The sequence below is a fragment of the Belnapia sp. F-4-1 genome, from assembly GCF_000802185.1.
Lineage (GTDB): Bacteria > Pseudomonadota > Alphaproteobacteria > Acetobacterales > Acetobacteraceae > Belnapia.
This window is the reverse complement of sequence record NZ_KN676113.1, coordinates 163,708-276,052: the sequence shown is the minus strand read 5'-3', so window position 1 is coordinate 276,052 and position 112,345 is coordinate 163,708. Positions and strand designations below refer to the sequence as shown.

The following is a 112,345-nucleotide window of genomic DNA, read 5'->3' as shown; positions in this document are numbered from 1 at the left end:
GTCCTCGACGAGGAGGACGTTCCGCCGGCTCATCACGGCTGTTTCGGCCACGAGGCTGGGCTGTATGGGCGGGATCGCCGGCGTAGCCTCCGCGTGCGGCAGGTAGAGCGTAAAGATCGAGCCCTCACCAACCCGGCTCTCGACGTGCAACTCGCCACCCGACTGCTTGGCGAAGCCGTAGACCTGTGACAGACCCAGCCCCGTGCCTTTGCCGACTTCCTTGGTGGTGAAGAACGGCTCGAAGATCCTGCTGAGCATATCGGGCGCGATCCCGGTTCCGGTATCGGATACTGAAATCGCAACGAAGGCGCCCGGCGTGCCGGCATGCCCGCGAGTAGGCGGCACCGCGGGGGCGAGCCAAGTCCGGATGGTCAAGCGCCCTTCGCCCGCCATCGCATCGCGTGCGTTGACGGCCAGATTCACCAGCGCCGTCTCGAACTGGTTGCGGTCCGCTTCGACCGCGCAGCCTTCGCACTCAGTGACTGCCTCGATCCTGACGCGAGCTCCCACAAGTGGGCGGATGAGCTCCGTGACAGCCTGAACCTGATCGTTGACGACGAACACCTCCGGCTTGAGCGGCTGGCGGCGCGCAAAGGCAAGAAGTTGGCGCGTGAGCTTGGTTGCCCGGTCGGCGGTATCGGCGATGGCTTCGACATAGCGGCGCCGTCGTTCCTCCGACAGGTCGGAGCGCCGCAGCAATCCCGCCGAAGAGCGGATCACAGTCAGCAGATTGTTGAAGTCGTGCGCCACGCCACCGGTGAGCTGGCCCACGGCTTCGAGCTTCTGACTCTGCCGCAGGGCATCCCCCTGGAGGCGGATCTGCTCGGCCCGGCGGGAGACCTCGACCTCAAGATGCTCGTTCAACCGCCGCAGCTCCCGCTCGGACTGCCGCCGCTCCGTCACGTCCAGCATGGCCCCGATCATCCGCAGCGGCTTGCCGCCCTGCCCACGCACCATGAATCCTCGATCGAGCACGTCGGCGTAGCTGCCATCGGCGCGCCGGAAACGGTACTCGTCGGACCAGCGGTCGCCCGCGCCGTCGATCACGGCGTGGACGGACTGGGAAACCCGTTCCCGGTCCTCGGGGTGGATCTGCGCGAGCCACCACCCGCTGGGGGAAACCACACTGTCGAGCCGATGGCCAAAGGTCTCCTGCAGCGCCTCGTTCCATTCGACCCGGTCCCGCCGCAGGTCCCAGTCCCAGATGGCGTCATTCGTCGCCCGGACGACAAGGTGGTAGCGCTCCTCGATGGCGTGCCGCGCCTCCTCGGCCCGGCGCTGGTCCGTGATGTCGACATTCATGCCGACCCACTCCCGTATGCTCCCATTGGGTTCGCGGACCGGCACGGCGCGGACGGTGGTCAGTCGCCATTCTCCGTCCGAACGGCGCAGCCGGAACTCGGTATCGAACGTCGTGCCTGCCGCGACGGTGCTGACCCACCCGTCGGTCGCGCGGGAACGGTCGTCGGGGTGGACGGCGTTCGCCCAGCCGGTGCCCAGCCATTGCTCGAGTGTCTGGCCTGTGAAGGCGCGCCAGCTCGGGGAGTCCTCCCGCACGAGGCCCTCGGCGTCGGTGGTCCAGACCGCGGCAGCGGTGGCGGCTACCAGTGCCCGGAAGCGCTCCTCACCTGCCCGCAACGCCGCCTCGGCCGCCTTCCAGTCGGTGACATCGAGCACGAACTCGACCACCTCTTCGCCGATGCGCCGCGGCGCGAACACGCCCCACCAGCGCGAGCCATCCTTGCGGTAGTACTGCTTCTCGTAAGGCACGGCCTCGCCAAGCGTGGTCACCTGCTCGACCGCCTTCCACGAGGCGGCATGGAACTCCGGCGGGGTCAGCTCCTGCCAGGTCTTGTCGATTGCTTCCTCGTGATTGAAGCCAGTCATGCGCAGGAAGGCGTCGTTCACCTCCGTCAGCCCGAAGCTCCCGCTCCAGAACAGCACGCCGACCGTGCTGATGCCGAGGGCAGCCCGCAGCCGTGACTCGCTGAGGCGTAGGGCCTCGCGCGAGCGCTCACGCTCGGTCACGTCGCGGGAAGAGGCAACCAGCAGTTCCGGCCTCCCATCCGCACCCGGTACGGCGGTGATCTGCACGTCCCACCATTTCGGGGTGCCCCTGACGGTCGGGCAGAAGCCCCCGAAGCGGCCGACCCGCCCGGCTACGGCCTCGACCAGGGCCGCCTTGACCTTCGCCCGCTCCTCCTCCGGCCAGATGGAAACCCAATCCTGGCCATTCACGGCACCCAGGTCGGTGAACCCCATCGCACGCAGGCCGGGGGCGTTCATGAAGGTCACGCGCCCATCAAGCGTCAGGAGCTTGAGGCAGTCGGCGCTGTTCTCGGCAATGCCGCGCAGCACGGCCTCGCTCGCCCGGAGCCGCTCCCCGGCCCGGTGCTGGTCCGTGCGGTCACGGACGATCTTCACGTAGCCGATGTGCTCGCCCGTCTCGTCGTCCTTGAGCGGGGCCAAGGCACCGGATCCCCAGAAGCAGCTGCCGTTGCTGCGCATGTGCCAGCGCTCATCTTCGGCCCGCCCGCAGCGCCGGGCAGTTTCCATTTCGATTTCGAAAGCGCCCTCCACCCTATTCTCGGGCGTGAAGATCATGCTGGCATTCTGGCCGACGGCGGCGTCCTCCGACCAACCCATCACCCGCTCGGCGGCGCTGTTCCAGCTGGTGATCGTCCCCTCAGGGCAGATCGTGAGGACGGCGAAGTCGGCTGAGCAGGCCAGGACGAGCTCAGCCAGGCGGCCCGGGTTCGGCAGCCGGTGGCGGGCGAAGTCAACCTTACGGCTGTTCATCGGCATGGCTCGGAACGACGGCGACGGGGCGAGGGGCGGATGGCTCGGGCGGCAGCGCCTCGGCACGCTCCAGCAGGCGCAGACCGGCGCGGACGACCTCGCTGGAACTCTGGTAACGGCCTGAGGCAACGAGGTGCTCGACCAAGCGGCACAATTCGGCCGTCAGGGCGACATGGAGACTGTGGCGGGCCGGCATCGCTACTGAGTAGCCGGGTGTGACTGCGGTGTCACCCAGCTTTCGCAATACGAACGACCTAGTCGGACGGCGATCGCAGCATAGCTGCTGGTGGAAGCTCGCCTGTTGTCCCAGGCAGGCGGGCGACGCGCTGCCCGATGGGGTGATGCGCATTGCGCGCTGCTGTCATGGTGACTTGGTTCTGGAAGGCAAGGGCGTAGCGGTGCAGCAGACCCGCAGCGCCGCATTCTTCTTCATGGCGACGCGAAACGACGCCGCGCCGATCCGCAGCGCTGCTTCCTTCCTGCTCCACACTGGCCTCGACCAGCGAGCGGTCGTTGCCGAAGACATGCGACAGGCCAACCAGCCCCTCTGATCAAACTCCCTCGTCGGCGCGAAACCTGACAATCCGACCGCTGGGCGAAGGCGCGGACAAGCCGCACCTTCTGTTGTTCAGGCGAAGATGACATCATTGCCGATCGAAAACTGCGCCAGCGACACTCTTTCCAAGAACACATGGTCGCCGCTGGTGCCGTAGGTCACATCGGTACCCGAGATGCCGGAATAGGTTGCCGTCTTGGCTGCCACCGTGCTGCTGGCGATGCTCCGAAATACCAAATCATCGACTCCAGGAACGAAATCCTTAATCCGGTCGAAGCCGTCGAGTCGCGAGAACACGAAGTCATCCGAACCCCCGCCACCCGTCATCGTGTCGTTGCCGCGCCAACCGGTGATCGTATCGTCACCGCCAGCACCCGCGAGCGTGTTGTTGGAGGTGGTGCCCGTGACGGTCCGGCCCATCACGTCGTTGTTGAGGATCGTTCCCCGGCCTTCGGCATCGGTTAGCGTCGCGCCGCTTGCCTGGGTCAAGCGAAGAAACACCGTCTCGTTGGCCTCATAGGCAGTGTCGTTGGTTGTCTGCACCACGACCGTCTTGCTGGTCTGACCGGCCGAGAAAGTCAGGGTGTTGGCGGCCGCCTTATAATCAGAGGTGCTGAGCGCGGTGCCATTCGCCGTGGCGTACTTCACCGTGATTGGCACAGTGGTCGCCGTGCTGAGTGACACCGTAAAGTTAAGGATGCCGCCTTCGTTCACACTGACATCAGACACCCGCATGCCCGGCACTACGACCGGGGTCGTGGTGACATTGGTGATAGTGCCAGTCCCGGAGGCGTCAAACAAGGTCGCGCCACTCGGGTTTGAAAGGTTAAAGGTCAGCGTCTCACTGGGTTCGGCCAAGCTGTCTTGCGCGGTTTGCACCTCTACTGTCTTGCTGGTCTCGCCCGGCGCGAATGTGAGGCCACTGTTGGCCGCTGTGAAATCCGTAGCGGAGGCCGTACCGGCCGCCGTGCTGTAGTTCACCGTCACCGTGCTGGTGGTGGGTTTGTCCAATGACACGGTGAAGGTCATCTTGGAGCCTTCGGGCGCGCTAGCATCCGAGACCGTTATGCCCGGCACAACAACCGGGACAGGATCATCATTGGTGATGGTGCCGGTGGCCGTAGCCGTGAGCAGCGTAGCCGTATTGCTGGGGTTCGACAGGGTAAGGGTCAGCGTCTCGTCAATTTCGAAGGCCGTATCCCCCGTGGTGCGGACAAGGATGGTCTTGCTGGTTTCCGTCGGCGAAAAGGTCAGCGTGTTATCGACGGCCGTGTAGTCCGATCCATCCGCCGTACCATTCGATGTGCTGTAATTCACCGTCACCGGTCCCGCCGGCACGTCGTCCAGGCTAACGATAAAGCTGAGATCCCCGCCTTCGGTAACGACGGCATCGCTGACGCTCATTTTGGGCGGCGGCAATGCAGCATAGCTCATCTCGTAGACGTAGAGGACGTTGGTGGAGCCGTTTTGCTGTTGCCATGCCCAGTCTGGCTGCATGCCAGCACCAAATGCTGAATTCTCACCACCATGTGCAAAGTCTTTCGGCACATGCTCCGTAGTCGTGTAGATCCAGTTTTTGTCGATATACAGGCTGATGTGGTCGTCGGTCCACTCCATGGAATACTCGTGAATATCGCTCATCTTGTAGGTATTGGCCGGATAGCGATAGACCGTGTATCCGTCGCCCCCGCTGGACGACTTGAAGTGAATTGTTGAATAGCCATCCGTATCGCCGGTCGAGGCTTTCTCAAAGATGTCGAGTTCCGGACCGGGCCATTTGTTGCTGGCGGGCCATAAGCAGGCGAAGGGACCGGGCCCCTCGCTGGGATCGGTTTTTGCGGTGATGGTGTAAAGGCCGTAGCCGTTGCCCGCACTTGCCCCTTCGGGCCGGACCATCATGCCAGCAGCTTGCCAATCGTTGGGGCCTTTAACATTGGTCACCTCCGGCGTGACATCGGTGCTGGTCAGGATGGCAATGCCATCGGCCACTTTCACATCACCCCAAACCTCGGTCATCTTACCAAAGCCGGTATCGAAACTTTCGGTCCACACTGGCTTGTAGGCCGTTGGGTCGAGCGGATTGGTGCTCTCGCCCACCGCGAGCGCCATCATTTTTAGACCGGAATCAGTGGAGTGCTTAATCAGGCCCTTGCCTGCATTGTCCCGCGCAAGAGCGGCGACGCGGTGCTGGGTGGGGAAGCTTGCCTGCGCCATACAAGGCTCCTGATTAATGTTGAGTATAAAACGGTTTCACCCCCCTATCCGTGTCGTGTTGCATCGCGCGAGTCAATTAATCTCTATTTTTGAGCAATCGAATCCCCAACAAGCTTGGATGTTGTGTCTTTGTATTGAGAGCCAATGGTAGAATTTGGCGGACTTGGTTGATTTAACCGGTAGGGGTGCCCGGCCGTGCTTCTGTGCCCAACAAATTATAGTTTGGTAACGCAAGGAAGCGACAGCTCCTTGATGGCTCCGCGGCATAGTTGTGCGGAAGCGCGGCGCCGACGCCGTCAAGGGCGTATAGCCACCGTTGCGGTAGGCGTGAACGCTGATGGCTGACGCGAGGTTCTGGGCCTGATGGTCGGCAGTTCGGAGGCGGAGCCATTCTGGTTCGACTTCCTCCGCGCCCCGACCTGCGCGGTATGAAGATCGTCGTCTTCGACACCCAACAGGGCTCGAAGGCGGCGGTGACGAAGGTGCTGCGCGTCACCTACCAGCGGTGCCGTGTCTACTTCGCCCGCACTGCTTCGGCCCGTGCTGGCAAAGGCCCAGCGCCGTATCGTCTCGGTTTGGGTCGGCACGGCTCATGCAGATGCCGAAAGCGCAAAGCGGCAGTGGTGCACCGTCGCCGACCGGCCCCGCCCGAGGGGCCCGAAGCTCGCCTCGCTGATGGATAGTGTTGAGGAGGACGTGCTCGCCTACATGACCTTCCCACCGCGCATCGGGCGAAGTTACACTCGACAAACTCCATCGAGCGACTGAACGGCGAGATCAAGCGCAGGACGAATGTAGTCGCATACTCCCAAACGAGGCCGCCGCGGTTCGATTCATCGGCTTTGCGGCAGTGCCGCAAGTCTCCTCGCACAGTCGAACGAGTGGTCCATCCAACGCTCCCGCTACGCGACCCTGGAGGCCGTCGCCGCAGTCAGCGATACTGGCTAGGTCAGGCTCTCGGCCGTGCCAACCTGACTCAGCGGCCTGACCCGCCAGGAGCCACGCTCCTATACCATCACCTGAAACACGACCTGCCGCCCACTCCGGGTTGATTGCCGAACACCGGAAGCTCCTTGTATTCAAGGCTTTGAATGGGAGGTAATGCGATGAACTTACCAACTCGGTGGCTGCCAGCCATCGTTTTCCTCTGCTTTTCTTTTCCCGCTGCGGCTTGGACACCGGACGGTCCGGTGCGTATTGTGGTCGGCTCGGCGGCTGGGGGACCGACAGACTCTCTTGCCCGACTGTTTGTAGAAACAGCGCGCTCTAGGCTGCCGCAGCCGGTCGTTGTCGAGAACCTCACAGGCGCAGGGGGCAATATCGCCGCCTCTGCCGTCACGCGAGCGCGCCCGGATGGCCGGACCTTCCTGCTGGGCTATGCAGCGCTTGTCATCAACAATCTTCGTGGCGACCCACCGGGGGCGGTCGATCCGGTACGAAGTCTGGTGCCGGTGGCCCGTCTTGCAACCTCCCCGGCTGTTGTCCTGACGCGCGCCAGTTCCGGCATCATGGACTTTGCGACATTGGCCGCTCGCCTGCGCACGAATGATGCTTCTTCGTCCTGGGCGCCGCCACTGCCTGGAACGGCGATGCATGTCGTCGGCGAGCAATTCCTCGCGCGGCTTGGTGGCCAGGCCGAGATGGTCCCCTATCGTGGCAGCTCTGCCTTGCTGCCGGATTTCTTGGCGGGCCGCTTAACTTTCGTCTGCGACAACCCCACCGTACACCTTTCCTATCTGCAAGATGGCTCCACTCGTGCTCTGGCCGTCGCAGCCGCTCAGCGCTCAGCCTTGCTGCCTGAGGTGCCGACGCTCGCCGAGTTGGGCTTGGCTGGCATTGATTTCACATCATGGTTGGGTGTGCTGGCTCCGCTCGGTACTGATCCGGCCGCCATCGCCGCCATTGCGGACATCGCAAAGGCGTCCGTCAGCGGACCCGAGGCTGCGTCGCGGCTGGCGGCAATAGGCCTCGAACCTGCGCCTACAGGGAGTGCAGAGTTCCGGACCCTCATCGAGCGCGACCTCGCAGGTTGGAAGCCTGCAGTCGCGGCCGTACAAGGGCAGATGCAGCAGTGACGATAGACCTACTCGGCGGCCGAACCGCTTCCGAAGGTCCAAGCTGATCGGCGGAGCGGGCCATGATGCGTACCCTGCCAACCGATCCTGCCTGCTCAGACGACGTTCTGGGCCTTCAATTCGGCTAGTTCGGCCTCCGTGAGGCCAAGCTCATCACAGAACACTTCGATGTTGTGTTCGCCGACCGAAGGCCCGCTGTATCGTACCTCGCCCGGTGTCGCGGAGAAGCGTGGCACTACCGCCTGCATGGCCAGGGATCCGAGATCGGAGTCCGGTACATCGATGATCGCCTGGCGTGCCTGCATATGTGGATCGGCAAAGATGTCGGCCGTATTCTGGACAGGGGCGAAGGCAACGCCGTGCTTCTCCAGCATGTCAGCCAGTGGCTCGTAGTCCAGCGCGCTGATGGCCTGGCCGACCACGGCATCCAGCGCGGCACGGTTCCGAACGCGGTCGGGGTTGGTGAGGAAGCGCGGGTCGGCCGGCAACAGCGGTTGGCCAATGGCTTGGCAAAGTCGCTCGAACACCGCTTGGGTACTGGCGGGAATCGTAACCCACCGACCGTCTTTCGCGCGGTACACGTTGCTCGGACCGCTATACTGGCTATTGTTGCCATTGCGTTCGCGCACCACACCGAGTTGTTGATATTCGACCGGCAGGAAATCGAGCACGCGCCACATGGCCTCGAGCATCGATAGGTCAATCTCCTGCGCCGGCAGGTCCGGATTGGCGTCACGATGGCGGAGCGCAGCAAGGATGCCGAGTGCACCGAACAGCCCGCCTACGGCATCCGCGATGGGGAAGCCAGCGTGCAGCGGTGGCCGGTCCGGATCGCCAGTGATGTTCAACAGGCCGGACATGGCTTCGAAGACCCGGGCGAAGCCAGGGCGGTCTTTGTAAGGTCCGGTTTGGCCGAAGCCCGTGACGCGAAGCACCACACAGCGCGGCGCCAACTCCCGCATGCGATCGATAGGCATTCCCCACTTGTCCAAGGTGCCGGGGCGAAAATTCTCCACCAGCACGTCGTAGCGGGGTAGCAGTTGTTCGAAGAGAGCCTTGCCGGCAGGCTTGCGCAGGTCGAGGCTGATGCCGCGCTTGTTGCGGTTGGTCACCTTCCACCACAAGGGAATCCCATCCTTGTGCGGTGCCAATGCCCGCAGACCGTCACCGGCGCCAGGCAGCTCCACCTTCAGCACCTCGGCACCGAGATCCGCGAGCAGCGTTGAGGACCAAGGTCCAGCGATGATGGTCGAGATGTCCAGGATACGAATTCCGGCGAGCGGCCCACTCATTCGACTTGGATCCCATTGCGGCGCACCACTTCGGCCCAACGCACGACCTCAGTTCGAACAAAGCGGGCGAAGGTCCGTTGGTTGCGGCCCACCACGTCGCCGCTTTGGCGTTCGACCTGAGCTTTCACGTCAGGGCGGTGGAGCGCCGCGCGAGCCTCGTACGCCAGGCGCGCGACGATAGCCGGCGGCGTGTGGGCGGGCAGGAAAAGCCCATTCCAACCCACAGCACCAAAATCGGGGAAGCCTCTCTCGGCCGCGATGACATCCTGCAGGGCAGATGCCGCGCCGCGATAGAGCACATGCAGCAGCCCCACATCCGCCATGCGGCGAAACAACTCCCCCGCGACGTGGATCGCGCTGCCGCTGCCCCCCGAGCCGCAGGCATGGCGGCCGGGTTCGCGCCTGAGCAGGGGGACCAAGCCGCGAAGATCCTCGGCCGGCAGGCAGGAGTCGACTAGCAGCACCAGCGGCACTTCGCCGATGAAGGCGACGCTGCGGAAGTCGCGCAGCAGATCATAGGGCAGCGTGTCGTGCAGCGCCGGGTTCACCGCATGCGCGAGGGTCGCCACCAGCCGCGTGCCGCCATCCGGCGCCGCCTTAGCGGCGTGCTCCATGCCGAGGATCGAGCCGACGCCTGTGCGGTGCTCCACGGCCACCGGCTGCGCCGGAAGCCTGCCCGCCTGCTCCGCCACGACCTGCGCGACGACATCAGTCCCGCCGCCGGCGGCAAAAGGCACGATCAGGCGGATGGGGCGCTGCGGCAGGTCCTGCGCCAGCGCGGGCAGGGCGGGGAAGGCGGCGGGGCCGGCACGGCAGAGGCGGCGTGCTGAGCGGATCCCTACGGGTTCCATTCGGGCTCCAGCACCATGTGGCGGATCAGCCCCCCGCTGGTGCTGGCACGAGCCGGCTGAATGCCGACAGCTTAAGGGCGTGACGTGGTTCATACAACGGTAGCTGCCGCGGCTTGTGCCGCTGGAAGGGTCCGCCCATGATCAGCACAAGACAGAGGGACGCATGCTGGCAGGGCCGACCGAGCGCGTATGGGTCTCGGTCGTACCGCCGCTCGCGGATGACCGCCAGAGGCGTGGCTTGCGCCGGCCGCCGCGGCGCGGGCGGCATGTCGCCTGGGATCATCCGGCCAGCCTTTGCACAGTCAAGGGAGACGAGGATATGGCGATACTGGCACCCGTTGAGGCCGCGCGCGATAGCCGCCGCGCCATTGTCTCCAACGGCGTGGCGGCGCACCTGACGACCTTTATCGGGGCGAACCGCTACAACCCTTCGGCGGCCTCGGCCGAGCCGCCGGGGCCCGAGGCGGTCTATCCGGTGGCCTTCCTGGTGGAGCAGCCGGCGGGCTCGGTCGTGGCGTCCCACTTCCATGAGGCCAACCAGTTCCAGATCGTGGTCGCAGGCCACGGAACGCTCGGCAGCCACCCGGTGGAGCCGGTCGCGGTGCATTACAGCAACGCCTTCAGCGCCTATGGTCCCATCACCGCGGGTCCCGCTGGATTGCAATACTTCACCCTGCGCAATGGCTACGACCGCGGCGCCCGTTATCTGCCGGCCGCGCGGGAGGAGATGCGCGGCGTGAAGCGGCGTTTCCGCGATGCCTTCGCCGGGCCGGTTGCGCCCGACGCGGCCGTACCGGAGGAAGGGACCTCGACGGTGCTGATCCCCGAAGCGGCTGACGGCATGGGGGCTTGGCGCCTTCGCCTGCCGCCGGGGGCACCGCTGGAAGGCCTCGACCCTGCCAGCGGCGACGGCCAGTTCTGGGTGGTGACGGCGGGCAGCTTGCATGCATCGGCCGGTGAGATCCTGCCGCCGCTGTCCTGCATCTTCGTTGCCCCAGATGAGCCGTCCTTCGCCGCGGCCGCCGGCGAGACCGGGCTGGAGGTCGTGATGGTGCAATTTCCGTGCGGCCGCGACCACGTCGTAGCGAAGAGGTGAGGCGGCCAACCCATCGTGCATCGTTCTTTGTTGGATGCCGCAACCCGGGCAACTATGCCCTTGCCATGATGCGAAGGGGCGGACCGAAAGGTGTTGGATAAAACGCGCTCTGCACTATCCAACTACAACATTAAACTGATGAAACATTTTACTCTGGCGTGATTCCTGCCTTGCGCATTAACATCTCGTTCTGCGCCAAGTCGCGGCGGATGCGCGTACGCATTGCCTCCTGGCCCAAGGGCAGCGGCAACAGGCCGAACTCTTCAGCGAGGCGCTGTGCCGCAGGGCGGCCGACAGCGCCGGCTACTGCTTGCTCCAGCGCTGCGGAGAGCGGTGGCGACAGATTGGCCGGACCGGCCAAGCCCCACCAGGCGCTGACGAGGAACCCCGGCAGCCCGAGTTCGCCTGTTGTGGGCACCTGCGGCATTGCCGCCAACTGTTCATCGTGCGGCGCAGCGAGAGCGCGCAAGCGCCCCTCCAGCACATGCGCCCGGGCCGGGGCAAAGGTCGTGAACATCATGTCCACCCGGCCGGCCAGGATCTCGGTCAGCGCCGGCACCGGGCCGCCGAACGGCACGTGCAGCATCTCGGTCCCGGTCCGCTCGTTCATCTCGAGCATCAGCAGATGCGCGGTCGAGCCGAGGCCCCAGGTGCCGTAGGAGAGCTTTCCCGGCTCGCGCTTCGCCGCTTCGATCACTTGCTCAAAGCTGCCCCAGCGCGGGTGAGCCACGAGCAGGTAGGCGGAAGCGTATAGCAGGCTGATATGGGTAAAGTCCGCCAGCGGGTCGTAGCCCAGGTTTCGGTAGGCGAAGGGTGCCTGGGTAAAGCCAGAGTTGCTGCCGACCAGCAGCGTCGCCCCATCTGGCCGCGCTCGGGCAACGTAGCGGACGCCCACCGTTGTCGAAGCGCCCGGCTTATGATCCATCACGAAGCTGCCGCCAAAGCTCTCGCCGAAGCCATCCTGCAAGATGCGGGCTATTACATCCGTGCCGCCGCCCGGGGTGAAAGGGATTACCAAGCTGACGCTGCGACTGTTCGGCCAGCCCTCTGGGCCCTTGCCCTGAGCCTTGGCCAGGAAGGGCATGGCAAGGACGGCCGCCGTGCCAAGAAGCTTCCGGCGAGAGGCGTAGGAGCGGGTCACCACAGACTCGCCTTAAGACGTGGCATGGGCGCTGCGCGAAGCAGAAAAGCTGTCATCCGGACTTCCACCCCTGAGTATCCTGGCGCTCGCTACGAACGCAGATCCTGTTTTCGTTGCCGCGGAGATTAGGCACATTGCGCGGCAGGTGAAGCCAGAATCACGCCTGCACGTCCCGGCTTACGCAGGTGGCTTGCTACACGGCCCTCGTAAACCGGACATTCGGCGAGGCCAGCTCGGTCATTCCATCTATCCCGGGACCTGCAAGGCTGATGGCAAAGGCCAAAAGCCGGTCGGAAAACATGGGAGGAATCAAAAGTCGCCGGCCCTTAGCTCTCGATACGAAGGAATTCGCCGCTCAAGCAGAAGCCTTCTGCGCCATCGCCAAGTCCACCTCCACGGTTTACTGCGCCAGAACAGCATCTTCCTCGATCCGCCGAGGCTTACCTCGTAGGACCGCACCAACAACTGGACCTGGATCACCTGCTGCCGTGATTTGGACGCCGGTGGCGGGAGCAGCGGCTCCAGCGCTGCCCACTCGGCGTCGGAGAGGTCCGTTGGATATCGATGCTGACAGGGGTTCCACATGGCTGCCTCGACCCATAAAGGTGAGACAAAGCAACGCGTTGGACCGCAATCAGCCTTTTCACACAGTCACTTAGGCATGCGGCTTGAGGAAAGCCTGAAGTTCCGGCCGGGCGACATCGAGACAGTTGACGGCGTGATCGTGGTCACCGTGGGCAAACCCCGAACGTCCGCCTAAAAACTGAATTTAGCCGCCAGCGCATTCCGTTTCACCCTATCTTGGTTCGGCTTGGGTTCTTAGAGCGGTTTCCTACCTGGGTGAATTGCTTGTGCTCCACGGGCTGTACACTGGTGATTCAGTTGTTCCTCGGCATGAGGGGCGATGGGCATGTGCAAGGCGCTGTTGATCGACTTGCGGGAACGCGTGTGGTGGTGGCGATCGCGGCGGAATCGTCCTGCCGTGCGGCGGCCGTCCGCTTCGGAGTGAGCGCGGCCAGTGCGATCCGCTGGGCGGCGCAGGCGCGGGAGACAGGTTCGGTTGCGCCAGGGCCGCTCGGCGGGCGAGCATCGCCTCTGGCCCCACGTCCAGCTCTCTTCGACCATGCCGGGACGCAGGTTCTGGATAAGGATGTCGGCATCCAACGTTAGCCGCACGCGGAGGAATGCAGGTCCAGCGTCACCCCGTACTTGCCGCGGTTGTAGGCTTGGAAGCTGAGGCCGGTCTCGCCGACATAGGGTGGCTCCACAACCGGGCATCGTCGCCGCCCTCCGGCTTCTCGACCTTGATCACCTCAACACTGAGATCGGTCGGAATGATGCCGGTCAACGGCGCCGCTTGACCGATTTCGACCAACTGGGGCACGCCGAGCGGCGTCGTGCTCATGGCTCAAACCCCCGTCAAAGCAACGAGGCGGTCCGCCGGGATGCCCGCCTCGGCCGCAGCAGAGCAAAGCTCCGCCCAGGTTGCATCGGGCACCGGGATCCCGCCACGCTGGCGCTCGGCCTTCGTGATCCGCTCCTTCTCCCCGGCGACCAGCACCGGCGGCCCACCGGGCGGCGAGGCGGCCTTCACATGCGCAACCATGGCCGCGGTCTCCGCTCGAAAGGCCTCGATGTCGCCGAAGCGGGCTGGGTCGAGCACCAGGGCGAGCATGCCGTTGACGATGCCGCGGTCCTTTGCCGTCGCGGGCTGGTTGGTGCCGCCGCCAGTGAGCGCGCCGGCCAGGATCTCGCACATCAGGGCGAGCCCTGATCCCTTGTGCAGGCCGAAGGGCAGCAGCGCGCCGCGCGGGCCCTCTCCGTACATCACGCCCGGGTCGGTGGTCGGGCGGCCGGCATGGTCGACGAGGCTGCCCTCCGGCACCGGGCTGCCGGTGGCATGGGCCACGCGGACCTTGCCGATGGCGAGCGCGCTGGTGGCGAAGTCCAGAATCAGCGGATACCCGCCCGGCGCCACCGGCGCCACCGGCGGCACCGCGATGCAGATCGGGTTGGTGCCGAAGCGCGCCTCGATGCCGCCGAAGGGCGCCACCACCGGCGGGCCGGAGACGGCGTTGACGAAATGGATCGACAGCATCCCAGCCGCCACGGCCTGGTCGCCATAGGCGCCGATGCGGCCGAGATGATGCACGTTGCGGAGCGCCAGCAGCCCGAGGCCGGTGTCGCGCGCGGAGGCGATGGCGAGCTCCATGGCTTGGCGCCCGACGACCTGGCCGAAGCCCATGCCGCCATCCGCCACGATGATCGCGCCGGTCCGCTGCACCACCTGGACCGCGGCGTTGGGCATCAGCTTGCCGGCCAGCACGTTCAGCACGTAGCGCGGCGCCAGCTGCACGCCATGGCTGTCATGGCCTTGCAGGTTCGCCTCCAGCAGATCTGCGGCGACGATCCCGGCGCTGGTCGGGTCGGTTCCCGCCGCCTCCAGCATATGGGCAATGGCGGCCTGCAGCCTTTCCGCCTGGATCAGCATGGATGACGTTTCCCCGTTGCTTGCCTGCGACGGTAGGCAGGCGGGGGAGGCAGGGTCAACGCCGCGCCGGTCAGCCGGCCCGCAGGTTGACCGCCCGGATGACGTCGAGCCAGAGGGCGCGGTCCGCGGCGAGGCGGCGGGTGATGGCCGCGCGATCCTCGAAGCGCGGCGTCAGCCCGCCCTTGGCCATCTGGCCGACGACCGCGAGATCCGCCATGGCCCGGCGCACCGCAGCCTCCAGGCGGTCCACGAGCTCGGGCGCCATCGCCTTCTGCCCGCAGAGCGCGAACCAGCCGACCACGCTGAAATCCGGAATGATGCGCGACAGCGGCGGCACATCCGGGAAGAGCGGAAAGGGCTCCTCGTCCGAGATCGCCAACAGGCGGAGCCCGCCATCCTGCACCTGGCGTGTGACATCGGCCATGTTGGTGATCATGAAGTCGGTGCGCCCGCCGAGGATGTCGACGATGGCCGGGCTGGCGCCGCGATAGGGAACATGGACCATCTCGAGCCCGGTCTTCTGCTTCAGCAGCTCGCCCTGCAGGTGCTGGGCGGAGCCGACGCCGGCCGAGGCGAAGCTGACCTGCCCGGGCCTCGCCCGCGCCGCTTCCAGCACGTCGTGGACGCTCCGGTAGGGGCCGTTGGCGGCCACGACGAAGCCGTAGGAGGAAAGCGCGACATTGGCGATCGGCAGCAGCTCGGCGCCCGGGTCGATGGGCAGGTTCGCGCCGATGAGCTGTGGCGTGATGGACATGGTGCTCATCGGGCAGACGAACATCGTCGACCCGTCCGGCGCGCTGCGCGCCGTCTCCTGGGCGGCCACGATGCCGTTCACGCCGGTGCGGTTCTCGACCACGGCGCGCACACCGAGGATTGGGCCCAGCGCCTCCGCCAGCACGCGCGTGGCGAAGTCGGAGGAGCCGCCGGCCGAGGCGCCGCTCAGGATCCGTATCGTGCGTTCCTGCGCCGTCGCGGAACAGGCCATGAAACCGGACAGCAGCGCGGCGGCGAGGGCGAGGCGGCGGCGTGGCATGGCGCGGTACTCCCGGTGTGGCGCGACCTGCTCCCTGCCGGGCAGGGCGGCGCTGCGTGGCGGAGGGGCTTCGCTTGTCCTTCGCCATGAGGCTTGGATGCGGCGTACGGCACGTCAAGCCGGGACTGCGACGCCGCCGTCATCTCGCGGTGCAGCACGCCCTATGCGGCGCTGGCGACGGACAGGCCGCGCACCTTGTGCTGCTCGATGAGCCGGGCGACGAGGCCGGACGCCTTCGCCTCCTCGACGAAGTCCTGCAGGAAGGCTGCCCCGGCGGCATTACCGCGTGCCGTGCCGATGGCTTGCTGCACGGCGGTGAAGCCGCCGGACAGGATGCGAGAGCCCGGGAGGGCTTCGGCATCTGCCAGCAGGCGCGGGCGCAGTCCGGCCAGGACCTCCAGGCCGTCGTCGACAAAGATCCGGCAAGCCCTGTCGAGGCTGTCGGAGCGGACCAAGGTTGCGTGGCGGATGTTGCGATCCAGCCAGAGGTCGTAGACCGCCCTGGCCGTGACGGCAATCCGTACGCCGGGACGATCGACCTCGGCCAGCGACGTGATCGCCGAGTTCGGCGGCACCAGGTAGGTCGCCTCGATCTCCGCATAGGCCGCGGTGAAGGCAATCTTCTCGGCGCGCTGCGGCTCGGCGCCGATCAGCCCGATATCCCAGGCGCCGCTGCCTGCCGCATCCGCGAGTTCGCCCGGCTTGGGGTAGGGCACGTACCGGATGGGCAGGCCGAGCCGCTCCGCGATGGCGCGCGCCATGCCGGGCGCCACGCCTTCCGGATCGCCCGAGGCGCTGCGCCCGGTGACGAGCAGGAAATTGCCCATGTTGATTCCGGCACGCAGGATTCCGGTGGGTGCGAGCTGCGACAGGACGTCCGGCGACATGGGTGTTCTCCGTTGTGTGACGGTCGAGCCCCGGCGGGCGTGGCGGCATCGGGCGTGGCTTCGCCCGGCGGTGCCGCCAGGACGCGGCGCGGCGGCCGCTGGACCCGATGCTGGCTGCACTGCCAAGCTGCGGTCAACGCGGTGCAGCCAAGCCTACATGACGCCGCGAGGGGAGATCCGATGAAATTCGCCCTGCATTTCGGCAACAACACCTTCCCGGACGGCGCCGGGGCCGCGCGACTGGCCCGCTTGGCCGAGGCAGCCGGCTTCGATTCCGTCTTCGCGGTAGACCACGTGGCCCTGCCGGAACGCTATGAGAGCACCTATCCCTATGCCCCGGGCGGGCGGCTGCCGGGCACCCAGTTCACCGCCATGCCGGACCCGCTGATCTGGATGGCCTTCGCCGCGGCGGCAACGACCCGGCTGCGCCTGATGACCGGCGTCATCATCCTGCCCCTGCGCAACCCGCTGGTGCTGGCGAAGCAGGTTGCAACCCTTGACCACATGAGCGGCGGGCGGATCGAACTCGGCATCGGCGTCGGGTGGCTGCGGGAGGAATTCGATGCGCTCGGCGTTCCCTTTGCGGAGCGCGGGCGGCGGGCCGACGAGTATGTCGGCGCGATGCGCGCCCTCTGGCGCGAGGACGGCGCTAGCTTCGCGGGTCGCTTCGTCTCCTTCGAAGGTGTGACCTGCGACCCGAAGCCGCTGGCGCGGACCGTGCCGATCATCGTCGGCGGCCACTCCGAAGCGGCGGCGCGACGGGCCGGACGGCTGGGCGACGGCTTCTTTCCCTCAATCGGGGCGCAGGTCGACACCATGCCCTTGCTCGAGGTCGTGCGCCGCAGCGCAGAGGCGGCGGGGCGCGACCCAGGCGCGATCGAGATTCTCGCTGGCTGTCCCGATGCGCTGCCTGGTTCCGGGCAGGATCCTTTGGAGGCGGTGGCGGAGCGGCAGCGGCAGTGCGTTGGTCGGCTCGTTCTCCCGCTCGGCGCCTTCCTGCCTGACCTGGAAGACAGCCTGCCGCGCTTTGGGGAGAAGGTCATAGACGCCTTTGCGAAATGAGACGGACGTTGTGCCGGCAAATCAGGCCGCCGAGCTGAGCGGCTCACGCGGGAGGGCCGGTTCGGTGAACTTCCTAGGCAGCCAAAGGCCAAGCTGCGGCAACTCCGTCTCTACGCCGCCGGCGGAGCGGCAAGAGCCTGCCAGCGCCTCTTAGGCACAAATTGGGTCCGTCGCTGCGCCGAACCGCCCTGGCCACTCCAGCGTGACCTCGCCGGCGATCCTGTGGCGCGTTGAAAGTAAGGTACTCGCGGAAGGCGCCTGGCGGCCTCCCGGCTTCGCTACGAGCCAGCCAGCGAGCGAGCCATGGTGCTGAGAGCCTCCTGCTGCTTTTCGTCTTTGATCAATGCGAAATTGCGCATGAGGTCCAACAGCATGCGTTGGCGTGGCGCTACGTCTTCAACAGCGCATTCCTCGGCAAGGCCTTGAAAAAACCAAGCGGCATCGATAGCAAGTGCTTGCGCCACATCAAATAGGCGACCAGCCGAAATGCGGTTCAAGCCTCGCTCGTACTTGTGTAACTGTTGATAGGTGACACCGACACTACGGGCCAGCTCCTGTTGCGACAGCCCCATCATCATCCGTCTGACGCGGATCAAGGCACCGATATGTTCGTCGGCCATGATGGCACGTTGGCCTTGAGGCTCATGTTGCCGGACGGTCTGGCTCATATGCAGCTCCTCGTTGTGTGTATACCATCTCACTCAACCATAAGGTGTATGGAAATACACCATATCGCGAGAAACATGATTCGGAACCGCATAGTCTCGGAAGGGACGATAGATCAGGGACGTTTCTGCAAGGCGCAGCCAGCGCTTGGTGCCTAGGGCACTCGGCTCCACCTTTTGCTGTCCTGCATGGGACAGGGACTGTTGCTGATCGTCCTTGCCTTGATGGCCATGCACCTTGCAGTGTGACCGCGAGGAGGTGGCGCTGGAGCTGTGGAACGCGTCGGAGTTCGTCCCGACCACCTACGTGATCACCGCTGTCTGAGCCCTGGCCGTCGCGGTCATGATTGCTGCTGCGTGGCCCTGCTCACCCGGTCCGGCATGCCACTGCGCTTAGGTTTTGCTGCGATCATCTTGGCGCTCGTAGGAGCCTTCAAGTTCACCGGGTGGTACCCAGACCGGGCCAAGGCGCGGACTGCCACGTAGGTCCGCTTCGCGCCTTGGTGGTCACTTGTCAGCCCGCTGGCCTCGCTATGAGCCTGCAAGCAAGCGGGCCATGCTGCTGAGGGCTTCTTGCTGCTTTTCGTCTTTGATGGAGGCGAAGTTGCGCATCAGCTCCATTTGCATGCGCTGTCGTGGCGGTAGCTCTTCAACGACATTGTCCGCACCCAAGCCGTCGAAGAACCACGCGGGTTCCGTGGCAAGCGCCTGCGCTACGCTGAACAAGCGGCCGGCGGAAATGCGGTTCTGCCCTCGCTCGTACTTGTGCGCTTGCTGATAGGTTATGCCGATGATGCGGGCCAGCTGCTGCTGGGACAGCCCCATGGCAAGCCGCCGCTCGCGGATCCTTTGGCCAACATGCTTGTCAACCATAGTTGCGCGCTGGCTTTGCGGTTCGTCCTGGTCAGTTGTTCGGCTCATGAGGAGACAGTCGTCCGGGTTGAAGGAAACCGACCTAACGTGTCATGCGGTGATAGTCGTTGCATTGTTCCGCGAGAATAATCTCATTACGTGGATGTGATGCTGGATGGTGCGCGCGCCATTTGAGGCAGATCGGGTGCTGGATCGCCGCGGCTTAGAGCGGTTTCCTGCCTGACTGAGTCGCTTGTGATCCCAAGGGCTGCACGGCGATGATTCAGTTGCTTCTTGGCATGAGGGGGCAATGGGCATGTCCAAGGCGCTGTCGGTCGACTTGCGGGAACGCGTGGCGGCGATCGCGGCGGGGTCGTCCTGCTGTGCGGCGGCGCTTCGCTTTGGGGTGAGCGCGGCCAGCGTGGTCCGATGGGCGACACTGGTGCGGGAGGTGGGTTCGGTCGCGCCAGGACCGCTTGCTGTGGCGCTTCCTCGACCGACGGCGGATGACGCGTAAAAAAAGACCGCTCACGCCGCGGAGCAGGGCCGCCCCGACATCCTGAGGCGGCGCTGGGCCTGGTTCGAAGCCCAGCCTGACCTCGACCCGGACCGGCTGGTGTTCATTGATGAGACCTGGGCCTCAACCAACATGACCCGCACCCACGGCCGGGCGCCCCGGGGCGAGCGGCTGCGGGCCGCCATCCCGCACGGCCATTGGCTGACCGGCGACGCGGAAGACCCGTATGTCGGCCGCCACTTCCTTCTTCGGGATGAACTCACTTCGGGATGAACTCACTGTCGAACGGCGTGCGCTTCTGCTCGCTGTGCTTGTCGCACCCAAGCCTTCACCACAAATTTCAGGCTGCTCAAGTGCTTGTTGATCGTTTTTTTGCTGAGCCGCTCGACTGGTCGCAAACACAAAGCGTCCGACGCCCCTTTGCCGTGCCACTTCGGCAATGCCAACGCTTGATCGCGGAAGGAGGCGACGTCCGTCCAACGCATCTCGCCGAGGCGCAGGTCGCCGACGAGTTCCTGGAACAGCCGGGCGGCGAGGTCCGTGTCGCGGAGCGTTTTGGCGCCAGCTTTCACCCGCAGCCGCCGCTTCTTTGCCACTTCGACCTCCTCGGATAGCAACGGCGAAGGCGGCTTGGTCGGAGGTGGAGGCGCGACCGCCTCAGGCACTGGAGCCTCGGGCACAAGACAACCGCCGGCGCCAACGGGGTAGGATCGGGCAGTGAATCCAGCGCGACGGCTTGCTGGGGCGGCTCGAGGTAGACGCCGCGCTCGCGCTGGGCATCCTCGCGGTGGGCCTCGGCCAAACCTCGAAGGGCAGCCCGCGCAGCCAATGGATGCCGCCCAGGTGGCAGGGTGACGCCGAGCCTGCTGAGGGTCGCCTCAACCACCGAACCAAGGACATCGAGGTCGTTCATGCGCAGGGCCATATCCAGCCGAGCAGCCCGGCCGTCGGCGGCCTGGGCGCGCGCCTCGGAGGCGGCGAGTGGTGACGCCCAATGCCGTGCCGGCGGCACCGTCTTGAGCGCCTGCCGCAGGTCAGCGGCGAGGTCGGCCGGCAGGTTGGAGCCGAGCGTGTCTGGCTCGTCGGCGAAGGCGCTGAGGCGCGTCGCTAGGACCGGGTCGAGCGGCGGGCCCGGCTGCCAGCGAGTCAGCGTGCCGGACTGGTCAGGCTCACGGGCGCCGCGTCGCGCCTCCAGCTCGGTCAGGGCGGCACGGTGGAACTCGGTGGCAAAGGCCGCAGCGGTGAGGGTGGAGGTCAGATCGGCCATTCGGGCAAGTCTCTCGAAGGTGGCGTCCAGCTGGAGCGCCCGGGCCAGGGCGGTCCGGCGGTCCTCGGCCCGCAATGATATCCGGATCTCGGCCTGCCTTATTTTCACCTTGGTGTCTCGCCCGACGCCCGGCAAACGGCGGCGCCAGTACCAAGTCCGCCCGCGGAGCAAAAGGTGGGCAGAGCGGTGACGTGGGATGGGGGCCGATGGCCGCACCGGCAGGACTGCCGGCATGCTGGATGGCTCAGATGTGTCACACCGCGGTGTCACAGGCGCGCAATCCCGTCGCTCGGGTGGCGAGCGCCCCGCCTGAGTCTCTGGCGGCAATGGGATCTACAAGCGGATTGGCTGGGGGACCTGGATTCGAACCAAGACTGCCCGAGTCAGAGTCGGGAGTTCTACCGTTAAACTATCCCCCAACGCCCCCGCCGATCGGCGGGGTAGGTCGGCCTGCGAAGCGTCACCACCTCGCAGGGCGCCGCACCTACCATTTCCCTTGGCGGCCTGCAACCCGCCCCTGAAGGAAAGCGCTTGCCCCCGGGGCCGCATCCCCGGATCATGCCCTTCGGGGAGGTGCGGAGCAGCCCATCCCGGGGAACCCCTTGGCCCAAGACGATGCCGGATGACGTACAACACCTTCGGCTGACAGAGCCCCCGCTTCCCAACCCGGCCTTGCCGGAGCGGCCGGCCCAGCTTCATGGCCGCTTCCCCGTCTCGCCCGCCCCGGCCTATGCCGCCCTCGACCTCGGCACCAACAATTGCCGCTTGCTGATCGGCTCGCCCACTGCCAGCGGCTTCCGCGTGGTGGACAGCTTCAGCCGCATCGTCCGGCTGGGCGAGGGGTTGGCCAGTACCGGGGAGCTTGCCGAACCGGCTATGGACCGCGCCGTGGCCGCGCTCGCCGCCTGTGCCGACAAGCTGTCCCGCCGGCCGATTCGTCAGTTCCAGGCCGTTGCCACGGAGGCCTGCCGCCGCGCCGGCAACGGCGCCGCTTTCCTCGCCCGCGTCGAGGCGGAGACGGGCCTCCGTCCCCGCATCATCTCGGCGCGGGAGGAGGCGGAACTGGCGATGGAATCCTGCGCCCCGCTGCTGGAGGAGACGGACCGCCGTGCCCTGCTCTTCGATATCGGCGGCGGCAGCACCGAGATCGCCTGGATCCGCGTGCCGCCCCGCGGCAGCCGCCCGGCCGGCGCGCCGACGGCAGAGCTGATCGGCTACATCTCCCTGCCTCTCGGCGTTGTGACCCTGGCCGAGCGTGCCGGCGCCTCCTGCTTCACCGAGGAGGGCTTCCATGCCGTCGTCGAGGAGGTGGCGACGCATCTCCTCGCCTTCGACCGCGTCCATTGCATCGGCCAGGAAATCAGAGCCGGCGGCGTCCGGCTGATCGGTACCAGCGGCACGGTGACGACGCTGGCCGGCGTGGCACTCGCCCTGCCGCGCTACCGTCGCCCGCTCGTCGATGGCCGGACGCTCGACATGGGCATGGCCGACCAGGCGCTCGGCGACCTCTTCGCCCTCGGCCGGGCCGGGCTCGCGGCGCATCCCTGCGTCGGGCCGGACCGGGTGGATTTTGTCCTGCCGGGCTGCGCGGTCTATGCTGCGATCCGCCATGTCTGGCCGCTGCCGGCGCTCACCGTCGCCGATCGCGGCCTCCGCGAGGGGATGCTGCTGAGGATGATGCGTGCAGATCGCTGGCCCGGTGCGCGGGCCGCCACGAGCCGGCGGGCCGTGACCTGAAGGGCGCGCCGCCCGGCGGGCGGGGGCTCACCACCCGGCTGAAGACCGCCAAGAAGCGCAAGATCGGCAGCCAGCGCTGGCTCGAGCGGCAGTTGAACGATCCCTATGTGCGGGCCGCGCAGCAGCAGGGCCTGCGCTCGCGCGCCGCTTTCAAACTGATCGAGCTGGACGAGCGGTTCCACCTGCTGAAGCCCGGCATGCGCGTGGTGGATCTCGGCGCCGCGCCGGGCGGCTGGACCCAGGTGGCGGCACAGAAGGGCGGCGCCCGCATCGTCGCCCTCGACCTGTTGCCGATGGACCCGCTGCATGGCGTCATCATGCTCCAGGGCGACTTCCAGGACGAGGCGGTGGAGCAGGCCGTGCTTGCCGCCCTCGACGGCCCGGCCGACCTCGTCCTCTCCGACATGGCCCCCAACACCACCGGCCATAACGCGACCGACCACCTCCGCATCATCGCCCTCGCGGAGCTGGCGCTCGACTTCGCGCTGAAGGTGCTGGCCCCGGGCGGCAGCTTCGTCGCCAAGGTGTTCCAGGGCGGGACGGAGAAGGGGTTGCTCGACCAGCTCAAGCGGCATTTCGCCAGCGTGAAGCACGGCAAGCCTCCCGCCAGCCGGAAGGACAGCGCGGAGCTCTACGTCGTGGCGACGGGCTTCCGGCCCGGCTGACCCTTCCCTCGGCCCGCCCGCGCACCGATATGCCGGGGTGGAGGACATCGCCCATGCCACCCAGCCTGCCTGCCGCCGAGGCGGCGCTCGATCCCTGGCCCTCCCTGCTGGCGGAGGCAGCGCAGACGGCTGCCGCGGAGCCGCTGCTCGGCGCCCTGCTCCATGCCATGCTGCTCAGCCGGGGCAGCTTCGCCGAGGCATTGGGGGCGGTGCTGGCGGAGCGGCTGGCCGATCCCTTCCTCGGCGCCGACCGGCTCGCTGGCTTGGCCGGGGAGGCGCTGGCGGCCGAGCCGGGCATCGCCGAGGCCGCTCGGGCCGACCTCCGCGCCATCGGCACGCGGGACCCGGCGGCGGCGACCGGCCTGCTCGGACCCTTCCTCTACTACAAGGGCTTCCATGCGCTTGAGGCGCACCGCATCGCCCATTGGCTCTGGGCCGGAGGGCGGGTGGCACTGGCCGGCTTTCTGCAGGCCCGCATCGCCCGGGTGCTCGCCATCGACATCCATCCCGCCGCCCGCTTCGGCCATGGCGTCTTCATCGACCACGGCACCGGCGTCGTCGTCGGCGAGACAGCGGTGGTCGGCAACGACGTCTCGATCCTCCAGGGCGTGACCCTCGGCGGCACCGGTAAGGAGACGGGCGACCGCCACCCCAAGGTGCGGGACGGGGTGCTGCTCGGCGCCGGGGCCAAGGTGCTCGGCAATGTCGTCATCGGCCGCGGCGCCAAGGTCGGCGCCGGCAGCGTGGTGCTGCGGGACGTGCCGCCTTGTGCCACCGTCGCCGGCGTCCCCGCCCGCATCGTCGGCTGGTGCGGGGAGGCGGTGCCGGCGCTCGCCATGAACCATGCCCTTCCGGCCGGGGAGGACACCCCCTGAAACGCGGGGCGGATATCACCGCCCTGCAATGCTCGCAGCCGCACCGATGCTGGACGCGGCCGCTGCCCTGGGGGTAAAGGGGGCCGCCAAGGTAGCGGATCGCCCGCCCCCGCGACGAATCTCGCGCGAAAGGTCCCCCTATGGCCCCCGAGTCCCTTCCCGATGCCGGCCCTGCCCGCAGCCAGCCGCGCTCCCCGATCACCATCGCCGAGGCCTATGCCTTCGATGACGTGCTGCTGGTCCCCGCCTACTCGACCGTCCTGCCGCACCAGACCGATACCCGCACCCGACTGACGCGGGAGATCGCCCTCAACATCCCGCTCGTCGCCGCGGCGATGGACACCGTGACCGAGGCGCCGATGGCCATTGCCATGGCCCAGGCGGGGGGCATCGGCGTCATCCACAAAAACATGACCGCCGAGGAACAGGCCGCCCAGGTCCGGCGGGTGAAGAAATTCGAGAGCGGCATGGTGGTGAATCCGGTGACCATCCATCCCGACCAGACGCTCGCCGATGTCCGCGCGCTGCAGGAGCAGTACCGCATCAGCGGCATCCCGGTGGTGGAGCGTGGCAAGAGTGGCGAACCGGGGGGCCGCCTGGTCGGCATCATCACCAACCGCGACGTCCGCTTCGCAACCGACCCAGGCACCCGCGTCTATGAGCTGATGACGCGGGACAACCTGGTGATCGCCAACGGCGACATCTCGCCCGAGCAGGCGCGCGCCTTGCTGCACCGCCACCGCATCGAGAAACTGCTGGTGGTGGACGAGGCCGGGCGCTGCGTCGGCCTCATCACCGTCAAGGACATGGACAAGGCCCAGGCCAACCCGAACGCGGTGAAGGACGCGCTCGGCCGGCTCCGCACCGCGGCCGCGACGGGCGTCGGCGAGGACGGCTTCCGCCGTGTCGAGGCGCTGATCGCCGCCGAGGTCGATGTGGTGGTGGTCGACACCGCCCATGGCCATTCGGGCGGCGTGCTGGCCGCCATCGAGCGCATCAAGCGCCTCTCCAACACCGTCCAGGTCGTCGCCGGCAATGTCGCCACGCCGGAGGGCGTCGAGGCGCTTATCCAGGCCGGCGCCGATGCGGTGAAGATCGGCATCGGTCCGGGCTCCATCTGCACGACGCGCGTCGTCGCCGGCGTCGGCGTGCCGCAGCTTACCGCGGTGATGGAATGCGCCGCTGCAGCGAAGGAGCGGGGCATTCCGGCCATCGCCGATGGCGGCATCCGCACCTCGGGCGACATCGCCAAGGCCGTCGCCGCCGGCGCCGATTGCGTGATGATGGGCAGCCTCTTCGCCGGCACCGACGAGGCGCCGGGCGAGGTCTTCCTCTACCAGGGCCGTTCCTACAAATCCTATCGCGGCATGGGCTCGATCGGGGCGATGGCGCGCGGCTCGGCCGACCGCTACTTCCAGCAGGATGTGCAGGACAGCCTGAAGCTCGTCCCCGAGGGCGTCGAGGGGCGCGTCGGCTACAAGGGGCCGGTCGGCACGGTGATCCACCAGCTGGTCGGCGGCCTCAAGGCCGCCATGGGCTACACCGGCAATGCCACCGTCGCCGAGATGCAGTCCAACGCCCGCTTCCGCCGCATCACCGGCGCGGGGCTGCGCGAAAGCCACGTCCATGACGTGGCGATCACGCGCGAGGCGCCGAACTACCGCCTCGAGGGCTGAGCCCAGCGCCGCTCAGGGCTGCATGTGGCTGCCGCCGCTGACCGTCATGTTCTCGCCGCTGATGTAGACCGCGCCTTTGGACAGCAGGAAGCAGATCAGCGGCGCCACCTCCGCCGGCTGCGCCACGCGGCCGAGCGGGATGCGCGACAGGGTCTGCTCGCGGAAGCGGTCGCTGCGGATCACCTCCGTCATCGGCGTCTCCACCGTGCCGAAGCCGACCGAGTTGCAGCGCACCCCGTAGCGCGCCCATTCCCGCGCCGCCGTCATCGTCATGCCGAACAGCCCGGCCTTGGCGGCGGAGTAATTGACCTGCCCGATGCTGCCCCGCTTCCCAGCGGTGGAGGAGATGTTGACGATGGCGCCCGTGGTGCCGCTCGGCTCCGGCATCGCTTCCCGTGCGCGGTTGCACATGTGCCGGCCGACCGCCTGCAGCATGAGGTAGCAGCCGGTCAGGTTCACGTCGATCACCGCCTGCCACTGCTGGAAGGTCATCTTTTCGATCATGGCCGGGCGGGTGATGCCGGCATTGTTGACCAGCCCATGCACCGCCCCGAACCGCGCCGCCGCCTGGGCGACGCAATCCTCGCCGAAGCCTTCCTCGGCGACATTGCCCTGCACGGCAAGCGTCCGGTCCGCCGGCAGCGCCGCCGCCGTCGCCGCCAGCGTCTCGGCATTCCGCTCCACCAGCACGGCATTGCCGCCGAGATCGAGCACCAACTCGCTGATGGCCCGGCCGATGCCCTGGCCGGCGCCGGTGACGATGACCGTACGCCCGGTAAGCTCCATCGGGTTGCGCATGTGTGTTTCCTCCCATTCCCGTCCGGGCAGTCTGCGCGGCGTGGCGGCTGGAGGCCAGAGGGGCTAGGGTCCTCCGCCTCATGACCCCTGCCGCACGCCTTGCCGCCGCCATCGACCTGCTCGATGCGCTGGAGGCCCAGCCCCGCCGCCCGGCCGATGCCACGGCCAATGATTTCTTTCGCGCCCGGCGCTATATCGGCGGCGGCGACCGCCGCGCGATCAACGAGCTGGCCTGGAGCGTCGTCCGCCAGCGCCTCCGCCTCGACTGGTGGCTCGCCCGCATCCGCTGCCGGCCGACCGCCCGCATGCTGGTCGCGGCGGAGCTGCTGCTGGACCAGGGGCTCGACCTGCCGCAGGTCCTCGCCTCCTTCCCTGGCGGGCAATACGCCGCCGAGCCGCTGTCCACCCTGGAGGAGCGGCTGCTCCGGCAGCTCGATGCCAGCCGCGGCGGCATCGAGGGCCTGGTCCATCCGGAGATGCCGGAGGCCATCCGCCTCGACCTGCCGGAATGGGTGCTGCCCGGCTTCCGTGCCCGCTTTGGCGATCGGCTGGTGGAGGAAGCGGCGGCGATGGAGGAGGAGGCGCCGCTCGACCTCCGCGCCAACCTGCTGAAGACGACGCGCGAGGAGGCCGCCGCGGCGCTCGCCGCCGAGGGCATCGAGACCCGGCCGACTCCGTTCTCCCCCTGGGGCCTCCGCCTGCCGCAGCGGCGCCCCGTCACCCAGACCCGTGCCTTCACCGAGGGGCTGGTGGAGGTGCAGGACGAGGGCAGCCAGCTCATCGCCCTGCTGACCGATGCCCGGCCGGGGATGCGCGTCGTCGACCTTTGCGCCGGCGCCGCCGGCAAGACCCTGGCGCTGGCAGGCGCCATGCGGAACCGTGGCCGCATCACCGCCTGCGACGTGTCCGCCCCGCGGCTCGAGGGGGCGGTGAAGCGCCTCCGGCGTGCCGGCGCCGACAATGTGGAACGCCACCTGCTCGCGCCTGGTGACCGCTGGGCCAAGCGGCGTGCCGGCCAATTCGACCGCGTCCTGGTTGATGCGCCTTGTACCGGGACCGGCACATGGCGGCGCAACCCGGACGCACGCTTGCGTACAAACCAAAATGATCTCGCAGAATTGTGTACGAAGCAGGCCGAAATTCTCGCCGGTGCTGCAGATCTGGTGCGGCCCGGTGGGCGTCTGGTCTACGCTACGTGTTCGCTGCTGCCCGATGAGGATGAGGCGCAGATAGAAGCCTTCCTCGGCCGTCACCCCGATTTCGCTCCTTTCCCCCTGGCCGAGGCCTGGGCCGAGGCGGGCGGCATCGGGGCACCGCCGGCCGAAGGCCCCTATCTCGTAACCTCCCCCGCACGGCACGGCACCGACGGCTTCTTCGCCGCGGTCCTGCAACGCCAGCCCGAGGGGTAGCCGACAGGGGGTCGGCTTCGGGCCTTTCCGGGGGGAGGAAAGCGCGCCCCATGATCTGCATTCGCCGCGCCCGGCCTGCCGACGCCGCCGCCATCGGCGCCGTCCACGTCGCTACCTGGCGCACCACCTATGCGGGGGTGCTGCCGGAGGGCTATCTCGCCAGCCTGTCCACGCTCCGCCACGCTGCCGGCTACGAGGCCGCGATCGGCGACCGCCGGCATGGCCATGCCGTCTTCGTCGCCGTTGCCAAGGGTGCCGATGCCCCTGCCGGCCAGGAGGCGGCGGAGGGTGGCACCATCATCGGCTTCGTCTCCGGCGGCCGCTCGCGCCGGCCGCAGATCGGCGAGGGCGAGATCGAGACGCTTTACCTGCTCGACGACTACCGCGACCGCGGCGTCGGCCGGCGGCTGGTGCGCGCCATGGCGGCGCATCTGGCGGCGATCGGCTGCCGCTCCGCCATGCTTTGGGTGCTGAAGGACAACCCGACGCGCTGGTTCTACGGACGCCTCGGCGGGCGGCTGGTGGCCCGCGAGGCGATCCGATTCGCTGGCCAGGGACTGGAGCAGCTCGCCTTCACCTGGGACCCGATCGAGGCCCTGCTGCTGGCGACGGCGCCTGCGCCGGAAGTGTAACCTCCGCTTGCTCTTCCCGGCGCCTTGTGCTGTGAGGCGCCATGAACGAGCCTCTCGCCGCCGCGGCCCGGCACGACCGCATCCTCATCCTCGATTTCGGCAGCCAGGTGACGCAGCTCATCGCGCGCCGCCTGCGCGAGGCCGGGGTCTATTGCGAGATCTGGCCCTTCACCGCCGACGAGGCCCGCATCCGAGAGTTCAACCCGCGCGGTATCATCCTCTCCGGCGGCCCGGCCAGCGTGACCGAGGGCGAGAGCCCGCGCGCCCCGCAGGCGGTCTTCGAGATGGGCCTTCCCGTGATGGGTATCTGCTACGGTCAGCAGGCCATGGCGCATCAGCTCGGTGGCCAGGTCGAGAGCGGCCATCATCGCGAGTTCGGCCGCGCCTTCATCGAGGTGACGGCGGAATGCGCCATCACCCAGGGGCTCTGGGCCAAAGGCTCGCGCGAGCAGGTCTGGATGAGCCATGGCGACCGCATCACCCGCCTGCCCGAGGGCTTCCGCGTCGTCGCCGCCAGCGAGGGCGCGCCCTTCGCGCTGATCGCCGACGACCGCCGCCATTTCTACGGTACGATGTTCCACCCGGAGGTGGTCCATACGCCCCATGGCGCCGCGCTGCTGAAGAATTTCACCAACCTCGTTTGCGGCTGCCACGGCGACTGGACCATGGGCGCCTTCCGCGCCGAGGCGATCGAGCGCATCCGCGCCCAGGTGGGGCAGGGGAGGGTGATCTGCGGCCTGTCCGGCGGCGTCGATTCCAGCGTCGCAGCGGTGTTGCTGCACGAGGCGATCGGCGACCAACTCACCTGCATCTATGTCGATCACGGGCTGATGCGCGCCGGCGAGTCGGAGCAGGTGGTGAGCACCTTCCGCGACCGCTTCAACATCAAGCTGGTCCACCGCGACGCCTCCGACCTGTTCCTCGCCCAGCTCGCCGGCGTGACGGACCCAGAGGGGAAGCGGAAGATCATCGGCCGGCTCTTCATCGAGGTCTTCGAGGAAGAGCAGCAGAAGATCGGCGGCGCCGACTTCCTCGCCCAGGGCACGCTCTACCCGGACGTGATCGAGAGCGTCTCGGCGACCGGCGGCCCCTCCGTCACCATCAAGAGCCACCACAATGTCGGCGGCCTGCCGGCCCATATGCGCATGAAGCTGGTCGAGCCGCTGCGCGAACTCTTCAAGGACGAGGTCCGGGCCCTTGGCCGCGAGCTCGGCATGCCGGAGGCGATCATCGGCCGCCACCCCTTCCCGGGGCCGGGGTTGGCCATCCGCATCCCCGGCGAGGTGACGCGGGAGCGCGCCGACATCCTCCGCCAGGCCGATACCATCTTCCTCGAGGAAATCCGCCTCGCCGGCCTTTACGACGCCATCTGGCAGGCCTTCACCGTGCTGCTGCCGGTGAAGAGCGTCGGCGTGATGGGCGACGGCCGCACCTATGAGAGCGTCTGCGCACTCCGCGCCGTCACCAGCACGGATGGGATGACGGCGGATGTTTATCCCTTCGACATGGGATTCCTTACTCGCGTCGCCAGCCGCATCGTCAACGAGGTGCGAGGCATCAACCGGGTGACCTACGACATCACCTCGAAGCCGCCGGGCACAATCGAGTGGGAGTAGGGGAAGGATCTGGCGGAGAGGGTGACCGTCGAACCGCCGTCTCTGGGTGATCCACCTGGTGTCAAAAGCCCCTCTATTTAAGGGAAAATCTCACGAGTCGCATAGGTCGCCGTCCCCGGTCGTTCCACCTTGTGCCCGGACAGTCCACAAGGTATTTGTGGTCCAGATTGTGGACGGACGGTGATGGCCAAGCTGACGGCGACGGCGGTCAAGGCGCTGGTGGCGAAGGGCAAGCCCGGCGCGCATGCCGATGGCGGCAACCTCTATCTCCGCACGGTGAGCCCGGGTTCGGCCAAGTGGACCCTTCGGTACATGCTGGCCGGCAAGGCCCGCGAGATGGGCCTCGGCGCCTTCGATCCCGACGGCAAGGCCGGGGTGACCTTGGCCCAAGCCCGGGTGAAGGCAGAGGAGGTCCGCGCAGTCCTGCGGCAGGGGCTGGATCCGCTTGAGGAGCGGAAGGCCGCGGCCGAAGCTGAGCGGCAGGCCAAGGCAGTGGCCGAGGCCGCTACCCGCACCTTCCGGGACGTGGCTGAGATGCACGTCGGCGCTCATGAGGCGGGCTGGCGGAACGAGAAGCATCGGGCGCAGTGGCGGTCGACCCTCAAGGCCTACGCCTTTCCCGTGATGGGCGACGTGCCGGTGGCCGCGATCGGGACGGACCACGTCCTGCGCGCGTTGCAGCCGATCTGGACCGACAAGCCGGAGACGGCCGCCAGGGTGCGCGGCCGCATCGAGGCGGTGCTGTCCTACGCCACGGCCCGGAGTTGGCGCCAGGGCGAGAACCCGGCCCGGTGGCGCGGCCATCTCGATCACCTGCTGCCGCGGCGCTCCAAGGTGGCGACGGTTGAGAATCATGCCGCGCTGCCCTGGCAGCAGATGGCCACCTTCATGGCCGTACTGAGAGCCACCAGCGCGACGGCAGCCCGGGCGTTGGAGTTTGCGATCCTGACCGCCTGCCGCAGCGGCGAGGTGCTCGGCACCCGGTGGTCCGAGATCGACCTGGAGGCTGCGGTCTGGATTGTGCCGGCTAATCGGATGAAGGCCGGCCGGGAGCACCGCGTGCCGCTCTCCTCCGCCACATTGGCCGTCCTCGACCAAATGGCACCGCTGCGGCCGGCCAAGGGTGATGCTTACGTCTTCCCTGGCCAGGTGAAGGGCAAGCCGCTGTCCAACATGGCGATGCTCATGCTGCTGCGTCGGATGAACCCCGATGTAGAGGGCGAGCTGCCGCACTGGCGAGATGGGCGAAGCGGATCCGCGATCACGGCGCATGGCTTCCGCAGCAGCTTTCGCGACTGGTGCGAGGAGGCGACCAGCACGCCACACGCGGTGTCAGAGGCGGCGCTGGCTCACACAATCGGCGACAAGGTCGAGGCGGCTTACCGACGAGGCGATTTGTTTCAGAAGCGGGCGGCGCTCATGCAGGAATGGGCGGACTTCTGCGGAGCAACTCCGGCAGGTACTCTGCAGACTGAGCCAACAAAGAAACGCTCCCAAGCGCATTATGGGATGTCCGATGTCGATGCGGAGCTCGCCGAAGGGCCAAAGCGGCCTGCAGGGCGTCCTCGCATTGATCGATCGGATTTTGGGCATGGGGTTTCGACCATGCCCGACGAATGGACCGTTGCGGCTTGTCTTGAGGCCGAGTGGAAAGCTAAAGGGAAGTGGGGCCGCGGCTCCCTCGGAGACCTGGCTCGGCATCTGAGTGACGACAGGAATGGTGGCAAAGCCGCGTCGGCGATTACAAAGATGCGAGCTGATCCGCGGTACGCACCCTTTGTGCAACGGCAACTTTCAGACTTGAGGCGGCTGGAGAGGCAACAGGCTGAGCGCCCAATCAAGCGCGATCCCAAGCTAAGGTTGAGCTTAGAAGCCGCGTACGTCGCAGCCACTAAAAAGTTTGGGATGCCGGAATACTAAACCTGGCTTTCGGTGAAGTTAGACCTATTCCAGCGCAGGCGTTTGTGTCGCTAATCAGTATGTCCAGGCGCTGCCGGGCATAAGTGGGGATCTTCCCACCCGCCTCTCGCAGCGACCGAGAGGACGCGATGACCACAACCTCACCCATCTCGCTTCCGCCGCTCGCCGTACCCCTCCCACACGCGCCGGCGGTCACTGGCCTGAGCCGCAGCACGATCTACCGCGAAGCGGCCCGGGGCAACATCCGCCTCATCAAGGCCGGCCGCTCAACCCTGGTCGACATGGCCAGTATGCGCGCCTTCCTGGCCAGCCTGCCCACCGCCTCGATCCGCGCGCCGCAGCAGGCCGCCTGAAACGCAAAACCCGCCCGGCGGACCGGACGGGCTGCGGAAACTATGACGCGGACACTGACACCTGTGGACATAGCAGGCCGAGCCTCAGATTTCCAGCCCGCCGCGCCTCCAGCAGGAGCCGCGACACCATGACCATCAGCCCCCTCGATGCCCTCCGCCTTCAGCGCGGGGTAGAACACCTCCATAACCTCGGCCCACGCGCCACGGCCGAACTTATGACCGAGCTGACCAACCGCATCGGCGGCATGCCGGCCCTCCTGCGCTTGCTGGAGGAGTACCAGAACCGCCTCTCCCCCAAGCTCCTCCGCTCGGCCGGAGGGGACCGCTTCCCGCGCCGCCCGCTGCACGAGGTACGGGCATGAGCGGGCACGATCAGTCCCGCGACCGCGGCGGCCCGATGCTGACGGCGGCCAAGCTGTGGCGCCGCACCAGCGGCAAGGGGTCGGAGTATTTCGCCGGCCGCCTGGGCGGCGTGAAGGTGCTGGTGATGGAGAACCGGGATCGGCAGGGCGACGACGACGCTACGCATGTCCTGCTCTTCGCCGAGGCCCGCCCGCGAGATGGAGGCGCCCGGTGAAGCGCGGCCCCGACATGCCGGAGATCGCGGCGCTGCTCGGCCAGCGCATGAGCGAGCTGGCGACCGAGCTCACCGGCGCTAGGCCGACGACCCAGGGCCGGCAGGAATGGCGGTTCCGCAGCAAGGGCTCGCTTGCGGTGGTCACCGGCGGCCCCGATCGCGGATCCTGGTTCGACCACGAGGCCGGCTGCGGTGGGGATGCCTTGGCGCTGGTTGCTCACCTCCGCCATGTGCCCATGCTGAGCGCCTGGCGCTGGGCGTTGGGCTGGCTCGGCCTTGGCGAAGGAGCAGCAGCCCCGGCGACGTCGTGGCCGCGCCTCGTGGCGACGGCAGAAGCCATGCCCGAGGCCACCCAGCCCGCCACCCTCGACATGGCGCAGCGGCTGTGGTGTGAGGCGGTGGCAGCCGATGCGCCTGGGTCGCTGGCGCCGGCCTATCTCGCCGCCCGCGGGGTGGCACTCGAGGCCGGCGCCCCGCTGCGCTTCCACCCGCATTGCCCGCGGGGCGCCGAGCGGTGGCCGGCCATGCTCGCACTCATGACCGACCCAGCGACTGGCGAGGCCTGCGGGGTACATCGGACCTTCCTCGCCCGGGATGGCAGCGGCAAGGCACCGGGCGCGCTCCCGGCGAAGATGATGGCGGGCCGCGCCGGCGTGGTGCGGCTGGTGCCAGACGAGGAAGTGACGGGCGGCCTCGGCCTCGCCGAGGGCATCGAGACGGCGCTGAGCGTCATGCAGGGCTTCAGCTGGCGCCCAGTCTGGGCCGCGACCTCGGCCGGCATGATCCGCACGCTGCCGGTGCTGCCGGGCATCGACGCTTTGACCATCTTCGCGGACGCGGACGGCGCTGGGATAACTGCGGCGGCCGGCTGCGCTGCTCGATGGATGGAGGCCGGGGCCGAGGCTCGCATCGTCGCCGCACCCGCCGGCCAGGACTTCAACGACGCGCTCAGGGAGCGGGCAGCGTGATGCATGGCCGAGCGTCCCCCGAGGAGATGCTGCGCGCCGCCGGCGCCACCATCACCGAGCCCCAAACTGCCGAGAGCGAGCCGCCGGAATACTCTGATGACGCGGTGGCCCTGGCCTTCTCCAGTCGCCACGCCGGCGACCTGCTCTTTGTCCCCGAATGGGGGTATTGGGTGCGCTGGGATGGCGCCCGCTGGGCGCGCGATACCACCCTGGCCGTATTTGACCTCGTCCGGGTTGTCTGCCGCGAGCAGGCAGCACAGGCCGAAGCGAACACCAAGGGCGGTGCCGGCTGGATCTCGAAGATCGCCAGCGGGCAGAAGGTGGCCGCGGTCGAACGGCTGGCCCGTGCCGACCGGCGCCATGCCCGCGCTGCAGACTTGTTCGACGCAGATCCGTGGGAGTTCAACACCCCGGACGGGGTGGTCAACCTCCGGACAGGCAAGATGCGGCGGCAGCGCACATCCGACCTGTTCACGAAGGTCGCGTATGTGGCGCCAGGCGGCGACTGCCCGCGCTGGCAGGCCTTCCTTTTCGAGATCATGCAGGGTGACGCCGAGGCGGTGGCTTATCTGCAGCGTTGGGCCGGCTACTTGCTCACCGGCCTGACCCGGGAACATGGCTTCCTCTTCGCCTTCGGGCCGGGCGGGAACGGCAAATCGGTGCTGGTGAACACCCTAGCCGCGGTCCTCGGCGATTACGCCACCACCTCGCCCATGGAGACCTTCATGGTCTCGAGCACCGATCGGCACCCCACCGACCTTGCCGCTCTCCGCGGCGCACGGCTGGTGGTGGCGTCCGAAACTGAAGCTGGGCGAGCCCTCGCCGAGAGCCGGATCAAGGCCCTCACTGGTGGCGACAAGATCGCGGCCCGGTTCATGCGCGGCGACTTCTTCGAGTACGCGCCGGTGTTCAAGCTAGTCATGGTCGGCAACCACCGCCCGTCCATCCGCAGCCCGGACGACGCCATGCGCCGGCGGCTGCACCTCTTGCCCATCACCTTCAAGCCGCCGCAGCCCGACCATGACTTGCAAGAGCGGCTGAGGGCCGAACTGCCCGGCATCCTTGCCTGGGCGATCGAGGGCTGCCTCGCCTGGCAACGGGAGGGTCTGGGCAAGCCGCGGGTGGTGGCGGACGCGACAGCGGAATACTTCGCCGAGCAGGACATGCTCGCGCAATGGCTGGCAGAGCGGTGCGAGGCCGTTCCGCGCAATGAGGCGCCCTCCGCTGCCCTCTACCGCGACTGGCGGGCTTGGGCAGAGGGAAGGGGCGAGGTGGCCGGCACCAACAAGGCCTTCTCAGCGGTGCTGGAGCGCTACCACGCGAAGAAAAGGACCGCGGCGGGGATGGTGTTCGTCGGCCTGCGGCTTCGTCCGTCCGATACGGGGGTCTTCTGATGCGTGTCGATGGATCTGATGCAGGGTTGTGGAGGGTTCTACATTTCAGCCGTTATTATGCGCGCGCACGCTCGCGCGATAATAAGACGCTTGAAAAGGGAGACCCACCACAACCTTGCATTTTTGGAGAACTGGATCAGCAGGGAACGACCGGGAATTTTAAGCGACCGGGCGGTTTCCCATCTCCGGAGCGGGGCCAGCTTGAGGCCCTTTTCGCGATGGCGGTGACTGCTGCACCCACCGCGGCCATTGCGCTGGCGATGTGATCGCCGGGGCATGTGTGCGCATTTGAACCCCATTCACCAGTTCGCGCTGAAGGGCCGCAGCTGTGACCACCGAGCCTGAAACAACAAACCCGAAACAAGGGAGACATCGGTTCGAGCCGGGGCAGTCGGGCAACCCCTCCGGCCGTCCGCGCGGCGCCCGCCACAAGGCGCTGATCGCCCTCGACGCCATCGGCGCCGAGGGGGCCGAGGCTGTGCTCCGCAAGGTCGTGGAGGATGCCAAGGGCGGCGACATGCGCGCGGCTGAGATCCTGCTGCGGCGGGTGTGGCCGGAGCGGAAGGGGCGCCTGGTGGAGTTCGCCCTGCCGCTGGTTGTCTCGGCCGCCGACACGGTGAAGGCTGCCGCCGCCATCGTCAGCGCCGTAGCCGGCGGCGAGCTCACCCCCGACGAAGCCCAGGCCGTCGCCAGCGTGGTCGAGATCCAGCGCCGCGCGATCGACACGGCCGAGCTGGCGGAGCGGATTGCCGCGCTTGAGGCGAGGGCCGGGCAATGACGGTGGTACGGCTGAGCGAGCGCCTGACACGGCTGGAGCGCCGTGGAGCGGGCTGGAAGGCCTATGAGGGCGTGCCGGTCGAGCAGTGGCCGGACGTGGCGCTATGGAGCCTCCTTGGTCTGCCGGAGAGCACCAGCGATGCCGAACTGCAGCGCATCGCCAACGCGCCCCCCCCGGCGGAGGCCCGGCCATGAGCGGCACCATTCATCGCCGCGTCGCCGTGCTCGAGCGCCAAGCGTGCAGTACCAGCTCGACGGTCTACGTCTTTCAGATGCCCGGCGAGGATACGGAAGCGGCGATCACGCGATGCCTTGGCCCGGCCGGCGCACCGCCTGGCGCCGCGGTGGTGGTCTTCACTTGGCTGCCGACGCAGCCGGCACCGGAGCGGGGGACGATTCAATGAGGCTGGGGGCAAGGGTGGCGGCGATGGAGGAGCGCATGGGCATGGGCAAGCAGCCCAAGATCTTCGTCTACCGAGGCCTTGATGAGACTGAGGAGGAGGCGTTTGCCCGGCATTTCGAAGGCAAGGGACCGCCGCCTGGAGCAGAGCTGATCATCTTCTCCCTCGGGCCGATGCTACCCCGCGAACCGGCAGAAGGGGCGAAGTGATGGCACGCAGCATCCAAAGCCGCATGGCAGCCCTTGAGCAGCGGGCGTAGCAAGGCCTGCCGCGCTGGGAGACGGTGCTGGTGGATGAGGCGGCCGGCGAGACACGCGAAGCGGCCATAGCGCGGCACTGCGGCGGCGCTGCTCCGCAAGAGGCCCGCCTGATCGTCGTCACGATCGGAGAGGTGGAGTGATGGAGCGAGGCCTGCACTGCCGCGTGGCGCGCTTGGAAGCCACCCGCAGCGGCCGTGGCGCCCTGCACGTCCTGCTGCATCCGCAGCTCGCCGGTGCTGACCTCGAGCGCTGGCGGATTAAGGCCATGGCCGGCCTACCGCTGGCGGCAACCGTGATCGTGGTTCCGAGGCGGGAGAAGGTGCAGTTGTAGGACGAGGCGGACGATGATCATTCACCATCGATCTGCTTCAGCGCGGTCCCTTCAAATGGACTGCAGCAACGTGGCTCAGGCCTTAGCACTAGCCGCCCCTGGCACCGGAGGAATGTTGAGTGAGGCCTCGGACCAGCCGTCAACGACGGGCTGATCGAGATTGAGAATCTGGTAAATCCCCTTCTCTGTTAGCCAAGAGATGACCTTTTCCACAGCGTCAGCGGGTGATGCTGAAAAGATGGGAGAGAGCCTATTCGTATCGGGGACATCTATTGCCCTGCCCATAAGTTCAGTGCGGTTCATGCGGATTTCGCCCGTCTCTGGCACGCGACGAATGTAGAGAATTGAGGAACCCTGGCTCTGCGTAGTCGGGTTCAGCCGCGAGATGACCATGCGCGCTACCAATGGATAATCAACGGGCATCTACCCTACTCCTCGAGGCATCTTATCAATCAGCGAGCGGCGCCGCGGTTCCAATGCCTGTGCTGTGGACATCGAGTAGGCACCCCTCCCTCACACGTCGATATAAGCACCCCTCGCCAGCGCTTGGCCTCTCCCAAACTCCCACAATACAAATGTTTTCAGTGACTTAAGATGGACTTTCGCTTATGATGCAGCATCACTTAGGGACGCTGCATCGGTACCATTGGACAGCCCATCCGAGCACTTGAACGACGCGCTGACCGCTACCTCCGACGCTGCCTATGCCTGCGGCTTCCGGGTGCTGAAGGGCTGCTGCTTCGGGCTAACCGATGAGGCGCATGTCGCCGTCCTGCTCGGCTTCATGGCGGCAGCTGCGGCGCTCAACCACCCGATGTCGCGGGTATGGGCCGGCTATTGGCGGAGAAAGGTGCAAGGACGGTCCATCTCGTAACAACCGCTTGACGGGTTTTCGCTTCGGGTCTCTATGCCTTCCCCCCCTACTCGAACTTGGTCCACTATGGCATTCCAGTGTCAAATCTGTCCGGCTCCGTATGAATTTGACCGAGTGGATGAGCCTGATGGTTCACATACCCTCTCATTTTTGATCGGGCACGACGATGCGACGGAGATGATATATTTTGTCAACGTCACCTTGTCGCCTTTCGATGTAGATGCGCTCGAATTCAGTTTCGCTATCGTTGAAGCCGACACCGTCACACTGCGCACGCGGCTCTTTACGAGCGGAAAGCATACCCGCGGGATCTTCTCTAGCGAGGAACGCTACCTCATCCTACAGGTTGTTTTGGCCGCGACGGTGGAACTTCTTGATTGGAAGCGGCCCCAGAAGGTGTACCGCTGCACGAGTGATCGTGACCCGCCTCATAAAGCTCTCAAGAAGCACTATCTCTTGGCTTGGGCGTTCCAATCTGCTGGCTACTCTCTAACCGAAGCGGACCCTTGGTACGGTCAACGCATCTGGTGGGCGGAGAGGATCAACACCCTTTTCCAACCTCCGGAAGACTGTTAGTGTCAACGCTCGTGGGGAACAAAGCGATGGATCGGGACAAGCAGATCGCGCTGATGCGACAGGCGGCAGAGCGACATACGGTGACTGCGAAAGCGGTTGCGAACTCTGCAAAGTTCAAGGCCTTGATTTCGAAGTACGCCGACGAAGCAAAACCCAAGCAAATAAAGCGTGCTTAGTAAGCTGGCATTGACGAAGCCCCGGTCATTCCGGGGCTTTTTCTTTTAGTGGCGCCGAACTGGTGTGGTTGCTCAGCTGATTTGACAGGTGCCTTGGACGCTGTTGCGGAAATCAGGATGACGGCGCACTGATCCCGCGAGTTGCTTCGATCAGGTAAGCGCGACGGTGTCGGGCATGGCGAGGCGGTTGCAGGTGTTGAGGATGGCGCAGCGGATCTGCACCTCGGCAACCTGATGGGCAGGGTCGCGGGTGGCGAGCCGCTCGCCGAGGCGCTTGAAGCGTGACATGGCTGTCTCGGCCAGGCTGCGTCGGTGATATGGACTTCCCCGGCTTGTGTGGACACCGGGTTGGGGGTGATCAGGCTGCGGTGAGCTTCATCTGCTCTGGGGTGATATAGCCAAGGGCTGAATAAAGGCGCTGACGGTTGTACCAGACCTCCATGAAGGCGAACACGTCGCGGCGCGCTTCTGAATGGGTGGCGTACTCGGCATTGTCGACGAGTTCGGCCTTGAGAGTTTTGAAGAAGCTCTCCATCGGCGCATTGTCGAGAGGATCGCCTTTCCGGCTCATGGAGGCGCGGGCGCCGATGCCGGCCAACGCCGCTCGATAGGCAGATGCCGCATATTGCGATCCGCGGTCCGAATGCGCGATCAGGCCCGGAGCCGGTCGCTGGCGCGCAATGGCCATGTGGAGTGCAGCGAGCGTCAACTCGCCGCGCATGTGGTCGGCCATGGCCCAGCCGACGACCCTACGGCTGAAGAGATCAAGCACCGCGGCAAGGTAGAGCCAGCCCTCTCCGGTTCGGATGTATGGCAGATCGGCCAGCCATACCCGGTTGGGCGCCAGTGCGGTGAACCGCCGTTCCAGCAGGTTAGGGGCAATCGGGAGGGCGTGCCGACTATCGGTGGTGCGCGGCTTGCCACGCCGGGACTGGCGCGCGGCCATGCCGTGCTGGTGCATGAGGCGGGCCACCCGATGCCGCCCGGCTCGGAGGCCCTCGGCGCGGAGTGCGGCATGCACGCGCGGACTGCCGTAGCGGCCGCGGCTGGCCTCGTGGACGCGGCGGATCTCGCCGAGCAACTCGCGGTCGGCGGTGGTCCTGCCGCTCTCCGGTCGCTCACGCCAAGCGTGGTAGCCGGCCGGGGAGACCTCCAGCACCTTGCACAGGACCCGGACGGGGAAGGTTTGGCGGTGTTCGTCGATGAAGCGGAACCTCATTTCGCAGGTCCCGAGAAGATGCCGATGGCTTTTTTTAAAATGTCGCGCTCCATCTGCACCCGCTCGAGTTCACGGCGCAGGCGGCGGATCTCAGCCTGGTCGGCCGTTATCGCAGGCATCGCCGCCGCATGACCATTGCCGGTCGACGCAGCAGGACGCGATGACTGCACGCCCGATGGCCGTAGCTTGCGCCGCCAGGTCCGTAGGACTGACTGCTCAATGCCGAGTTCCTGCGAAAGCTGCGACAATGGCCGATCGCTGCTCTCCAGCAGCGCCACCGTCTCCGCCTTGAACTCGTCCGTGAAGTTCCGCCTCGTCTTGCTGGACATCAGAACACCTCGCTCCTCTCGAGCTTAGCAGCGGTGTCCACCATCTGCGGGGAGGTCCACTGGGCTGATCGAGCTAGACGTGGACGAACGGGCATTGAGCGGGTAATCCCCATTCATGCCGATTTCGTTCAACCAGCCGACGCTCATCGGGCTCGAATTTCGCTACCTCGCCGAAACGCTGGAGCGTGCGCACCTTTCGGGCAACGGCGAGTTTACGAAGCGCTGCCAACACCTGCTTGAGCAACAGCTTGGAGCGCACCGCGTCCTGTTGACGCATTCGGCCACGGGTGCGCTCGAGATGGCCGCGATCCTAGCGGGTATCGGGCCGGGCGACGAAGTTATCATGCCGTCATTCACCTTCTGCAGCACCGCAAATGCGATCGTGCTGCGGGGCGGCGTGCCGGTATTCGCCGAGATTCGCCCCGATACGCTCAATATCGACGAGACGGCGATTGAGACCGCGATCACCCCGCGCACCCGCGCGATCTGCGTGGTCCATTATGCCGGGGTGGGGTGCCAGATGGACACGGTGCTTGAAATCGCAAACCGTCACGGCCTGGTCGTAATCGAGGATGCGGCCCAGGCGCTGCACGCCGATTTCAAAGATCGGCCTCTGGGTACCTTCGGCGCCCTATCCGCCTTTTCCTTCCATGAGACGAAGAACATCATCTCCGGCGAAGGCGGCGCGCTCGTCATCAATGACCTGGACCTGGCAGAACGCGCCGAGATCATCTGGGAAAAGGGGACCAATCGCGCCCAGTTCCAGCGGGGAGAAGTGGCCCGCTACACCTGGGTGGATATCGGCTCCTCCTTCCTGCCCAGTGAGCTCACGGCAGCGTTTCTCTTCGCTCAGCTTGAGGCCGGTGCTTCGGTGACGCGGAACCGCTTGGACGCCTGGCAGCGCTATCATGCCGCGCTGCGGCCGCTGGAGATCGCGGACCGCCTGCGCCGCCCCGTCGTGCCGCAGGGCTGTGCGCATAACGGCCACATCTACTACGTGCTGGCGCCGGACGGCGCGCAGCGCGATGCTGCGCTCAGGGCCATGGCGGCACGCGGCGTGAATGCCGTCATGCACTACGTGCCGCTGCACTCCTCCCCCGCGGGCCTGCGGTACGGCCGCGCCGCCGGCCCCCTGCCGATCACCGAAGATCTCGCTTCCCGCCTGATCCGCCTCCCCCTGCATGCGGGCCTTATGCCGGAGCATCAGGAAGCCGTCGTGGCCGCATTGGAACACGTGCTCGCATGACCCTGGCGCGGACTGTCGTCGTCACCCAGTCCAACTATCTGCCCTGGCGCGGCTGGTTCGACATGGTGCGGCAGAGCGACGTGCTGGTGCTGCTTGACACGGTGCAATTCACCCGACGCGACTGGCGCAACCGCAATCGTATCAAGACCGCGCAGGGCCCGGCATGGCTGACCATCCCGGTCGTCATCCAGGGCCGCTTCAAGCAGGCCGTCGACGAAACCCACATCTCCGCGCCATGGGCTGAGACGCATCTGCGAGGCATCGCCCTGTCGTATGCGCGGGCCCGGAAGTTCTCCGACGTCTTCCCCTGGCTGGAGGCACAGATCCGGGCCGTCGCCGACGAGCCCCTCCTGACCTGCGTGAACGAGGCGCTGATCCGCGGCTTCTGCGAGCGCCTCGGCATCGACGTCCTCGTCACGCGCGACAGCGATCTGCTGCCGCGCGACACGCTGCTCGCCCTCGATCCATCGGAAAGGCTGGCCGCGCTGGCCGAGGCCGCGGGCGGTACCCGCTACATTTCCGGGCCGATGGCCCAGGCGTATCTGGAGCCTGAACCCTTCGCACGTCGCGGGATCGAGGTGGCCTGGATGGATTATTCGGGCTACCCGGAATACCCGCAGCTCTGGGGTGACTTCGAGCCGGCGGTCTCCATCGTGGACCTGATGCTGAACACGGGTGCCGAGGCGTCGCAGTATCTCGGAAAATCGGGATGAAGCTTTCGATCATCGCCACCTTGTATCGGTCCGCCCGCGACCTCGCGGAATTCCACCGGCGAGCGATGCGGGCCGCAGAGGCGCTGACGTCGGATATCGAGATGATCCTCGTCGACGACGGATCGCCCGACGACAGCCTGGACATCGCCCTGCGGCTCCAGCGCGACGACCCCCGGATCGTCGTCGCCGAGCTCGCGCGCAACTTCGGTCACCACCGGGCCATGATGACGGGCCTGGCCTACGCGACGGGCGACCTCGTGCTCCTGATCGACAGCGATCTCGAGGAGCCGCCGGAGCTTCTCGCCATCTTTCACGAACGGCTCGTCGCCGGGAACTGGGACGTCGTCTACGGCGTGCAGGCGGACCGCCGCGGCGGCTTCATCCAGCGCGTCACCGGCGAGGCCTTCTTCAAGATGACCGAGCTCCTGAGCGATCACCCGCTTCCCCGCAACGTCATCACAGCGCGCCTGATGCGGCGGGCCTATGTTGACGCCCTGGTGGCGCACCGGGACCGCAGCTTTCTCATCGCCCATCTGTGGAGCATCGCCGGCTTCCGGCAAACCGCGATGGAAGTCACGAAGCTTTCGCTCTCGCCCACCACCTACTCGCTCTGCCGCCGGGTCGAGATGGGCATACAGCACGTCACCACGACTTCGACGAAGATCCTGTACCTGATCTTCTACGCCGGGTCGGGAATCTCGGGCGTGGCGCTGGCGTTGATGCTGTTCTTTCTCATTCGCTATCTCCGCCAGGGAGTGGGCGTCGGCGGATGGACCTCCCTGTTCCTGTCGCTATGGTTCTTCGGCGGGGTGATCATCCAGATTCTCGGCATCCTCGGCCTCTACATCGCCAATATCTACCAGGAGGTGAAAGAGCGCCCCTATACCCACCTCCGTCGACTGCATGGCGGCGGGCAAGGGGGCGAAGGATGACCAACGCCTCGATCCTGCAGGAGGTCGGCCGGTACTATGCGGCCCGCCTTGCCGAGCACGGCGCGGCGCCCCGCGGCGTGGACTGGAACGGAGAGGAGTCCCAGCGGCTCCGTCATGCGCAGTTCCTGCGCCTCGTCGGCGGCGACGGGGCCGCGAGCATCCTCGACCTCGGCTGCGGCTATGGTGACTTCCTGAGCTTCCTGCGCTCCAACGGGCATGAAGGCGTCTATCACGGCTGGGATATCGCGCCGGAGATGATCGAGGCCGCCCGTCGCCTGCATGGCGAGGGGCCGGACCGCCAATGGCACGTGGGCGCGGTGCCCGATAAATCCGCGGATTTTGCGATCGCGTCGGGCATCCTGAATGTGAAGGGCGAAGTCGGCACCGACGAGTGGTCGTCCTATGTCGAGCAGGTGCTGGACGTGCTGGCTGCCGCGGGCCGCAAGGGGTTCGGCTTCAACACCCTGTCCCTGGTGTCGGATCCGGAGAAGCGCCGGCCGAACCTGCACTACATCAGCCCCGTCGCAATGCTCGATCACTGCATTCACCGCTATGGCCGCCACGTCGCGATCCTGCAGGATTACGGGTTGTGGGAGTTCACCGTGATCGTCCGGCACGGTTGACGTAGCTCAATCCTGCTCCAGCACCGCGATGCCGAAGCCCGCATCGCCGTAGCGGCCGGAATTATACAGCATCCAGCGCGCACCCTCGGCCTCGAAGACCGTGGGATAAGACATCGACAGGCGCTCCCAGCCGCCCTCTCCGAGGGCCATGCCGGCCGCTTCATCCTGACGCTTCCAATCCAGGCCGTCGGAGGAGAGGGCGGTGCCGATGCGATACGACCAATCGTCGCCGCGGAAAGAATAGAAGGCGCGCCAGCCGCCATCGGCCTCCCGGATGGGGCAGAAGCGGGCGATCGCCACCTCTCCGGGATGGGCGAAGGTCAACACGCTGCGCGGCGTCAACTCCCACCTCAACCCGTCGCGGGAGGTGGCGTGCCGGATATCGTAGCGCGGCTGCAGAGTGCCGTTCACCTCGCTCCAGGCGTGGCCCGACTGGTACCACATGCGCCAGCCCCCCGTGCTGTCCGCCATGACCGCGGGGTCGGCCACGAAGTGGGGTTCCTCCAGGCAGCGGTCGATGATCGGGCCGGCGCTGACCCGTTCGAAGGGAAGATCGGGATTTCCAAGAGGGCGGACGGCCAGCCCGATGGCCGCATGAAAGCTGACCGTGCGGCTGAGGGTCCATCCTTGATAATAGAGGCGCTCCTCGGACCCGGTTTCGACGATCCATGCGCCCATGGCGCCGCAATCGTCGAAGCAGCCGGGCGGGCCTGGCTGCAGAAGCGGCACGGTGGAATGGCGCAGCACGCGAGTCGGGTCGTACAGGTCGATATCCACCCAGGAGAAATTGGAACGGTTCTGCCGGTCACGCGGGCTGAAATGCACGCGCCACAGCGAACCGCCCAATGGGCGCGGAATGGGGACGATGGCATGGCTATGCAGCCAGGCGCTCTGTCCGGCGGCGGCGAAGACATGGCCGAGCTTGCGCCAGCGCAGGCTCATATGCCGCGCAGCCGGCTGGACGGGATGCGCGCGCGCTCCGTCGCCGTCCCCATGTAGACGCCTTCCGGCTCGGCGTCAGCGAGCAGCAGCGCCCCCGCCCCCACGACGCAGCGCGGGCCCAAAGTGATGTGGTCGCGCAGGGTGGCATTGACGCCGATGAAGCAGCCTTCGCCGATGCGGACCCCACCTGAAATCACCACGTGCGAGGCGACGAACACGTCGTCCTCGATGACGGAATGGTGGCCGATGTGATTGCCACTCCAGAGCGTGACGTTGCGGCCGATCCGCGCGTAGGGCTGGATCGTATTGTCCTCGAGGATGAAGCAGTTGTCCCCGTGGGAGAGGTCGCCGAAGACGCTCGCGCAGCTGCTCACATAGCTCGGCAGGGTGTAGCCCAGGCCGCGCGCGGCGGCGCATTTCTCGCTGCGGATGCGGTTGAGCTTCGAATAGCTCAGCGCGACGAACAACTCGTACCGGTCGGGCGGGTACAGGGTGGCGACCTCCTCGAACGCCACCAGGGGCTGATCCAGGAAGGTGTCGCCCTGCCGGAAGGCGGCGTCCACGGTGAAGGCGACCACGCGGCGTCGCGCATCCTCGGTGAAGTAGAAGGCGGCAAGTGCGGCGATGTCACCCGCACCGAAGATGACAAGGTCTCTCATGATCCCCGAATATCATGCGGCATTGCGTCGCTCCAGCGATCAGCGGGCCGTCATCGCCCAGAGTGTGTAAGGTGGCAGCCGCTTGTGGCGTACCTCGCCGGTCACTTCGGCGAAGTGCCGCGCGGCTAGGGCCTGGTAGCCAGCGGGCGTGCGCACGTGCCGGCCGCGATCCATGCCGACCAGGAGCCGGGCAATCGGATTCTGTCCTTCGACGAAGGCGCAGTCGAGCGTGACGACGCGGCCGCCCGGCTTCACTACACGCCGCATCAGCATGAAGAGGCGATCGGCTTCCGCATCCGAAATATGATGCAGCACTGCGCTTACGATGGCAAGGTCGACGGGCTCCAGCGTCGCGGCCTCCGCCTCGCCGAAGAAGCCCTGATTGAAGGAACCCAATTGGCCGTAGGTGGCACGCGCCGCGGTCACGTAGTCCGCATTGGGCTCGTAGCCGATGTAGGTCACGCCCGGCAGATGACGCAGGAGCTCGGCCGTGCCAAAGCCGATATCCAGCACCCTTTCGCCGCGCTGCGCGCGCAGGTGCTGTCGCGCGAACCAGGTCCGCCCCCGCTCAGCACCAAAAAGATACTGCACGCCCTCATAGATCTGGGGATGCCGCAGGATGTTGAAGATGCCGCCGCGCTCAGCCATGCGGGCTTCTCCTTCGCCAGAGCAACGGCACATGCGCGAAGCCGACCGCCAGCATCATTGGCAGAAGCAGGCGCAGCGCCAGCGCCCCGATCTCGGCCTCCGCGGGAGTGCGGTCCATCGCCGTCAGCAAGGCGCGCGCGGAGAGTTCCTGAACGCCAAGTCCCGCCGGCACGGCAGACAGGATGGAAACCGTGGTGACCGCACCGATCAGAAGCATGGCCTGGCCAACATCCGGCATAGGCCCGACCGCGCCCAGTACGGCCAGCCAGGACGCCAGCGTGAAGATCCATTTCCCGAGGCTGGCAAAAGCCACGATCGCAAGCGCGGACGCGGTGAGAGGCGCTCCCACCCATCGAGCGAGGCGTGGCCAGGCCCGCGCCCAGCGCTGTCCGAGATCGGGCAAGGCGAGCCCCGCGAGGAAGGGGACGAGCGCGGCCATGACGGCGAGCCAGACAGGGTATCTGAACATGTGCACGAGCCCCCCTATCGTAAAACCCACGAGGATCGCGAGGTCGATGAGCCGTTCGAGCGCCAGATTCACGGCGGAGGCGCCGAGCGGCAGCCCCGCATCGCGCGCGAATTTAAGCTTTAGGGCCTCGCCCGCCTGCATGGGCGTGGCGATGCCGATCGCAATGGTAACCGCCACATACGCCTGGACATCCCGGAACACGTCCAGCCGCCACGGCAACTGATTGATGGCGATCCAGCGCAGCGCGCAGCAGCAGTAGATACCCAGCCCCAGCAAAGCGATGACGGGAAGCAGAGGACAGGGCCGGATTTCCGCCAGGGCGGCCAGGACCACCGGCCAGTCGAAGATGAAAGCCATCCAGCCCAGGGCCAGAACCGCGACCAGCGCCGGCCAGAACCGCGACATGCGCGTCAAGTCCATGCGCCTCAAGTCGCCGTCCCTTCCGCGGGATTTAACATAGCTGCGCGGTTAGCACGGGCCACCGCCGCTGCGAAGCCGACACCGGCTTGACGGTCTTCAGCCGACTGCCATAGACGTGGCTGGCATGTTCACGCGACGTACCGCCCTGCTCGCACGATTCGGTTTGTTTCCGATACCTTTTCTCATCGGCCTAGTCGTTGCCGTGAATGCCGTGCCGGGTGATCGCCTTTACCTCGCGATCCTGGCCTCGGGCCTTGTGCTCTGCGCGATCGGCTGGGGCCGGCTGCTGAGCCGTGTGACGGGTGTGCACCTCGCGACCGAAATGGCGATGCTTCTGGGCCTGGCCTTCGTCGCCCATCTCCTGCTTCTGCCGAATGTGCTAGGGGGAGGAGATATCCTATGGTCGCTGGCGATGCTACCTGTCGGCCTACTCGGTCTTGCCGGCCCGACCGCCGAGGAAGAGCGCTCGGGTCCCTATCTTCTCGCCCTGCTGGCCGCCTTCGGCTTCGCCGCCTTGTGGTCGCTCGATGCCAGCGGTCGCTACGCCGCATTCCTTTCCGGCGCCCGCCTGCAGATGTGGCTCGATGTCTTCGTCCATGCCGGGGTCATCGCGCATCTCGGCGATCCGAGGGCGATTGGGGGCGGAGACATCGCGCTCGCGCGCGTCCCCTTCGTGCTTTACCACATGGCGTCGCACGCCTTCGGAGCCCTGCCGGTGCGCCTCGGCCTCGTCGGGCCGCTCGATGTCGTGACATCCTTTTGGCTGCCCCTCGGCGCGACGATGACGGCGCTTGGATTCCTCGCCCTCGGCAGGGCGCTGGCCGGCATCGCCGGCGGGGCACTCGCGCTGCTCGCGCTCGCCGTAATCCCCGACCCCTCCGCCTACTGGCTGCAGCAGGGCTTCCTCTCCTTCCACTGGATGCTGGAAACCTCGCCAGGCACGCTTTTCGCCCTGCCCGTAGCGATGATGAGCATTGCCCTGCTTGCCCGATGGCAAGCCGGCGATGGAAATGGAACCCTTCTTCTCAGCCTGCTGGCGATGGCAAGCTGCTTCCTGCTGCGCGCGCACGTCTTCGTCTGGCTCATGCCGCCCTTGATCGCAATGATGTGGCTCCTGATCCCCGTGCCCCGGTTCACCCTCCGAATGCGCATCGCGACGCTGGCCCTTGGATTGCCCTTCGGCATCGCCGCGCTGCTGTGGATTGCGCGACGGGAGATCGAGCAGAGCAGTCTTGCCGTTTTCCTGACGCGCTTCATGGAATTCCTGCACCAGGCGAACCCGCCGACTGGTTACGACGGTTTTTATCCCCAGCTTACGAAAGCGCTGACTCCAATCGGAGCCCTCCCAATCGGTCTGTCCCTGGCGCTTCTCGGCATGGCGGGCATCTGGCTTGTCTTGTTGCTGTTGGGGACGGCGGCGGCCGCCCTGCGCCGTCGCCTCACGCTGCTCGACGCCCAGCCGTTCCTGGTGATTGGCTGGGCAGTTTTGATGATGATGCTCGCGCCGACGCCGTATCACGGCGATTTCACGGATTTCCGGCACCGGGGGTTCGTTCTCGTGGTCGCGATCTCGATGAGTTGGTGCGCGGCATTGGCGGTGCGCCTTGCACCTGCCCTGGCTTCGCCGCTACTCACGGGGATAGGCGCCGTGGCCGCGCTCGGCTCTGCGGTGTTCTGGCTGCCGGGGACGACACTTCCACGGATGGCCTGGGGAACAAGCTTCATCGCTCTCGAAATCCCGTCAGGCCTTCTCGCGGCGGCACGGGAACTTCGCGCCCTGGCGAAGACCGGCGATACTTTCGCGATCTACGGCACGCCATCCAACGCTTCGCTCTACGATGAAGCGACGCTCGTGCTGAGCGTCAGCGGCGTCCCCGCCTATGTTTCCCGTGCAGAAATGATGCAGCGATCGGGGGAACCGCGCAGATCGATAGCCAAGCATCGAATGGCCGCTCTTGCCGACTCGGAGCGTGAAACCGATACCGAAGCTGCCATGACAAGGCTGGCCACCGAGCACGTGACATTTGTCGTCGCGACACCGGGCCATAACCCCGCATGGGATCCGGAAGGTAGCCGCGCGATCTGGGCGCTGGGTGGCTACCGCCTTTGGCGTTTGTCACCTTCTCAAATCCACGGAAGCGGCAACTAGGGCCTGTTGACGTTTAGGATTCCCGTGGCTGTCCAGCCGTGATTCAAGCCCCGCTTTGGCGGCGTGATGAATGGAATGGATCAGGTGCGGTTTGTGGTCAGCGATGCGGTCTGGGCAAAAGTTGCCTTGCTGTTGCCGGGTAAGGCGACGGACCCGGGAGCGACGGGCAAGGACAACCGACTGTTCTTGGAAGCTGTGTTGTGGCGCGTGCGGACGGGAGCGCCGTGGCGCGACCTGCCGAATAAGTTCGGTCGCTGGAACAGCGTGTTCCAGCGGTTCCGCCGCTGGGTGCGGGCCGGGGGTCTTCAAGCGGCTGTTCCAGCAGGTATCGGATAAGTCGGATTTCGAATACGCCCTGATCTACGGCACCATCGTCTCCGCGCACCAGAAGGCGAGTGATGCGAAAGGGGGGACTCAGCATCAGGCTATCGGCCGCTCGCGCGGCGGGCTGACCACCAAGTTCGTCGCCTTGGTCGATGCGCTCGGCAACTTAGTGCGCTTCGTCCTGCTGCCCGGCCAGCGGCACGATAGTATCGGCGTGCCGCCGCTGATCGAAGACATCGCCTTTGGCGCTCTGCTCGGCGAAAGGGCCTTCGACGCCGACTGGCTCAGGGCCGATCTCGACGCTCGCGGCGCCGCCGCGGTGATTCCACCCAAGGGCAACCGTAAGGCAGCCATCAGCTTCGACCGCGACATGTACCGCTGGCGCCACCTGATCGAGAACACCTTCGCCAAGCTCAAGGAGTTCAGGGCTGTCGCCACCCGCTACGACAAGACCGACGCCAGCTACGACGCTACCGTCCACCTCGCGGCAGCGGTGATTGCATCACGCTGAACGTTATTGATCCGGCCTGGGCGGTTTTGAAGGCAAGTAGGATCCGCCCAGTTTGGGGTTATGAAGCATGTGGACATGCGCAAGCTGCCGGCGGCAGCGCAAGAGGAACGTCGGCGACAGGTGGTTGGCCTACGCCAGGCCGGCCTGACCTACGGTGCGATTGCGGAGCAGGTTGGGCTGACCCAGACTGGGGTGTTCGACATCTGCAAGCGGTATGCTGAGCGGGGAACGGCCGGGTTGAAGACTGGTTCGCGCGGGCCCGAGCCAGGGTATGGCCGTTTCCTTGCTGCCGGGCAGGAAGCGGAGACCCGCGCGCTGGTCCAGCAGCACACGCCTGACGAGCTGGACCTGCCGTTTGCGCTCTGGAGCCGGGCGGCAGTGAGCGAGCTGATCTGGCTGCGCTTCGGGGTGCGGCTGGCGGTGCGCACGATGGGCACCTACCTAGCGCGCTGGGGTTTCACCGCGCAGAAGCCACTGCGGCGAGCCCATGAGCAGGACCCGGCCGCGGTCCGGCGCTGGCTGCGGCGGGACTACCCGGCCATTGCTGCCCGAGCCAAGGCTGAGGGCGGCGCCATCTTCTGGGGTGACGAGACCGGCCTGCGTTCCGACGACGTGCGCGGACGCGGCTATGCGCCCCCGGGCCGTACGCCGGAAGTGCGGGTCAACCACAGGCGGGCCAACCTCGGTCTGATCTCCGCGGTGACCAACAAGGGCGAGCTGCGCTGGATGGTGCTGGACGGCGCGATCAAGGCGCCGGACCTGCTTCGCTTCCTCACTCGCCTGGTCCGCGAGGTCGATCAGAAGGTCTTCCTCATCCTCGACCGCCTGCCGGTCCACCGCTCGGCCAAGGTCCGAGACTGGCTGGCCGAGCGCGAGGCCGAGATCGAGGTTTTCTATCTCCCCGGCTACAGCCCCAAGCTGAACCCGGACGAGGGGCTCAACGGCGAGCTGAAGCAGGCGGTCACCGGCAAGGCGCCGGTACGTAGCAAGGCGCAGCTCAAGCGTGCCGTTCTCGGCCACATGCGCCGGCTGTCCAAGCTGCCCGACCGCGTCCGCAGCTTCTTCGGCCACAAGACCTTCCGCTACGCCGCCTGATTCAAGATCGCCTAAGCCGGATCAATAACAGGCAGATCACCCGCGCTGGTTTGCGCCACGGCCCCAGCGCAGGTCGCAGGTGCAGGCCGTCACCTCTTGGCAGTCAGCTCCTCGACGGCAGCGACCAACGTGTCGGGGTCGAACGGCTTTACTAAAGACCCGCGCCGCCGCGTACGCTCCCCGGTCACCATCCTCGCCATAGCCGGTGGCAAAAAGGAACGGCACGTTGAGCGCGGCCAGACGGTCGGCGACCGGCGAGACCATCGCGCCTCCGAGATTTATGTCCAGAACCGCAGCGCTCAGGCCACCATCGCAGGCTGCCCGCTCGACCAGCGCCAGCGCGTCATCCACGGAGCCAACAGGGCCTACAACGCTCGCGCCCGCATCGAGAAGCCCGTCCTCGATGAGCACGGACACCAGCGGCTCGTCCTCGACGACGAGGATTCGCCTGCCGATGAGCTTAGCCGCGCTGCTGAGAGAACTTCCCACGCCCATGGACACCGCCCTCGTTGCTCGGGCTTCCGCGGACCGGGTCGGTGGTGGGGACCATCACGCTCGGGAAGCACCGGGCACTCATAACTGCCGCGGTGCGGCCGTCCGTCCGGTTTCGAACGGCGGGCTGGGGAAAGGAATGCGCGCCTAGCCGGGCGGCACGCGGCCGGACCCGCCGAGCAGGCGGGTGAACTCGCGCCGCACGACGTGGTAGCACTCGCAACTCGCCGCTTCGAGGCCGGGCCGGTCGGTTACCTCCATCCGGCCCCGGGCGTAGCGGATCAGCCCAGCCTTTTGCAGCACCCCGGCCGCCACCGACAGGGCGGGCGGTGCACCGCCAGCATGGCGGACAGGAAGTCGTGGGTCATGGGGAACTCGTCGCTGTCCGCGCGGTCGTGGGCGGTAAGCAGCCAGCGGGCAAGGCGCTGCTCGACGACGTGGAAGGTGTTGCACGCGGCGGTCAGGCTCACCTGCGTGTTGAAGGCCATGGCGTAGCGCAGCAGCACCGTTCGGGGCGCCGCGCTCTCCCCCATCCCGTCGCGGAGCGCCGCCGCGTCCAGCCGCAGCGCCGTTCCCTCCTGCTGCACCCTGGCCTCCACCAAGGAGTGGTCGTCATCGAGGACGAGGGGGAGGCCGATTAGTCCTTCGCGGCCGACGATGCCGACCTCCACCTGGCCGTCGCCTTCAAGCGTGGCTAGCAGCGACACCATGCCGGACTCGGGAAACAGCACAGCGTTCACGACACCGCCCGCCGGGGTGAGGGTTTCTTCGAACGGAAGCTCGACGGCTTCCAAGCTGGGGCGCAGCCGGGCCAAGTCCTCAGGCGGCAACGCCGCAAGCAGGCCGTTGCGGACGGGAGCAGACTGGTGGTGTCGATAAGCAGCCAAAGGACGGCTCCTCGCGCAGCATATGGCGGGAGCGCTCGTCTCTCTCAGCCGCCCGCAGCCGGGGTCCGTGCGGGCGATGATCAAAAATTGGTGGCGCACCGAGGCGCTTGCAATAGGGAAGGCAGAACCCGTCCGGCCACCACCCATCTCGCAGCGGCCGTCATCGCTTCACGCTGAACGTCAACAGGCCCTAGTCGGGTAGCCCCGCTGACCTGCTATCCGGCGTTTGTGGACTGAATTGTGGACTGAGGAGGTGGGGCGTCTTTAAAGCCTGACAAAACCTACTTCGCTGGCGGAGAGGGTGGGATTCGAACCCACGGTACCCTTGCGAGTACTTCGGTTTTCGAGACCGACGCGATCGACCACTCCGCCACCTCTCCTGGTCGAGGGCAGCCCTATAATCGGCCGCGGCCCGGAGCGCAACGCCCTCAAGCGACCTGCTGCCGGTCCATTACCAGCTCGGCGATGCGGCGGACCAGGGCGGCCTGGTCGTAGGGTTTCGCCAGCACCTCGAATCCATGGTCGGCCGGACCCTCCGCCAGGCCGGCATACCCCGTCGCCAGCAGCACCGGCAGCAATGGGCGCAGGTGCCTTGCCTGCTGCGCCAGCTCGATGCCCGTCATGCCGCCGGGCATGACGATGTCGCTGAACAGCAGGTCGAAAGCCTCGCGGCCCTGGAGCAAGGCCAGGGCCTCCGGCGCATCCGGCACGGCGATCACGCGGAATCCGGCATCGCGCAGCGTCTCCGCCGCGACCTCGCGCACCCGCCCGTCATCCTCCACCAACAGCACGGTGGCACGGGCGACGGAGCGGAAGCGATCCGGCACCACGCTCGACGGGCCGGGCTCCTGCGCCGGCGCCTCGGCCGCGGCGGGCAGGAAGAGCGTCACCGTCGTGCCTTCGCCCGGGGCGCTGCCGATCGCCACATGGCCTCCCAGCTGGCGGATGAAGCCGAAGACCTGCGAGAGGCCGAGCCCCGTCCCCTTGCCGAGCGGCTTGGTGGTAAAGAACGGCTCGAAGGCCCGCTCCTGCACCTCGGGCGGCATGCCCGTGCCGGTGTCGCGGAGGACAAGGGCGACATACAGCCCCGGCTTCGCATCGGAGTTGCCGGCCAGCCGTTCCTCTTCCAGCCAGGCCGTCCGGGTCGAGAGCGTCACCGTGCCGCCGCGTGGCATCGCATCCCGCGCATTGATGGCGAGGTTCAGCAGCGCCGCCTCGAGCTGCGCGGCATCAGCCCGGCAGGGTGGCAGATCCGGATCGGCCTCCACCACGAGCCTCGCCGCCTCGCCGAGCGCGCGCTGGATGAGCGGGGCGAAGCCTCGCACCAGCTCGTTTGCGTCGAGGCTCGCGGCATGCAGCCTCTGCTGCCGGGCGAAGGCCAGCAGGCTGGCATTCAGCCGGGCCCCACGCTGCACCGCGTCCCGCGCCATGCCGAGATATTTCCGCGTTCGTTCATCGGCGCCGCCGAGATGCCGCTCCAGCAGATGCACGGTGCCGAGGATGGCGGTCAGCAGGTTGTTGAAGTCGTGCGCCACGCCGCCGGTCAGCCGGCCGAGGGATTCCAGCCGCTGTGCCTGGAACAGCCCGGCCTCCGCCGCCTCGCGCCGGACTATCTCGGCGCGCAGCTCGTCGCGGCTCTGGCTCAGCCGGAACAGCACCGCCTGCTCGGAGCGCCAGCGACGAATCGCCAGCCATGTGGTGAAGCCGAGCGCGAGCGCGACAGTCAGGCAGAATGTCGCGGTCCAGGCCGTGTTGGTCAGCCATTGGGCCCGGATCTGGTCGAGCGAGAGGGTGACGGAGACCACCAGCGGATACTCTCCGACCTGACGGAAGGCGGTCAGCCATTCCCGTCTCTCGCCGAATCGCTCGATCGCCGGGCCGGTATTGCTCGGATGGCGGACGGCCTCCGGCACGGTGCCGGGCTCCGGCGGGTCGAACAGGCCATTGCCGGCGGAGGGATGGCTGGCGAGCACCTGCCCGTCGGTCCGCAGCAGGGCGAAGCTGGCCTGGCCCTCCGGGTCCATCGCGTGCCATTGCGCCTGGAAATAGCCGGGTAGGACGGAGCCCAGGAGGACACCGTCGAACTGACCGTCCGCACTCACACGCCGCCGGGCGATGGCGAAGGTGACGATGCCGGTCAGCCGCGCCAGCATCGGCTCGCCGAAGACGAGGCCTCGCTCCCCCTCGCGCAGGCGGCGGAAATGGGCGCGCCCCGCGATCGAGAGGGGCGGCGTCGGCCAGGCGATGCTGAGCGCCGCCACCTGCCCGTCGGGCCGGACGAGATGCAGCGAGCTGATCTGCGCCAACCCGTCGTCCAGGCCGTGCAGCCAGCGATGGATATCCTGGCCGCGAGCCTCGACCTCGTCCCAGCTCAGGCCGCGGATGCGGTCCGCCATGTGGTCGAGGACCAGGGCATTGGTTTCGACCACCTTCAGCGCATGCTCGCGGGCGATGGCCGAAAGCCGGGTCAGGTCGGCATGGGCCTGGGCATGAAGGCGGTGATGGTCATACCAGGCGGCACCGAGGAGGAAACCGAGCGGCACGGCCAGCGAAGCGAGAAGCAGCAGCCGTAGCGACATCGGCAGCCTCGTCCGCGGCCAGCCGGGCCGGGCCAGGTCCGCAGCCCCCATCATCACGCCATCTCCGAAAAGTTGCGGCGACGGGCAATGCCGCGCCGCCGCCACCATATCACATTAAAGAGAGGTTGGTATCGTGACTGATTGCATTAATGGGCCTCCGCCCAACTCCGCCCGGTTCCGACCTCGACGGCGAGGGGAACGCGAAGGGTGGCGACGCCTTCCATCACCTGGCGGACGAGAGCGGCGGTCGGCTCCACCTCCGCCTCCGGCACCTCCAGCACCAACTCGTCATGCACCTGGAGCAGAAGCCGCGCCTGGAGGCCCGCTTCCGTCAGGGCCCGCGGCAGGCGGACCATGGCGCGCTTGATGATCTCGGCGGCCCCGCCCTGGAAGGGGGCGTTGATCGCCGCCCGCTCGGCCCCGGCCCGGCGCACTGGGTCCTTGGTGCCGATATCCTGGATCCAGAGCCGCCGTCCGAAGGAGGTGGAGACATAGCCGCGCAGCCGCGCCTCCTCCTTCAGCCGCTCCATCGCTGCGCGGATGCCGGGATACTGGCCGAAATAGGCGTCGATGATGCCCTTGGCCTCGCCCGCGCCGATGCCGAGCCGCCCGGCCAGGCCGAAGGCCGACATGCCGTATATGATGCCGAAATTGATGGTCTTGGCACGCCGCCGCGCCTCGCGGTCCACCGCATCCGGTGCAAGGCGGAAGATGTCGGCCGCCGTGCGCGAGTGGATGTCCTGCCCGGTCTCGAAGGCCTCGCGCAGCGCCGGCACGTCGGCCATGTGGGCCAGCAGCCGCAGCTCGATCTGCGAATAGTCGGCCGACATCAGCACGTGGCCCGGGTCGGCGACGAAGGCGCGGCGGATGCGCTGGCCCTCCTCGGTGCGGACCGGGATGTTCTGCAGGTTCGGCTCTGTCGAGGCGAGGCGGCCGGTGCTCGTGTTGGCCATGGAGAAATCGGTATGGACGCGCCCGGTGCGCGGGTCGAGCTGCGCCGTCAGCCCGTCCACATAGGTCGATTTCAGCTTGGAGAGCTGCCGCCAGTCGAGCACCTTGCGGGCGAGAGGAGTGCCCTGCGCCGCCAGCTCCTCCAGCACCGCGGCATCGGTGCCCCAGGCGCCGGACTTGCCCTTGCGGCCGCCCGGCAGTTTCATCTCGTCGAACAGGATCTCGCCCAGCTGCTTCGGCGAGCCGACGGCGAAGGGCCGGCCGGCGAGGCCATGGATCTCACCCTCCAGCACCGCCATGCGGGCGACGAAATCCTCGCCGATGCGGGCCAGCTCGGCGCCATCGACCTTGATGCCCTCCACCTCCATGTTCCGCAGCACCGCGACCATCCGCCGCTCCACCTGTTCGTAGAGGGCGAGCGCGCCATCCTCCCGCAGCCGCGGCCGCAGCACCTGCCAGAGGCGGAGCGTCACGTCGGCATCCTCGGCGGCATAGGCCGTCGCCTTGTCGAGGGGGACGGCGGCGAAGCTGATCCGGGCGCGGCCGGTGCCGGTCACTTGGTCATAGGGAACGGGCGTATGGTCCAAATGGAGGCGGGAGAGCTCATCCATGCCATGCCCATGCTTGCCCGCCTCCATGGCGTAGGAGATGAGCATGGTGTCATCGATCGGGGCGACGGCGATGCCGCCATTTTCCGCGCGGCCCAGCACTTCGAGGTCGTACTTGGCGTGCTGGAGCACCTTCAGCACGGCCGGGTCTTCCAGCAGCGGCTTCAGCGCCGCCATGGCCTCGGCGAAGGGAATTTGCGGCGGCCCCTCGACCTTCCCCGGCTCCGCCAGCATGTCGCCCTGGCTGACCCCCGGCGAAACATGCCGCAGCGGGATGTAGCAGGCGCGGCCCGGCGCGGTGGCGAGGCAGACGCCGACGAGATTGGCCTTCAGCGCATCGAGGCTGTCCGTCTCGGTGTCGAGGCCGATCACGCCGGCGGCCCGCGCCTCGGCGATCCAGGCGGCGAGCGCCTCGGGCGTCGCCACCGTCTCATAGGGGCCGAAGGGCACCGCGGCGGGATCGGCCGGCGCCGCCGGGGCGGCCGCGGCCTGGGCGGCGCTGATGGCGCTGTTCCGCGCCCGCGTCGCCGCATCGCCCGCCGCCTCGCCGAGGCCCATCCGGGCGATGACGCTGCGAAAGCCCTGGTCGGCCAGGAATTTGGAGAGCGCGGCCGGCTCCGGCGGGCGGACCGCCAGCGCCTCGATCGGCACGGTGAGCGGCGCCTGGTCGTCGAGCGTCACCAGCCGCTTCGACAGCCGCGCCTGCTCGGCATATTGCTCAAGGTTCTGCCGGCGCATCGGCTGCTTGATCTGCGCGGTATTGGCCAGCACCGATTCCAGATCGCCATAGGCGAGGATCAGCTCGGCCGCGGTCTTCGGTCCGATCTTCGGCACGCCCGGGACATTGTCCACCGGGTCGCCGATCAGCGCCTGGACCTCGATGACCTTCCCCGGCGGCACGCCGAATTTCTCGACCACCTCCGCCTCGCGGATCGGCTTTCGCTTGATCGGGTCGAGCATCTGCACGCCCGGCCGGACCAGCTGCATCAGGTCCTTGTCGGAGGAGACGATGGTGACCTCACCGCCTGCCTCGTGGAAGGCGCGGGCATAGGCGGCGATCAGGTCGTCGGCCTCGAAGCCCGGCGCCTCCACCTGGGCGACGCCGAAGGCTTCCGTCGCCTCGCGGATGAGGGCGAACTGCGGGACCAGCTCCTCCGGCGGCTCCGGCCGGTGGGCCTTGTAGTTGGGGAAGATCTCGTTGCGGAAGGTGCTGCGGCTGGCATCGAAGACCACGGCCAGGTGGCTGCCGCGATGCTCGGCGAGGAAGCTGGACAGCATCTGGGTGAAGCCGAACACAGCATTCACCGGCGTGCCGTCCGGCCGCGTCATCGGCGGCAGGGCATGATAGGCCCGGAAGATGTAGCCCGAGCCATCGACCAGGACGAGATGCCGGGTCCCCGGCGCCGCGACCGGGACGGCGGCCTCTTCAGTGATGGTCGTCGCCACCCGCGCCCGCCTTCAGCACATAGGTGATGGAGCAGTAGGGGCAGGTCACCTGGTCCTGGTTGGGATTCATCGGCAGCCAGACTCGGGGATGGCCGAGGCCGGGGCCCGCCACCTCGCCATCGCAGGGCACCTTGCGGCTGGTCACCTCGATCCGCTGCACCGGGGTCACGCCCTCGATGAGCTTCGGGGTGTATTGGGTGATCTTGCCGTCGCGCATCGGCGGTCCTCAATGGGAAGTCGGGTCGGCCGCACCATAGTCGCGGGCGGCCCCTGCGTCACGTCACCCCGCGCGGGGATGCGCCCGCCGCCAGGTCTCGAGCAACGCCGCCGCATCCACCTTGGTGTAGCGTTGGGTGGTGGAAAGGCTGGCATGGCCCAGCAGTTCCTGGATCGCCCGCAGGTCGGCCCCGCCGCCCAGCAGATGGGTGGCGAAGGAGTGCCGCAGCGCATGCGGCGTTGCATGTTCCGGCAGGCCGGAGAGGCGGCGGTAATGCTGCATGCACCGCTCCGCGACCGTGGGGCTGAGCCGCGCCCCACGCGCCCCGCGGAACAGCGGCGCCTCCGGCGGCGGGTTGCCGCGCTCGCGTAGATAGGCGGCGACCGCCTCCCGCACCGCCGGCAGGACCGGCACCAGCCGCTCCTTGCCGCCCTTGCCCAGGACGCGGAGCGCCGCCTGGCTGCCGGGCAGGGGGGCATCCCGCACGTCGAGGGCCAGCGCCTCGCTGATCCGCAGCCCGCAGCCATAGAGCAAGGTGAAGAGTGCCACGTCCCGCGCCGCCTGCTCGGCCGGGCGCTCGGCATGGCCGGGCTGATGGATGCTGCCGGTGCGGGCCGCCACCTCCTTCGCCTGCTCCGGCGTGAGCGCCCGCGGCACCGGCGGCCTGGCCCGTGGCCCGCGGATATTGGCGATGGCGAGCGGTGCCAGCCCCCTGGTCTTCGCTAGGTGGCGGAGGAAGCCGCGGATGGCGGCAAGCTGCCGTGCCCGCGTCGCATTCCCCGCCCCGGCATTGGCCCGGGCAGCGAGGAAGGCGCGGATATCGGCCGGCCGCAGGGCGGCGAGGGCCGCGAGGTCCGGCTCCTCCCCCAGATGCCCGGTCAGGAAGACGAGGAAGTCGCGGAGGTCGAGCCCATAGGCCTCGACCGTATTCGCTGCCGCCCGGCGCTCCCGCGCCAGCCAGTCCAGATAGCCGGCGGCGAGCTGCCGCGCCTCGGTCAGCGGGCCAGCGCCGCCGCCACCGCGCGGCCGAGGAAGGCGAGAGTCGCCGTCGCCTGCCGGGTCGGCAGGGCCTGCGGGTCCCGTGCGCCGAGCGTCATCAGCGTCGGATGCCCGGTCCAGACCGGCACCCGCACCAGCGCATCCCGCATGACGAGGGAGGCGGCTTCCTGGTGCAGCAGCTCGATATCGGTCGGTGCCGGCCGCACGAGCGCGTCCTTTCCGGGGCCGAGCAGCGCCGCCACCATGCCGCGCGGTAGCTTCGGCACGCCGCGGCGGTCCGGCGTTTCGGCGAGCAGGGTGCAGCTCTCGACGCCGAGCAGCGCCGGCAGCTCCTCCGTCACCGTCTCCACCACGTCCTGCGCCCGCATCAGCGCCAGCACGGCGAGGCGGACGCGGATGGACAGGCCGTGGCCGGCCCGCCCGGCGGTGACGGCGGCATCCACCTCCGCCTCCAGCGAACGGATGCGGCGGCGCTCGGCGGCCAGCATCGCCGCCATGTGGTCGGCCAGGCGCTCGCCATGGATGCGCTGCGGCGGTGTGAGGGCGCGGAACAGGTCCGGCCGTTCCGCCAGGAAGTCGGGATTGGCCCGGAGGAAGGCGGCCACGGCCTCGGGTGCCGGGGGCGCGACGGGCAGGGGGGCAGCGTCAGGTGCCGGCAGCAGCACCAGTTCAGCGCCGGGCATGGGTACGGCGTTCACAGAATGCTCTGGCCCGTCTTGCGCCAATCGGCCAGGAAGCTGTCCAGCCCGCGATCGGTCAGCGGATGCTTGAAGAGCTGGCGGATGACATTCGGCGGCAGCGTCGCCACCTCCGCGCCGAGCTTCGCAGCCTCGACCAGATGGACCGGGTGGCGGATGGACGCGACCAGGACTTCTGTCTTAAAATAGGAGTAGTTTCGGTATATCTTGAGGATGTCCGCAATGAGGAGCATGCCATCATAGGCGATGTCGTCGAGCCGGCCGACGAAGGGCGAGATGTAGGCCGCCCCCGCCTTGGCGGCGAGCAGCGCCTGGGCCGCGGAGAAGCAGAGGGTGACGTTCACCTTCGTGCCCTCGTCGGCGAGGCTGCGGCAGACGCTGAGCCCGGCCTCGGTCAGCGGCACCTTCACCGCGACATTCTTGGCGATGCCGCGGAGGAAGCGGCCCTCGGCCAGCATGGTGTCGAAATCCGTGGCGGTGACCTCGGCGGAGACCGGGCCGGGGGTGATCTCGCAGATCTCGGCGATCACCTCCGCCATCTTCCGCCCGGATTTGGCGATGAGGCTAGGGTTGGTGGTGACCCCATCCACCAGCCCGGCTTCGGACAAGGCGCGGATCTCGGCTACCTCGGCAGTGTCGACGAAGAACTTCATGCAGATAGGCCCTCAGGCGAACCCCTCAGGGGGCCGCGTTGGATGTGGGCTCGGCCGGCTGGGCCGAAGGGACTCAAAGACCTGAAATCGTTGCCTAATTGCTTAGTATTAGGATAGCCGATGCAGGCCGGTTCGGGGAAGCGGCGCGATATGAAGGACACGCCACCTGTGTTTTCCGCGCAACGGGTCAAGGTACTTTTGCCGCTCCCTCTGTCGGGAGCCTACGATTATCGCGTGCCGCCGGAGCTGGATATCCATCCAGGCGATTTTGTGACTGCCTCACTCAATCACAGGCCGATGATTGGCGTGGCTTGGGATGCCGGGGAGGAGAGCGAGGCGCAGCCGGTGGCCGATCACCGGCTGAAGCCCATCACCGGCGTGCTGCCTGCCCCGCCCATGACGCCGAGCCTCCGCCGCTTCATCGACTGGGTGGCGGCCTATACGCTTAGCCCGCCCGGCGCTGTGTTGCGCATGGCGATGGGCTCCACCGCCGCGCTGGAGCCGCCGACCCAGCAGGCCGGCTGGACGCTGGCCGGCCCCGGTTCCAACCGCCAGCCGCGGATGACGCCGGAGCGGCAGCGCGTGCTGGCGCAGATGCAGCCCGGCCGGGTCTATGCCGGGGCGCCGCTCGCCGAGGCGGCCGGCGTCTCGCTCGGCGTGCTGCGCGGCATGGCGGATAACGGGCTGATCCGCCCGGCGCTCCTGCCCCATGCCAGCCGGTTCAACCGGCCCGACCCGGAGCATCCCGGCCCGAAGCTCGGCGGCGCCCAGGCGGCGGCGGCGGCGCGCCTCGTCGCCAAGGTCGCCGCCCGGCAATTCGCCGTGACGCTGCTGACCGGCGTCACCGGCTCCGGCAAGACCGAGGTCTATCTGGATGCGGTGGCGGAAGCGCTGCGCCAAGGCCGCCAGGCGCTGGTCCTGCTGCCGGAGATCGCCCTCTCGGCGCAATGGCTGGAGCGGTTCAAGGCGCGCTTCGGCGTCGCCCCCGCCCTTTGGCATTCCGAGGTGACGCCGCGCACCCGCCGCGACACCTGGCGCGCCGTGGCGGAAGGGGAGGCGCCGGTCGTGGTCGGCGCCCGCTCCGCCCTTTTCCTGCCTTTCCCCGATCTCGGCCTCATCATCGTCGACGAGGAGCACGAGACGGCCTTCAAGCAGGAGGACGGCGTCGTCTACAACGCCCGCGACATGGCCGTGGTCCGCGCCCGGATGGCCTCGGCCTCCTGCGTGCTGGTCTCGGCGACGCCCTCGCTGGAGAGCCTCACCAACGCCGAGACCGGCCGCTACGAGGCGCTGGACCTGCCCGAGCGCCATGGCGGCGCTAGCCTGCCGGCGGTGGAGACGATCGACCTGCGCCGCACCCCGCCGGAGCGAGGCCGCTTCCTTTCCCCGCCGCTGATCGAGGCCGTGACCGCGACGCTGGAGCGCGGCGAGCAGGCCATGCTTTTCCTCAACCGCCGCGGCTATGCGCCGCTGACGCTCTGCCGGCACTGCGGCCACCGGATGCGCTGCCCGAATTGCACCGCCTGGCTGGTGGAGCACCGCGCCCGCCGTCAGCTCCAGTGCCATCATTGCGGCCATGCCGAGGCGCCGCCGGCCGAATGCCCCGAATGCGGCACCGCCAACAGCCTGGTCGCCGTCGGCCCCGGCGTGGAGCGGGTGCTGGAAGAGGCCGCCGCGTATTGGCCGGAGGCCCGGCGCTTGGTCATGGCGAGCGATACGCTTCCCGGCCCCGCCGCGGCGGGGATGGCTGCGCAGCAGATTCAGGACCGGGAGGTGGACCTCATCATCGGCACCCAGATCGTTGCCAAGGGCTGGCACTTCCCCCACCTCACGCTGGTAGGGGTGGTCGACGCCGATCTCGGCCTCGCCGGCGGCGACCTGCGCGCCGCGGAGCGGACGGTGCAGCTGCTCCACCAGGTCGCCGGCCGCGCCGGCCGGGCCGAGGCGCCGGGCCGCGTGCTGCTGCAGAGTTTCAGCCCGGAGCATCCGGTGATGGGGGCGCTCATCTCGGGCGACCTCGACGCCTTCATGGCGGAGGAGGCGGCGATTCGCCGGCCCGGCCACTGGCCGCCCTTCGGCCGTCTCGCCGCGCTGATCGTGAGTTCCGAGGACGAGCGGGAAGCGGACCGCACCGCCCGCGACCTCGGCCTCGCTGCGCCGGGCGGGGAGGGGGTGCAGGTGCTCGGCCCCGCGCCGGCGCCGCTCGCCCTGCTGCGCGGCCGGCACCGGCGGCGACTGCTGCTGAAGACGAGGCGGGAGGTCGCGGTGCAGCCCATCCTGCGGGAGTGGCTGGCGCGGGTGCCGGTGCCGAACAGCGTCCGCGTCCAGGTCGATGTGGATCCGGTCAGCTTCCTTTGATTCCGCTCGCAGGGCGTCGCCGGGACATGGTATGTAGGTTACCTACAAGTAATTCATCCCAGGGAGGACTGCGCCATGCCCATCCTCGACGCTACCGAAATCGCCGCCTGGGCACTGATCGCGGGTGCCGTGGCCTATGCCGGCCTTGCTTCGCGTGGCGTGACGACGGCGGCGGTTGCAGCGGCGCTTGCTGCCATCGCGGCGAAGACGGTGCTGATCGGCTACGCCTGAAGCGACCGGAGCTTCTGCGACCCAACGCCCGCGCCTCCGATGCGTCGGGCGAAGCCTCCCGCGCGGCCCCGCCACGGGCGCGTGGCTGCCGAAAATGCTGCGCGATGGAGTGATTTCGGCCCGCCGGCGCGGATTGCGGGGCTGTAAACCCCATGGTAAAGCCCGCCCGCCGCGAGGGGCGACCCTGCCGCGGACCCGCGCATGCGCACCACCAGGAACAGGACCGGGATCGCCCGTGGCCTCTGCCGAGACCATCGCCTCCGACGCGCCCAAGGCGCCCACCCCGACCGGCCTCGCCGCGCGTTATGCGTTGGCCATGCTGGGCCTCGCCGACGATCGGCGCGCGACCGACCCCGGCGCGCTCGACCGCATCGCCGGTGACATGGACTCCCTCGCTTCGCTCTGGGGCCAGGATGCGGATTTCCGCAGCTTCATCGCCGATCCGCGCCTCGACTCTGTCGCCCAACGCAAGGGGACCTTTGCGGTCCTCGACCGTGTCGGGACGGGGCAGGAGGTGCGGAACATGGTCGGCGTGCTGATCGGCAACCGCCGCCTCGCCCTGCTGCCGCAGGTCGCCGCCTCCTTCGGCGCCCAGCTCGCCGCGCGGCGCGGCCAGCAGGTGGCCGAGGTCACCAGCGCCCATGCGCTGACCGACACCCAGCGGGCGCAGATCGCCGCCCGCCTGACAGAAGCCGGGTATTCCGGCATCAAACTCACGGAGCAGGTGGATCCCTCGATCCTCGGCGGGCTGATCGTGCGGATCGGCTCCCGGCTCTACGACAACAGCATCAAATCCAAGCTGCAGCGTCTGCAGTACGCGATGAAGGGGGCCGCCTGACCATGGAAATCCGTCCCGCCGAGATCTCCGAGATCCTCAAGCAGCAGATCGCCGGCTTCGATGCCGAGGCGAACGTGGCCGAGGTCGGCACCGTGCTTACCGTGGGTGACGGCATCGCCCGCGTCTACGGGCTGCAGAACGTGATGGCGGGCGAGCTCGTGCTCTTCCCGTCCGCCGGCATCCGCGGCATGGCGCTCAACCTCGAGACCGACAATGTCGGCATCGTGGTTTTCGGCTCCGACGCCGAGATCAAGGAAGGCGACACCGTCCAGCGCACCGGCGACATCGTCGACGTGCCGGTCGGCCGCGGCCTGCTCGGCCGCGTGGTCGATGGCCTCGGCAACCCGATCGACGGCAAGGGCCCGCTCACCGACGTGACGCGCACCCGCGTCGAGGTGAAGGCGCCGGGCATCATCCCGCGCAAGTCCGTGCATGAGCCGATGCAGACCGGCATCAAGGCGATCGACGCCCTGATCCCGATCGGCCGCGGCCAGCGCGAGCTGATCATCGGCGACCGCCAAACCGGCAAGACCGCGGTCATCATCGACACCATCATCAACCAAAAGGGCATCAACGCCGGCACGGACGAGAGCAAGAAGCTCTACACGATCTATGTCGCCGTCGGGCAGAAGCGCTCGACCGTCGCCCAGCTGGTCCGCACCCTGGAGGAGAACGGCGCGCTCGAGTACTCGATCGTCATCGCCGCCACCGCCTCCGAGCCGGCGCCGCTGCAGTTCCTGGCGCCTTATACCGGCTGCGCCATGGGCGAGTTCTTCCGCGACAACGGCATGCATGCGGTCATCTTCTATGACGACCTGTCCAAGCAGGCCGTCGCCTACCGCCAGATGTCGCTGCTGCTGCGCCGTCCGCCGGGCCGCGAGGCCTATCCGGGCGACGTCTTCTACCTGCACTCGCGCCTGCTCGAGCGCGCGGCCAAGATGAACGACGACTTCGGCAACGGCTCGCTGACCGCCCTTCCGGTCATCGAGACCCAGGCGGGCGACGTCTCGGCCTATATCCCGACCAACGTGATCTCGATCACGGACGGGCAGATCTTCCTCGAGACGGAGCTCTTCTTCAAAGGCATCCGCCCGGCGGTGAATGTCGGGCTTTCGGTCTCGCGCGTCGGCTCCGCCGCGCAGATCAAGGCGATGAAGCAGGTTGCCGGCCGCATCAAGCTGGAGCTGGCGCAGTACCGCGAGATGGCGGCCTTCGCGCAGTTCTCCTCGGATCTCGACGCCTCGACTCAGGCGCTGCTGGCCCGTGGCGCGCGCCTGACCGAGCTGCTGAAGCAGCCGCAGTACAAGCCGGTCCCGGTGGACGAGCAGGTCGTCTCGCTCTTCGCCGGCACGCGCGGCTATCTCGACAAGCTGCCGGTCTCGGCGGTCGGCGAGTTCGAGCGGCGGATGCTCTCCGAGCTGAAGTCGCGCGACCCCTCGATCCTCGAGGCGATCCGTAGCGACCGCGAGATCAAGAAGCCGACCGAGGAGAAGCTCGTCGCCTTCCTCGACGGCTTCGCCAAGTCCTTCTCGGCCTGAGCGGGGAGAAGCGGGCCCGATGCCTAGCCTCAAGGACCTGCGCGGTCGCATCAACAGCGTGAAGTCCACGCGGAAGATCACGCAGGCGATGAAGATGGTGGCCGCGGCGAAGCTCCGCCGGGCCCAGGCCCAGGCGGAGGCCGCGCGTCCCTATGCGCAGCGGATGGAGGCCATCCTCGCCTCCCTCGGCGCTGCCGTCGCCGCCTCGCCGGATGCGCCGCGGATGCTGGTCGGCACCGGCGCGGACCGGGTGCACCTGCTGGTGGTCGTCACCGCGGATCGCGGCCTGGCCGGCCCCTTCAACACCCAGGTCGGCCGGCTCGCCCGCGCCCGCATCCGGGCCCTGGAGGCGGAGGGCAAGCAGGTCAAGCTGCTGACCGTCGGCCGCAAGGGCGCGACCTACCTGCGGCGTGAATTCGCCAGCCGCGTCGTCGGCGAGGTGAACTTCGCCGGCAAGAAGCGCGTCGACTTCACCGATGCGGAGGCGATCGCCCTGCAGGTGGCGGGGCTGCTGGAGGAAGGCGGCTTCGATGTCTGCAGCCTGATCTACAACCGCTTCCGCAATGTGATCAGCCAGATCCCGACCGAGCAGCGGCTGATCCCGACGCCGCTGCCGGAAGGCTCGGCGGCGGCCGAGGGGCCTCAGGCTCTCTATGAATACGAGCCGGCCGAGGACCAGATCCTCGCCACGCTGCTGCCGCGCAACCTCGCCATCCAGATCTACCGCGCGATCCTCGAGAGCACCGCGGGCGAGCATGGGGCGCGCATGACGGCGATGGACAATGCCACGCGCAATGCCGGCGATATGATCAACAGGCTTACGCTCAACTACAACCGCACGCGCCAGGCCAACATCACCAGGGAGCTGATCGAGATCATCTCCGGGGCCGAGGCAGTCTGACGAGGGGCATGACACCATGAAGAACAATGTCGGGCGCATCGCGCAGGTCCTGGGCGCCGTGGTGGACGTGCAGTTCCCGGGCGAACTGCCGGCCATGCTGAACGCCCTGACCACGAAGAACGGCGACAACTCGCTGGTCCTCGAGGTCTCGCAGCACCTGGGCGAGCGCACCGTGCGCTGCATCGCCATGGACAGCACCGACGGCCTGGTCCGTGGCCAGGAAGTGGTCGATACCGGGACCGGCATCGCCGTTCCGGTGGGCGAGGGCACGCTCGGGCGGATCCTGAACGTCATCGGCCAGCCGATCGACGAGCGTGGCCCGGTGCCGCATGAGAAGACCTACACCATCCACCGCGCCGCTCCTTCCTTCGAGGACCAGGCGACGGCGGCCGAGATCCTCGTCACCGGCATCAAGGTCATCGACCTGCTGGCGCCCTACCTGAAGGGCGGCAAGATCGGCCTGTTCGGCGGCGCCGGCGTCGGCAAGACCGTCACCATCCAGGAGCTGATCAACAATATCGCCAAGGCGCATGGCGGCGTGTCGGTCTTCGCCGGCGTCGGCGAGCGGACGCGCGAGGGCAACGACCTTTACCACGAGATGGTCGATGCCGGCGTCATCAAGCTCGGCGAGGGCACGACCGACGGCTCGAAGGTGGCGCTGGTCTATGGCCAGATGAACGAGCCGCCGGGCGCCCGCGCCCGCGTCGCGCTGTCGGGCCTGTCCATCGCGGAGTACTTCCGCGACGAGCAGGGCCAGGACGTGCTGTTCTTCGTCGACAACATCTTCCGCTTCACCCAGGCGGGCGCCGAGGTGTCGGCACTGCTGGGCCGCATCCCCTCGGCGGTGGGCTATCAGCCGACGCTCGCCACCGACATGGGCGCGCTGCAGGAGCGGATCACCTCGACCAAAAAGGGTTCGATCACCTCGGTGCAGGCCATCTACGTGCCCGCCGACGACCTGACTGACCCGGCCCCGGCCACCTCCTTCGCCCACCTCGATGCGACGACCGTGCTCAACCGCTCGATCGCCGAGCTCGGCATCTTCCCGGCGGTGGACCCGCTCGACTCGACCAGCCGCGCGCTCGACCCGCGGATCGTGGGCGACGAGCACTACCGCGTCGCCCGCGAGGTGCAGCGCATCCTGCAGACCTACAAGTCGCTGCAGGACATCATCGCCATCCTTGGCATGGACGAGCTCTCGGAAGAGGACAAGCTGGTCGTTGCCCGCGCGCGGAAGATCCAGCGCTTCCTCAGCCAGCCCTTCCACGTGGCCGAGGTCTTCACCGGCAGCCCGGGCGTCTTCGTGAAGCTGGACGACACCGTCCGCAGCTTCGCCGCCATCTGCGCCGGCGAGTACGACCACCTGCCCGAGGCCGCCTTCTACATGGTAGGCACCATCGAGGACGCGGTGAAGAAGGGCGAGACCTTGAAGGTGGCCGCCTGATCATGGCGACCTTCCTGCTGGAGCTCGTCTCGCCGGAGAAGCTGTTGCTCTCCCGCCCGGTGGAGATGGTCACCATCCCCGCCGAGGAAGGCGAGATGGGCGTCCTCCCCGGCCATTCCCCGATGATCGTCGCCCTCCGGGGCGGCGTGATCCGGGTACGGGAGAACGGTGCCGAGACCGAGGCGCTGTTCATCGCCGGTGGCTTCGCCGAGGTTTCGCCGGAGCGGGTGACCATCCTGGCCGACGAGGCGACGCCGCTCGCCAGCCTCTCTCGCGCCACCGCCGAGCGTCGTCTGGCCGAGGCCGAGGCCGCCTTGCAGGAGGCAACGACCGAGCCGGAGCCGAAGCGCGATGCCGCCTATGCCCGGGTTCAGGCCTTCCGCACTGCCGTAACCGTCGCCCAGGCGGCCTGAGTATCGCATCACGGCCACGGTGGGTGAATTTCATCCGCCACACCGTGGCTTTGCAGCAACGACGGCTTGAATCCACCATCATCCTGCCGAACATAGCGCTCGGACAGGACGTTGGGCGCCCTGCCCGGATCGCGGGTTTCGCAGGATAACGGCCCCCTTCGGGCCGCGGGGACAGGATGAAGCACTGGCGCGTTGAGCAGGTCTCCTGGGACCGTTTCGATCCAGCGAAGGTCGACCCCGAGATCGTGCCGCTGGTTAAGGCAGCGGCGATGGTGGAGCGCAACGGCGGCGACTACGCCATCTATCTGAACCGGGTATTCAAGGACGACCCGGATTTTGCCCGCGCCGCCGACCATTGGGCGGAGGAGGAGATCCAGCACGGCGACGCCCTCGGGAAATGGGCGGGCCTCGCCGATCCGGGCTGGGACTATGCCGCGGCTTTCGAGCGCTACCGCAACGGCTACAGCATCGACATCAATGCCGACGCGTCCATCCGCGGCTCCCGCACGGGCGAGCTGATTGCCCGCTGCATCGTCGAGACCGGCACCAGCAGCTACTACACGGCGCTGGCGGAGGCGACGGAGGAGCCGGTGCTGCGCGAGGTCTGCAAGCTGATCGCGGCCGACGAGTACCGGCACTTCAAGCTCTTCTACGACCATATGAAGCGCTACCTGGCCCGGGAGGACCTGTCCTTCGCCAAGCGGCTGCGGGTCGCCTTCGGCCGGGTCGGCGAATCGGAGGATGACGAGCTCGCCTTCGCCTTCCACTGCGCCAATGAGGATCCGGGCCTGACCTATAGCCATGAGCGCTGCATCACGGGCTACATGGGCCGGGCTATGGGTTTCTACCGCTACCGGCACCTGGAGCGGGGCATGGGCATGATCTTCAAGGCGGTGGGGCTGGAGCCGCGCGGCAGGCTTTCCCAGCTGGCCGCTCGCGGCGCCTGGAGGCTGCTCTGCTGGCGGCGGGACCGCTACCGGGAGGCCATCCGCCGCATGGAGTCGCCCGTGCCGCTGGCGCAGGCCGCTTGAGCCTCTACCCACCTCGGCGGCACCTGTTCGGGGCAGCCCTAGCCGGGCTGCTGGCGCGCCAGGCTGCGGCCCAAGGCGAGAGGGGACCGAGCGGGGAGGGGCTGGCGGCCATCGGCCGGGCCAGCGGCATCACCTTCGGCACCGCCGTCGATTCGAGGAAGCTCGGCGATGCCGCCTATGCCGCCCAGGTGGTGGCCGAGGCGCAGCTTCTCGTCCCGGAATGGGAGGCGAAATGGGCGGCGCTGCAGCCGAGGCAGGGCAGCTTCGATTTCGGCCCGCTCGGCATCATCGCCAGCCTCGCCCAGGCCAATGGCAAGCAGCTCCGCGGCCATGCCCTGGTCTGGCATGCGGCCATGCCCTCCTGGCTGGCCGAGGGACTGGCCGAGGGCGCGGCCAAGGCCCGTGGCCTGCTCGCCGGGCATCTGGACGGCGTGCTGCCCGCCACCCGCCTCGCCATCCGCGACTGGGACGTGGTGAACGAGGCCATCGCCAATGCCGAGGGCAATCCCTTCAGCGCCCGCACCCCGGCCCAGGGTGACCTGCGTGACACGCCCTGGCTCCGCGCCTTGGGCCCCGGCTATGTCGAGGAGGCCTTCCGTGCCGCCCGCGAGCGGGACCGCACGCTCCGCCTCACCTATAACGACTATGGCCTCGAGGGCGACAACCCGTGGGCCGAGGAGAAGCGTCAGCGCGTGCTTCGCCTGCTGCGGCGCATGGTCGGCACGCAGTGCCCGGTCGATGCCCTCGGCCTCCAGGCGCATCTGCTGATGGACGAGCCCTTTCGGCCGGAGCCCTTCGCTGCCTTCCTCAGGTCGGTGCGGGAGCTTGGCCTCGCCGTTCTCGTCACCGAGCTGGACGTGCGCGAGGCGCAGCAACTTCCCGCCGGCCTCCCTGCCCGCGACGCGGCGGTGGCGGAGCGGGTGCGCCAGGTCATCGGCACTGCCCTCGATGCGGGCTGCCGCACCGTTCTCACCTGGGGGCTTTCCGACAAGGATAGCTGGCTGGCGTGGGACCCGGATGTGATGCGGAAGGACGGCCAGATGCATCGCGGTCTGCCGCTCGACGAAGCTGGGGTGCGCAAGCCCATGTGGCAGGCCCTCGCCACCGCCTTCGGCACCCGCCGGGGTTAAAGCGGTTCCGTCCCCTCCAGCTCACGGACCCGCTCCGGCTCCGCGCTCGTCCTAATCGCGGCCTCGCAGCGGGATCTCCTTCAGGCAGAGCGCCGCCACCAGCGACAGCGCCGCGATCGCGCCGGCCGCCAGGAACACCGCGGAGAAGGCCGGCGCCGCGACATCGGGCGCCACCCCCTCGGCCCGTCCGTCCGGCAGGTGCCAGAGCAGCACGGAGGAGAGCACGGCGACGCCGAAGGCGCCGCCGATCAGGCGGAAGAACATCATGCAGGAGATGGCGATGCCGCCGTCGCGCGGGTCGACCGCATTCTGGATGGTCACCGTCATCGGCGAGAACTGGCAGCCGAAGGACAGCCCCAGCAGCAGCGTCACCGCCGTGTCCAGCAGTAGCGATTGGCCAAGGCCGACGAGGGAGATGACCAGGCACATCGCCGTTGCCACCGCCGCGCCCAGGATGGAGAAGGGCCGGTACCGCCCCGTCGCCGCCACCGCCTGGCCAGCGAGGAAGCTGCCGCTGACGCTGCCGAGCGTCATGGCGATCATCCGCAGCCCCGCCTCCTTCGGCGACAGGCCGCTGACCAGCTGGTAGTCGAGCGGCACCAGGATCACGAGCGCCATCATCACCATCGAGGTGAGGCCGGTCACCAGGATGCTCACGGTGAAGATGCGGTTGCCGAAGAGCTGGAGCGGCAGCATCGGCTGCGGCACCGAACGCTCCTGCAGGATGAGCGCGCCGAGGAAGGCGAAGCCGAGCGCGAAGCAGAGCAGCGCCTCCGGCGCCGTCCAGCTCCCGGCGCGCTGCACCAGGGTGATGCCGAGCAGCAGCGGAGTGCAGGAGAGCAGGATCAGCGCTGCCCCCGCCCAGTCGATCTTGGGCCGCCGGCCGGGCTTCGGCAGGCGGCGGAGCTGGAAGTAGGTGGTGGCGAAGGCGGCCGCGCCGAGCGGCAGGTTGATCCAGAAGATCCAGCTCCAGGACAGGTATTCGACGAAGAGCCCGCCGAGCAGCGGCCCGATGATGTTGGCGGTGGCGAAGGTCGCCGAAAGGTAACCCTGCACCTTCGCCCGCTCCCGCGGCGGCAGGATGTCGCCCACCACGGCGAGCGAGATCGCGCGCAGCCCGCCGCCGCCCAGGCCCTGCACCACCCGCGCCGCGATCAGTGCCGGCATGCTGGGCGAGAGCGCCGCCAGCACCGAGCCGCCGACGAAGACGGAGACCGAGACCAGCAGCACCGGCCGCCGCCCGTAGAGGTCGGAAAGCCGCCCGTAGATCGGTGTCGTCACGGTGGAGGCGATCAGGTAGGCCGAGACGATCCAGGGCAGCAGCCCCCAGCCGCCGAGATCACCGGCGATGGAGGAGAGTGCGGTCGCGACAATCGTCTGGTCGAGGCTGGAAAGGAAGAGCGCCAGCATCAGCCCCATGACGATGGTGCGGACCTCGCGGGGCGAGAAGGCGGTGACGCTCGGGGATGTCGCTTGATCGGGCACGAGGCGGGACGCTATGCCCCGAAGTGGTTGCCGCCAAGCCCACCGGCCCCGCACAGTGCGGCCGGACAAGTCCTCATGAAGGCTTCGACATGCCCGCACCGCACAAACCCGTCCTTCTCACCGGCGCCAGCGGCAATCTCGGCCGCGTCCTCGCGCCCGCGCTCGCCGCGCAGGGCTGGACCTTGCGCCTGACCGACATCACGCCCTTCCCGGATGCGCTGCCCGCGGGCGCCACCTTCACCCGCCTCGACCTGAACGAGGGCCTCGGCCTCGCCCGCCTGGCGGAGGGCTGCGGCGCCATCCTGCATTTCGGCGGCATCAGCGTGGAGCAGCCCTTCGAGGCGGTGCTCGGTCCCAATCTCCGCGGCCTTTACCATGTGTACGAAGCCGCGCGGCGCGAGGGCGCCCGCGTCCTCTTCGCCAGCAGCAACCACTCGATCGGCTTCCACGAACGGCCGCAGGGCAACGAGGCGAAGATCGATGTCGACTGCGCCTTCCGCCCGGACGGCTATTACGGCCTCTCCAAGGCCTATGGCGAGCTGATGGGCCGGCTCTACTGGGACAAGCATGGCGTCGAGAACGTCAACTGCCGCATCGGCTCCTGCTTCCCGAAGCCGACGAATGCGCGGATGCTCTCCACTTGGCTGTCCTTCGGTGACCTGACGCGGTTGGTGACCGCCGCCGTCGAGGCGCCGCGCACCGGGCATTGCGTGATCTGGGCCTGCTCCAACAACCCGGCCAGTTTCTGGGGCCGCGACCACCGCGAGCGAATCGGCTGGCAGCCGCAGGACACGGCGGAGGAGTATCGCACGGAGGTCGGCCATATCCTCTCCGGCGACCCGGTGGAGGAGCGCTACCAGGGGGGCGGCTACACCAGCATCGAGTATTCTCGCCGCACGCCCTCGCCGCGCGACCCTTTCGCGCTCGACTGAGCCGTGCTGGATCTCGCCACCGGCGACTGGCGCGCGCAGCTCCTGCCGGAAGGGGGCGCGGCCATCACGCAATTGGCCTGGCGGGGGCGGGACGTGCTGGTCCCGCTGCCGCTCGGCGCCGACCCCAATGCCAGCTTCGGCGGCGCCTTCGTCATGCTGCCCTGGACCAACCGGCTGGATGCCGGGCAGCTCCCCGTCGCCGGCACGGTGCACCACCTGCCGGTCAACCGCCCGGAAGACAACACGGCGATCCACGGCCTGGCGCGCGACCGCGCCTGGACGGTGGAGTCGGAGGCGGGCGACCGCTGCACGCTGACGCAGGCGCTCGACGGCGCGGCAGAGGGCCTGCCCTATGCCTATCGCGCGCAGCTTTCCCTCGAGCTGGGGGAGGAGGGTGCGCGCCTTTCGCTCGCGGTGACGAATGCGGCCGGGCAGCCCTTTCCCTTCGGCCTCGGCTGGCACCCCTTCTTCCTCCGTCCGGCGGGGACGGGGCTGCGCTTCCGCGCCAGCGCGCTCTTCGCCCGCGATGCGCGCACGCTTCCCGTCGCCGTGCAGGCGAGCGACGGGCTGGTCGGCGACGAGCAAGCCTATGAAGGACTCGACACGCATTTCGCCGGCTGGGACGGCGCGGCGGAAATCCTCCGCCCCGATCTCCGCCTGCATCTCGCGGCGTCGGGCGCCTGGTCGCGCAACCTGCATGTCTTCGCGCCTGCCGGCAGCAGCGTCCTCTGCCTGGAGCCGGTGAGCCATGTGCCGGATGCGCCGAACCGGCCGGACTTCGCCGGCTATGGCCCGCTGACGATGCTGGCACCCGACTCGACGCTGACAGCCTCGCTGCTGCTGCGCGCCGCTATCTGACCCGCCCGTGTTGACTCCCGCGTGCGCAAAGCGGCGCGCACGGGAACGCTTGCCTTGGCGTGACGTTGCCGGATGCAACCATGTCGAAGGAAGCGCAGCATGGCAGGCACCGCGCGCAAATCCGATCCCGAACTCTGGGAGCAGGTGAAGGAGGAAGTGACCGCCGGCGACAAGGGCGGCAAGCCCGGCCAGTGGTCCGCCCGCAAGGCGCAGATGGCGAGCGCCGAATACCAGAAGCGTGGCGGTGGCTATGAGGGCCCGAAGCAGCCCGACAACCACCTCGTCGAATGGACCGAGGAGGAATGGGGCACGCGCTCCGGCCAGGAGTCGCTCGAGACCGGCGAACGCTACCTGCCGAAGGCCGCGCGCGAGAGCCTCACCGCCGAGGAATACGAGCGCACCACCGCCGCCAAGCGACGCGACCTGGAGGCCGGGCGACAGTTCTCGCCCCAGCCCGAAGATGTCGCGGAGAAGAGCGCGGCGTCCCGTCACCACCCGCAGCAAGGGAGCAGCACCCGCATGCCGGAGGAGGATTTCGAGGAGTCGACCGGGGCGGTCTTCCGCCGCCTCGTCAACCTGTCTGCCGCCGAGCTTCGCCGCTGGCTCGACAGCGATGACAGCCGCACCGCCGGCTTCACCCGCGAAGGCGAGTCGGAAGCCGTCGGTCACCAATCCGGCCGCCGCATCCTGGCCATGCTCGATGGCGAGGAGACGGCGGACGAGGACTTCCAGCGCGAGGTTATCGGTTTCATTCGCCGCCACTTGGCCCAGCGCCCGGACGGCGACGTCACCGACACGCGCTGGCGCCATTCACTGATGAACTGGGGACATGATCCGATGAAGGACGACACCGACTCCACCCCGATGACCGACGAGACGCAGCAGGACGCCGCCCCCGAGGCCGCGTCCGAACCCGCGCCGCGCAAGACCCGCGCGCGCCGCAGCAGCGCCGCCTCGGCGGATGGCGAGGCCCCGGCCCGCAAGCCGCGCCGCACGGCCGCCGCCACGACAACCAAGCGCGCATCCGCCGCGACCACCAAGCGCGGCGCTGCCGCGACCACCAAGCGCGGCGCTGCCGCGACCACCAAGCGCGGCGCTGCCGCGACGGCGACACGCGGTGCCGCCGGCCGCACCGCCGCGGCGGCCAAGGGCGGGCGCGCCAGCTCCACCACCACCCGCAGCACCGCTGGCCGTGCGGCGCAGAGCGAGGGCGGCCGCAAGGGCGGCAGCGCCCGCACTCCGCGCAAGGCGGCGGCGGCGCGCAGCAACGGCGCCAAGGGCGGCGCGGCCCGCAGCGCTTCGGCGAAGGGCACCGCCACCCGCCGCAGCAGCACGGCGAGCACGACGCGTGCCGCCGCCTCCACCGCCAAGCGCGGTGCCGCCGGCCGCACCGCCGCGGCAGCCAAGGGCGGGCGCAGCAGCGCCGGCACGACGAAGCGCGCCACCGCCTCCACCGCCAAGCGCGGCGCCGCCGGCCGCACCGCCGCGGCGGCCAAGGGCGGGCGCAGCAGCGCCGGCACGACGAAGCGCGCCTCGGCCTCCACCGCCAAGCGGTCGACCGGCACCGCCAAGACGGCGACACGCGGCGCCGCTGGCCGCACCGCCGCGGCGGCCAAGGGCGGGCGTGCCAGCGCCGGCACGACGAAGCGTGCCACCGCTTCCACCGCCAAGCGCAGCACGGCGAAGTCGGCCAACGGCAGCACGGCCAAGCGGGCGTCCGGCGGCACCGCCGCCAAGCGCGGCACCGCCAAGACGACCACGCGCGGCGCCGCTGGCCGCACCGCCGCGGCGGCCAAGGGCGGGCGCAGCAGCGCCGGCACCTCCCGCAGCCGGAGCCGCTAGTGTCCTGCCCGCGAAGTTCGTGGAGGTTACCCACGGGCTTCGTGGACAAGCAGGCCACTGAAAATAACGGCTGGTGAACCGAGATCGAAATCCGCAGGATTTCGAGATCGGGACACTAGAGCAAACTCCGGTCGGGCAGCGCCTGACCGGAGTATCCTCCGGCCGGAGCGGCTTCGATTCGCAGCCGATGCGGCTCGTACGGGCCGCGCCGTGCTGTGCTAGATTCGGCAAAATCGCCACCGGGGAGAGCCGATCCAGCCGATGACCCACGCCACGACCCCCGCCGAGGACCTCATCCTCGGCCTCACCCGGGTTGTCGACCTGCCCGGCATCACCGCCGCCACCGGCCTGCCGGTCAGCGCGGACGACATCACGGCGATTATCCGCGAGGCGGAGCGCTATGCCCGCGAGCTGCTCTGGCCGCATGCCCAGGCGGCCGACCGGCACGGTGCGGTCTATGAGAACGGGGTCGTGCGCGTCCCGCCCTCCTACCACGCCGCCTACAAGGGCTGGATCGAGGGCGGCTGGCAGGGCCTCGCCGCGCCCTCCGAAGTGAACGGCATCCCGGTCGGCGGGCAGGAACTGCCCCAGGCGCTGTGGATGGCGGTCTCGGAGATCGTCACCAGCGGCGACATGGCCTTCAGCCTCTGCCCCTTGCTGACCGGTGGCGCCGTCGAGGCGCTGGTCCGCTTCGCCAGCCCCGCCCAGCAGGAAGCCTGGCTGCCGAGGCTGGTTTCCGGCGAGTGGACCGGCACCATGTGCCTCACCGAGCCCCAGGCCGGCAGCGACCTTTCCCAGGTTCGCACCAAGGCCGAGCCGGACGGCATGGGCGGCTACAGGATCACCGGCCAGAAGATCTACATCACCTTCGGCGACCACGACCTGACGCCGAACACCCTCCACCTTGTCCTCGCCCGCCTGCCCGATGCGCCGCCCGGTACCAAAGGCATCAGCCTCTTCGCCGCGCCCAAGGTCCTGCCGGACGGGCGGGCCAACGCGCTGCGCTGCGGCGGCATCGAGCGGAAGCTCGGCATCCATGCCGCGCCGACCTGCGTCATGCTGTTCGAGGGCGCCGAGGCGCAGATGGTCGGCGAGCCCAATCGTGGCCTTAATGCCATGTTCGCGATGATGAACGCCGCCCGCCTCGGCGTCGGCGTCGAGGGCGTGGCCCAGGGCGCCCGGGCCCTCGCTCTGGCGGAAGCCTATGCCGCCGACCGCATCCAGGGCGGCGGGCCGATCAGCCGCCACCCCGATGTCGCCCGGATGCTGGCCGAGATGCGCGCCATCACCCTGGCTGGCCGGCTGCTGTCGCTCGAGGCCGGCGCCGCGCTCGACCGTGCGCGCCTCTCCGGCGCCAGCGAGGCGCGCGTCGCCCTGCTGACCCCGATCGTGAAGTCCTGGTGCACCGACCGTGGGGTCGATGTTGCCTCGCTCGGCATCCAGGTGCATGGCGGCATGGGCTTCGTCGAAGATACCGGCGCCGCCCAGGTGCTGCGCGATGCCCGCATCGCCCCGATCTACGAGGGCACCAACGGCATCCAGGCCATCGACCTCGTCACCCGCAAGCTGTTCCGTGACGGCGGGGCGGAGATGGCGGCCGTCATTGCCGAGATCCGTGCCGCCGATCCGCGCCTCGCCGAGGCTGCCACGGCGCTGGAGCGGGCAACGGCCTGGATGCTCGACCGCGGCCAGCGCGACCCGGCCGCCGCCCAGGCCTCGGCCGCCGCCTACTTGGATGCCGCCGGCTGGACCATGGGCGGCTGGATGCTGGCCCGCGCCGCGAGGGCCGATGACCGCTACGCCCCGCTCTGCGCCTTCTACCTGGCCCGCCTGCTGCCCCGCGCCGCCGCCCGCTTGGCGGAGATCGAGGCGGCCGACAGCCTGCTCGCCCTGCTACCCGCCGCGTGACGCGGCGGGTGCTTTATTGCGCGCTCGGACCCTTGCGGACGGCCGGTTGCACCGCATCTGGCCCAAGGCCGCTCCCTCCGTCTTGCCTGGATGACCGACGCGCATGAATGCACCGCTTGCCGCCCCCGCCCTGCAGGCCTCGCGTCCGCGTATCGCCATCATCGGGGCCGGTCCGGGCGGGCTGGCGGCGGCCATGCTGCTGGCGGCGCAGGGCGCCCGCGTCACCCTGCACGAGAAGGACGAGGTGGTCGGCGGCCGTACCCGCACGCTGACGACCGATGAGGGCTACCGCTTCGACCTCGGCCCCACCTTCTTCCTCTATCCCCGCATCCTTTCCGAGATCTTCTCGAGCTGCGGCGCCAGCCTCGAGGAGGAGGTGGCGCTCAAGCGCCTCGACCCGCAATACCGCCTTGTCTTCGAAGGCAGCGAGACCATCGAGGCCACCTCGGACATCGCCCGGATGGAGGCCGAGATCGCCCGGCTCAATCCAGGAGATGCCGCCGGCCTACGCCCCTTCTTCGAGGCGAACCGCCGCAAGCTGGAAGCCTTCCGCCCGGTCCTGGAGAATGCCTTCGCCTCGCCGGCGCGCTTCCTCTCGCCCGGCCTGCTGAAGAGCCTGCCGCTGATGCGGCCGCACCAGACGGTGGACCAGGACCTCGCGCGGTACTTCAAGGACCCGCGGGTACGGCTCGCTTTCTCCTTCCAGACCAAATACCTCGGAATGAGCCCGTTCCGCTGCCCGAGCCTCTTCACCATCCTGTCCTTCCTCGAATACGAGCACGGCGTCTTCCACCCCGTCGGCGGCTGCGGTGCCGTCTCGGACGCGATGGCCCGTGTCGCCGGCCGGCTCGGCGTCGACATTCGCCTCGGCTCGGAGATCGAACGGATCAGCTTCGACGGCCGCAAGGCCACGGGCGTCGAGGTCGGCGGCACCCGCCAGGCCGCCGATGCGGTGGTGGTGAACGCCGATTTCGCCCATGCCATGCCCCGCCTGATCCCCGATGCGCTGCGCCGCCGTTGGCCCGACCGGCGCATCGCCAAGGCGCGCTACTCCTGCTCCACCTTCATGCTCTATCTCGGCGTGGAGGGAACATTCCCCGACCTCGCCCATCACACCATCCTGCTGGCTGAGGATTATCGCCGGAACATCAGCCAGATCGAGGCGGGCGAGATTCCGGACGTGCCGAGCCTCTACCTGCATCATCCGGGCAAGACCGATAGCAGCATGGCGCCCGCCGGCCATACCAGCCTCTACCTCCTGGTGCCGGTGCCCAACATGCGCGATGCCGAGGAGCATGGCTTCGACTGGGAGGCGGAGGCGCCGCGCTACCGCCGCCTCGCCCTCGATCGGCTGAAGCTGCTCGGCCTGCACGACCTCGAATCCCGCATCCGCTACGAGCGCATGGTGACGCCGCGCGAATGGCGCGACGAATATGCCGTGGGCTTCGGCGCCACCTTCAACCTTTCGCACGATCTCGGCCAGATGCTTTGCTTCCGGCCGCGCAACCGCTTCGACGGGGTGGAGGGCGTTTATCTCGTCGGCGGCGGCACGCATCCCGGCAGCGGATTGCCGGTGATCTATGAAGGCGCGCGCATCAGCTCCGGGCTGCTGGCCCGCGACCTTGGCATGGGAGCCGTGCCGCAGGGCACCGGCTTCGCCGAGATCGCACCCAGCTACCAGACCGCGCGCTAAGAACAGGGAAGGAAGACCAGCCATGGTCTCGCATGTGGTGGTGGTGGGCGGTGGCCTCGGCGGGCTCGCGGCGGCGGCGGTCGCGGCGGCGCGCGGCCACAAGGTGACGCTGCTCGACAAGAATCCATGGCTCGGCGGCAAGGCGGCGGTGCTGAACCTGCCCGACCCGGAGCGCCCCGGCAGCAACCAGGGCTTCCGCTTCGACATGGGCCCGACGATCCTGACGGTACCGCGCGTCCTCCGCCGCATCTTCGCCGAGGCGGGGCGCGACCAGGCGCAGGACCTGCCGCTGATCCGGCTGGACCCGCAATGGCGCTGCTTCTTCGAGGACGGCACGCGGATCGACCTGATCGAGGACGTGGCGAAGATGGCCGCCGCCATGGATGCCTTCGCCCCCGGCACCGGGCAGGGCGCGGGCTACCAGCGCTTCCAGGCCGAGGCGCGGCGGCTGCACGAGATCTCGGAGAAATTCTTCTTCTGGAAGTCGGTCGAGGGGCTGTCCGACACCATCGACCTGAAATCCAATTTCGACCCCAACACCATGCGCGACGTGCTGGCGCTGCGCATGGGCAAGCGGGTGGCGAACATCATCCGCGGCCATGTGCCGGATGCCCGCCTCGCCCAGATGCTCGACCATTTCTGCCAGTATGTCGGCTCCAGCCCCTATCTGGCGCCGGCCGTGCTCTGCTCGATCGGCGACATGCAGGCGAGCGAGGGCATCTGGTATCCGAAGGGCGGCACCCGCGCCGTGGCCGAGGGCTTGGCCAACCTCGCCGCCTCGCTCGGCGCCGATCTCCGCCCGGGCGTCGAGGTGAGCGGCTTCGACATCGAGAACAACACGGTGAAGGCGGTCCGCACCGCGGGCGGCGAGCGCATCGCCTGCGATGCCGTCATCTCCAACATGGACGCCATCCGCACCTACACCGAGCTGGTCGGCGGCCCCGTCGGCCAGAAGGTGGCGAAGAAGGGCCATGAGCCGGCCTGCTCGGGCGTCGTGCTCTATCTCGGCCTCAACAAGCGGTACGAGCATCTCGCGCATCACTGCTTCGTCTTCTCCCGCGATGCGGAGGAGGAGTTCGACGCCATCTACAAGCGCGGCATCCCGGCGGCGGACCCGACCGCCTATCTCGCCGCGCCCTCCGGCACCGACCCGACCGTCGCGCCCGAGGGCGGCGAGGCTCTCTACGTGCTGGTCCACACGCCTTGGCTCCGCCCCGGCCACGACTGGTCCAAGATGTTCGCCCCCTACCGGCAGACCATCCTCGACAAGCTGAAGCGCACCGCCGGGATGGAGGACATCGAGTCCCGCATCGTCACCGAGAGCGCGCTGACGCCGGTCGACATCCATGAGCGCTATAAGGTGCTGAACGGCGCCATCTACGGGCTGGCCAGCCACGGCGCCTGGCTCGGCGCCTTCAAGCCGGGCAACCGCTCGAAGCGCATCAAGGGTCTCTACCTCGCCGGCGGCGCCGCCCATCCGGGGCCGGGCATGCCGATGGTGATGATGAGCGGCTGGATCGCCGCCGACAGCCTCGACCAGGATCTCGGCGGGCGCGGCATGAGCGCGGCGGCGCGGGAGGCCGGCCTGCCGGACGCCCTCCGCATGCCGCTCGCCGCCGAATGACCCAGTCTGGGCCGGCGGCGCTCTTCTCGCCGGCCCGCTTCGCCTTCTTCCGCTTCATCTTCCTCCGCCATGCGCAGCGTCGGCTGCGGGCGGTGCGCCTCGCCAACTGGGGCGCGCCGCGGCCGGGGGAAGGCGAGGGGCCCCTCGTCATCTACGCCAACCACCCCTCCTGGTGGGACGGCGTTGCCTTCATGATCCTCTCGACCGAGCTGCTGCCCGGCCGGCGCATGTTCATCCCGATGGAAGCGGAGGCGCTGTCGCGCTACGGCTTTATGCGCCGCCTCGGCGTGTTCGGCATCGAGCAGCAGTCGGCCCGCGGCGCCGTCGCCTTCCTTCGCACGGCGCAATCGGTCCTCGCCGACCCGGCCCACATGCTCTGGATGAACGCCCCCGGCCGGTTCTGCGACGTCCGCGAGCGCCCCGTTCCGATCGCCCCCGGCCTCACCCGCCTCGCCGAGCTGGCGCCCGAGGCGCGCTTCCTGCCCCTCGCCCTCGAATATCCTTTCTGGACCGAGGCTCTGCCCGAGATGCTCGCCGGCTTCGGCCCGTCCATCCCGGCGGCGGAGCTGGCCGTGCTCGACCGCGAGGCCCGCACCAACCGCCTCCGCACCGCGTTGGAGGCGGTGATGGACCGGCTCGCCGAGGATGCCATCGCCCGCGACCCCGGCCGTTTCCGGGTCGTGCTGGAGGGGAGGGCAGGGATGGGCGGCATCTACCAGGGTTGGCGCCAGGCGAGGGCCGCGCTGCGTGGCGAAACCTTCGATCCGCGCCACGACCCGCGGGCCGGGGGCTGAGCGCGATGCTGCTCGCCTGGCTTGCCCTCGGCCTCGCCGCCCTGCCGGCGCTGTTCGGCATGCTGAATCTGTGGCTCCTGCCGCGCCTGCGAGCGCCTGGGGGCGAGCAGGAGGGGTTGGTCTCCATCCTCATCCCGGCCCGCGACGAGGCGGCCAATATCGAGGCCTGCCTCCGCGCCGCGCTGGCCAGCCGCGGCGTCGCCGTCGAGGCGGTGGTGATGGACGATGCCAGCCGCGACGGCACCGGCGAGATCGTCGCCCGCCTCGCCGAGGCCGATCCGCGCATCCGCCTAGTCCAGGCGCCGCCCCTGCCGCCCGACTGGACCGGCAAGGTTCATGCCTGCGCCCGGCTCGCCGAGGCCGCCCGCGGCACGCATCTCCTGTTCATCGATGCCGATGTCCGCCTCGCCCCGGATGCCGCCGCCGCCATGCTCGCCCATGGCCGCCGCCACCGCATCGCCATGCTGAGCGGCGTCCCCCGCCAGCTCATCGGATCGCTCGGCGAGGCGCTGACCGTCCCCGCCATCAACCTGCTGCTGCTCGGCTACCTGCCGGCCGTCGGCCGCGCCTTCACGCGCCGGGCCGACCTCGCCGCCGCCTGCGGCCAGCTCATCCTCTGCGATCGCGCCATCTATGAGTCGGTGGGCGGCCATGGCGCCGTCCGCCACGTCCTGCATGACGGGCTGGCGCTCGCTCGCCGCTTCCGCGCCGAGGGCCACCGGACCGAGGTGGTGGACGGCGCCCCGCTCGCCACCTGCCGGATGTATGGCGGCTTCGCCGAGTCCTGGGCCGGCTTCATGAAGAACGCCCGGGAGGGGATGGCAACGCCGCTCGGCCTGCCGGTCTGGACCGTGCTGCTCTCGGGGGCGCATCTCTGGCCCTGGGCGCTGCTGCCGGCGCCGCCCGCCATCGCCGCCATCCTGCTCATGTTCGCCCTCCGCGCCGCCATCACCTGGCGGGCGCGGGAGCCCTGGTGGACCATCCCGCTCCACCCGCTGACCGTTCTGGTCGCGCTGGCGATCCAGTGGACGGCGCTGATCCGCTGGCTGCTCGGTCGACCGGCGGGCTGGAAAGGCCGCGCATATCCGGCCACAAAGGCGGCATGAGCAGCGCCGCCAGCATCGCCGTCACGCCGAACCGCGACCACGACACCGAGAATTTCCCGACCGCCTCGCTGCTGCTCGCTCGTCCAGCGCGGGCGCAGGTGATGGCTTTCTACCGTTTCGTCCGCACCGCCGACGACATCGCCGACAGCGCCGACCTCCCGGCCGCGGAGAAGCTTGCCCGTCTGGACGCGATGGAGCGGAGCCTCGAGGATCCCACCATCCCGCTGAACCGCCTCGGCGTCGGCACGGCGGAGGCGCGGCTGATGCTCTCTGCCTTCCGCCAGGATGCCACCTGCGCCCGCTACGAGGACTGGGCCGCGCTGGAGGATTATTGCCGCCGCTCCGCCGACCCGGTCGGGCGGATGCTGCTCCGCCTCCACGGCGACGGCGAGAACCGGGAGGCCAATGCCGCCGCCGACGGGCTCTGCACCGCCCTCCAGGTGCTGAACCACCTGCAGGACCTGGTGCCGGACAGGGATGGGCTCGACCGCATCTACCTGCCCCGATCCTGGATGAGCCTCGCCGGGGGCGAGGCTGCTTTCTTTGACCCGGCCAATGCCGCCCGCCGCCGCGAGGTGCTCGATGCCGCGCTCGACCGCGTCGAGGAGCAGCTCGACCGCGCCGCCGCCCTGCCGCGCCTGCTCCGCGCTCGCCGCCTCGCCTGGCAAAGCACGGTCACCATCGCACTCGCCCGCCGCCTGCTCGCCCGGCTTCGCGCCGCCGACCCGGTGCTAGGCCGGGTGGCGCTGACCAAACCCGACTTCGCCCGCGCCTTTGCCGCCGCGCCCCTGCTTGGCCCGCGCGACGCGCCGATCGTCGCAAGCCGCGTCTCCCGTGCCGGCTCCTCCTTCGCCCGCGGCATGGCGGCGCTGAAGGGCGAGCGGCGCCGCGCCCTTTGGGCCGTCTATGCCTTCTGCCGCGCCGTCGACGACATCGCCGACGGCGCCATGCCCGAAGCGGAGAAGCGCCGCTTCCTCGCCGACTGGCGCCGCAAGCTGGAGCGGCCGGACTGCGTCCTTTCCCGCGAGCTGGCCTGGGCCCGCAAGGCCTACGGCGTGCCGCTCGAGGAATGCGAGGCAATGATCGCCGGCATGGAGACCGACAGCGCCGACCGCCTTCGCCTGCAGACCGAGGCCGATCTCGACCTCTACTGCCGGCGCGTCGCCGGCAGCGTCGGCGCGATGTCGGTCCGCATCTTCGGCGCGCCGGAGGCCGAGGGCTTCGGCCTCGATCTCGGCCACACCTTCCAGCTCACCAACATCCTCCGCGACGTGGACGAGGACGCGGCGCGCGAGCGGGTCTATATCCCCCTCGACCTGCTAGCCGCCGAGGGCATCCCGGACGGGCCCGCCGAGGGGATCATCCGCCACCCCCGCTTCGCCGCCATCTGCGCCCGGCTCGGCGAGCGCGCGCAGGCCGGCTTCACCCGTGCCGAGCAGGACATCCGCCAATACAGCCCCGTCGCCCTTCGCCCCGCCGCCGTCATGGCCTGGGGCTATCGCCGCCTGCTGGACCGCCTCGTCGCCCGCGGCTGGGAGGGCGCCCGCCCGCGCCCGCGCCTCACCAAAGGCGAGAAGCTGCGCATGGCCTGGATGGCGCTCGGCCGCTGACATGACCATCCATGTGATCGGCGCCGGCGTCGCCGGCCTTGCCGCCGCCCTGCGCCTGGTGGACCGCGGCCGCCAGGTCGTGCTGCACGAAGCCTCGCCCGGTGCCGGCGGCCGTGCCCGCGCCCTGCCGGACGGCACCGATAACGGCACCCATGCCCTGCTCGGCGCCAATACCGCCGCCCTCGGCCTGCTGAAGCGGGTCGGCGCGCTGGAGGGTTGGGTCGAGCCGGAGCCGGCCGGCCTGCCCGTGCTCGACCGGCGCGACGGCCGTGCCTTCCGCGTGGCCCTCTCGCCCTTTCATTGGCGCGACCCGTCGCTTCGACCGCCCGGCGTCTCGGCGCGCTCCATGCTGGCGCTCACCCGCCTCGCCGCGCCCTGGGGCGACCGGCCGGTGGCCGAGGCGATGGCCGCCCACCCCGAATTCCACCGCGGCTTCGTCGATCCGCTGGTGATCGCGGCGCTGAACACGCCCTCGGTGGAGGCCTCCTCCCGCCGGCTCGGTGCCGTGCTGCGGCGGATGGGAGGGCCGGGGGCGACGCGGCTGCTGGTCGCCCGTTCCGGCCTCGGCCCCGACCTCGTCGCCCCGGCACTGGCCGCGCTGGAGGCCGCCGGCGCCGAGATCCGCTTCGGCGCCCGGCTGCGGCGGCTGGTGCAGCAGGGTGGCCGCCTCGCCGCCCTCGATTTCGGCGAGGACGCGGTACGGCTCGGTCCCGGCGATGCCGCGGTGCTGGCGACGCCGCCATGGGAGAGCCTCCGCCTGCTGCCCCATCTCCCGGCGCCCGATTCCTATGCCCCGATCGTCAACCTGCACTACGCCCATCCCGGCCCCGGGCCGGTGCGCTTTCTCGGGCTGCTGGACGCGCTCTGCCAATGGGTGCTGGTGCGTCCGGCCGGCGTCAGCGTCACCGTCAGCGCCGGCGACGAGGCCGCGCGGGAGGACCAGGACAGCCTCGCCCACCGCGCATGGGCCGAGCTGCGCGAGGCGGCGCTCGCATTCGGCCTTGCCGGCGACTGGCCGGAGGAGGCCCCGCCCTGCCGCGTGGTGAAGGAGCGCCGCGCCACGCCACGCCACACCCCGGGGCCTCCGCCGCGCCCGCCCCGCCTGCCGCTGCCCAACCTGGCACTGGCCGGCGACTGGACCGACCCAGTCCTTCCCGCCACCATCGAGGCCGCGACCCGCAGCGGCGAGGCAGCGGCCGATGCCCTCCGCGGCTGACGCGCTTGCCGCCCTCCGCGCCGCCGGGGCGCGGGACGGCGCCCCGGACCTCGCCCGCCGCCGCGCCCTGCTCGGCAAGCTCGCCGCCGTGCTGCTGCGCCGGGCGGATGATGTCGCCGCCGCCATCGATGCCGATTACGGCGGCCGCAGCCCGGAGGAAACGCTGCTCGCCGAGGTGAAGCTGGTGGTCGATGCCGCGCGCCATGCGGCCCGCTACCTGGCTCGCTGGGCGCGGCCAAGCCGCGTCGCCGTCCCCTTTCCCTTCCTGCCCGCCCGCGCCTGGCAGGAGCCGGTGCCGAAAGGCGTCATCGGCATCATGGCGCCCTGGAATTACCCACTCCAGCTCGCCCTGCTGCCGGCCGTGGATGCGCTGGCCGCCGGCAACCGCATCGTGGTGAAGCCCTCCGAAGCGACGCCCCGCACCGCCGCCCTGCTGGAGGCGCTGCTGGCGGAGGCGCTCGGCGCGGACATCGCCCGCGTGGTACAGGGCGGCCCCGACATCGCCGCCGATTTCGCTGCCCAGCCCTGGGACCATCTGGTCTTCACCGGCGGCACCGAGACCGGGCGGCGGGTGATGGAGGCCGCCGCCGCCAACCTCACCCCGCTGACCCTGGAACTGGGCGGCAAATGCCCCGCCCTCATCCTGCCCGGCGCCGACCTTGCCCGCGCGGCACAGGCGATCCTCGCCGGCAAGGCGGTAAATGCCGGGCAAACCTGCATCGCGCCGGATACCGTGCTGCTGGTCGGCCATCGCAGGGAGGATTTCGCCGCCGCCTGCCGCGCGACGGGCATCGGCCTGCCCGAGACGGCCGTGGTGAACGACCGCCAGGCGGCCCGCCTGGCCGGGATATGCGCCGGCGCGGCGCTGACGCCGCTGGCCGAGCCGGGCCCCGGCCGTCGCCAGTCCCTGGCGCTGGCCGAGGCGCCGCCGGGCCATCCGCTGCACGAAGCGGAGCTGTTCGGCCCGGTCCTCGCCGTGCAGCCGCTGCCCGACCTCGCCGCCGCCATCGGCTGGATCGCCGGGCGGCCGCCGCCGCTCGCCATCTACCTCTTCGACGCCACGGCGGCGGAGCGCGAGGCCATTGCCGCCGGCACCAGGAGCGGCGCCATCATCGAGGGCCGCTGCCTCGAATACGCCGCCTTTCCGGGCCTCGCCTTCGGCGGCGTCGGTGCCTCGGGCTTCGGCCGGCGCAACGGCGAGGCAGGCTTCCGCGAGTTCAGCAACCTCCGCGCCCGCGTTGCGCATGGCGGCTGGAGCCTTTCCCGCCTCCTCGACCCGCCCCGCACGGAGCGTGCGAAGGCCCTGGTGCGGCGGATCCTGCGTTAAAGCAAACTCCGATCAGATGGAGTCGTCCGATCAAAGTTTTCTCGTAAAAACAACAGGCTAGAGCGGGCTCCGTGAGCCAGTGCGAACGGAAACCGCTTTAGCCCCTGCCGAGCCAGCGCCGCAGCCGGCCGAGGAAACCCGTCGTCCCGCCGCCCTTGGGCTGGCTCCGCTGATGCGTCACATGCGGCCGGCGCGCGGGCGGGGGGAGGGCGCTTGCCACCGTATGCCGCCCGGCATCCTGCGCCGCGATCAGCCGCATCTCGAGCCCGACCACCTGCGCCACCGCCTCCGGCGTGTCCGCCTGGGCGAGGGCCTGGGCCGTCATCCGCGCATCCTCCCAGGCCTCGGCCCGGCGCAGCGCGTCGATGATGCGCACCGTCTGCTCCTGGTCGAGCGGTGGCCCGCCCCGCCAGAGCGCCACCGCTTCGAGCCGCCAGAGCCTCGCCAGGTCCGGCTGGCCGAGATCATCCGCCACCCAGGCCGCCTGGAGCGTCGCCTCGGCCGCGGCATGCAGCGCGCCCGTTTCCTCCAGCACATGCGCCCAGGCGAGGAAGCGCCGGGCGAGCGGCGGATAGGCCGCTTCCGCCATCAGCGCGCGGAAGGGGGCCGCCGCCACGGCCTGCGCCGCCGCCGGATGTGCGCGGGTGATATTCGGCGCCGAATAGCCGCAGCTCGGGCATTGCTGGAGCCAGCGCGCCATGGTGGAGCGCACCGGCTCGCCCGGCCGCAGGTCCAGATCCGGCGCCTGTTCCGGCGGGCCGGGACGGAACGGGGATTGCCGGCTGCCCGTGCCGCAGACCGCGCAGCGCGGCAGGGCTTCGGGTGCCGTCGGGCGTGAATGGGCGGGCGAGGGCGTGGCCATTGGCGCCAAGGTAGGGATGCGCCGGCGAAAGGCGAAGGGGCGTCGCGCGCCCTGGGCTTCGCCGATGTCGGGAATCTGTCATTTTCCGGTGCCATGTGATGGAAACCGCATGCCCGGACCCCGCGCCGGCAGTTGCCGAGCCGCCTCCGGCCGCGGATATTGGGACATGCCCCGCGGCGACCTCTTCCCCGATATCGCACCCTTCGAAACCGGCCTGCTGCCGCTCGCCAGCGGCCATGTCATGTATTGGGAGCAGGTCGGCAATCCGCGCGGCCAGCCCGCGCTCTTCCTGCATGGCGGGCCGGGGGCGGGGGCCGGCGCGGTGCATCGGCGCTTCTTCGACCCAGGCCATTGGCGCGTCGTGATCTTCGACCAGCGTGGCGCCGGCCGGTCCCGACCCCTCGGCGAGCTGCGCGACAACACCACGCCGCACTTGGTCGAGGATATCGAGACGCTGCGCCGCTTCCTCGGCATTGAGCGCTGGCTGCTTTTCGGCGGCTCCTGGGGCAGCACACTGGCCCTGGCCTACGCCCAGGCCCATCCGGAACGGGTGACGGGCTGCGTGCTACGCGGGGTTTTCCTCGGCCGGCGCTCGGAGGTGGAGTGGTTCCTGACCGGCCTCCGCCGCATCTTCCCCGATGCCTGGGCCGCCTTCGCCGAGCATCTGCCGCCGGAGGAGCGCGGCGACCTGCTGGGCGCCTATCTCCGGAGGCTGTGTGACCCGGACCCCATGGTCCACCTCCCCGCCGCCCGCGCCTGGAGCCAGTACGAAGGCAGCTGCTCCACCCTGCTGCCGAGCCCGGAGACGGTGGCGAGCTTCGCCCAGGACCGCACCGCTCTCGGCCTCGCCCGGATCGAGGCGCATTACTTCGCGCATGACCTCTTCCTGCCGCGGGCCGGGCTGCTCGGCCATATGGACCGCATCGCCCATATCCCGGCCGAGATCGTGCAGGGCCGCTACGACATGGTCTGCCCGCCCGAAACCGCCTTCGACCTGGCCGCAGCTTGGCCCCGCGCCCGGCTGACCGTGGTACCGGATGCCGGCCATTCCGCCCTCGAGCCCGGCGTGCGCACGGCGCTGGTGAGTGCGGTGGAGCGGTTCCGGCGACGCGGCTGATGTGGTAAGCCCCTGACTGGGTCTCCGTAGCTCAGCAGGATAGAGCACCAGATTCCTAATCTGGGGGCCGTGGGTTCGAATCCCGCCGGGGACACCATTCCTTCCGCAAAATCGATCGAGTCCAGGGGTGCTGACCTGCTCTCGAACGTCCTGTCCCTTGTGCCGAGGGAAGGGCGGCGCCGTGCTCCAGGCACGCCATCCACCGTGCCGCACCGCCTGGCCCGCGGCCGGGCCACTTGAACCGAACTTCCCACCACCTTACACCTCGTCCACATGATACGGGGGCGTGGCGTGACCTGCAGCAGGGGCAGGGCAGGAGCGATGAACGGGCGGGCAGTCATTGCCCGGCTGCTCACGCTCGTCCTGTTGCTCGCCTCGTTGCTGATGCCGCCCGTCGTCGAGGCCGCGCCCGCTGCTGGGCCGATCATGGTGTCGTCCGCCGCGATGGACCAAGATGGCGGCCCGGACACGCCGTCGCGTCCGCATGGCATCCTCCATGCCGGCTCTCACTGCGCCTGCCAGCTGGCGGATCGCCTGACGCCGCCGGCCCTCGGACGGCCGAGGCTGGTCCTCACCCTGGGCCGTGCCACGGCCTTCACCGACCAAGCCCGCGCCTCCCACGATGCGGAGCCCCCAGCGCGCCCACCCAGGGCCTGACCGAAGCTGAGCCGCCCCGGCCGCTGCGCCCCGCCAGACCGGGGACGGTGGCCTGCCTCGCCTTCCGTCCGCCCCGGGTGCCATGCCGATCCGAATTCCGTTCCGTATTCCGCTCGCCCTGCTGGGCGCGGCTCTGCTTGCCACGGCCATCGCTCCCCGCGCGTGCGCCGAGCCACCGCCACGCCGCCGCACGGCCCAGGCGGGCCCCGCCGTGGCGCCGCCCGCAGCGGATCGCTCAGGCCGGCTTATCGTGGCCTCCCCCGAGCAGGCCGTCAGCCTCGCCCTGACGCGCGCGCCCATCCTGCGCAGCGCCGAGGCCGGTCGTCAGGCGGCGCGGGGGGACCGCGTCACCGCCGGGCTGCGGCCCAACCCGGATGTTTCCTTCAATGCCGAGAATGTTGGCGGCAGCGGGTCCTATCGCGGCATCGCCTCGCTGGAAACCACCTATGCCCTGTCCCAGCGGATCGAAACCGGCGGCAAGCGGCAGGCCCGCATCGCGGCGGCGGACCGTGCCGTGGCGCTGACCGGCCTCGATGCCGAGGCGCTGCGCCTCGACCTGGCGCGCGAGGCGCACCGCGCCATGGCCGGGGCAGTGGCCGCGGGCCGCGCCGCCGAGATCGCCCGCGAGCGCGTGCGGCTGGCGGATGAGGTTCTCCGCGCCACACGCGCCCGGGTCGAGGCCGGGCGGGAAGCCTTTCCGCAGCAGCGCCGGGCCGAGGTGGCGCGGGAAACCGCCGCGGTCTTCCTCGAACGCTCGGAGCGGGAGGCGGCGGTCGCCCTGCGCACCCTCTCGGTAGTCCTAGCGACGCCGGAGATCGAGGTCCTGCCCGCCCGGTCCGCCTGGTTCGACGACCCCGGACCGCGCCCCGACCCCGCCCGCGCGGCGCCCGCGCCGCCGGGCCAGCTCGACCGTGCCCGGCTCGATGCGCTGATCGACCAGCGCCGGGCCGAACTCGACCTGCAACGGCGCAACGCCATCCCCGACGTCACCCTCGGCGCCGGCCTCCGGCGCTACCGCGAGGCGGGCGGCGACACCGCCTTCGTGCTCGGCCTCAGCGTGCCGCTGCCGGTCTTCGACCGGAACCAGGGCAACATCCTGCGCGCCGGGGCCGAGCTGACCCGGGCCGAGGCCGAGGCGGAACACGGCCGCCTTTATCTCGATGCCGCCCTCGCCGATGCCGAGCGTCGCCTGGACCAGGCGTGGCGCGCCGCCGATTCGCTCCGCCGCATCGTCCTGCCCGCGGCGGCGGAGGCCGCGGCGGCGGCGCGCGAGGGCTATGCCGCCGGGAAATTCTCGCTGCTCGAAGTGCTCGATGCCCAGCGCGCCCTGTCCGACGCCGGCGAGCAGCGCAACGCCGCCCTGCTCGAGGTGCAACAGCTACGTGCCGACATCGCCCGCCTCCGCGGCCGTGCCGCCGTCGCCGGGAGGCCGTGACCATGAAACCCGTCCTTGCCTTCCTCGCCGGCGCCATGACCGCCCTCGGCGCCGCCGTGCTGGCACCCGGCCTGCCCGCCGCCCTGCGCTCCGGCCTCGGCCTCGCCCCGCTGGTCGAGGCTGCGCCGCCGCATTCAGCCGGCGGCCATGCCCACGGCCCGCATGAGGGGCATGACGAGGAGGCCGCGGACGGCACCCTCCGCATGACCGAGGATGAGGTCGCCGCCGCCCGGATCGAGGTGGCGGAGGCCGGCCCCGGCATCGTCGCGCGGCATGCCTCGCTGCCCGGCACCGTCGCCGCGAATGCCGACCGCCTGGCCCATGTCCCCGCCCGCGTGGCCGGCATCGTCACCGCCCTGCATCGCCGCCTCGGCGACACGGTGGCGGCCGGCGAGGTGCTGGCCATTGTCGAAAGCGCCGAGATCGCCACCGTCAAGGGCGACTACCTCGCCACGCTGCGCACCAGCGAACTCTCACGCCTCATCTTCGAGCGCGAGCAGCGGCTGTGGCAGCGCCGCATCTCGGCCGAGCAGGACTTCCTGAAGGCGCGGACCGACTGGCAGGAGGCGCAGATCCGCCTCGACCTCGCGCGTCAGAAGCTCGCCGCCATCGGCCTCGGCGGCGCGGAGATCGAGGCCCTGCCGCGCCAGCCCATCGAGGCGCTGCGCCGCCAGGAGGTCCGCGCGCCGATCGCCGGCCGCATCACCTCCCGCCCCAGGATGCTCGGCGATGCGGTCTCGGCCGAAGCGGAGGTCTATACGCTCGCCGACCTTTCCACCGTCTGGGTGGAGCTGGCGGTGCCGACCGCCGACCTCGCCGCCGTCACGGAGGGCATGGCGGTGCGCATCCGGGGCGAGGCGCGGGGCGAGGGCCGGGTCGTCTTCCTCAGCCCGCTGCTGGACCCGGAGACGCGCTCCGCCCGCGCCGTGGTCGAGCTGCCGAACGGGGAGGGCGCCTTCCGCCCGGGCGGCTTCGTCACCGCCGAGGTCGCCGCCGCGCGCACGACCGTGCCGGTGCTGGTGCCGCGGGACGCCGTGCAGGAGATCGGCGGCGAGAGCATCCTGTTCCTGCGCACGCCGGAGGGCTTCGTGCGGCGCGAGGTGGTGCTCGGCCGCGGCGACGGGGAGGGCGTCGAGGTGGTCTCCGGCCTTTATCCCGGCGAGCGCTATGCCGCCGCCGGCAGCTTCGTGCTCAAGGCCGAGCTCGGCAAGGCCGAAGCCGGGCACGAGCATTAGGGCCGCCGGACCATGATCGCACGCATCATCGAGGCTTCGGTCCGCCAGCGCTGGCTGGTGGTGCTGCTGGTCGCCGCCGCCGCCGGCTTCGGTCTGCGCTCCCTGCAGTCGCTGCCGGTCGACGCGGTGCCCGACATCACCAACAACCAGGTGCAGATCAACACCCTGGCCCCCGCCCTTTCGCCCGAGGAGGTCGAGAAGCAGGTGACGGTACCGGTCGAGACCGCGCTCGCCGGCATCCGCGGCCTCGCGTCCACCCGCTCGCTCTCGCGCAACGGCTTCAGCCAGGTGGTGGCGATCTTCCGCGACGATGCGGAGATCTACTACGCCCGCCAGCAGGTGCTGGAACGGCTGACCGAGGCACGCGAGCTGCTGCCGGAGGGCGCCGAGCCGAGGCTGGGCCCGATCACGACCGGCCTCGGCGAGGTCACCATGTGGACGCTCGACTGGGCGCCGCGCGAGGCCGGCGACATCGCGCGCAACGGCCGCCCCGGCTGGCAGTCGGATGGCGGCTACCTCACCCCCGAGGGCACGCGCCTGGCGACGGAGCTGGAGCGCGAGGCCTATCTGCGGACGCTGCAGGATTGGGTGATCCGCCCGCAGCTCCGCAACGTGCCTGGCGTCGCCGGCGTCGATGCCATCGGCGGCGCCGTGAAGCAGTACCATGTCGAGCCGGACCCGGCCCGGCTGATCGGTCTTGGCCTTTCCTTCGCGGCGGTGGCGGAGGCGCTGGAGCGCAACAACCAGAGCCGCGGCGCCGGTTATATCGAGCGCGGCGGCGAGGGCTATGTCGTCCGCTCCGGCGGCCGGCTGGAGACGCTCGACGACATCCGCGAGGTCGTGGTGGCGACCCGGGAGGGCGTGCCGATCCGCATCCGCGACATCGCCCGCGTCGAGCTGGGGCGGGAACTGCCGACCGGCAGCGCCAGCGCGAACGGGGCGCCGGCCGTGGTCGGCACCGCGCTGATGCTGATCGGCGAGAACAGCCGCACCGTAGCAACCGCGGTGCAGGCGAAGCTGCGCGAGATCGTCCGCACGCTGCCGCCCGGCATCCGGCTGCGCACGGTGCTTGACCGGACCGAGCTGGTCGATGCCACGATTCGCACGGTGGCGAGGAATCTCTGCGAGGGCGCGCTGCTCGTCGTCGCCGTGCTGTTCCTGCTGCTCGGCAACCTGCGCGCGGCGGTGGTCGCGGCGCTGGTCATCCCGGCGACGATGCTGCTGACCGCGACGGGGATGCTGGAGGGCGGCATCAGCGCCAACCTGATGAGCCTCGGCGCGCTCGATTTCGGCCTGATCGTGGACGGTGCCGTGATCGTCACCGAGAACGCGCTGCGCCACCTGGCAGGGCGGCAGCGGGCGCTCGGCCGGCGGCTACTCCTGCCCGAGCGGCTGGAGACGGTGGCCGCCGCGGCGCGCGAGATGATCCGCCCCTCGGTCTTCGGCCAGGCCATCATCATCCTGGTCTACGTGCCGCTGCTCGCCTTCCAGGGGGTGGAGGGCAAGATGTTCGTCCCCATGGCGCTGACTGTCATCATCGCGCTCGCCATGGCCTTCGTCCTGTCGCTCACCTTCGTTCCCGCCATGGTCGCCCTTCTCGTCACCGGGCGGGTCGAGGAGGGCGACAACCGGCTGCTGCGCGCCCTCCGGCGCGGCTATGCCCCGGCGCTCGGCCTCGCCCTGCGGCGGCCGGCGCCGGTCATCGGCGCCGCGGCGCTGGCCTTCCTCGGCGCGCTGCTGCTCGGCACCCGGCTCGGCTCGGAATTCATCCCGCAGCTCGACGAGGGCAACATCGCCATGCATGCGATGCGCATCCCCTCGACCTCGCTCTCCCAGTCGCAGGCGATGCAGTTCGCGGTCGAGGCGACGGTTTCGCGCTTTCCCGAAGTTGCGGTCGTCTTCTCGAAGACCGGCACCGCCGAGGTCGCCTCCGACCCGATGCCGCCCAACGTTTCCGACGCCTTCATCATCCTGAAGCCGCGCGAGCACTGGCCCGACCCGTCGCTGCCGAAGGCGGCGCTGGTGCGGCGCATCGAGGCGGCGGTGAACCGGCTGCCGGGCAACAATTACGAGTTCACCCAGCCCATCCAGATGCGCTTCAACGAGTTGCTGGCGGGCACCCGCGGCGACCTTGCCGTCAAGGTCTTCGGCGAGGACTCCGTAGCGATGCTGGCGGCGGCCGAGCAGGTCGCCGGCATCCTCCGCGGCATCGCAGGCGCCGAGGACGTGCGGGTGGAGCAGGCGACGGGCCTGCCCTTCCTCGAGATCACCGTGGACAAGGCGGCCATCGCCCGGCGCGGCCTCAGCCTGGGCGCGGTGCAGGAGGTGATCGGCACGGCGATCGGCGGCCGCGAGGCGGGCCGCGTCTTCGAGGGGGACCGCCGCTTCGCCATCCTGGTGCGCGTGGAGGAGGCGGTGCGCCGCGACCTCGAGGCGCTGCGCAACCTGCCGGTGGCGCTGCCCGGCGAGGCGCGCGCGAGCATCCCGCTCCGCAGCCTCGCCGCCTTCCGGCTGACCGAGGGGCCGAACCAGGTCAGCCGCGAGAACGGCCGGCGCCGCATCGTCGTCACCGCCAATATCCGCGGCCGCGACATCGCCTCCGTCGTCGCCGAGGCCCGGGCGCGCGTGGAGGCGGAGCTGCGCCTGCCCGCCGGCTCCTGGCTCGGCTGGGGCGGGCAGTTCGAGAACCTGGAGGCGGCGCGCGGGCGCCTGCTGGTGGTGGTGCCGGCGGTGTTCTTCCTGATCTTCCTGCTGCTCTACGCCGCCCTCGGCTCGCCGCGCGACGCGTTGCTGGTGTTCAGCGCCGTGCCCCTGGCGCTGACCGGCGGCATCGCCCTGCTCTGGCTCCGGGGCATGCCGCTCTCGGTCTCGGCCGCGGTCGGCTTCATTGCCCTTTCGGGCGTCGCGGTGCTGAACGGCCTCGTCATGCTGGACCACATCCGGACGCTGCGCGCCGCGGGCCTCGGCCGCGAGGCGGCGATCCGCCAGGGGGCGATGGACCGGCTGCGGCCGGTGGCGATGACGGCGCTCGTCGCCTCGCTCGGCTTCGTGCCGATGGCGCTCGCCACCGGGGCCGGCGCCGAGGTGCAGAAGCCGATCGCCACGGTGGTCATCGGCGGCCTCGTCACGGCGACCCTGCTGACCCTCATGGTGCTGCCCGCGCTCTATGCCCGCTTCGGCAGCGCTGACCCGCCACCGGCGGCCATGCCGGACGGGGCCAACCTGCGGAAGCGCGCGCCCGATCTGGCCGGTACCGGCTAGGCCGGTCATCGACGGTGTCCATCCCATTCGCTATATCCAAGCGGATACGACGTCCCGGGAGATCTGCATGCGCCGTCGCAACCTCCTCGCCCTGCCCGCGGGCCTCGCCCTTTCCGGCACCGCCCGCGCGCAGGCGCCGGTTACCGTCTTCGCCGCCGCCAGCCTCACCGATGCACTCCGTGCCCTCGCCGCCGAATGGCAGGCGCGTGGCCATCCGGCGCCGCGCCTTTCCTTCGCCGCCTCCTCCGCCCTGGCCCGGCAGATCGAGCAGGGCGCTCCGGCCGACCTCTTCATGAGCGCCGACGAGCCCTGGGCCGACTACCTCCAGCAGCGTGGCCTGCTGGCAGAGGCGACGCGCAGCAGCCCGATCGGCAATTCGCTGGTCCTCGTCGCCCCCGCCGGTGCTGCCCGCCCGGTGGCCCTGACCAGGGAAACCGACCTCGCCGCCTTGCTCGGGCCCGCCGGCCGCATCGCCACCGGCGACCCGGCGCATGTCCCGGTCGGCCGCTATGCGCAGGCCGCCTTGACCTGGATGAGGCAATGGGAAGCGCTCGCCCCGCGCCTGGCACGCGCCGACAATGTCCGCGCCGCCCTGCTACTGGTCGAGCGCGGCGAGGCGCCCTACGGCATCGTCTACGCCACCGATGCCGCCGCCGGCAGCGGCGTCCGCGTCCTCGGCACCTTCCCGGCGACGAGCCACCCGCCGATCACCTACCCCTTCGCCCTGACCCGCCGTGCCGAGGGCAATGCGGAGGCCCGCGCCCTGCTCGCCTTCCTCGCCGGGCCGGAGGCGGCGCCAGCCTGGCGGCGCTTCGGCTTCGCCCTGGCCCGTTGAGCCGCGTTTTTCGGCGGCCGCCCGCACGGAAGGCGCTACACTCCGCCCCATGACCGATGAAGGATCGACCGCCACTGCCAAGGAATCCGGCCTGCTCAGCCTCCGCATCGACCTGCCGCGGGGCCGCGTCGGCCCCGGCAAGATCGACCTGCTCGAGGCGATCGACCGCGAGGGCTCCATCTCCGCCGCCGGCCGCGCGCTGGGGATGAGCTACAAGCGCGCCTGGGACCTGGTCGACGCGCTGAACCGGCTGCTCGGCCAAGCTGCGGTGACGGCCAGCCCCGGCGGCCATCGTGGAGGCGGCGCGACGCTGACCGAGGCCGGCCGCAACCTGGTCGCCGATTACCGCGCCATCGAACGGGCCGCCCAGCGCGCCGCGGAACCCCGCCTCGCCGCCCTCATGCGCCGGACGAAGGAGCCTCAGACGGCGACGGAATAGCGCGCCGCCCCAGCCTCGGCATGGGCATCGAAACAGGCCGCCACCTGCCGCACGAAGCGCCGCCCGAGCGGCGTCACCTCCAGCTGGCTCGGCGCGCGCCGCACCAACCCCTCGCGCTCCAGCGCCGCAAGCCGCGGCTGGGCCTCGCGGATGACCGCCGCTGCCTCCGGCCGGTCGAGGTCGAGGGCGAAGTCGCACATCAGCCGCTCGATCAGGCCGGCGCGCAGCCGGTCCTCCGCCGTCACCGCCAGGCCGCGCGCGACCGGCAGCCGCCCCGCGCCCACCGCCTCGGCATAACGCCGCTCATCGACCAGGTTCTGCGCGAAGCCGCCCGGCAGCGAGCCGATGGCCGAGGCCCCGAGCCCGAGCAGCACCGGCGCCGCATCCGTCGTGTAGCCCTGGAAGTTGCGCCGCAGCCGCCCCTCCGCCGCAGCGATGGCCAGGGCATCTCCGGGCCGGGCGAAATGGTCGAGGCCGAGCGCCACGTAGCCGGCGGCGACCAGTTCCCTCTCCGCCCGCTCGGCCTGCGCCATGCGCGCCGCCGTGCCGGGCAGCAGGGCGGCGTCGATCGCCCGCTGATGCGGCCGGGCGCCGGGCAGATGCGCATAGCCGAAGACCGCAAGCCGGTCGGCGCCGAGCGTGGCGGCGAAGCGCGCGCTCGCCGCCACATGCGCCTCCGCCTGCCCGGGCAACCCGTACATCAGGTCGAGGTTGACCCCGCCGATGCCGACGGCGCGCAGCAGCCGCATCGCCTCGGCGACCTGCCCGGCCGGCTGCACCCGGCCGATGCGCCGCTGGATCTCCGGGTCGATATCCTGCACGCCGAGGCTCGCCCGGGTGAAGCCGAGCTCGCCCAACGCCCCGGCGAGCGGCGCATCGAACAGCCTGGGGTCCAGCTCGATCGCCAGCTCGGCACCCGTCCGCAGGCCGAACCGCTCCTGCAGCAGGCCGACCAGCGCCCGCAGCCCCTCCGGCCCGAGGATCGAGGGCGTGCCGCCGCCGAGATGCAGGTGCGCGATGCCGCCATGCGCCGGCAGCGCCTCGGCCAGCAGGCCCGCCTCGGCCAGCAGCGCGGCGAGATAGGCCTCGATCCGCGCCGCCGAGCGCGTCGGCCGGGTGTGGCAGGCGCAGTACCAGCAAAGATCGCGGCAGAAGGGCACATGCACGTAGAGCGAGAGCGCATCGCCCGGCCCGACCTGCCCGGCCAGCCACTGCCGATAGGTGGCCTCCTCCAGCGGACCGAATTGCGCGGCCGTCGGGTAGCTGGTGTAGCGCGGCACCCGTGCCTCGGCGAGGAGAAGGCGGGAGGGAAGGGCGGCATCGGTCATGCCGGCAGGCTGCACCGTTGCCGCGCCACCGTCCTTGCGCCGGCGCAAACCGGCGGGCCTATCCCTGGCATTAACCCGACCGGGCTGGTACGGTATCCTCCTTGCCAAGGTATCCCGCGCCCCAGTGCCTTCCCACCAGACCTCTCGCCTCGCCCTCCGCACGGCCACTGCCGCGGCGCATGAACGGCTGCACCACATCCCCGTCTTCCAGGATCTTGCCGAGGGCCGGCTGGACCGGGCTGGCTATGCCGCGCTGCTTCGCCGCTTGCTCGGCTTCCATGCGGCGATCGAGGCCGTCCTCGCCGCCGCCCCCTCGCTCGCCCACTACGGCATCGACCTGGCCGGGCGGCGCCGCGCGCCGCTGCTGCGGGCCGACCTCGCGCATCTCGGCGCCCCGGCCGAGGCACCGCTCGCCCCCGTGCCCCGCTTCGCCATCGCGGCCGAGGCGCTCGGCGCGCTCTACGTGACCGAAGGCTCCACCCTCGGCGGCCGCCACCTCGCCCGCGGCCTCGACCACATTCTGCCGGCAGGGGAGGGGAGGGGCTTCTTCCTCGGCCATGGCGCGCGGCATGGGGCGATGTGGGCCGCCTGTTGCGCCGCCATCGAAGCCTGTGGCGCCGAGCCCGGCGGCCTCACCGGGATGCAGGCCGGCGCCGCCGCGACCTTCGCTGCCTTCGAGGCCTGGTTCGCCTGACCGCCATGCATGGCCCTGGCATTGCTGCCGCAGCCCGGCTAAGGAACGCCCCCATGCCGCGCCCCTTCCGTCCCGCTGCCTTCGCCCTGCTGCTGGCCGCCGTCCTGCCCCTGCCGGCGGGCGCGCAGCTGCCGCCGCAATCCCAGGCCGCGGCGCAGACCAACCGCATCGTCGCCGTGATCAACGGCGAGGTGGTGAGCCGTGCCGACATCGTCGGCCGCGCCCGGCTCTTCGCCCTCAATGCCGGCATCGCCGTGGCGCCCGAGGTGCTGGACCGCCTCACCCCGCAGGTCACGCGCCTGCTGATCGACGAGCGTCTTCGCCTGCAGGAGGTGCAGCGCCGCCGCATCCCCGTCGCCGACAGCGACGTCGCCGATGCGGTGAAGGAGCTGGAGACGCGCAATAACCTGCCGGAGGGCGCGCTCAGCCAGCAGCTCCGCCAGGTCGGTGTGCAGCCGCGCGTGCTCTACGACCAGATCCGCACCCAGATCGGCTGGGCCCGGCTGCTGCGCCAGCAGCTCGGCCCCACCGCCATCCCCTCCGATGCCGAGGTGCAGGAAACCATCCGCGCCGCCGCCGCCCGCACCGGCCAGCCGGAATACCTGCTTTCCGAGATCTTCGTCCCGCTCGACGACCCGCGGAACGAGGCCGAGGTCAACCGCTTCACCGAGGAGGTGATCCGCCAGCTCCGCGCCGGCATTCCCTTCCCGGTGGCGGCGACGCAGTTCAGCCAGTCGCAGACCGCCTTGCAGGGCGGCGACCTCGGCTGGACCCGGAAGGAGGACCTCGACCCGGCCGTCGCCGCCGTTGCGGAGCGCATGCCGCCCGGCGCCATCAGCAACGCCATCAAGGTGCCCGGCGGCTTCCAGATCGTCGCCCTGCGCCAGAAGCGCGAGAGCGGCCGCGACCTCGCCACGCTCATCAGCGTCCGCCAAGCCTATTTCCCCTTCGCCGGCACGCTCGACCCGAACAACCCGACGCAGCAGCAGCGCGACCAGGTGGACAAGGCCCAGCGCCTCGCCACCAGTGCCCGCAGCTGCGACGCCGTCGAGGCCGCGGCGCGGAGCGCCGGCGGCGGCGACCGCGCCGCCGACCCCGGCCAGATCCGGCTCGAGACGGTGAACCCGCCGCCGCTGCGGGCCATGCTGGCGGGCCTCACCCCCGGCAAGCCCTCGCAGCCCATCCTCATGCCGGACGGCGTGCTGGTGATGATGGTCTGCTCCCGCGAGCAGCGGAACCTCGCCGAGCTGACGCCCGACCAGGCCAAGCAGCAGATGCTGCGGGACCGGATCGAGCTGCTGTCCCGCCAGCTCCAGCGCGACCTGCGCCGCCGCGCCGTGATCGAGATGCGGAACTGACTGCGCTTCCCTCGCTGCGGGAAACGATCGCCCGTCATGGGCTCGATGCGCGGAAATCGCTCGGCCAGCATTTCCTGCTGGACGAGGCACTCTGCGCCCGCATCGCCTGCCTCGCCGGCGACCTTTCGGGGCGGCATGTGCTGGAGGTCGGCCCCGGCCCCGGCGGCCTGACCCGCGCCCTGCTCGCCGGCCCGGCCGAGACGGTGACGGCGGTGGAGCTCGACCGCCGCGCCATCGCCGCCCTGGCCGAACTGGAGGCCGCCCATCCCGGCCGCCTCCGCGTCATCGAGGCCGATGCGCTGACCATCGACGTCGCGGCACTCATCCCCGCGCCGCGCGCCATCCTCGCCAACCTGCCCTACAACGTGGCGACGCCGCTGCTGGTCAGCTGGCTGCGTGGCGCCGCGGCGCTGACCGGCATGGCGCTGATGTTCCAGCAGGAGGTCGCCGAGCGCATCTGCGCCGCGCCAGGGACGGAAGCCTATGGCCGGCTCGGCGTCCTGGCCCAGTGGCGCTGCCGCTGCGAGCTGCTGCTGCGCCTGCCGCCCGGCGCCTTCAGCCCACCCCCCAAGATATGGTCCGCCGTGGTCGGCCTCACCCCGCATGCGGAGGATCCCGGCGAGGCGCTGTTCCGCAGCATGGAGCGCCTGACCGCCGCCGCCTTCGGCCAGCGCCGCAAGATGCTGCGCGGCGCGCTCAAGTCGCTTGGCGATGCCGAGGGCCTGCTGGCCGCGGCGGAGATCGCCGGCGACCGCCGGGCCGAGACGCTGAGCATCGCCGAATTCGACCGCCTCGCCCGGGTGTTGCTGGCCCGCGCCTGAGGAGTGTTGCGATGCAGAAACGGCCCTTGGCCTCGCCTCGCCGATTCGTCACCCTGCCGCATTGTCCTCGAGGTGACGCATGCCTGCAGCGGTTGATCCATTTCAGGGCGATGAGGCGCTGCCGGCCCGCGCCGCGGTCGTGGTGATCGGCGGCGGCGTCATCGGCGTCATGGCCGCGTTGACGCTCGCCGAGCGCGGCATCTCCGTTGCCCTGGTGGAGAAGGGCCGCATCGCCGGCGAGCAGTCCAGCCGCAATTGGGGCTGGTGCCGCAAGATGGGCCGCGACCCGGCCGAGCTGCCCCTGTCCCTCGAGTCCCTCCGCCAGTGGGAGGGGATGGAAGCCCGCCTTGAGGCGCCGACCGGCTATCGCCGCGCCGGCGTCGTCTACCTGCACGAAACCCCGCGGCACACCGCGGCGCACGAGGCCTGGCTCGAGCATGCGCGGCAATGGCAGATCGATGCCCGCCTGCTCACCCCCGACCAGGTGGCCGAGATGTTCCCCCAGACCACCCGCCGCTGGGCCGGCGGCCTGCACACGCCGAGCGACGGAAGGGCCGAGCCCTTCATGGCGGTGCCGGCCATGGCCACGGCCGCGCGCCGCGCCGGCGCCGTCATCCTCACGGATTGCGCCGTGCGCGGCCTCGACATGACCGGCGGCCGTGTCGTCGGCGTCGTCACCGAGCGCGGGCGGATCGCCTGCGACAGCGTGATCCTCGCCGCGGGTGCCTGGTCGCGCCTTTTCCTCGGCAACCATGGCGTCGATTTCCCGCAGCTGAAAATTCTCGGCTCCGTCCTCCGCACCGAGAAGCTGGAAGGCCTGCCGGAGATGGCGGTCGGCGCCTCCGACTGGGCCTTCCGCAAGCGGCGCGACGGCGGCTACACCGTGGCCCAGCGCGGCGCCAGCGTCGCCGAGATCGTGCCCGACAGCTTCCGCCTGATGGGCGACTTCCTGCCCTCGCTCCGCAAGCAATGGCATGAGCTGCGGCTCCGCGTCGGCGGCCGCTTCCTCGAGGAATGGCGCATGCCGCGCCGCTGGTCGATGGACGAGGTGACGCCCTTCGAGCGCGTCCGCGTGCTCGACCCGGCCCCCGTCCCCGGCATCCTGGCCGAGGCGCAGGCCAACCTCGCCCGCGACTTCCCCGCCTTCAAGGCGATGCGCGTCGCCGATAGCTGGGGTGGGCTGATCGATGCGACGCCCGATGCGGTGCCCGTCATCGGCCCGGTCGCGGCGCTGCCCGGCCTGGTCCTGGCGAGCGGCTTCTCCGGCCATGGCTTCGGCCTCGGCCCCGGCGCCGGGAGGCTGGCCGCCGAGCTTGCCATCGGCGCCCCGCCCGTCGTCGATCCGGCGCCCTTCCGGCTGGAACGCTTCGCCCGCTCCACCCGCCGCGCCGCTTAACCCGGAGAGACTTCATGCGCCGCCTCGCCCTCCTCGCCCTGCTCGCCCTCGGCCTCGCCACCGGGCCTGCCATCGCCCAGACCCGCCCCAGCGGCTCGGCGACGCTCGACGCGATCCGCGCCCGCGGCAACCTGCTCTGCGGCGTCTCCGGCGAGATCGCCGGCTTCTCGCTCGCCGACAGCCGTGGCGAGAGCCAGGGGCTCGATGCCGATTACTGCCGCGCCATCGCCGCCGCCGTGCTCGGCGACGCCAAGCGAGTTCGCTTCGTCAACCTTTCGGCGCAGACCCGCTTCACCGCCCTGCAGTCGGGCGAGATCGACGTGCTGATCCGCAACACCGGCTGGTCGCTGACGCGCGAGGGCAATCTCGGCCTGCTCTTCGCCGCGACGAATTTCTGGGACGGCACCACCTTCATCGTCCGCGCCGACAGCGGCGTGACGGAGCCCGGCCAGCTCGACGGCGCCAGTGTGTGCGTCCGGCCGGGCACCAGCACGGAGCTCGACCTCGCGGACTTTTTCCGTACCCGCTCGATGCGCTTCACCCCGGTGATGATCGGCGGCGTGACCGAGGTGCAGGAGGCCTTTCTCGCCGGCCGGTGCGACGCCTTCACCACCGATGCCTCGCAACTCGCCGGCTTCCGCTGGCGGCTCGGGCCGGAGCGGGCGAAGGACTACCGCATCCTGCCGCAGATGATCAGCACCGGCCCCTCCGGCTCCATGGTCCGCAAGGGCGATGACCGCTGGTTCGACGTGGTGCGCTGGGTGCACTTCGCCCTGCTGACCGCCGAGGTGCTCGAGGTCCGCAGCACCGAACTTGCCAAGCACGACGCCAGCACCAACCCCGACATCCGCCGCCTGCTCGGGCGCGAGGGCAATCTCGGCGAGGCGCTCGGCCTCGACAACCGCTGGGCCTATGAGGCGATTCGCCAGGTCGGCAATTACGGCGAGATGTGGGACCGCTCGATCACCCCGATGGGCGTGGAGCGCGGCCCGAATGCGCTCTGGACCAAGGGCGGCCTGCAATTCGCCCCGCCCATGCGCTGATCACCAGCCGACCCCGAACCAGGCAAGCATCCCCGCCAGGGTCACGACGGAGAGCAGCGTGCTCGCCAGCACCGTCGCCCCCGAGCGCGCCGCGCCGATGCGGTAGCGCTCGGCGAGCAGGAAGGCGTTCGCGCCCGTCGGCAGCGCCGCCGCGGTCACCGCGACGGCCATCTCCAGCTGGTCGAGCCCCATCGCCGCGCCCACCAGCGCGACCAGCGCCGGCATCGCCAGCAGCTTGAGCACCGTCGCCACCACCGTCTCCCGCCAGGCGCTGGCGACATCGAAGCGGGCCAGGCTGCCGCCCAGGCAGAACAATGCCACCGGCGGCGCCGCGCCGCCGAGCAGCGAGAGCGTCTGCCGCACCACGCCCGGCGGCGGCGGCAGGCCGACCAGCCGCCAGACCAGCGCCGCCAGCACCGCCATGACGATCGGGTTCCGCGCCACGCCGAGCAGCGTCGCCCGCAGCACCCGCCGCCAGGGCGCCTGCGCATGCAGCCCGATCTCGGCGACAACGGTCGCCGTCCCCAGCAGCAGCATGGAATGAAGCGCGAGGATCGCCAGCAGCATCGCCAGCGCCGCCTGCCCGAAGGCCGCGAGGATGAGCGGGATACCCATCATCACCGTGTTGCCGAAGGTGGCGTCGAGCGCCAGCATCCCCGCCCGGCCGAGCGGCATCCGCCGCCGCGCCAGCACCAGCACGCCCGCATAGAGCACCGCCGTCCCGAGGAAGAAGGCGAGCGCCGCCCGCCCGCCGCCACCCGCCCCGGTCGTCCCGCCGAGGAAGAGCAGCGAGGGCGCGCAGAAGGTGAAGACGAAGCGGTTCAGCGCCGCGAAGCCCGGCGCGTCGATGAAACTCCGGCGGGCCATCGCCCAGCCGAGGCCGATGATGACGAAGACCGGCCCGACGACCTCGAGAACGGCGCCCAAGCTACTCGCCCAGCAGCCCGGCGACGAAGCCGGGCAGCCAGGGCAGGCGGCTCCGCCGCGTCCGCGCGGCGTGCAGGATGGCGCGCGCCGCGGCGACGGTGGCGGCGAAGTCGTCGTTCACCAGCACATGGTCGAACTCGTTCCAGTGCCGCATCTCCTCGCGCGAGGCGGCCATGCGCCGGGCAATCTCCTCCTCGCCGTCCTGGCCGCGGCCGCGCAGCCGCCGCTCCAGCTCGGCGAGGCTCGGCGGCAGCAGGAAGATGCCGACGACATCCTCCGGCATGGCCGATTTCAGCAGCCGGTGCCCCTGCCACTCGATGTCGAAAAGCACGTCCTGCCCGGCCGCCAGTGCCGCCTCCACCGGGGCTCGCGGCGTGCCGTAGGAGCGGCCGAGGAAGCTGGCATGCTCGAGGAATTCGCCCGCCGCGACGCCGGCCGCGAATTGCTCGGAGCTGCGGAAGAAATAGTGCTCCCCCTCCCGCTCGCCCGGCCGCGGCGCCCGCGTCGTCGCGCTCACCGAGAGGCGGAGGTCCGGCTCCAGCTCCAGCAGCGCGCGAGAGATGCTGGTCTTGCCGCCCCCCGGCGCCGCGGCGAGGACGAGGCAGCAGCCCTTACGCATCATTCGACATTCGCCGCCTGCTCCTTCAGCCGCTCGATCGCCGCCTTCAGCGCCAGCCCGGTGCGGGTGAGGAAGACGGAGGCTGATTTCGAGCAGAGCGTATTCGCCTCGCGCACGAATTCCTGGGTAAGGAAGTCGAGCTTCCGCCCCGCGCCCTCGCCCGCCTTCAGCAGTGCACGGGCCGCCTCGATATGCGCGCCGAGGCGGTCAAGCTCCTCCCGCACGTCGGATTTCTGGGCGAGGAGGGCCACTTCCTGCGCCAGCCGCTCCTCCGGCACCCGCGCCGTGCCGGTCTCGCCGAGCAGTGCCGAAAGCTGGTCCAGCATCCTCCGCCTTTGCGCCTCCGGCTGGTCGGCGGCCTCGACCGCGGCCTGTTCGCGCAGCGCGGCGACCTCGTCGAGCAGCCCGGCAAGGATGGATTGGAGCTTCGTCCCCTCCGCATGGCGGGCGGCGACCAGCCCCTCCAGCGCCCGGCCCCAGGCGGCAGTGAGCTCGGCCCGCTTCGCCTCCTCGAGCGACTCGTCCGGCTCCGGCACCTCGCTCCGCATGATGCCGGGCAGCGCCAGCAACGCCTCGGCCCGCGGCGGCGCGCTGCCGGGGATGCGCGCGGCGAGGTCGAGCGCCAGCCGCAGCGCCTGGTCGAGCGCCGCCGGATCGACGGCGAGGCGCGGCCGCTCCTCCCGCTTCAGGCTCAGCGTCGCCGAGACGTTGCCGCGCTTCAGCCGCCGGGTCAGCGTCTCGCGCAGCCCCGCCTCCAGCGCATCCATGCCGTTCGGCAGCCGGAGGCGGAGGTCGAGGCCCCGCCCGTTGACGCTGCGGAGTTCCCAGACGAAGCCGGTGCCGTCGGCCAGCACGCCGCTCTCGCGCGCGAAGCCGGTCATGCTCATAAGAGTGCCCATCGCCGCGCCTTGTCCCGCGCGGCGCGGCAGGATGCAAGCGATGGCAGCGTGGCGGCATGTGCTGGTGACGGGGGCTTCCTCGGGCCTCGGGCGGGCGCTGGCGCTCGCCTGCGCGGGGGAGGGGAGGGTGCTGCATCTCGGCGGCCGGGATGCGGGCCGGCTGGAAGTGCTGGCCGAGGCCTGCCGCGCCGCCGGCACAACCGCCACGCCGCGCGTGGTCGATGTCCGCGACGCCGACGCCATGGCCGGCTGGATCGCCGGCGCCGGCCGGCTGGACCTCGTCCTCGCCAATGCCGGCATCTCCGCCGGCACCGGCGGCGCGGTGGAGCCCGCCTCGGTCGCCCGCTCGGTCTTCGAGACCAATGTCACCGGCGTGCTGAACACCGCCCTTCCGGCGATCGAGGCGATGGCCGCCCAGCCACCCGGCCCGGACGGTGTGCGCGGCCGGGTGGCGGTGGTGGCCTCCGTCGCCGCCTTCGTGGCCGCCCCCGGCGCGCCCGCCTATTGCGCCAGCAAGGCGGCGGTGCAGCGCTGGGCCGAAGCGCTGGATGCCAGCGAGCGGCGGCGCGGCATCCGCCTCCATGCCGTCTGCCCCGGCTACATCCGCACGCCGATGACCGCCCGGAACGCCTTTCCCATGCCCTTCCTGATGGAGCCGGAGGAGGCGGCGCAGCGGACGCTGGCCGGCATCGCCGCCGGCCGTACCCGCATCGCCTATCCCTGGCCGCTCTACCTGGCGGCGCGGCTGGCGGGCGGCCTGCCGCCCGGCCTTCGCGCCCTGGTCTTCAACCGCTTCCCGGCGAAGGAGTAGTCCCCTTCCGGCGTGTCGCCCGCTTGGCCAGCAGGTTGAGCCCCTCCACCGCCGCGGCGAAGGCCATGGCGACATAGACGAAGCCCTTCGGCACATGGACGCCGAAGCCCTCGGCCACCAGCACCATGCCGATCATGACAAGGAAGGCCAGCGCCAGCATCACCACCGTCGGGTTGCGCTCCATGAAGCGGGAGAGCGCATCCATCGACAGCAGCATGGCCAGTACGGCAACGACGATTGCGGTGGCGATGATCCAGAATTCCCGCGTCAGCGCGACGGCTGCCAGGATGCTGTCCACCGAGAAAACCAAGTCGAGCAGCAGGATCTGGAACACCGTCGGCCAGAACCTCGCCACGCGCGCATCCGCCTGATGCGCCGCCGCCTGGCTGTCCGGGTCGACCCGGTGATGGATCTCGATCACCGCCTTGCCGATCAGGAAGAGGCCACCGGCGAGCAGGATCAGGTCCTTGCCGGAGAATTCCATCCCCGCCACGTCGAAAAGCGGCCGGGTCAGCGACAACAGCCAGGAGGTCCCGGCCAGCATGGCGAAGCGCATCAGCACCGCGAGGCCGAGGCCGATCCGCCGCGCATTGACCCGCTGCTCCTCCGGCAGGCGGTTGGAAAGGATGGCGATGAAGACGAGGTTGTCGATGCCGAGCACCACCTCCATCGCGATGAGCGCCACAAGGGCGACGACAATTTCACTTTCCATTCGTTCCGCTCTCCCGGTCGGGCGGCGTAACGCTTCTTCACTGCAAGCGTTGCCGCCAGGCCTTGGATCGCCCTTCCGGCGCCCCACCTCGGAAGCATAACACCATTGCGGAGACGATATTTGGGCATCCTCGGCCAAGCGAGGCTCGGCCTCGTCCTGGCGCGGCGCGAGCTACGCGGCGGGATGCGGTCCCTGCGCATCGTGCTCGCCTGCCTCGCCCTCGGCGTGGCCGCCATCGCTGCGGTCGGCACGCTCCGGGCCGGCATCCAGGCTGGCCTCCGGGCCGATGGCGCCCGCATCCTTGGCGGCGATGTGGAGGTCCGCGGCGGCTCGCGTCCGCTGCCGCCGGAGCTCCTCGCCTGGGTCACCGCCCGCGGCGCCGCCCCCTCCGCCATTACCTCCCTCCGCGCCATGGCCGTCTCGCCGCGGGGGGAGCGCATGCTGGTGGAGCTGAAGGCGGTGGACGGCGCCTACCCGCTGATCGGCCGGCTCGAGCTCGACCCGCCCGTGCCGCTGGCCCCCGGCATGATCGCGCTCGACCCGCTGGTCGCCGGGCGGCTCGGCCTCTCCCTCGGCGACGAGGTGCGGATCGGCGAGGCGCATCTCCGCTTCGCCGCGACGGTCAAGCTGGAGCCGGACAAGGTGGCGACGCCCGCGCTCTTCGGCCCCCGCGCCATGATCGCCGCCGCCACCCTGCCCGAGACGCAGCTGATCCAGCCCGGGAGCCTCTATCAAAGCGACCTCCGCCTCCGCCTGCCGGCCGGCGTCGACCCGAAGGAATTCGCCGACAGCCTTCAGGCCGCCTTCGCTACCGAGGGCTGGCGCATCCGGACCGCCGATGCGGCGGAACCCGGGGTGAACCGCTTCCTCGACCGCTCCGCCTCCTTCCTGACGCTCGCCGGCCTCACCGCCCTGCTGGTGGGGGGGATCGGCGTCGCCACCGGCGTGCGCGCCTGGCTGGAGGCCCGCGCCCGCTCCATCGCCACGCTGCGCTGCCTCGGCGCGCCGTCCTCGGTCATCTTTTTCACCTACCTGATCCAGGTGATGGCGCTGGCCGCGCTTGGCATCGTCATCGGGCTGGTGGTGGGCTACGGGCTGACCTGGGCGGCGGCGCAGGCGCTGTCCGGCGCGCTGCCGGTGCCGCCGCGCCTCGCCCCCTATCCGCGGCCGCTGATCGGCGCGGCGCTCTACGGCGTCCTCACCGCGCTGGCCTTCGCCCTCTGGCCGCTCGGCCGGGCGGCGCGGATTTCGGGCGCGGCGCTGTTCCGCGATGCCGTCCAGCCCGCCACCGGCCGCCCGGCCTGGCCGGTGCTGGCGCTCAATGCGCTTGCCGCCCTGGCACTGGTCGCCCTCGTCATCCGCAGCTCCGGCGACCCGATCTTCGCCGCCGGCTTCTGCGGTGCGGCGATCGGGGCGCTGCTGCTCTTTCGCCTCGGCGCCGCCGGGTTGATGCTCGTCGCCCGTCGTCTCGGCCATCTGCGGCGGCCGGCGCTGCGCCTCGGCCTCGCCAACCTGCACCGTCCGGGGGCACCGACCGTGCTGCTGGTTGTCTCGCTCGGCATCGGGCTGACGACGCTCGCCGCCATCGCCCAGATCGAGGGCAACCTCCGGCGCGAGCTTGCCGACGAGATGCCGGCCAATGCGCCGAATTTCTTCTTCATCGACATCCAGTCGGACCAGGTCGGGCGGTTCGATGCGTTGGCCCGCGGCATCCCCGGCATCGAGGAGGTGAAGCGGGTGCCGAGCCTCCGCGCCCGGGTTGCGGCAGTGAAGGGCATCCCTGCCGAGCAGTTCCGGACGACGCCGGAAACCGCCTGGGCGCTGCGGGGCGACCGCGGCCTGACCTACACGGCGACGCCGCCCGACGGCACGCGCCTCGTCGCCGGGCAGTGGTGGGCGGCCGACTACCGCGGCCCGCCGCTGCTCTCCTTCGAGGCGAACATCGCCAAGGGCTGGGAAGTCGGGCTTGGCGACGTCATCACCCTCAACATCCTCGGCCGCAACATCGACTTCACCATCGCCAACCTGCGCGACGTGAACTGGCGTGGCCTCGGACTGAACTTCGCCATGGTCGCCTCGCCCGGCCTGCTAGAGGCAGCACCCCACACCCATATCGCCACCCTCCGCGGCGATGCGGCGCAGGATGCGACGGTGCTCCGCGTGCTGACCGATGCCTTCCCCAACGTCACCGGCATCCGGGTGCGGGATGCGCTGGAGGCGGTGGCGACGCTGCTCGGCCGCATCGGCACCGCGCTCTCGGCGGTGGGCGGGGTGACGCTGCTGGCGGGCGGGCTGGTGCTGGCGGGCGCCGTCGCCGCCGGGCAGCGCCAGCGGGTGCGCGACGCGGTGGTGCTGAAGACCATCGGCGCGACGCGGGCGCAGATCCGCGCCGCTTGGCTGGTGGAATATGCGCTGATCGGCCTCGTCGCCGGGGTGCTGGCGGCGGTGGCGGGCAGTGCCGCCTCCTGGGCCGTCGTCACCCTGGTGATGCAGGCGCACTGGGCGCCGCTGCCGGGGACGCTCGCCGCGACCGTGCTCGGCTGCGCCCTGCTGACGCTGCTCTGCGGCCAGATCGGCACCGCCCTCGCGCTCCGCGCCCGCCCCGCGCCGCTCCTGCGGAACGAATAGGTGGTCGTGCACACTTCTTCACATGAACCTAACCGGTCGCCGGGCCATATTAGGCAGGCCGGCGGCTCCCTCGCCCGTCGGCCGGAAAGGTTGTGAGGCTGCCTTCCAACTGCCACTCCCGAATCCCGTTGAAACGGGTTACAGCCTGTCCATATAAATGCACATTGCGGGGATAACCCCCTTTGGGAGGTTCGAGACACCTATGGCCCTTCAACCCGACTATCGTGCCACGACGGGTGCGCCAGGCTGGGGTCGCGCGGCGACCGCCGACGCGGTCGCCGTCGATGCCGGGCTCCGGGCGTATATGCTCCGGGTCTATAACTGGATGGCCTCGGGGCTGGTGCTGACGGGCATCGTCGCCTACCTGATCGCCAATGTCCCTGAGCTCCAGGCGCTGTTCTACCAGCGTGTGATGACGCCGCGCGGCGCTGCCGTGCAGCCGACGATCCTGGCCTATGTCGCCATGTTCGCGCCACTGGCCTTCGTGCTGGTGCTGAGCTTCGGCATCAACCGGCTGTCCAAGACCACGGCGCAAGCGCTGTTCTGGGCCTTCGCGGCGGTGATGGGCGCCAGCATGGCGCACATCTTCCTGGTCTTCACCGGCGCCTCGGTCGCACGCGCCTTCTTCGTGACGGCGGGCATGTTCGCCGCCATCAGCCTCTACGGCTACACGACGAAGTCCGACCTGACGCGGATGGGCAGCTTCATGATGATGGGCCTCTTCGGCATCATCATCGCAGGGCTAGTCAACATGTTCATCGGCTCGACGGCGCTCCAGTTCGCCATCAGCGTGCTCGGCGTCGTGGTCTTCACCGGCCTCACCGCCTATGACACGCAGCGGATCAAGGCGGATTACGTCGAGTACGCCTATGCCGAGGGCACCGACGAGGCCGGCAAGCGCAGCGTGCTGGACGCGCTCGGTCTCTACCTGAACTTCATCAACCTGTTCCAGCTGATGATGCAGTTCATGGGCGTGCGCCAGAGCAACGACTGATCGGCTGCAGGCCGGCAGGATGGGCCCCGGGGAGCAATCCCCGGGGCCTTTTTCATGGGCGGAGTTGCAGCACCCGCCCCGCGCCCTCATCCGTCAGCAGGTAGAGGAAGCCGTCCGGCCCCTGCAGCACCTGCCGGAACCGCGTCCGCCCCAGAAGCAGCCGCTCCTCCCCGGTCACCCGGTCTCCTTCGGTCGAGAGGCGCACGAGGCCAGGCGGGTTGAGCGCGGCCAGGAACAGGCTGCCGCGCCAGGCGGGAAAGGCGTCGCCCGTGTAGAAGGCGATGCCGGAGGGGCTGACCGAGGGCACCCAGTGATGGGCCGGCTCCTCCATGTCTGGCCGCGCGGTGCCCTCGCCGATCCGGCTGCCGTCGTAGTCGACGCCCTTGGTGACGACCGGCCAGCCATAGTTCCGTCCCTGCCGGAGAATATTCACCTCGTCCCCACCACGGGCGCCGAATTCCGCCTCCCACAGGCTGCCAGTCCAAGGGTTGAAAGCGAGGCCCTGCGGGTTGCGGTGCCCGTAGGTGAAAATCTCCGCTCGCACCCCCGGCCGCCCGGCGGGGGGATTGTCGGCCAGCGCCGCCCCGTTCCGCGCCAGGCGCAGCACCTTGCCGCCGAGGTCGTCGAGCCGCTGCGCTCGCATCTTGGTCGCGTAGCGGTCGCCGGTCGTGAGGTACATCGCCCCGTCCGGGCCGAAGGCAATGCGGCAGCCAAAGTGGTTGCGCCCACTCTCCTGCGGCGGTGTCGCATCGAGGATGGGCGTCGCCCCCTCCAGCGCCGCAGCATCCGCCGAGAGCCGGGCGCGGACCAGCCGCGTCAGCGCGCCGCCCTGCACCAGTGCCGCCTGGCAGAGATAGACCTCCCGCGTCCGCTGAAAATCGGGAGCGAGCGCCACGTCCAGCAGCCCGCCTTGCCCGCGCGCCTCCACCCCGGGCACACCGGCGAGCGGAGGCGACACCGCCCCGTCACGCCCGACGAGGCGCATCCGCCCCGGCCGCTCGGTCAGCAGCAGCCGCCCGTCCGGGAGGAAGGCTCCGCCCCAGGGGCGCTCGAGGCCGCTGGCGAATTCCGTCACGCGGAAACCGGCCGGGCTTTGCGCCACGGCCGGCAGGGCCCAAGGCAGGGCCAGGGGGATGGACAGGAAGGTCCGCAGGAGGCGTCTCATCCGGCGGAGATGGGGCCTCCGGACAAGCCGGAAAGCCCCGCCGGGATCAGGCGATCTTGCCGGCGATCCAGTCCTTCAGCGCCGTCTTCGGCAGGGCGCCGACCTTGGTGTCGAGCAGCTTGCCGTCCTTGAAGAGCAGCATGGTCGGGATGCCCCGGACCGCATACTCGTTCGGCGTCATCGGGTTCTCGTCGATGTTGACCTTGGC

General features: G+C 69.5%; 107 protein-coding genes, 3 tRNA genes and 4 pseudogenes (2 of these 114 running past the window's edge). 70 read left to right on the top strand and 44 right to left on the bottom strand.

Translation table 11 applies throughout. The annotated features are described in order from the left end of the window. A protein-coding gene (locus tag LH62_RS01560) for a PAS domain S-box protein (RefSeq protein WP_160299756.1) crosses the window boundary here: on the bottom strand, nt 1–2,799 show its 5' portion. It extends 324 nt beyond the left edge of the window; only the first 2,799 of its 3,123 coding nucleotides appear in the window; its start codon is at nt 2,797–2,799; the stop codon falls past the left edge of the window. Continuing rightward, the gene (locus LH62_RS28905) at nt 2,786–2,995 is read right to left on the bottom strand and encodes a type II toxin-antitoxin system ParD family antitoxin (RefSeq protein ID WP_082012779.1); all 210 of its coding nucleotides are present in this window, start codon (nt 2,993–2,995) and stop codon (nt 2,786–2,788) included. The genes LH62_RS01560 and LH62_RS28905 overlap by 14 nt, the downstream gene beginning before the upstream one ends. A 145-nt stretch (nt 2,996–3,140) precedes the next feature. Between LH62_RS28905 and LH62_RS30070 the strand changes: the two genes are divergently transcribed. Further along, the gene (locus tag LH62_RS30070) at nt 3,141–3,350 is read left to right on the top strand and encodes a hypothetical protein (RefSeq protein WP_144404336.1); all 210 of its coding nucleotides are present in this window, start codon (nt 3,141–3,143) and stop codon (nt 3,348–3,350) included. A gap of 77 nt (nt 3,351–3,427) precedes the next feature. Here the strand turns inward: LH62_RS30070 and LH62_RS27935 are convergent, their stop codons facing one another. Further along, the gene (locus tag LH62_RS27935; protein ID WP_082012286.1) at nt 3,428–5,569 is read right to left on the bottom strand and encodes a Calx-beta domain-containing protein; all 2,142 of its coding nucleotides are present in this window, start codon (nt 5,567–5,569) and stop codon (nt 3,428–3,430) included. 291 nt (nt 5,570–5,860) lie between these two features. Between LH62_RS27935 and LH62_RS31750 the strand changes: the two are divergent. After that, a pseudogene (locus LH62_RS31750) lies at nt 5,861–6,517 on the top strand (transposase); the annotation flags it as partial. Nucleotides 6,518–6,675: 158 nt separating this feature from the next. Further along, the gene (locus tag LH62_RS28900) at nt 6,676–7,644 is read left to right on the top strand and encodes a tripartite tricarboxylate transporter substrate binding protein (RefSeq protein ID WP_160299755.1); all 969 of its coding nucleotides are present in this window, start codon (nt 6,676–6,678) and stop codon (nt 7,642–7,644) included. A gap of 95 nt (nt 7,645–7,739) precedes the next feature. On the opposite strand, the gene LH62_RS01540 is transcribed toward LH62_RS28900, so the two are convergent. Both LH62_RS01540 and LH62_RS27925 read right to left on the bottom strand, forming a co-directional pair. Continuing rightward, a complete protein-coding gene (locus LH62_RS01540; protein ID WP_043358822.1) occupies nt 7,740–8,936 on the bottom strand; it encodes a CaiB/BaiF CoA-transferase family protein in 1,197 nt (398 codons plus the stop codon). Beyond that, the gene (locus LH62_RS27925; RefSeq protein WP_052213575.1) at nt 8,933–9,787 is read right to left on the bottom strand and encodes a tripartite tricarboxylate transporter substrate-binding protein; all 855 of its coding nucleotides are present in this window, start codon (nt 9,785–9,787) and stop codon (nt 8,933–8,935) included. Before LH62_RS27925 ends, LH62_RS01540 begins: the two co-directional genes overlap by 4 nt. Nucleotides 9,788–10,106: 319 nt before the next feature. Between LH62_RS27925 and LH62_RS01530 the strand changes: the two genes are divergently transcribed. Next, nucleotides 10,107–10,883 (top strand): hypothetical protein, encoded by a 777-nt coding sequence (locus tag LH62_RS01530; protein ID WP_043358820.1) that lies wholly within the window; start codon nt 10,107–10,109, stop codon nt 10,881–10,883. Nucleotides 10,884–11,031: 148 nt separating this feature from the next. Here the strand turns inward: LH62_RS01530 and LH62_RS27920 are convergent, their stop codons facing one another. From LH62_RS27920 to LH62_RS01510, 5 genes are all read right to left on the bottom strand, one after another. After that, complete coding sequence (locus LH62_RS27920) at nt 11,032–12,024, bottom strand: tripartite tricarboxylate transporter substrate binding protein (protein ID WP_144404334.1); 993 nt, start codon at nt 12,022–12,024, stop codon at nt 11,032–11,034. Between the two features lie 1,198 nt (nt 12,025–13,222). Next, the gene (locus LH62_RS30055) at nt 13,223–13,429 is read right to left on the bottom strand and encodes a hypothetical protein (RefSeq protein ID WP_144404333.1); all 207 of its coding nucleotides are present in this window, start codon (nt 13,427–13,429) and stop codon (nt 13,223–13,225) included. Between the two features lie 3 nt (nt 13,430–13,432). After that, nucleotides 13,433–14,515, bottom strand: a complete 1,083-nt coding sequence (locus tag LH62_RS01520) for a malate/lactate/ureidoglycolate dehydrogenase (protein WP_043358816.1) — start codon at nt 14,513–14,515, stop codon at nt 13,433–13,435. A gap of 70 nt (nt 14,516–14,585) precedes the next feature. After that, entirely contained in the window at nt 14,586–15,548 is a 963-nt protein-coding gene (locus tag LH62_RS01515) for a tripartite tricarboxylate transporter substrate binding protein (protein ID WP_052213573.1), read from the bottom strand. 161 nt (nt 15,549–15,709) lie between these two features. After that, nucleotides 15,710–16,435: a transporter substrate-binding domain-containing protein gene (locus LH62_RS01510; RefSeq protein ID WP_043358814.1), complete on the bottom strand. Its 726-nt coding sequence runs from the start codon at nt 16,433–16,435 to the stop codon at nt 15,710–15,712. Between the two features lie 180 nt (nt 16,436–16,615). On the opposite strand from LH62_RS01510, the gene LH62_RS01505 reads away from it, so the two are divergent. Then, nucleotides 16,616–17,497, top strand: a complete 882-nt coding sequence (locus LH62_RS01505) for an LLM class F420-dependent oxidoreductase (protein WP_043358812.1) — start codon at nt 16,616–16,618, stop codon at nt 17,495–17,497. A 278-nt stretch (nt 17,498–17,775) separates the two neighbouring features. Here LH62_RS01505 and LH62_RS01500 read toward each other — a convergent pair whose 3' ends face one another. Next, nucleotides 17,776–18,165, bottom strand: a complete 390-nt coding sequence (locus LH62_RS01500; protein ID WP_043358811.1) for a helix-turn-helix domain-containing protein — start codon at nt 18,163–18,165, stop codon at nt 17,776–17,778. 528 nt (nt 18,166–18,693) lie between these two features. Beyond that, nucleotides 18,694–19,083: a helix-turn-helix domain-containing protein gene (locus LH62_RS01495; protein ID WP_043358810.1), complete on the bottom strand. Its 390-nt coding sequence runs from the start codon at nt 19,081–19,083 to the stop codon at nt 18,694–18,696. A gap of 247 nt (nt 19,084–19,330) precedes the next feature. Here LH62_RS01495 and LH62_RS31740 point away from each other — a divergent pair. Then, a pseudogene (locus LH62_RS31740) lies at nt 19,331–19,738 on the top strand (IS630 family transposase); the annotation flags it as partial. A 68-nt stretch (nt 19,739–19,806) separates the two neighbouring features. Here the strand turns inward: LH62_RS31740 and LH62_RS30050 are convergent. The 4 genes and pseudogenes from LH62_RS30050 to LH62_RS01485 form a co-directional block, all read right to left on the bottom strand. After that, nucleotides 19,807–20,127 carry a hypothetical protein gene (locus LH62_RS30050; RefSeq protein WP_144404332.1) on the bottom strand — a complete coding sequence of 107 codons (321 nt, stop codon included), beginning with the start codon at nt 20,125–20,127 and terminating at the stop codon, nt 19,807–19,809. Continuing rightward, complete coding sequence (locus tag LH62_RS01490; protein WP_144404331.1) at nt 20,100–20,798, bottom strand: hypothetical protein; 699 nt, start codon at nt 20,796–20,798, stop codon at nt 20,100–20,102. The genes LH62_RS30050 and LH62_RS01490 overlap by 28 nt, the downstream gene beginning before the upstream one ends. An 18-nt stretch (nt 20,799–20,816) precedes the next feature. Further along, nucleotides 20,817–21,032, bottom strand: a pseudogene (locus LH62_RS32585) (DUF6538 domain-containing protein); the annotation flags it as partial. A gap of 111 nt (nt 21,033–21,143) precedes the next feature. Beyond that, nucleotides 21,144–21,217: transfer RNA gene (locus LH62_RS01485), tRNA-Gln, on the bottom strand. Nucleotides 21,218–21,413: 196 nt separating this feature from the next. Here LH62_RS01485 and LH62_RS01480 point away from each other — a divergent pair. The 4 genes from LH62_RS01480 (at nt 21,414) to guaB (ending at nt 25,751) form a co-directional block, all read left to right on the top strand. Continuing rightward, on the top strand, nt 21,414–22,535 hold the full coding sequence (locus LH62_RS01480) for a Ppx/GppA phosphatase family protein (protein WP_052214915.1): 1,122 nt from the start codon (nt 21,414–21,416) through the stop codon (nt 22,533–22,535). Continuing rightward, complete coding sequence (locus tag LH62_RS01475) at nt 22,532–23,200, top strand: RlmE family RNA methyltransferase (protein WP_043364939.1); 669 nt, start codon at nt 22,532–22,534, stop codon at nt 23,198–23,200. The genes LH62_RS01480 and LH62_RS01475 overlap by 4 nt, the downstream gene beginning before the upstream one ends. A gap of 53 nt (nt 23,201–23,253) precedes the next feature. Beyond that, nucleotides 23,254–24,075, top strand: coding sequence for a serine O-acetyltransferase (cysE, locus tag LH62_RS01470; RefSeq protein ID WP_052213572.1), 822 nt, complete (start codon nt 23,254–23,256; stop codon nt 24,073–24,075). Nucleotides 24,076–24,215: 140 nt separating this feature from the next. Beyond that, nucleotides 24,216–25,751 carry an IMP dehydrogenase gene (gene guaB, locus LH62_RS01465; RefSeq protein WP_082012283.1) on the top strand — a complete coding sequence of 512 codons (1,536 nt, stop codon included), beginning with the start codon at nt 24,216–24,218 and terminating at the stop codon, nt 25,749–25,751. A gap of 12 nt (nt 25,752–25,763) precedes the next feature. Here guaB and LH62_RS01460 read toward each other — a convergent pair whose 3' ends face one another. After that, the gene (locus LH62_RS01460) at nt 25,764–26,549 is read right to left on the bottom strand and encodes an SDR family NAD(P)-dependent oxidoreductase (RefSeq protein ID WP_043358806.1); all 786 of its coding nucleotides are present in this window, start codon (nt 26,547–26,549) and stop codon (nt 25,764–25,766) included. 80 nt (nt 26,550–26,629) lie between these two features. Between LH62_RS01460 and LH62_RS01455 the strand changes: the two genes are divergently transcribed. From LH62_RS01455 to LH62_RS01390, 14 genes are all read left to right on the top strand, one after another. Further along, complete coding sequence (locus LH62_RS01455; RefSeq protein WP_043358804.1) at nt 26,630–27,958, top strand: RsmB/NOP family class I SAM-dependent RNA methyltransferase; 1,329 nt, start codon at nt 26,630–26,632, stop codon at nt 27,956–27,958. A gap of 50 nt (nt 27,959–28,008) precedes the next feature. Continuing rightward, nucleotides 28,009–28,590: a GNAT family N-acetyltransferase gene (locus LH62_RS01450; RefSeq protein WP_043358803.1), complete on the top strand. Its 582-nt coding sequence runs from the start codon at nt 28,009–28,011 to the stop codon at nt 28,588–28,590. Between the two features lie 41 nt (nt 28,591–28,631). After that, a complete protein-coding gene (gene guaA, locus LH62_RS01445) occupies nt 28,632–30,206 on the top strand; it encodes a glutamine-hydrolyzing GMP synthase (protein ID WP_043358801.1) in 1,575 nt (524 codons plus the stop codon). Nucleotides 30,207–30,389: 183 nt separating this feature from the next. After that, nucleotides 30,390–32,126 (top strand): phage integrase central domain-containing protein, encoded by a 1,737-nt coding sequence (locus tag LH62_RS01440; protein ID WP_082012282.1) that lies wholly within the window; start codon nt 30,390–30,392, stop codon nt 32,124–32,126. A gap of 128 nt (nt 32,127–32,254) precedes the next feature. After that, entirely contained in the window at nt 32,255–32,479 is a 225-nt protein-coding gene (locus LH62_RS01435) for a DNA-binding protein (RefSeq protein ID WP_043358800.1), read from the top strand. 128 nt (nt 32,480–32,607) lie between these two features. Further along, nucleotides 32,608–32,841, top strand: a complete 234-nt coding sequence (locus tag LH62_RS01430; protein ID WP_043358798.1) for a hypothetical protein — start codon at nt 32,608–32,610, stop codon at nt 32,839–32,841. Further along, nucleotides 32,838–33,056, top strand: coding sequence for a hypothetical protein (locus LH62_RS01425; RefSeq protein ID WP_043358797.1), 219 nt, complete (start codon nt 32,838–32,840; stop codon nt 33,054–33,056). The genes LH62_RS01430 and LH62_RS01425 overlap by 4 nt, the downstream gene beginning before the upstream one ends. Next, nucleotides 33,053–34,024: a toprim domain-containing protein gene (locus LH62_RS27915; RefSeq protein ID WP_052213571.1), complete on the top strand. Its 972-nt coding sequence runs from the start codon at nt 33,053–33,055 to the stop codon at nt 34,022–34,024. The genes LH62_RS01425 and LH62_RS27915 overlap by 4 nt, the downstream gene beginning before the upstream one ends. 26 nt (nt 34,025–34,050) lie before the next feature. Next, nucleotides 34,051–35,418 (top strand): phage/plasmid primase, P4 family, encoded by a 1,368-nt coding sequence (locus tag LH62_RS01415; RefSeq protein ID WP_160299753.1) that lies wholly within the window; start codon nt 34,051–34,053, stop codon nt 35,416–35,418. A 328-nt stretch (nt 35,419–35,746) separates the two neighbouring features. Next, a complete protein-coding gene (locus LH62_RS01410) occupies nt 35,747–36,196 on the top strand; it encodes a DUF5681 domain-containing protein (RefSeq protein ID WP_043358796.1) in 450 nt (149 codons plus the stop codon). Next, entirely contained in the window at nt 36,193–36,390 is a 198-nt protein-coding gene (locus LH62_RS01405; protein ID WP_043358795.1) for a hypothetical protein, read from the top strand. Before LH62_RS01410 ends, LH62_RS01405 begins: the two co-directional genes overlap by 4 nt. Continuing rightward, entirely contained in the window at nt 36,387–36,599 is a 213-nt protein-coding gene (locus tag LH62_RS01400; protein WP_043358794.1) for a hypothetical protein, read from the top strand. Before LH62_RS01405 ends, LH62_RS01400 begins: the two co-directional genes overlap by 4 nt. 23 nt (nt 36,600–36,622) lie before the next feature. Further along, nucleotides 36,623–36,805 (top strand): hypothetical protein, encoded by a 183-nt coding sequence (locus LH62_RS01395; RefSeq protein ID WP_043358793.1) that lies wholly within the window; start codon nt 36,623–36,625, stop codon nt 36,803–36,805. A gap of 187 nt (nt 36,806–36,992) precedes the next feature. Continuing rightward, a complete protein-coding gene (locus tag LH62_RS01390; protein ID WP_144404330.1) occupies nt 36,993–37,187 on the top strand; it encodes a hypothetical protein in 195 nt (64 codons plus the stop codon). Between the two features lie 75 nt (nt 37,188–37,262). Here the strand turns inward: LH62_RS01390 and LH62_RS30045 are convergent, their stop codons facing one another. Next, the gene (locus LH62_RS30045; RefSeq protein ID WP_144404329.1) at nt 37,263–37,610 is read right to left on the bottom strand and encodes a hypothetical protein; all 348 of its coding nucleotides are present in this window, start codon (nt 37,608–37,610) and stop codon (nt 37,263–37,265) included. 244 nt (nt 37,611–37,854) lie between these two features. Here LH62_RS30045 and LH62_RS01385 point away from each other — a divergent pair, with 244 nt between their 5' ends. The 3 genes from LH62_RS01385 (at nt 37,855) to LH62_RS30955 (ending at nt 38,813) form a co-directional block, all read left to right on the top strand. Beyond that, on the top strand, nt 37,855–38,061 hold the full coding sequence (locus LH62_RS01385) for a hypothetical protein (RefSeq protein ID WP_144404328.1): 207 nt from the start codon (nt 37,855–37,857) through the stop codon (nt 38,059–38,061). Nucleotides 38,062–38,175: 114 nt separating this feature from the next. Continuing rightward, nucleotides 38,176–38,637, top strand: coding sequence for a hypothetical protein (locus LH62_RS01380; RefSeq protein WP_144404327.1), 462 nt, complete (start codon nt 38,176–38,178; stop codon nt 38,635–38,637). A gap of 26 nt (nt 38,638–38,663) precedes the next feature. Then, entirely contained in the window at nt 38,664–38,813 is a 150-nt protein-coding gene (locus LH62_RS30955; RefSeq protein WP_160299752.1) for a hypothetical protein, read from the top strand. 150 nt (nt 38,814–38,963) lie between these two features. Here the strand turns inward: LH62_RS30955 and LH62_RS30950 are convergent, their stop codons facing one another. Continuing rightward, nucleotides 38,964–39,101 carry a hypothetical protein gene (locus LH62_RS30950; RefSeq protein WP_160299751.1) on the bottom strand — a complete coding sequence of 46 codons (138 nt, stop codon included), beginning with the start codon at nt 39,099–39,101 and terminating at the stop codon, nt 38,964–38,966. A gap of 70 nt (nt 39,102–39,171) precedes the next feature. Beyond that, nucleotides 39,172–40,361, bottom strand: a protein-coding gene (locus LH62_RS01375; protein WP_369796735.1) for an IS3 family transposase whose coding sequence is annotated in 2 segments (ribosomal slippage) — nt 39,172–40,070 and nt 40,070–40,361 — 1,191 coding nt in all. Because the reading frame shifts where the segments join, the coding sequence is not laid out codon by codon here. A gap of 115 nt (nt 40,362–40,476) precedes the next feature. Here LH62_RS01375 and rffA point away from each other — a divergent pair. From rffA to LH62_RS01350, 4 genes are read left to right on the top strand one after another with little or no spacing between them, the layout of a single operon-like run. Beyond that, on the top strand, nt 40,477–41,607 hold the full coding sequence (rffA, locus tag LH62_RS01365; RefSeq protein ID WP_043358785.1) for a dTDP-4-amino-4,6-dideoxygalactose transaminase: 1,131 nt from the start codon (nt 40,477–40,479) through the stop codon (nt 41,605–41,607). Next, a complete protein-coding gene (locus LH62_RS01360; protein ID WP_043358783.1) occupies nt 41,604–42,320 on the top strand; it encodes a WbqC family protein in 717 nt (238 codons plus the stop codon). The genes rffA and LH62_RS01360 overlap by 4 nt, the downstream gene beginning before the upstream one ends. Further along, on the top strand, nt 42,317–43,252 hold the full coding sequence (locus tag LH62_RS01355; protein WP_043358781.1) for a glycosyltransferase family 2 protein: 936 nt from the start codon (nt 42,317–42,319) through the stop codon (nt 43,250–43,252). Before LH62_RS01360 ends, LH62_RS01355 begins: the two co-directional genes overlap by 4 nt. Continuing rightward, entirely contained in the window at nt 43,249–43,875 is a 627-nt protein-coding gene (locus tag LH62_RS01350; protein ID WP_043358779.1) for a bifunctional 2-polyprenyl-6-hydroxyphenol methylase/3-demethylubiquinol 3-O-methyltransferase UbiG, read from the top strand. Before LH62_RS01355 ends, LH62_RS01350 begins: the two co-directional genes overlap by 4 nt. Nucleotides 43,876–43,881: 6 nt before the next feature. Here the strand turns inward: LH62_RS01350 and LH62_RS01345 are convergent, their stop codons facing one another. The 4 genes from LH62_RS01345 to LH62_RS01330 are packed head-to-tail and all read right to left on the bottom strand — an operon-like array spanning nt 43,882 to nt 47,013. Further along, nucleotides 43,882–44,817, bottom strand: a complete 936-nt coding sequence (locus LH62_RS01345; protein ID WP_043358777.1) for a hypothetical protein — start codon at nt 44,815–44,817, stop codon at nt 43,882–43,884. Next, nucleotides 44,814–45,476, bottom strand: a complete 663-nt coding sequence (locus LH62_RS01340; RefSeq protein ID WP_043358775.1) for an acetyltransferase — start codon at nt 45,474–45,476, stop codon at nt 44,814–44,816. Before LH62_RS01340 ends, LH62_RS01345 begins: the two co-directional genes overlap by 4 nt. Nucleotides 45,477–45,515: 39 nt before the next feature. After that, nucleotides 45,516–46,124, bottom strand: a complete 609-nt coding sequence (locus LH62_RS01335) for a class I SAM-dependent methyltransferase (protein WP_043358773.1) — start codon at nt 46,122–46,124, stop codon at nt 45,516–45,518. Continuing rightward, nucleotides 46,117–47,013 (bottom strand): lysylphosphatidylglycerol synthase transmembrane domain-containing protein, encoded by an 897-nt coding sequence (locus tag LH62_RS01330; protein WP_043358771.1) that lies wholly within the window; start codon nt 47,011–47,013, stop codon nt 46,117–46,119. The genes LH62_RS01335 and LH62_RS01330 overlap by 8 nt, the downstream gene beginning before the upstream one ends. Nucleotides 47,014–47,137: 124 nt before the next feature. On the opposite strand from LH62_RS01330, the gene LH62_RS01325 reads away from it, so the two are divergent. The 3 genes from LH62_RS01325 (at nt 47,138) to LH62_RS01315 (ending at nt 51,092) form a co-directional block, all read left to right on the top strand. After that, nucleotides 47,138–49,162 carry a hypothetical protein gene (locus tag LH62_RS01325; protein ID WP_144404325.1) on the top strand — a complete coding sequence of 675 codons (2,025 nt, stop codon included), beginning with the start codon at nt 47,138–47,140 and terminating at the stop codon, nt 49,160–49,162. 75 nt (nt 49,163–49,237) lie between these two features. Beyond that, nucleotides 49,238–49,997 (top strand): IS5 family transposase gene (locus LH62_RS28890; RefSeq protein WP_144404324.1). Its coding sequence is split into 2 segments (ribosomal slippage): nt 49,238–49,459 and nt 49,461–49,997, totalling 759 coding nucleotides; the frame shifts between segments, so codons are not numbered across the junction. 60 nt (nt 49,998–50,057) lie between these two features. Then, nucleotides 50,058–51,092 (top strand): IS630 family transposase, encoded by a 1,035-nt coding sequence (locus LH62_RS01315; RefSeq protein ID WP_043358767.1) that lies wholly within the window; start codon nt 50,058–50,060, stop codon nt 51,090–51,092. Between the two features lie 36 nt (nt 51,093–51,128). Here the strand turns inward: LH62_RS01315 and LH62_RS01310 are convergent, their stop codons facing one another. The 11 genes and pseudogenes from LH62_RS01310 to fsa form a co-directional block, all read right to left on the bottom strand. Beyond that, entirely contained in the window at nt 51,129–51,509 is a 381-nt protein-coding gene (locus tag LH62_RS01310; protein WP_236552439.1) for a response regulator, read from the bottom strand. A gap of 222 nt (nt 51,510–51,731) precedes the next feature. Next, on the bottom strand, nt 51,732–51,887 hold the full coding sequence (locus LH62_RS31735) for a hypothetical protein (protein ID WP_236552438.1): 156 nt from the start codon (nt 51,885–51,887) through the stop codon (nt 51,732–51,734). Next, nucleotides 51,866–52,378, bottom strand: a complete 513-nt coding sequence (locus LH62_RS01305) for a Crp/Fnr family transcriptional regulator (RefSeq protein WP_236552437.1) — start codon at nt 52,376–52,378, stop codon at nt 51,866–51,868. Before LH62_RS01305 ends, LH62_RS31735 begins: the two co-directional genes overlap by 22 nt. A 383-nt stretch (nt 52,379–52,761) precedes the next feature. Continuing rightward, nucleotides 52,762–52,851: transfer RNA gene (locus tag LH62_RS01300), tRNA-Ser, on the bottom strand. Between the two features lie 48 nt (nt 52,852–52,899). Beyond that, a complete protein-coding gene (locus tag LH62_RS01295) occupies nt 52,900–55,104 on the bottom strand; it encodes a hybrid sensor histidine kinase/response regulator (protein WP_052213569.1) in 2,205 nt (734 codons plus the stop codon). Between the two features lie 92 nt (nt 55,105–55,196). Continuing rightward, entirely contained in the window at nt 55,197–58,055 is a 2,859-nt protein-coding gene (gene polA, locus LH62_RS01290; protein WP_082012279.1) for a DNA polymerase I, read from the bottom strand. Beyond that, on the bottom strand, nt 58,036–58,272 hold the full coding sequence (locus LH62_RS01285; protein WP_052213568.1) for a zinc-finger domain-containing protein: 237 nt from the start codon (nt 58,270–58,272) through the stop codon (nt 58,036–58,038). Before LH62_RS01285 ends, polA begins: the two co-directional genes overlap by 20 nt. Nucleotides 58,273–58,335: 63 nt before the next feature. Continuing rightward, nucleotides 58,336–58,929 carry a tyrosine-type recombinase/integrase gene (locus LH62_RS32580; protein WP_369796734.1) on the bottom strand — a complete coding sequence of 198 codons (594 nt, stop codon included), beginning with the start codon at nt 58,927–58,929 and terminating at the stop codon, nt 58,336–58,338. A 75-nt stretch (nt 58,930–59,004) separates the two neighbouring features. After that, nucleotides 59,005–59,238, bottom strand: a pseudogene (locus LH62_RS32575) (site-specific integrase); the annotation flags it as partial. Between the two features lie 29 nt (nt 59,239–59,267). Continuing rightward, nucleotides 59,268–59,954 carry a DUF484 family protein gene (locus LH62_RS01275; RefSeq protein WP_043358763.1) on the bottom strand — a complete coding sequence of 229 codons (687 nt, stop codon included), beginning with the start codon at nt 59,952–59,954 and terminating at the stop codon, nt 59,268–59,270. 11 nt (nt 59,955–59,965) lie between these two features. Continuing rightward, on the bottom strand, nt 59,966–60,622 hold the full coding sequence (gene fsa / locus LH62_RS01270) for a fructose-6-phosphate aldolase (protein ID WP_043358761.1): 657 nt from the start codon (nt 60,620–60,622) through the stop codon (nt 59,966–59,968). 120 nt (nt 60,623–60,742) lie between these two features. Between fsa and LH62_RS01265 the strand changes: the two genes are divergently transcribed. The 9 genes from LH62_RS01265 to LH62_RS01230 all read left to right on the top strand — a co-directional run bounded on the left by LH62_RS01265 (nt 60,743) and on the right by LH62_RS01230 (nt 70,506). Continuing rightward, nucleotides 60,743–62,980 (top strand): primosomal protein N', encoded by a 2,238-nt coding sequence (locus LH62_RS01265; protein ID WP_082012278.1) that lies wholly within the window; start codon nt 60,743–60,745, stop codon nt 62,978–62,980. A gap of 75 nt (nt 62,981–63,055) precedes the next feature. Then, entirely contained in the window at nt 63,056–63,211 is a 156-nt protein-coding gene (locus LH62_RS30945) for a hypothetical protein (protein WP_160299750.1), read from the top strand. Between the two features lie 235 nt (nt 63,212–63,446). Further along, the gene (gene atpH / locus LH62_RS01260; RefSeq protein WP_236552436.1) at nt 63,447–64,049 is read left to right on the top strand and encodes an ATP synthase F1 subunit delta; all 603 of its coding nucleotides are present in this window, start codon (nt 63,447–63,449) and stop codon (nt 64,047–64,049) included. Between the two features lie 2 nt (nt 64,050–64,051). Continuing rightward, a complete protein-coding gene (gene atpA / locus LH62_RS01255; protein ID WP_043358759.1) occupies nt 64,052–65,587 on the top strand; it encodes a F0F1 ATP synthase subunit alpha in 1,536 nt (511 codons plus the stop codon). A 19-nt stretch (nt 65,588–65,606) separates the two neighbouring features. Further along, nucleotides 65,607–66,488 (top strand): F0F1 ATP synthase subunit gamma, encoded by an 882-nt coding sequence (locus tag LH62_RS01250; RefSeq protein ID WP_043358757.1) that lies wholly within the window; start codon nt 65,607–65,609, stop codon nt 66,486–66,488. A 16-nt stretch (nt 66,489–66,504) separates the two neighbouring features. Further along, nucleotides 66,505–67,932, top strand: coding sequence for a F0F1 ATP synthase subunit beta (atpD, locus tag LH62_RS01245; RefSeq protein ID WP_043358755.1), 1,428 nt, complete (start codon nt 66,505–66,507; stop codon nt 67,930–67,932). 2 nt (nt 67,933–67,934) lie between these two features. Further along, nucleotides 67,935–68,345 carry an ATP synthase F1 subunit epsilon gene (gene atpC / locus LH62_RS01240; RefSeq protein ID WP_043358753.1) on the top strand — a complete coding sequence of 137 codons (411 nt, stop codon included), beginning with the start codon at nt 67,935–67,937 and terminating at the stop codon, nt 68,343–68,345. Between the two features lie 176 nt (nt 68,346–68,521). Beyond that, the gene (locus LH62_RS01235; protein ID WP_043358751.1) at nt 68,522–69,376 is read left to right on the top strand and encodes a ferritin-like domain-containing protein; all 855 of its coding nucleotides are present in this window, start codon (nt 68,522–68,524) and stop codon (nt 69,374–69,376) included. Next, the gene (locus LH62_RS01230) at nt 69,373–70,506 is read left to right on the top strand and encodes an endo-1,4-beta-xylanase (protein WP_236552435.1); all 1,134 of its coding nucleotides are present in this window, start codon (nt 69,373–69,375) and stop codon (nt 70,504–70,506) included. The genes LH62_RS01235 and LH62_RS01230 overlap by 4 nt, the downstream gene beginning before the upstream one ends. Nucleotides 70,507–70,557: 51 nt before the next feature. Here LH62_RS01230 and LH62_RS01225 read toward each other — a convergent pair whose 3' ends face one another. Then, the gene (locus LH62_RS01225; RefSeq protein ID WP_043358749.1) at nt 70,558–71,991 is read right to left on the bottom strand and encodes an MDR family MFS transporter; all 1,434 of its coding nucleotides are present in this window, start codon (nt 71,989–71,991) and stop codon (nt 70,558–70,560) included. Nucleotides 71,992–72,080: 89 nt separating this feature from the next. On the opposite strand from LH62_RS01225, the gene LH62_RS01220 reads away from it, so the two are divergent. The 11 genes from LH62_RS01220 (at nt 72,081) to LH62_RS01165 (ending at nt 86,901) form a co-directional block, all read left to right on the top strand. Next, on the top strand, nt 72,081–72,923 hold the full coding sequence (locus LH62_RS01220) for an NAD(P)-dependent oxidoreductase (protein ID WP_043358747.1): 843 nt from the start codon (nt 72,081–72,083) through the stop codon (nt 72,921–72,923). Nucleotides 72,924–72,926: 3 nt separating this feature from the next. Beyond that, nucleotides 72,927–73,781: a hypothetical protein gene (locus LH62_RS01215; RefSeq protein WP_052213567.1), complete on the top strand. Its 855-nt coding sequence runs from the start codon at nt 72,927–72,929 to the stop codon at nt 73,779–73,781. A gap of 99 nt (nt 73,782–73,880) precedes the next feature. Further along, nucleotides 73,881–75,623, top strand: a complete 1,743-nt coding sequence (locus LH62_RS31410; RefSeq protein ID WP_052213566.1) for a DUF3140 domain-containing protein — start codon at nt 73,881–73,883, stop codon at nt 75,621–75,623. Between the two features lie 261 nt (nt 75,624–75,884). After that, complete coding sequence (locus LH62_RS01205) at nt 75,885–77,531, top strand: acyl-CoA dehydrogenase (protein ID WP_043358746.1); 1,647 nt, start codon at nt 75,885–75,887, stop codon at nt 77,529–77,531. Between the two features lie 103 nt (nt 77,532–77,634). Then, nucleotides 77,635–79,224 (top strand): phytoene desaturase family protein, encoded by a 1,590-nt coding sequence (gene crtI / locus LH62_RS01200; RefSeq protein ID WP_043358744.1) that lies wholly within the window; start codon nt 77,635–77,637, stop codon nt 79,222–79,224. A 22-nt stretch (nt 79,225–79,246) separates the two neighbouring features. Beyond that, nucleotides 79,247–80,848 carry an NAD(P)/FAD-dependent oxidoreductase gene (locus LH62_RS01195; RefSeq protein WP_043358741.1) on the top strand — a complete coding sequence of 534 codons (1,602 nt, stop codon included), beginning with the start codon at nt 79,247–79,249 and terminating at the stop codon, nt 80,846–80,848. Further along, nucleotides 80,845–81,642: a lysophospholipid acyltransferase family protein gene (locus tag LH62_RS01190; RefSeq protein ID WP_052213565.1), complete on the top strand. Its 798-nt coding sequence runs from the start codon at nt 80,845–80,847 to the stop codon at nt 81,640–81,642. The genes LH62_RS01195 and LH62_RS01190 overlap by 4 nt, the downstream gene beginning before the upstream one ends. 5 nt (nt 81,643–81,647) lie before the next feature. Then, nucleotides 81,648–82,748 carry a glycosyltransferase family 2 protein gene (locus LH62_RS01185; RefSeq protein ID WP_043358739.1) on the top strand — a complete coding sequence of 367 codons (1,101 nt, stop codon included), beginning with the start codon at nt 81,648–81,650 and terminating at the stop codon, nt 82,746–82,748. Next, complete coding sequence (locus LH62_RS27905; protein ID WP_052213564.1) at nt 82,745–84,358, top strand: squalene/phytoene synthase family protein; 1,614 nt, start codon at nt 82,745–82,747, stop codon at nt 84,356–84,358. Before LH62_RS01185 ends, LH62_RS27905 begins: the two co-directional genes overlap by 4 nt. Nucleotide 84,359: 1 nt before the next feature. After that, the gene (locus LH62_RS01170; protein WP_043358738.1) at nt 84,360–85,574 is read left to right on the top strand and encodes an FAD-dependent oxidoreductase; all 1,215 of its coding nucleotides are present in this window, start codon (nt 84,360–84,362) and stop codon (nt 85,572–85,574) included. Beyond that, nucleotides 85,558–86,901, top strand: coding sequence for an aldehyde dehydrogenase family protein (locus LH62_RS01165; protein WP_043358736.1), 1,344 nt, complete (start codon nt 85,558–85,560; stop codon nt 86,899–86,901). The genes LH62_RS01170 and LH62_RS01165 overlap by 17 nt, the downstream gene beginning before the upstream one ends. A gap of 97 nt (nt 86,902–86,998) precedes the next feature. On the opposite strand, the gene LH62_RS01160 is transcribed toward LH62_RS01165, so the two are convergent. Next, nucleotides 86,999–87,763, bottom strand: coding sequence for a hypothetical protein (locus LH62_RS01160; protein WP_043358734.1), 765 nt, complete (start codon nt 87,761–87,763; stop codon nt 86,999–87,001). A 166-nt stretch (nt 87,764–87,929) separates the two neighbouring features. Here LH62_RS01160 and pip point away from each other — a divergent pair, with 166 nt between their 5' ends. From pip to LH62_RS01120, 8 genes are all read left to right on the top strand, one after another. Next, nucleotides 87,930–88,880: a prolyl aminopeptidase gene (gene pip, locus LH62_RS01155; RefSeq protein ID WP_043358733.1), complete on the top strand. Its 951-nt coding sequence runs from the start codon at nt 87,930–87,932 to the stop codon at nt 88,878–88,880. Between the two features lie 20 nt (nt 88,881–88,900). Beyond that, nucleotides 88,901–88,977: transfer RNA gene (locus LH62_RS01150), tRNA-Arg, on the top strand. Between the two features lie 224 nt (nt 88,978–89,201). Continuing rightward, on the top strand, nt 89,202–89,537 hold the full coding sequence (locus LH62_RS01145) for a hypothetical protein (protein ID WP_043358731.1): 336 nt from the start codon (nt 89,202–89,204) through the stop codon (nt 89,535–89,537). 250 nt (nt 89,538–89,787) lie between these two features. After that, a complete protein-coding gene (locus LH62_RS01140; protein ID WP_052213563.1) occupies nt 89,788–90,972 on the top strand; it encodes a TolC family protein in 1,185 nt (394 codons plus the stop codon). A 2-nt stretch (nt 90,973–90,974) separates the two neighbouring features. Beyond that, complete coding sequence (locus tag LH62_RS01135) at nt 90,975–92,207, top strand: efflux RND transporter periplasmic adaptor subunit (protein ID WP_052213562.1); 1,233 nt, start codon at nt 90,975–90,977, stop codon at nt 92,205–92,207. 12 nt (nt 92,208–92,219) lie between these two features. After that, entirely contained in the window at nt 92,220–95,468 is a 3,249-nt protein-coding gene (locus tag LH62_RS01130) for an efflux RND transporter permease subunit (RefSeq protein WP_052213561.1), read from the top strand. 67 nt (nt 95,469–95,535) lie between these two features. Further along, nucleotides 95,536–96,303 (top strand): molybdate ABC transporter substrate-binding protein, encoded by a 768-nt coding sequence (gene modA, locus LH62_RS01125; protein WP_043358730.1) that lies wholly within the window; start codon nt 95,536–95,538, stop codon nt 96,301–96,303. A gap of 49 nt (nt 96,304–96,352) precedes the next feature. After that, entirely contained in the window at nt 96,353–96,742 is a 390-nt protein-coding gene (locus LH62_RS01120; RefSeq protein ID WP_043358728.1) for a winged helix-turn-helix domain-containing protein, read from the top strand. On the opposite strand, the gene hemN is transcribed toward LH62_RS01120, so the two are convergent. Next, entirely contained in the window at nt 96,724–98,070 is a 1,347-nt protein-coding gene (gene hemN, locus LH62_RS01115) for an oxygen-independent coproporphyrinogen III oxidase (RefSeq protein WP_043364909.1), read from the bottom strand. The genes LH62_RS01120 and hemN overlap by 19 nt on opposite strands. A gap of 124 nt (nt 98,071–98,194) precedes the next feature. On the opposite strand from hemN, the gene LH62_RS27900 reads away from it, so the two are divergent. The 5 genes from LH62_RS27900 to LH62_RS01090 all read left to right on the top strand — a co-directional run bounded on the left by LH62_RS27900 (nt 98,195) and on the right by LH62_RS01090 (nt 103,382). Further along, nucleotides 98,195–98,764, top strand: a complete 570-nt coding sequence (locus LH62_RS27900) for a biliverdin-producing heme oxygenase (RefSeq protein WP_052213560.1) — start codon at nt 98,195–98,197, stop codon at nt 98,762–98,764. 53 nt (nt 98,765–98,817) lie between these two features. Next, nucleotides 98,818–100,122: a peptidylprolyl isomerase gene (locus LH62_RS01105; protein ID WP_043358726.1), complete on the top strand. Its 1,305-nt coding sequence runs from the start codon at nt 98,818–98,820 to the stop codon at nt 100,120–100,122. Beyond that, entirely contained in the window at nt 100,119–100,943 is an 825-nt protein-coding gene (gene rsmA / locus LH62_RS01100) for a 16S rRNA (adenine(1518)-N(6)/adenine(1519)-N(6))-dimethyltransferase RsmA (protein WP_043358723.1), read from the top strand. The genes LH62_RS01105 and rsmA overlap by 4 nt, the downstream gene beginning before the upstream one ends. 79 nt (nt 100,944–101,022) lie before the next feature. Beyond that, the gene (locus tag LH62_RS01095; protein WP_043358721.1) at nt 101,023–102,339 is read left to right on the top strand and encodes an FAD-binding oxidoreductase; all 1,317 of its coding nucleotides are present in this window, start codon (nt 101,023–101,025) and stop codon (nt 102,337–102,339) included. A gap of 14 nt (nt 102,340–102,353) precedes the next feature. After that, entirely contained in the window at nt 102,354–103,382 is a 1,029-nt protein-coding gene (locus LH62_RS01090) for an amino acid ABC transporter substrate-binding protein (protein ID WP_043358720.1), read from the top strand. Here the strand turns inward: LH62_RS01090 and LH62_RS01085 are convergent, their stop codons facing one another. The 3 genes from LH62_RS01085 to LH62_RS01075 are packed head-to-tail and all read right to left on the bottom strand — an operon-like array spanning nt 103,383 to nt 105,809. Then, entirely contained in the window at nt 103,383–104,309 is a 927-nt protein-coding gene (locus LH62_RS01085) for an AEC family transporter (protein ID WP_043358718.1), read from the bottom strand. A gap of 1 nt (nt 104,310) precedes the next feature. Next, complete coding sequence (gene gmk / locus LH62_RS01080; RefSeq protein ID WP_043358716.1) at nt 104,311–104,931, bottom strand: guanylate kinase; 621 nt, start codon at nt 104,929–104,931, stop codon at nt 104,311–104,313. Beyond that, the gene (locus LH62_RS01075) at nt 104,928–105,809 is read right to left on the bottom strand and encodes a YicC/YloC family endoribonuclease (RefSeq protein ID WP_082012776.1); all 882 of its coding nucleotides are present in this window, start codon (nt 105,807–105,809) and stop codon (nt 104,928–104,930) included. Before LH62_RS01075 ends, gmk begins: the two co-directional genes overlap by 4 nt. Nucleotides 105,810–105,867: 58 nt before the next feature. Here LH62_RS01075 and LH62_RS01070 point away from each other — a divergent pair, with 58 nt between their 5' ends. Next, complete coding sequence (locus LH62_RS01070; protein WP_043358713.1) at nt 105,868–106,638, top strand: SDR family oxidoreductase; 771 nt, start codon at nt 105,868–105,870, stop codon at nt 106,636–106,638. On the opposite strand, the gene LH62_RS01065 is transcribed toward LH62_RS01070, so the two are convergent. Beyond that, nucleotides 106,613–107,350: a TerC family protein gene (locus LH62_RS01065; protein WP_043358711.1), complete on the bottom strand. Its 738-nt coding sequence runs from the start codon at nt 107,348–107,350 to the stop codon at nt 106,613–106,615. The genes LH62_RS01070 and LH62_RS01065 overlap by 26 nt on opposite strands. A gap of 120 nt (nt 107,351–107,470) precedes the next feature. Between LH62_RS01065 and LH62_RS01060 the strand changes: the two genes are divergently transcribed. Both LH62_RS01060 and LH62_RS01055 read left to right on the top strand, forming a co-directional pair. Continuing rightward, a complete protein-coding gene (locus LH62_RS01060; protein WP_236552434.1) occupies nt 107,471–109,978 on the top strand; it encodes an ABC transporter permease in 2,508 nt (835 codons plus the stop codon). Nucleotides 109,979–110,180: 202 nt separating this feature from the next. Continuing rightward, entirely contained in the window at nt 110,181–110,972 is a 792-nt protein-coding gene (locus tag LH62_RS01055; RefSeq protein WP_082012273.1) for a Bax inhibitor-1/YccA family protein, read from the top strand. Between the two features lie 52 nt (nt 110,973–111,024). On the opposite strand, the gene LH62_RS01050 is transcribed toward LH62_RS01055, so the two are convergent. Continuing rightward, nucleotides 111,025–112,137, bottom strand: a complete 1,113-nt coding sequence (locus LH62_RS01050) for a PQQ-dependent sugar dehydrogenase (protein WP_052213559.1) — start codon at nt 112,135–112,137, stop codon at nt 111,025–111,027. Between the two features lie 46 nt (nt 112,138–112,183). Beyond that, nucleotides 112,184–112,345 carry the 3' portion of a thioredoxin TrxA gene (trxA, locus tag LH62_RS01045; protein WP_043358710.1) on the bottom strand. Its footprint extends 168 nt past the window's final position, so 162 of the gene's 330 nt are visible here — the last part of the coding sequence; its start codon lies off the right edge, out of view; it ends in the stop codon at nt 112,184–112,186.

Bases quoted from the DNA above. Each gene is read 5' to 3' on its own strand.
- LH62_RS28905 (WP_082012779.1), bottom strand. From the start codon at position 2,995: ATGCCGGCCCGCCACAGTCTCCATGTCGCCCTGACGGCCGAATTGTGC.
- LH62_RS30070 (WP_144404336.1), top strand. From the start codon at position 3,141: ATGCGCATTGCGCGCTGCTGTCATGGTGACTTGGTTCTGGAAGGCAAG.
- LH62_RS27935 (WP_082012286.1), bottom strand. From the start codon at position 5,569: ATGGCGCAGGCAAGCTTCCCCACCCAGCACCGCGTCGCCGCTCTTGCG.
- LH62_RS28900 (WP_160299755.1), top strand. From the start codon at position 6,676: ATGAACTTACCAACTCGGTGGCTGCCAGCCATCGTTTTCCTCTGCTTT.
- LH62_RS01540 (WP_043358822.1), bottom strand. From the start codon at position 8,936: ATGAGTGGGCCGCTCGCCGGAATTCGTATCCTGGACATCTCGACCATC.
- LH62_RS27925 (WP_052213575.1), bottom strand. From the start codon at position 9,787: ATGGAACCCGTAGGGATCCGCTCAGCACGCCGCCTCTGCCGTGCCGGC.
- LH62_RS01530 (WP_043358820.1), top strand. From the start codon at position 10,107: ATGGCGATACTGGCACCCGTTGAGGCCGCGCGCGATAGCCGCCGCGCC.
- LH62_RS30055 (WP_144404333.1), bottom strand. From the start codon at position 13,429: ATGAGCACGACGCCGCTCGGCGTGCCCCAGTTGGTCGAAATCGGTCAA.
- LH62_RS01520 (WP_043358816.1), bottom strand. From the start codon at position 14,515: ATGCTGATCCAGGCGGAAAGGCTGCAGGCCGCCATTGCCCATATGCTG.
- LH62_RS01515 (WP_052213573.1), bottom strand. From the start codon at position 15,548: ATGCCACGCCGCCGCCTCGCCCTCGCCGCCGCGCTGCTGTCCGGTTTC.
- LH62_RS01510 (WP_043358814.1), bottom strand. From the start codon at position 16,435: ATGTCGCCGGACGTCCTGTCGCAGCTCGCACCCACCGGAATCCTGCGT.
- LH62_RS01505 (WP_043358812.1), top strand. From the start codon at position 16,616: ATGAAATTCGCCCTGCATTTCGGCAACAACACCTTCCCGGACGGCGCC.
- LH62_RS01500 (WP_043358811.1), bottom strand. From the start codon at position 18,165: ATGAGCCAGACCGTCCGGCAACATGAGCCTCAAGGCCAACGTGCCATC.
- LH62_RS01495 (WP_043358810.1), bottom strand. From the start codon at position 19,083: ATGAGCCGAACAACTGACCAGGACGAACCGCAAAGCCAGCGCGCAACT.
- LH62_RS01490 (WP_144404331.1), bottom strand. From the start codon at position 20,798: ATGGCCGATCTGACCTCCACCCTCACCGCTGCGGCCTTTGCCACCGAG.
- LH62_RS01480 (WP_052214915.1), top strand. From the start codon at position 21,414: ATGCCGGATGACGTACAACACCTTCGGCTGACAGAGCCCCCGCTTCCC.
- cysE (WP_052213572.1), top strand. From the start codon at position 23,254: ATGCCACCCAGCCTGCCTGCCGCCGAGGCGGCGCTCGATCCCTGGCCC.
- guaB (WP_082012283.1), top strand. From the start codon at position 24,216: ATGGCCCCCGAGTCCCTTCCCGATGCCGGCCCTGCCCGCAGCCAGCCG.
- LH62_RS01460 (WP_043358806.1), bottom strand. From the start codon at position 26,549: ATGCGCAACCCGATGGAGCTTACCGGGCGTACGGTCATCGTCACCGGC.
- LH62_RS01455 (WP_043358804.1), top strand. From the start codon at position 26,630: ATGACCCCTGCCGCACGCCTTGCCGCCGCCATCGACCTGCTCGATGCG.
- LH62_RS01450 (WP_043358803.1), top strand. From the start codon at position 28,009: ATGATCTGCATTCGCCGCGCCCGGCCTGCCGACGCCGCCGCCATCGGC.
- guaA (WP_043358801.1), top strand. From the start codon at position 28,632: ATGAACGAGCCTCTCGCCGCCGCGGCCCGGCACGACCGCATCCTCATC.
- LH62_RS01440 (WP_082012282.1), top strand. From the start codon at position 30,390: ATGGCCAAGCTGACGGCGACGGCGGTCAAGGCGCTGGTGGCGAAGGGC.
- LH62_RS01435 (WP_043358800.1), top strand. From the start codon at position 32,255: ATGACCACAACCTCACCCATCTCGCTTCCGCCGCTCGCCGTACCCCTC.
- LH62_RS01430 (WP_043358798.1), top strand. From the start codon at position 32,608: ATGACCATCAGCCCCCTCGATGCCCTCCGCCTTCAGCGCGGGGTAGAA.
- LH62_RS01425 (WP_043358797.1), top strand. From the start codon at position 32,838: ATGAGCGGGCACGATCAGTCCCGCGACCGCGGCGGCCCGATGCTGACG.
- LH62_RS01415 (WP_160299753.1), top strand. From the start codon at position 34,051: ATGCTGCGCGCCGCCGGCGCCACCATCACCGAGCCCCAAACTGCCGAG.
- LH62_RS01405 (WP_043358795.1), top strand. From the start codon at position 36,193: ATGACGGTGGTACGGCTGAGCGAGCGCCTGACACGGCTGGAGCGCCGT.
- LH62_RS01400 (WP_043358794.1), top strand. From the start codon at position 36,387: ATGAGCGGCACCATTCATCGCCGCGTCGCCGTGCTCGAGCGCCAAGCG.
- LH62_RS01395 (WP_043358793.1), top strand. From the start codon at position 36,623: ATGGAGGAGCGCATGGGCATGGGCAAGCAGCCCAAGATCTTCGTCTAC.
- LH62_RS30045 (WP_144404329.1), bottom strand. From the start codon at position 37,610: ATGCCCGTTGATTATCCATTGGTAGCGCGCATGGTCATCTCGCGGCTG.
- LH62_RS30955 (WP_160299752.1), top strand. From the start codon at position 38,664: ATGGATCGGGACAAGCAGATCGCGCTGATGCGACAGGCGGCAGAGCGA.
- LH62_RS30950 (WP_160299751.1), bottom strand. From the start codon at position 39,101: ATGTCACGCTTCAAGCGCCTCGGCGAGCGGCTCGCCACCCGCGACCCT.
- rffA (WP_043358785.1), top strand. From the start codon at position 40,477: ATGCCGATTTCGTTCAACCAGCCGACGCTCATCGGGCTCGAATTTCGC.
- LH62_RS01360 (WP_043358783.1), top strand. From the start codon at position 41,604: ATGACCCTGGCGCGGACTGTCGTCGTCACCCAGTCCAACTATCTGCCC.
- LH62_RS01355 (WP_043358781.1), top strand. From the start codon at position 42,317: ATGAAGCTTTCGATCATCGCCACCTTGTATCGGTCCGCCCGCGACCTC.
- LH62_RS01350 (WP_043358779.1), top strand. From the start codon at position 43,249: ATGACCAACGCCTCGATCCTGCAGGAGGTCGGCCGGTACTATGCGGCC.
- LH62_RS01345 (WP_043358777.1), bottom strand. From the start codon at position 44,817: ATGAGCCTGCGCTGGCGCAAGCTCGGCCATGTCTTCGCCGCCGCCGGA.
- LH62_RS01340 (WP_043358775.1), bottom strand. From the start codon at position 45,476: ATGAGAGACCTTGTCATCTTCGGTGCGGGTGACATCGCCGCACTTGCC.
- LH62_RS01335 (WP_043358773.1), bottom strand. From the start codon at position 46,124: ATGGCTGAGCGCGGCGGCATCTTCAACATCCTGCGGCATCCCCAGATC.
- LH62_RS01330 (WP_043358771.1), bottom strand. From the start codon at position 47,013: ATGGACTTGACGCGCATGTCGCGGTTCTGGCCGGCGCTGGTCGCGGTT.
- LH62_RS01325 (WP_144404325.1), top strand. From the start codon at position 47,138: ATGTTCACGCGACGTACCGCCCTGCTCGCACGATTCGGTTTGTTTCCG.
- LH62_RS01315 (WP_043358767.1), top strand. From the start codon at position 50,058: ATGAAGCATGTGGACATGCGCAAGCTGCCGGCGGCAGCGCAAGAGGAA.
- LH62_RS01295 (WP_052213569.1), bottom strand. From the start codon at position 55,104: ATGATGGGGGCTGCGGACCTGGCCCGGCCCGGCTGGCCGCGGACGAGG.
- LH62_RS01285 (WP_052213568.1), bottom strand. From the start codon at position 58,272: ATGCGCGACGGCAAGATCACCCAATACACCCCGAAGCTCATCGAGGGC.
- LH62_RS01275 (WP_043358763.1), bottom strand. From the start codon at position 59,954: ATGCCCGGCGCTGAACTGGTGCTGCTGCCGGCACCTGACGCTGCCCCC.
- fsa (WP_043358761.1), bottom strand. From the start codon at position 60,622: ATGAAGTTCTTCGTCGACACTGCCGAGGTAGCCGAGATCCGCGCCTTG.
- LH62_RS01265 (WP_082012278.1), top strand. From the start codon at position 60,743: ATGCAGGCCGGTTCGGGGAAGCGGCGCGATATGAAGGACACGCCACCT.
- LH62_RS30945 (WP_160299750.1), top strand. From the start codon at position 63,056: ATGCCCATCCTCGACGCTACCGAAATCGCCGCCTGGGCACTGATCGCG.
- atpA (WP_043358759.1), top strand. From the start codon at position 64,052: ATGGAAATCCGTCCCGCCGAGATCTCCGAGATCCTCAAGCAGCAGATC.
- LH62_RS01250 (WP_043358757.1), top strand. From the start codon at position 65,607: ATGCCTAGCCTCAAGGACCTGCGCGGTCGCATCAACAGCGTGAAGTCC.
- atpD (WP_043358755.1), top strand. From the start codon at position 66,505: ATGAAGAACAATGTCGGGCGCATCGCGCAGGTCCTGGGCGCCGTGGTG.
- atpC (WP_043358753.1), top strand. From the start codon at position 67,935: ATGGCGACCTTCCTGCTGGAGCTCGTCTCGCCGGAGAAGCTGTTGCTC.
- LH62_RS01235 (WP_043358751.1), top strand. From the start codon at position 68,522: ATGAAGCACTGGCGCGTTGAGCAGGTCTCCTGGGACCGTTTCGATCCA.
- LH62_RS01220 (WP_043358747.1), top strand. From the start codon at position 72,081: ATGCCCGCACCGCACAAACCCGTCCTTCTCACCGGCGCCAGCGGCAAT.
- LH62_RS31410 (WP_052213566.1), top strand. From the start codon at position 73,881: ATGGCAGGCACCGCGCGCAAATCCGATCCCGAACTCTGGGAGCAGGTG.
- LH62_RS01205 (WP_043358746.1), top strand. From the start codon at position 75,885: ATGACCCACGCCACGACCCCCGCCGAGGACCTCATCCTCGGCCTCACC.
- crtI (WP_043358744.1), top strand. From the start codon at position 77,635: ATGAATGCACCGCTTGCCGCCCCCGCCCTGCAGGCCTCGCGTCCGCGT.
- LH62_RS01195 (WP_043358741.1), top strand. From the start codon at position 79,247: ATGGTCTCGCATGTGGTGGTGGTGGGCGGTGGCCTCGGCGGGCTCGCG.
- LH62_RS01190 (WP_052213565.1), top strand. From the start codon at position 80,845: ATGACCCAGTCTGGGCCGGCGGCGCTCTTCTCGCCGGCCCGCTTCGCC.
- LH62_RS01185 (WP_043358739.1), top strand. From the start codon at position 81,648: ATGCTGCTCGCCTGGCTTGCCCTCGGCCTCGCCGCCCTGCCGGCGCTG.
- LH62_RS27905 (WP_052213564.1), top strand. From the start codon at position 82,745: ATGAGCAGCGCCGCCAGCATCGCCGTCACGCCGAACCGCGACCACGAC.
- LH62_RS01170 (WP_043358738.1), top strand. From the start codon at position 84,360: ATGACCATCCATGTGATCGGCGCCGGCGTCGCCGGCCTTGCCGCCGCC.
- LH62_RS01165 (WP_043358736.1), top strand. From the start codon at position 85,558: ATGCCCTCCGCGGCTGACGCGCTTGCCGCCCTCCGCGCCGCCGGGGCG.
- LH62_RS01160 (WP_043358734.1), bottom strand. From the start codon at position 87,763: ATGGCCACGCCCTCGCCCGCCCATTCACGCCCGACGGCACCCGAAGCC.
- pip (WP_043358733.1), top strand. From the start codon at position 87,930: ATGCCCCGCGGCGACCTCTTCCCCGATATCGCACCCTTCGAAACCGGC.
- LH62_RS01145 (WP_043358731.1), top strand. From the start codon at position 89,202: ATGAACGGGCGGGCAGTCATTGCCCGGCTGCTCACGCTCGTCCTGTTG.
- LH62_RS01135 (WP_052213562.1), top strand. From the start codon at position 90,975: ATGAAACCCGTCCTTGCCTTCCTCGCCGGCGCCATGACCGCCCTCGGC.
- LH62_RS01130 (WP_052213561.1), top strand. From the start codon at position 92,220: ATGATCGCACGCATCATCGAGGCTTCGGTCCGCCAGCGCTGGCTGGTG.
- modA (WP_043358730.1), top strand. From the start codon at position 95,536: ATGCGCCGTCGCAACCTCCTCGCCCTGCCCGCGGGCCTCGCCCTTTCC.
- LH62_RS01120 (WP_043358728.1), top strand. From the start codon at position 96,353: ATGACCGATGAAGGATCGACCGCCACTGCCAAGGAATCCGGCCTGCTC.
- hemN (WP_043364909.1), bottom strand. From the start codon at position 98,070: ATGACCGATGCCGCCCTTCCCTCCCGCCTTCTCCTCGCCGAGGCACGG.
- LH62_RS01105 (WP_043358726.1), top strand. From the start codon at position 98,818: ATGCCGCGCCCCTTCCGTCCCGCTGCCTTCGCCCTGCTGCTGGCCGCC.
- LH62_RS01095 (WP_043358721.1), top strand. From the start codon at position 101,023: ATGCCTGCAGCGGTTGATCCATTTCAGGGCGATGAGGCGCTGCCGGCC.
- LH62_RS01090 (WP_043358720.1), top strand. From the start codon at position 102,354: ATGCGCCGCCTCGCCCTCCTCGCCCTGCTCGCCCTCGGCCTCGCCACC.
- gmk (WP_043358716.1), bottom strand. From the start codon at position 104,931: ATGATGCGTAAGGGCTGCTGCCTCGTCCTCGCCGCGGCGCCGGGGGGC.
- LH62_RS01075 (WP_082012776.1), bottom strand. From the start codon at position 105,809: ATGACCGGCTTCGCGCGCGAGAGCGGCGTGCTGGCCGACGGCACCGGC.
- LH62_RS01070 (WP_043358713.1), top strand. From the start codon at position 105,868: ATGGCAGCGTGGCGGCATGTGCTGGTGACGGGGGCTTCCTCGGGCCTC.
- LH62_RS01065 (WP_043358711.1), bottom strand. From the start codon at position 107,350: ATGGAAAGTGAAATTGTCGTCGCCCTTGTGGCGCTCATCGCGATGGAG.
- LH62_RS01055 (WP_082012273.1), top strand. From the start codon at position 110,181: ATGGCCCTTCAACCCGACTATCGTGCCACGACGGGTGCGCCAGGCTGG.
- LH62_RS01050 (WP_052213559.1), bottom strand. From the start codon at position 112,137: ATGAGACGCCTCCTGCGGACCTTCCTGTCCATCCCCCTGGCCCTGCCT.